122 protein-coding genes, 1 tRNA gene and 4 pseudogenes (1 of these 127 cut by a window edge) are annotated in these 107,064 nt (G+C 46.7%); 81 read left to right on the top strand and 46 right to left on the bottom strand.

Annotated features, from left to right (window positions below; genetic code table 11):
* Positions 1-219: 219 nt before the first annotated feature.
* From HU824_RS01765 to HU824_RS01750, 4 genes are all read right to left on the bottom strand, one after another.
* Positions 220-1,032 (bottom strand): copper homeostasis protein CutC, encoded by an 813-nt coding sequence (locus tag HU824_RS01765; protein WP_136009428.1) that lies wholly within the window; start codon positions 1,030-1,032, stop codon positions 220-222.
* 86 nt (positions 1,033-1,118) lie between these two features.
* The gene (gene rny / locus HU824_RS01760; RefSeq protein ID WP_176467879.1) at positions 1,119-2,657 is read right to left on the bottom strand and encodes a ribonuclease Y; all 1,539 of its coding nucleotides are present in this window, start codon (positions 2,655-2,657) and stop codon (positions 1,119-1,121) included.
* A gap of 125 nt (positions 2,658-2,782) precedes the next feature.
* Entirely contained in the window at positions 2,783-3,073 is a 291-nt protein-coding gene (locus HU824_RS01755) for a cell division protein ZapA (protein ID WP_148356360.1), read from the bottom strand.
* 14 nt (positions 3,074-3,087) lie between these two features.
* Positions 3,088-3,381, bottom strand: coding sequence for a hypothetical protein (locus HU824_RS01750; RefSeq protein ID WP_176467878.1), 294 nt, complete (start codon positions 3,379-3,381; stop codon positions 3,088-3,090).
* A gap of 547 nt (positions 3,382-3,928) precedes the next feature.
* Here HU824_RS01750 and HU824_RS01745 point away from each other — a divergent pair.
* The 5 genes from HU824_RS01745 (at position 3,929) to HU824_RS01725 (ending at position 6,659) form a co-directional block, all read left to right on the top strand.
* Positions 3,929-4,303 carry a DUF2141 domain-containing protein gene (locus tag HU824_RS01745; RefSeq protein ID WP_136009432.1) on the top strand — a complete coding sequence of 125 codons (375 nt, stop codon included), beginning with the start codon at positions 3,929-3,931 and terminating at the stop codon, positions 4,301-4,303.
* Positions 4,304-4,320: 17 nt separating this feature from the next.
* Positions 4,321-4,944: a hypothetical protein gene (locus HU824_RS01740; protein ID WP_176467877.1), complete on the top strand. Its 624-nt coding sequence runs from the start codon at positions 4,321-4,323 to the stop codon at positions 4,942-4,944.
* A 164-nt stretch (positions 4,945-5,108) separates the two neighbouring features.
* Positions 5,109-5,723, top strand: coding sequence for a hypothetical protein (locus tag HU824_RS01735; protein ID WP_255260436.1), 615 nt, complete (start codon positions 5,109-5,111; stop codon positions 5,721-5,723).
* Between the two features lies 1 nt (position 5,724).
* Positions 5,725-6,015, top strand: a complete 291-nt coding sequence (locus HU824_RS01730; RefSeq protein ID WP_176467875.1) for a transcriptional regulator — start codon at positions 5,725-5,727, stop codon at positions 6,013-6,015.
* Positions 6,016-6,080: 65 nt separating this feature from the next.
* Complete coding sequence (locus HU824_RS01725; RefSeq protein WP_176467874.1) at positions 6,081-6,659, top strand: nucleosidase; 579 nt, start codon at positions 6,081-6,083, stop codon at positions 6,657-6,659.
* A gap of 4 nt (positions 6,660-6,663) precedes the next feature.
* On the opposite strand, the gene HU824_RS01720 is transcribed toward HU824_RS01725, so the two are convergent.
* Positions 6,664-7,023 carry a YbaN family protein gene (locus HU824_RS01720; protein WP_136009437.1) on the bottom strand — a complete coding sequence of 120 codons (360 nt, stop codon included), beginning with the start codon at positions 7,021-7,023 and terminating at the stop codon, positions 6,664-6,666.
* 35 nt (positions 7,024-7,058) lie between these two features.
* Here HU824_RS01720 and HU824_RS01715 point away from each other — a divergent pair, with 35 nt between their 5' ends.
* The 4 genes from HU824_RS01715 to HU824_RS01700 all read left to right on the top strand — a co-directional run bounded on the left by HU824_RS01715 (position 7,059) and on the right by HU824_RS01700 (position 9,752).
* Positions 7,059-7,931: a pyridoxamine kinase gene (locus HU824_RS01715; RefSeq protein ID WP_016273219.1), complete on the top strand. Its 873-nt coding sequence runs from the start codon at positions 7,059-7,061 to the stop codon at positions 7,929-7,931.
* A 14-nt stretch (positions 7,932-7,945) separates the two neighbouring features.
* Positions 7,946-8,779, top strand: coding sequence for a phosphodiester glycosidase family protein (locus HU824_RS01710; RefSeq protein ID WP_176467873.1), 834 nt, complete (start codon positions 7,946-7,948; stop codon positions 8,777-8,779).
* Positions 8,780-8,887: 108 nt separating this feature from the next.
* A complete protein-coding gene (queD, locus tag HU824_RS01705; RefSeq protein WP_005826426.1) occupies positions 8,888-9,220 on the top strand; it encodes a 6-carboxytetrahydropterin synthase QueD in 333 nt (110 codons plus the stop codon).
* A complete protein-coding gene (locus tag HU824_RS01700; RefSeq protein ID WP_176467872.1) occupies positions 9,207-9,752 on the top strand; it encodes a radical SAM protein in 546 nt (181 codons plus the stop codon). The genes queD and HU824_RS01700 overlap by 14 nt, the downstream gene beginning before the upstream one ends.
* Before the next feature lie 201 nt (positions 9,753-9,953).
* Here the strand turns inward: HU824_RS01700 and HU824_RS01695 are convergent, their stop codons facing one another.
* From HU824_RS01695 to HU824_RS01685, 3 genes are all read right to left on the bottom strand, one after another.
* Positions 9,954-10,184 (bottom strand): hypothetical protein, encoded by a 231-nt coding sequence (locus HU824_RS01695; protein ID WP_176467871.1) that lies wholly within the window; start codon positions 10,182-10,184, stop codon positions 9,954-9,956.
* A gap of 245 nt (positions 10,185-10,429) precedes the next feature.
* Positions 10,430-10,756, bottom strand: coding sequence for a hypothetical protein (locus HU824_RS01690; RefSeq protein ID WP_176467870.1), 327 nt, complete (start codon positions 10,754-10,756; stop codon positions 10,430-10,432).
* A 7-nt stretch (positions 10,757-10,763) separates the two neighbouring features.
* Positions 10,764-11,138 (bottom strand): helix-turn-helix domain-containing protein, encoded by a 375-nt coding sequence (locus HU824_RS01685; RefSeq protein WP_176467869.1) that lies wholly within the window; start codon positions 11,136-11,138, stop codon positions 10,764-10,766.
* Positions 11,139-11,271: 133 nt separating this feature from the next.
* Between HU824_RS01685 and HU824_RS01680 the strand changes: the two genes are divergently transcribed.
* The 48 genes from HU824_RS01680 to HU824_RS01450 all read left to right on the top strand — a co-directional run bounded on the left by HU824_RS01680 (position 11,272) and on the right by HU824_RS01450 (position 51,617).
* Entirely contained in the window at positions 11,272-11,469 is a 198-nt protein-coding gene (locus tag HU824_RS01680) for a hypothetical protein (RefSeq protein ID WP_217994155.1), read from the top strand.
* Positions 11,466-11,726 carry a hypothetical protein gene (locus HU824_RS01675; RefSeq protein ID WP_176467868.1) on the top strand — a complete coding sequence of 87 codons (261 nt, stop codon included), beginning with the start codon at positions 11,466-11,468 and terminating at the stop codon, positions 11,724-11,726. Before HU824_RS01680 ends, HU824_RS01675 begins: the two co-directional genes overlap by 4 nt.
* A gap of 54 nt (positions 11,727-11,780) precedes the next feature.
* On the top strand, positions 11,781-12,005 hold the full coding sequence (locus HU824_RS01670; protein WP_176467867.1) for a hypothetical protein: 225 nt from the start codon (positions 11,781-11,783) through the stop codon (positions 12,003-12,005).
* A gap of 3 nt (positions 12,006-12,008) precedes the next feature.
* Positions 12,009-12,569: a response regulator transcription factor gene (locus HU824_RS01665; protein WP_176467866.1), complete on the top strand. Its 561-nt coding sequence runs from the start codon at positions 12,009-12,011 to the stop codon at positions 12,567-12,569.
* A gap of 23 nt (positions 12,570-12,592) precedes the next feature.
* A complete protein-coding gene (locus HU824_RS01660) occupies positions 12,593-13,045 on the top strand; it encodes a hypothetical protein (RefSeq protein ID WP_176467865.1) in 453 nt (150 codons plus the stop codon).
* A 31-nt stretch (positions 13,046-13,076) separates the two neighbouring features.
* Complete coding sequence (locus tag HU824_RS01655; RefSeq protein WP_176467864.1) at positions 13,077-13,421, top strand: hypothetical protein; 345 nt, start codon at positions 13,077-13,079, stop codon at positions 13,419-13,421.
* A complete protein-coding gene (locus tag HU824_RS01650; protein ID WP_176467863.1) occupies positions 13,421-13,609 on the top strand; it encodes a hypothetical protein in 189 nt (62 codons plus the stop codon). Before HU824_RS01655 ends, HU824_RS01650 begins: the two co-directional genes overlap by 1 nt.
* Position 13,610: 1 nt before the next feature.
* Positions 13,611-13,952 carry a hypothetical protein gene (locus tag HU824_RS01645; protein WP_176467862.1) on the top strand — a complete coding sequence of 114 codons (342 nt, stop codon included), beginning with the start codon at positions 13,611-13,613 and terminating at the stop codon, positions 13,950-13,952.
* A 3-nt stretch (positions 13,953-13,955) separates the two neighbouring features.
* Positions 13,956-14,180, top strand: a complete 225-nt coding sequence (locus tag HU824_RS19480; RefSeq protein ID WP_217994154.1) for a hypothetical protein — start codon at positions 13,956-13,958, stop codon at positions 14,178-14,180.
* Entirely contained in the window at positions 14,174-14,539 is a 366-nt protein-coding gene (locus HU824_RS01640; protein WP_176467861.1) for a hypothetical protein, read from the top strand. Before HU824_RS19480 ends, HU824_RS01640 begins: the two co-directional genes overlap by 7 nt.
* A gap of 253 nt (positions 14,540-14,792) precedes the next feature.
* On the top strand, positions 14,793-15,098 hold the full coding sequence (locus HU824_RS01635) for a hypothetical protein (protein WP_176467860.1): 306 nt from the start codon (positions 14,793-14,795) through the stop codon (positions 15,096-15,098).
* A 20-nt stretch (positions 15,099-15,118) separates the two neighbouring features.
* Entirely contained in the window at positions 15,119-15,478 is a 360-nt protein-coding gene (locus tag HU824_RS01630; protein ID WP_176467859.1) for a hypothetical protein, read from the top strand.
* A 66-nt stretch (positions 15,479-15,544) separates the two neighbouring features.
* Positions 15,545-15,823, top strand: coding sequence for a hypothetical protein (locus tag HU824_RS01625; protein WP_176467858.1), 279 nt, complete (start codon positions 15,545-15,547; stop codon positions 15,821-15,823).
* A gap of 19 nt (positions 15,824-15,842) precedes the next feature.
* On the top strand, positions 15,843-19,094 hold the full coding sequence (gene dnaG / locus HU824_RS01620) for a DNA primase (protein ID WP_176467857.1): 3,252 nt from the start codon (positions 15,843-15,845) through the stop codon (positions 19,092-19,094).
* A 430-nt stretch (positions 19,095-19,524) separates the two neighbouring features.
* A complete protein-coding gene (locus HU824_RS01615; protein WP_176467856.1) occupies positions 19,525-20,022 on the top strand; it encodes a transcriptional regulator in 498 nt (165 codons plus the stop codon).
* Positions 20,023-20,095: 73 nt separating this feature from the next.
* Positions 20,096-20,509 carry a hypothetical protein gene (locus HU824_RS01610; protein WP_016273238.1) on the top strand — a complete coding sequence of 138 codons (414 nt, stop codon included), beginning with the start codon at positions 20,096-20,098 and terminating at the stop codon, positions 20,507-20,509.
* 51 nt (positions 20,510-20,560) lie between these two features.
* On the top strand, positions 20,561-21,478 hold the full coding sequence (locus HU824_RS01605; RefSeq protein WP_016273239.1) for a S49 family peptidase: 918 nt from the start codon (positions 20,561-20,563) through the stop codon (positions 21,476-21,478).
* A 19-nt stretch (positions 21,479-21,497) separates the two neighbouring features.
* Positions 21,498-22,988, top strand: a complete 1,491-nt coding sequence (locus HU824_RS01600; RefSeq protein WP_255260435.1) for a hypothetical protein — start codon at positions 21,498-21,500, stop codon at positions 22,986-22,988.
* 25 nt (positions 22,989-23,013) lie between these two features.
* The gene (locus HU824_RS01595) at positions 23,014-23,604 is read left to right on the top strand and encodes a hypothetical protein (protein WP_176467854.1); all 591 of its coding nucleotides are present in this window, start codon (positions 23,014-23,016) and stop codon (positions 23,602-23,604) included.
* A gap of 123 nt (positions 23,605-23,727) precedes the next feature.
* Positions 23,728-24,612 carry a hypothetical protein gene (locus HU824_RS01590; RefSeq protein WP_176467853.1) on the top strand — a complete coding sequence of 295 codons (885 nt, stop codon included), beginning with the start codon at positions 23,728-23,730 and terminating at the stop codon, positions 24,610-24,612.
* 84 nt (positions 24,613-24,696) lie between these two features.
* Complete coding sequence (locus HU824_RS01585; RefSeq protein WP_117720997.1) at positions 24,697-25,107, top strand: hypothetical protein; 411 nt, start codon at positions 24,697-24,699, stop codon at positions 25,105-25,107.
* The gene (locus HU824_RS01580) at positions 25,104-25,664 is read left to right on the top strand and encodes a hypothetical protein (RefSeq protein ID WP_176467852.1); all 561 of its coding nucleotides are present in this window, start codon (positions 25,104-25,106) and stop codon (positions 25,662-25,664) included. Before HU824_RS01585 ends, HU824_RS01580 begins: the two co-directional genes overlap by 4 nt.
* Positions 25,636-25,992, top strand: coding sequence for a hypothetical protein (locus HU824_RS01575; protein ID WP_175332381.1), 357 nt, complete (start codon positions 25,636-25,638; stop codon positions 25,990-25,992). Before HU824_RS01580 ends, HU824_RS01575 begins: the two co-directional genes overlap by 29 nt.
* Positions 25,992-26,615: a hypothetical protein gene (locus HU824_RS01570; protein ID WP_176467851.1), complete on the top strand. Its 624-nt coding sequence runs from the start codon at positions 25,992-25,994 to the stop codon at positions 26,613-26,615. The genes HU824_RS01575 and HU824_RS01570 overlap by 1 nt, the downstream gene beginning before the upstream one ends.
* On the top strand, positions 26,581-28,332 hold the full coding sequence (locus HU824_RS01565; protein ID WP_176467850.1) for a hypothetical protein: 1,752 nt from the start codon (positions 26,581-26,583) through the stop codon (positions 28,330-28,332). The genes HU824_RS01570 and HU824_RS01565 overlap by 35 nt, the downstream gene beginning before the upstream one ends.
* A gap of 849 nt (positions 28,333-29,181) precedes the next feature.
* Positions 29,182-29,742: a phosphoribosyltransferase gene (locus HU824_RS01560; RefSeq protein ID WP_176467849.1), complete on the top strand. Its 561-nt coding sequence runs from the start codon at positions 29,182-29,184 to the stop codon at positions 29,740-29,742.
* A gap of 19 nt (positions 29,743-29,761) precedes the next feature.
* Positions 29,762-30,352, top strand: a complete 591-nt coding sequence (locus tag HU824_RS01555; protein ID WP_176467848.1) for a RadC family protein — start codon at positions 29,762-29,764, stop codon at positions 30,350-30,352.
* 343 nt (positions 30,353-30,695) lie between these two features.
* Positions 30,696-32,111, top strand: a complete 1,416-nt coding sequence (locus HU824_RS01550; protein ID WP_138301225.1) for a hypothetical protein — start codon at positions 30,696-30,698, stop codon at positions 32,109-32,111.
* Positions 32,104-32,451: an STAS-like domain-containing protein gene (locus HU824_RS01545; RefSeq protein ID WP_138301224.1), complete on the top strand. Its 348-nt coding sequence runs from the start codon at positions 32,104-32,106 to the stop codon at positions 32,449-32,451. Before HU824_RS01550 ends, HU824_RS01545 begins: the two co-directional genes overlap by 8 nt.
* A 5-nt stretch (positions 32,452-32,456) precedes the next feature.
* On the top strand, positions 32,457-33,050 hold the full coding sequence (locus tag HU824_RS01540) for a hypothetical protein (RefSeq protein WP_176467847.1): 594 nt from the start codon (positions 32,457-32,459) through the stop codon (positions 33,048-33,050).
* A 327-nt stretch (positions 33,051-33,377) separates the two neighbouring features.
* Positions 33,378-33,650 carry a hypothetical protein gene (locus HU824_RS01535; protein WP_176467846.1) on the top strand — a complete coding sequence of 91 codons (273 nt, stop codon included), beginning with the start codon at positions 33,378-33,380 and terminating at the stop codon, positions 33,648-33,650.
* Positions 33,647-33,895: a hypothetical protein gene (locus HU824_RS01530; RefSeq protein ID WP_176467845.1), complete on the top strand. Its 249-nt coding sequence runs from the start codon at positions 33,647-33,649 to the stop codon at positions 33,893-33,895. Before HU824_RS01535 ends, HU824_RS01530 begins: the two co-directional genes overlap by 4 nt.
* Positions 33,892-34,257, top strand: coding sequence for a hypothetical protein (locus HU824_RS01525; protein WP_176467844.1), 366 nt, complete (start codon positions 33,892-33,894; stop codon positions 34,255-34,257). Before HU824_RS01530 ends, HU824_RS01525 begins: the two co-directional genes overlap by 4 nt.
* A 144-nt stretch (positions 34,258-34,401) precedes the next feature.
* Positions 34,402-34,584 carry a type II toxin-antitoxin system HicA family toxin gene (locus tag HU824_RS01520; RefSeq protein ID WP_176467843.1) on the top strand — a complete coding sequence of 61 codons (183 nt, stop codon included), beginning with the start codon at positions 34,402-34,404 and terminating at the stop codon, positions 34,582-34,584.
* Positions 34,585-34,614: 30 nt separating this feature from the next.
* Positions 34,615-35,013 (top strand): type II toxin-antitoxin system HicB family antitoxin, encoded by a 399-nt coding sequence (locus HU824_RS01515; RefSeq protein ID WP_176467842.1) that lies wholly within the window; start codon positions 34,615-34,617, stop codon positions 35,011-35,013.
* A 144-nt stretch (positions 35,014-35,157) separates the two neighbouring features.
* On the top strand, positions 35,158-35,718 hold the full coding sequence (locus tag HU824_RS01510) for a hypothetical protein (RefSeq protein WP_176467841.1): 561 nt from the start codon (positions 35,158-35,160) through the stop codon (positions 35,716-35,718).
* A gap of 2 nt (positions 35,719-35,720) precedes the next feature.
* Positions 35,721-37,073, top strand: a complete 1,353-nt coding sequence (locus HU824_RS01505; protein WP_176467840.1) for a hypothetical protein — start codon at positions 35,721-35,723, stop codon at positions 37,071-37,073.
* A gap of 2 nt (positions 37,074-37,075) precedes the next feature.
* Entirely contained in the window at positions 37,076-37,906 is an 831-nt protein-coding gene (locus HU824_RS01500) for a hypothetical protein (RefSeq protein WP_176467839.1), read from the top strand.
* A gap of 4 nt (positions 37,907-37,910) precedes the next feature.
* Positions 37,911-38,840 carry a DUF6712 family protein gene (locus tag HU824_RS01495; RefSeq protein ID WP_176467838.1) on the top strand — a complete coding sequence of 310 codons (930 nt, stop codon included), beginning with the start codon at positions 37,911-37,913 and terminating at the stop codon, positions 38,838-38,840.
* A complete protein-coding gene (locus tag HU824_RS01490) occupies positions 38,837-39,814 on the top strand; it encodes a hypothetical protein (protein WP_176467837.1) in 978 nt (325 codons plus the stop codon). Before HU824_RS01495 ends, HU824_RS01490 begins: the two co-directional genes overlap by 4 nt.
* Positions 39,811-40,260 carry a hypothetical protein gene (locus HU824_RS01485; protein WP_176467836.1) on the top strand — a complete coding sequence of 150 codons (450 nt, stop codon included), beginning with the start codon at positions 39,811-39,813 and terminating at the stop codon, positions 40,258-40,260. Before HU824_RS01490 ends, HU824_RS01485 begins: the two co-directional genes overlap by 4 nt.
* Positions 40,253-42,127 (top strand): hypothetical protein, encoded by a 1,875-nt coding sequence (locus HU824_RS01480; RefSeq protein WP_176467835.1) that lies wholly within the window; start codon positions 40,253-40,255, stop codon positions 42,125-42,127. Before HU824_RS01485 ends, HU824_RS01480 begins: the two co-directional genes overlap by 8 nt.
* Positions 42,128-42,243: 116 nt before the next feature.
* Positions 42,244-45,891 (top strand): phage tail tape measure protein, encoded by a 3,648-nt coding sequence (locus HU824_RS01475; RefSeq protein WP_176467834.1) that lies wholly within the window; start codon positions 42,244-42,246, stop codon positions 45,889-45,891.
* Between the two features lie 40 nt (positions 45,892-45,931).
* On the top strand, positions 45,932-46,204 hold the full coding sequence (locus HU824_RS01470; RefSeq protein WP_176467833.1) for a hypothetical protein: 273 nt from the start codon (positions 45,932-45,934) through the stop codon (positions 46,202-46,204).
* Complete coding sequence (locus tag HU824_RS01465) at positions 46,204-50,418, top strand: hypothetical protein (RefSeq protein WP_255260434.1); 4,215 nt, start codon at positions 46,204-46,206, stop codon at positions 50,416-50,418. Before HU824_RS01470 ends, HU824_RS01465 begins: the two co-directional genes overlap by 1 nt.
* Before the next feature lie 7 nt (positions 50,419-50,425).
* Complete coding sequence (locus HU824_RS01460) at positions 50,426-50,707, top strand: hypothetical protein (protein ID WP_176467832.1); 282 nt, start codon at positions 50,426-50,428, stop codon at positions 50,705-50,707.
* Positions 50,708-50,711: 4 nt separating this feature from the next.
* Positions 50,712-51,155, top strand: a complete 444-nt coding sequence (locus HU824_RS01455; protein WP_176467831.1) for a hypothetical protein — start codon at positions 50,712-50,714, stop codon at positions 51,153-51,155.
* A gap of 87 nt (positions 51,156-51,242) precedes the next feature.
* On the top strand, positions 51,243-51,617 hold the full coding sequence (locus HU824_RS01450; protein WP_176467830.1) for a pyocin knob domain-containing protein: 375 nt from the start codon (positions 51,243-51,245) through the stop codon (positions 51,615-51,617).
* Positions 51,618-51,732: 115 nt separating this feature from the next.
* Here the strand turns inward: HU824_RS01450 and HU824_RS01445 are convergent, their stop codons facing one another.
* Positions 51,733-52,260, bottom strand: a complete 528-nt coding sequence (locus HU824_RS01445) for a hypothetical protein (RefSeq protein ID WP_176467829.1) — start codon at positions 52,258-52,260, stop codon at positions 51,733-51,735.
* A 59-nt stretch (positions 52,261-52,319) separates the two neighbouring features.
* Positions 52,320-52,895, bottom strand: coding sequence for a hypothetical protein (locus HU824_RS01440; RefSeq protein ID WP_176467828.1), 576 nt, complete (start codon positions 52,893-52,895; stop codon positions 52,320-52,322).
* A 109-nt stretch (positions 52,896-53,004) separates the two neighbouring features.
* Here HU824_RS01440 and HU824_RS01435 point away from each other — a divergent pair, with 109 nt between their 5' ends.
* The 6 genes from HU824_RS01435 (at position 53,005) to HU824_RS01410 (ending at position 56,766) form a co-directional block, all read left to right on the top strand.
* Positions 53,005-53,616 (top strand): recombinase family protein, encoded by a 612-nt coding sequence (locus HU824_RS01435; RefSeq protein ID WP_176467827.1) that lies wholly within the window; start codon positions 53,005-53,007, stop codon positions 53,614-53,616.
* A gap of 22 nt (positions 53,617-53,638) precedes the next feature.
* The gene (locus HU824_RS01430; protein WP_176467826.1) at positions 53,639-54,235 is read left to right on the top strand and encodes a master DNA invertase Mpi family serine-type recombinase; all 597 of its coding nucleotides are present in this window, start codon (positions 53,639-53,641) and stop codon (positions 54,233-54,235) included.
* Between the two features lie 163 nt (positions 54,236-54,398).
* Entirely contained in the window at positions 54,399-55,007 is a 609-nt protein-coding gene (locus tag HU824_RS01425) for a hypothetical protein (RefSeq protein WP_176467825.1), read from the top strand.
* A 418-nt stretch (positions 55,008-55,425) separates the two neighbouring features.
* Entirely contained in the window at positions 55,426-55,767 is a 342-nt protein-coding gene (locus HU824_RS01420) for a hypothetical protein (RefSeq protein WP_117652696.1), read from the top strand.
* A gap of 22 nt (positions 55,768-55,789) precedes the next feature.
* Positions 55,790-56,314 carry a glycoside hydrolase family 108 protein gene (locus tag HU824_RS01415; RefSeq protein WP_176467824.1) on the top strand — a complete coding sequence of 175 codons (525 nt, stop codon included), beginning with the start codon at positions 55,790-55,792 and terminating at the stop codon, positions 56,312-56,314.
* Positions 56,311-56,766 (top strand): DUF6808 domain-containing protein, encoded by a 456-nt coding sequence (locus tag HU824_RS01410; protein WP_176467823.1) that lies wholly within the window; start codon positions 56,311-56,313, stop codon positions 56,764-56,766. Before HU824_RS01415 ends, HU824_RS01410 begins: the two co-directional genes overlap by 4 nt.
* A 180-nt stretch (positions 56,767-56,946) precedes the next feature.
* Here the strand turns inward: HU824_RS01410 and HU824_RS01405 are convergent, their stop codons facing one another.
* From HU824_RS01405 to HU824_RS01385, 5 genes are all read right to left on the bottom strand, one after another.
* Entirely contained in the window at positions 56,947-58,113 is a 1,167-nt protein-coding gene (locus HU824_RS01405) for a site-specific integrase (protein ID WP_176467822.1), read from the bottom strand.
* 129 nt (positions 58,114-58,242) lie between these two features.
* Positions 58,243-58,315: transfer RNA gene (locus HU824_RS01400), tRNA-Trp, on the bottom strand.
* Positions 58,316-58,390: 75 nt separating this feature from the next.
* Positions 58,391-58,966: a uracil-DNA glycosylase family protein gene (locus tag HU824_RS01395; RefSeq protein WP_136009439.1), complete on the bottom strand. Its 576-nt coding sequence runs from the start codon at positions 58,964-58,966 to the stop codon at positions 58,391-58,393.
* Positions 58,967-59,156: 190 nt separating this feature from the next.
* Positions 59,157-59,783 carry a hypothetical protein gene (locus HU824_RS01390; RefSeq protein ID WP_176467821.1) on the bottom strand — a complete coding sequence of 209 codons (627 nt, stop codon included), beginning with the start codon at positions 59,781-59,783 and terminating at the stop codon, positions 59,157-59,159.
* A 474-nt stretch (positions 59,784-60,257) separates the two neighbouring features.
* Positions 60,258-60,899 (bottom strand): helix-turn-helix domain-containing protein, encoded by a 642-nt coding sequence (locus HU824_RS01385; RefSeq protein ID WP_176467820.1) that lies wholly within the window; start codon positions 60,897-60,899, stop codon positions 60,258-60,260.
* Between the two features lie 149 nt (positions 60,900-61,048).
* Between HU824_RS01385 and HU824_RS01380 the strand changes: the two genes are divergently transcribed.
* The 3 genes from HU824_RS01380 (at position 61,049) to HU824_RS01370 (ending at position 63,354) form a co-directional block, all read left to right on the top strand.
* A complete protein-coding gene (locus HU824_RS01380; RefSeq protein ID WP_005826447.1) occupies positions 61,049-61,225 on the top strand; it encodes a histone H1 in 177 nt (58 codons plus the stop codon).
* 93 nt (positions 61,226-61,318) lie between these two features.
* On the top strand, positions 61,319-62,584 hold the full coding sequence (locus tag HU824_RS01375) for a putative DNA modification/repair radical SAM protein (protein ID WP_136009442.1): 1,266 nt from the start codon (positions 61,319-61,321) through the stop codon (positions 62,582-62,584).
* Entirely contained in the window at positions 62,581-63,354 is a 774-nt protein-coding gene (locus HU824_RS01370; protein ID WP_176467819.1) for a TIGR03915 family putative DNA repair protein, read from the top strand. Before HU824_RS01375 ends, HU824_RS01370 begins: the two co-directional genes overlap by 4 nt.
* Before the next feature lie 406 nt (positions 63,355-63,760).
* Here HU824_RS01370 and HU824_RS01365 read toward each other — a convergent pair whose 3' ends face one another.
* From HU824_RS01365 to HU824_RS01355, 3 genes are read right to left on the bottom strand one after another with little or no spacing between them, the layout of a single operon-like run.
* Positions 63,761-64,741, bottom strand: coding sequence for a lytic transglycosylase domain-containing protein (locus tag HU824_RS01365; RefSeq protein ID WP_176467818.1), 981 nt, complete (start codon positions 64,739-64,741; stop codon positions 63,761-63,763).
* Between the two features lie 42 nt (positions 64,742-64,783).
* On the bottom strand, positions 64,784-65,509 hold the full coding sequence (locus tag HU824_RS01360; protein ID WP_176467817.1) for an SDR family oxidoreductase: 726 nt from the start codon (positions 65,507-65,509) through the stop codon (positions 64,784-64,786).
* A gap of 12 nt (positions 65,510-65,521) precedes the next feature.
* A complete protein-coding gene (locus HU824_RS01355) occupies positions 65,522-65,932 on the bottom strand; it encodes a secondary thiamine-phosphate synthase enzyme YjbQ (protein WP_136009446.1) in 411 nt (136 codons plus the stop codon).
* Positions 65,933-66,573: 641 nt separating this feature from the next.
* On the opposite strand from HU824_RS01355, the gene HU824_RS01350 reads away from it, so the two are divergent.
* A complete protein-coding gene (locus tag HU824_RS01350) occupies positions 66,574-67,038 on the top strand; it encodes a MaoC family dehydratase (protein ID WP_005826461.1) in 465 nt (154 codons plus the stop codon).
* Positions 67,039-67,040: 2 nt separating this feature from the next.
* The gene (locus HU824_RS01345; RefSeq protein ID WP_176467881.1) at positions 67,041-67,247 is read left to right on the top strand and encodes a hypothetical protein; all 207 of its coding nucleotides are present in this window, start codon (positions 67,041-67,043) and stop codon (positions 67,245-67,247) included.
* Here HU824_RS01345 and HU824_RS01340 read toward each other — a convergent pair.
* From HU824_RS01340 to HU824_RS01330, 3 genes are read right to left on the bottom strand one after another with little or no spacing between them, the layout of a single operon-like run.
* A complete protein-coding gene (locus HU824_RS01340; RefSeq protein WP_176467816.1) occupies positions 67,193-67,549 on the bottom strand; it encodes a nitrous oxide-stimulated promoter family protein in 357 nt (118 codons plus the stop codon). The genes HU824_RS01345 and HU824_RS01340 overlap by 55 nt on opposite strands.
* Positions 67,550-67,551: 2 nt before the next feature.
* Positions 67,552-67,830, bottom strand: a complete 279-nt coding sequence (locus HU824_RS01335) for a zinc ribbon domain-containing protein (RefSeq protein ID WP_176467815.1) — start codon at positions 67,828-67,830, stop codon at positions 67,552-67,554.
* A 36-nt stretch (positions 67,831-67,866) separates the two neighbouring features.
* Complete coding sequence (locus tag HU824_RS01330) at positions 67,867-68,325, bottom strand: GNAT family N-acetyltransferase (RefSeq protein ID WP_005835863.1); 459 nt, start codon at positions 68,323-68,325, stop codon at positions 67,867-67,869.
* Between the two features lie 168 nt (positions 68,326-68,493).
* Here HU824_RS01330 and HU824_RS01325 point away from each other — a divergent pair.
* The 3 genes and pseudogenes from HU824_RS01325 to nfo form a co-directional block, all read left to right on the top strand.
* Positions 68,494-68,805: pseudogene (locus HU824_RS01325) on the top strand (PepSY-like domain-containing protein); the annotation flags it as partial.
* Positions 68,806-68,863: 58 nt separating this feature from the next.
* Positions 68,864-69,181: an MGMT family protein gene (locus tag HU824_RS01320; RefSeq protein ID WP_176467814.1), complete on the top strand. Its 318-nt coding sequence runs from the start codon at positions 68,864-68,866 to the stop codon at positions 69,179-69,181.
* A gap of 4 nt (positions 69,182-69,185) precedes the next feature.
* Positions 69,186-70,028: a deoxyribonuclease IV gene (gene nfo, locus HU824_RS01315; protein ID WP_136009449.1), complete on the top strand. Its 843-nt coding sequence runs from the start codon at positions 69,186-69,188 to the stop codon at positions 70,026-70,028.
* 4 nt (positions 70,029-70,032) lie between these two features.
* Here nfo and HU824_RS01310 read toward each other — a convergent pair whose 3' ends face one another.
* From HU824_RS01310 to HU824_RS01245, 14 genes and pseudogenes are all read right to left on the bottom strand, one after another.
* On the bottom strand, positions 70,033-70,377 hold the full coding sequence (locus tag HU824_RS01310; RefSeq protein WP_255260433.1) for a VOC family protein: 345 nt from the start codon (positions 70,375-70,377) through the stop codon (positions 70,033-70,035).
* A 57-nt stretch (positions 70,378-70,434) separates the two neighbouring features.
* Positions 70,435-70,905 (bottom strand): GNAT family N-acetyltransferase, encoded by a 471-nt coding sequence (locus HU824_RS01305; protein WP_176467813.1) that lies wholly within the window; start codon positions 70,903-70,905, stop codon positions 70,435-70,437.
* A 38-nt stretch (positions 70,906-70,943) separates the two neighbouring features.
* Complete coding sequence (locus HU824_RS01300) at positions 70,944-72,572, bottom strand: RluA family pseudouridine synthase (RefSeq protein ID WP_176467812.1); 1,629 nt, start codon at positions 72,570-72,572, stop codon at positions 70,944-70,946.
* A gap of 72 nt (positions 72,573-72,644) precedes the next feature.
* Complete coding sequence (gene aat / locus HU824_RS01295) at positions 72,645-73,295, bottom strand: leucyl/phenylalanyl-tRNA--protein transferase (RefSeq protein ID WP_176467811.1); 651 nt, start codon at positions 73,293-73,295, stop codon at positions 72,645-72,647.
* Positions 73,296-73,299: 4 nt separating this feature from the next.
* On the bottom strand, positions 73,300-75,540 hold the full coding sequence (locus HU824_RS01290) for an AAA family ATPase (protein WP_176467810.1): 2,241 nt from the start codon (positions 75,538-75,540) through the stop codon (positions 73,300-73,302).
* A gap of 15 nt (positions 75,541-75,555) precedes the next feature.
* Entirely contained in the window at positions 75,556-75,867 is a 312-nt protein-coding gene (locus HU824_RS01285) for an ATP-dependent Clp protease adaptor ClpS (protein ID WP_005826483.1), read from the bottom strand.
* Between the two features lie 32 nt (positions 75,868-75,899).
* On the bottom strand, positions 75,900-76,589 hold the full coding sequence (locus tag HU824_RS01280) for a glycine zipper family protein (protein WP_176467809.1): 690 nt from the start codon (positions 76,587-76,589) through the stop codon (positions 75,900-75,902).
* Positions 76,590-76,631: 42 nt separating this feature from the next.
* Positions 76,632-77,489: an SDR family NAD(P)-dependent oxidoreductase gene (locus HU824_RS01275; RefSeq protein ID WP_176467808.1), complete on the bottom strand. Its 858-nt coding sequence runs from the start codon at positions 77,487-77,489 to the stop codon at positions 76,632-76,634.
* 13 nt (positions 77,490-77,502) lie between these two features.
* On the bottom strand, positions 77,503-77,649 hold the full coding sequence (locus HU824_RS01270) for a hypothetical protein (protein ID WP_168354278.1): 147 nt from the start codon (positions 77,647-77,649) through the stop codon (positions 77,503-77,505).
* Positions 77,650-77,719: 70 nt separating this feature from the next.
* Positions 77,720-77,950, bottom strand: coding sequence for a hypothetical protein (locus tag HU824_RS01265; protein ID WP_136009454.1), 231 nt, complete (start codon positions 77,948-77,950; stop codon positions 77,720-77,722).
* 335 nt (positions 77,951-78,285) lie between these two features.
* Positions 78,286-79,039 (bottom strand): annotated as a pseudogene (locus tag HU824_RS01260) (PDDEXK nuclease domain-containing protein).
* A 526-nt stretch (positions 79,040-79,565) separates the two neighbouring features.
* Complete coding sequence (locus HU824_RS01255; protein WP_008663796.1) at positions 79,566-80,000, bottom strand: DUF6078 family protein; 435 nt, start codon at positions 79,998-80,000, stop codon at positions 79,566-79,568.
* Positions 80,001-80,160: 160 nt separating this feature from the next.
* The gene (locus HU824_RS01250; protein ID WP_176467807.1) at positions 80,161-80,631 is read right to left on the bottom strand and encodes a copper resistance protein NlpE N-terminal domain-containing protein; all 471 of its coding nucleotides are present in this window, start codon (positions 80,629-80,631) and stop codon (positions 80,161-80,163) included.
* A 44-nt stretch (positions 80,632-80,675) separates the two neighbouring features.
* Positions 80,676-81,968 carry a hemolysin family protein gene (locus HU824_RS01245; RefSeq protein WP_176467806.1) on the bottom strand — a complete coding sequence of 431 codons (1,293 nt, stop codon included), beginning with the start codon at positions 81,966-81,968 and terminating at the stop codon, positions 80,676-80,678.
* Between the two features lie 94 nt (positions 81,969-82,062).
* On the opposite strand from HU824_RS01245, the gene HU824_RS01240 reads away from it, so the two are divergent.
* Positions 82,063-82,875 (top strand): alpha/beta hydrolase family protein, encoded by an 813-nt coding sequence (locus HU824_RS01240; RefSeq protein ID WP_057089159.1) that lies wholly within the window; start codon positions 82,063-82,065, stop codon positions 82,873-82,875.
* 8 nt (positions 82,876-82,883) lie between these two features.
* On the opposite strand, the gene HU824_RS01235 is transcribed toward HU824_RS01240, so the two are convergent.
* Entirely contained in the window at positions 82,884-83,789 is a 906-nt protein-coding gene (locus HU824_RS01235; RefSeq protein WP_057252718.1) for a DUF4595 domain-containing protein, read from the bottom strand.
* A gap of 13 nt (positions 83,790-83,802) precedes the next feature.
* Complete coding sequence (locus HU824_RS01230) at positions 83,803-85,224, bottom strand: S41 family peptidase (RefSeq protein WP_176467880.1); 1,422 nt, start codon at positions 85,222-85,224, stop codon at positions 83,803-83,805.
* A 184-nt stretch (positions 85,225-85,408) separates the two neighbouring features.
* On the opposite strand from HU824_RS01230, the gene HU824_RS01225 reads away from it, so the two are divergent.
* Both HU824_RS01225 and mnmA read left to right on the top strand, forming a co-directional pair.
* On the top strand, positions 85,409-86,695 hold the full coding sequence (locus tag HU824_RS01225) for an O-acetylhomoserine aminocarboxypropyltransferase/cysteine synthase family protein (RefSeq protein WP_120138818.1): 1,287 nt from the start codon (positions 85,409-85,411) through the stop codon (positions 86,693-86,695).
* A gap of 22 nt (positions 86,696-86,717) precedes the next feature.
* Complete coding sequence (mnmA, locus tag HU824_RS01220) at positions 86,718-87,782, top strand: tRNA 2-thiouridine(34) synthase MnmA (RefSeq protein ID WP_005835905.1); 1,065 nt, start codon at positions 86,718-86,720, stop codon at positions 87,780-87,782.
* Here mnmA and HU824_RS01215 read toward each other — a convergent pair.
* The 3 genes from HU824_RS01215 to nhaC all read right to left on the bottom strand — a co-directional run bounded on the left by HU824_RS01215 (position 87,773) and on the right by nhaC (position 90,619).
* A complete protein-coding gene (locus HU824_RS01215; protein ID WP_005826511.1) occupies positions 87,773-88,435 on the bottom strand; it encodes a response regulator transcription factor in 663 nt (220 codons plus the stop codon). The two genes, mnmA and HU824_RS01215, sit on opposite strands and share 10 nt — an antisense overlap.
* 90 nt (positions 88,436-88,525) lie before the next feature.
* Positions 88,526-89,116: a DUF4251 domain-containing protein gene (locus tag HU824_RS01210; protein ID WP_005826513.1), complete on the bottom strand. Its 591-nt coding sequence runs from the start codon at positions 89,114-89,116 to the stop codon at positions 88,526-88,528.
* Positions 89,117-89,182: 66 nt separating this feature from the next.
* Complete coding sequence (gene nhaC / locus HU824_RS01205) at positions 89,183-90,619, bottom strand: Na+/H+ antiporter NhaC (protein WP_176467805.1); 1,437 nt, start codon at positions 90,617-90,619, stop codon at positions 89,183-89,185.
* 255 nt (positions 90,620-90,874) lie between these two features.
* Here nhaC and HU824_RS01200 point away from each other — a divergent pair.
* Together HU824_RS01200 and HU824_RS01195 are read left to right on the top strand one after the other, a co-directional pair.
* Positions 90,875-91,155 (top strand): annotated as a pseudogene (locus tag HU824_RS01200) (sugar kinase); the annotation flags it as partial.
* A gap of 471 nt (positions 91,156-91,626) precedes the next feature.
* Positions 91,627-92,388, top strand: a complete 762-nt coding sequence (locus tag HU824_RS01195; protein ID WP_176467804.1) for a YitT family protein — start codon at positions 91,627-91,629, stop codon at positions 92,386-92,388.
* Between the two features lie 566 nt (positions 92,389-92,954).
* Here HU824_RS01195 and HU824_RS01190 read toward each other — a convergent pair.
* The 4 genes and pseudogenes from HU824_RS01190 to HU824_RS01175 form a co-directional block, all read right to left on the bottom strand.
* Positions 92,955-93,269, bottom strand: a complete 315-nt coding sequence (locus HU824_RS01190) for a hypothetical protein (protein ID WP_136009465.1) — start codon at positions 93,267-93,269, stop codon at positions 92,955-92,957.
* 134 nt (positions 93,270-93,403) lie between these two features.
* Positions 93,404-94,787 (bottom strand): annotated as a pseudogene (locus tag HU824_RS01185) (TolC family protein).
* 2 nt (positions 94,788-94,789) lie between these two features.
* Entirely contained in the window at positions 94,790-97,924 is a 3,135-nt protein-coding gene (locus tag HU824_RS01180) for an efflux RND transporter permease subunit (RefSeq protein ID WP_176467803.1), read from the bottom strand.
* 3 nt (positions 97,925-97,927) lie between these two features.
* On the bottom strand, positions 97,928-98,788 hold the full coding sequence (locus tag HU824_RS01175; protein ID WP_369692691.1) for an efflux RND transporter periplasmic adaptor subunit: 861 nt from the start codon (positions 98,786-98,788) through the stop codon (positions 97,928-97,930).
* Positions 98,789-99,209: 421 nt separating this feature from the next.
* On the opposite strand from HU824_RS01175, the gene HU824_RS01170 reads away from it, so the two are divergent.
* From HU824_RS01170 to HU824_RS01160, 3 genes are all read left to right on the top strand, one after another.
* Positions 99,210-100,217, top strand: coding sequence for a sensor histidine kinase (locus tag HU824_RS01170; RefSeq protein WP_176467802.1), 1,008 nt, complete (start codon positions 99,210-99,212; stop codon positions 100,215-100,217).
* A complete protein-coding gene (locus HU824_RS01165; protein ID WP_136009469.1) occupies positions 100,214-100,933 on the top strand; it encodes a LytTR family DNA-binding domain-containing protein in 720 nt (239 codons plus the stop codon). Before HU824_RS01170 ends, HU824_RS01165 begins: the two co-directional genes overlap by 4 nt.
* A 64-nt stretch (positions 100,934-100,997) precedes the next feature.
* Positions 100,998-101,459, top strand: a complete 462-nt coding sequence (locus HU824_RS01160) for a transposase (protein ID WP_255260431.1) — start codon at positions 100,998-101,000, stop codon at positions 101,457-101,459.
* A gap of 449 nt (positions 101,460-101,908) precedes the next feature.
* On the opposite strand, the gene rho is transcribed toward HU824_RS01160, so the two are convergent.
* Positions 101,909-103,936, bottom strand: a complete 2,028-nt coding sequence (rho, locus tag HU824_RS01155; protein WP_176467801.1) for a transcription termination factor Rho — start codon at positions 103,934-103,936, stop codon at positions 101,909-101,911.
* A 313-nt stretch (positions 103,937-104,249) separates the two neighbouring features.
* Between rho and HU824_RS01150 the strand changes: the two genes are divergently transcribed.
* Positions 104,250-105,080, top strand: coding sequence for a 4Fe-4S dicluster domain-containing protein (locus HU824_RS01150; RefSeq protein WP_176467800.1), 831 nt, complete (start codon positions 104,250-104,252; stop codon positions 105,078-105,080).
* Between the two features lie 3 nt (positions 105,081-105,083).
* On the opposite strand, the gene tilS is transcribed toward HU824_RS01150, so the two are convergent.
* A complete protein-coding gene (gene tilS, locus HU824_RS01145) occupies positions 105,084-106,352 on the bottom strand; it encodes a tRNA lysidine(34) synthetase TilS (RefSeq protein ID WP_176467799.1) in 1,269 nt (422 codons plus the stop codon).
* Between the two features lie 471 nt (positions 106,353-106,823).
* Here tilS and feoB point away from each other — a divergent pair, with 471 nt between their 5' ends.
* Positions 106,824-107,064: the 5' end (the start) of a ferrous iron transport protein B gene (gene feoB, locus HU824_RS01140; protein WP_176467798.1), read on the top strand. Its footprint extends 2,231 nt past the window's final position; only the first 241 of its 2,472 coding nucleotides appear in the window; the start codon lies at positions 106,824-106,826; the stop codon falls past the right edge of the window.

Raw genomic sequence — 107,064 nt, 5'->3', positions numbered from 1 at the left:
AGTTGCAGTCTGATTCAGCCTATAGTCATTTAAGACTAGTGTCAAAGTTAGTTCACTGCAACTCTACTTTTCAAATATACACTTATATTTTGTTGTGATATTTAATACTGCAAATGTAAATGTGTCAAAACCCTCTTTTTAACAAAATCACCCTTGCTACAGATATCTGTGGCAGGGGTGATTTTCATATTTTTGGTGTTTTGACACCCCGTTTTGAAGTTACCCTTGTTTGTATTTTGTAGGACTATCTTTGTCCTCCTCCCCATGAGGAGGGGCTAGGAGAGAGGTTTTCAATGCTCCGATTGTTTGCCTTACCCGTTCCGTCGTAGTGATGGTGTGTGTATATTCATCAATATGTACCGTTCCTCCCATAGAGACGTTGGAATTATGATAGAGCATGGAACTCTCGATATTCTCCCTGGCGGAGAAATGGAACTCGCGGATACCGGTTTCTCGGGCAATGTGGGCTATGTTGGTTTCATTCACCCCACAGCCTGCCAATAGAATGATTCGGCCTGCTGCTTGTTGTTGGAGCTCTTCTAGCAGAGGGATGCCTTGCTCTGCTGTAGATTGCTGTCCGGAAGTTAGGATGCGGTTGCATCCTAATGCGATAATATCTTCTATTGCTTTTCGTGGATTTCTGCATACATCGAAAGCACGGTGGAAGGTGACGGACATCCCTTGTGAGGCTTTCATAAGTTGCTCCATCAATGGGAGGTCTACATCTCCTTCTGCCGTCAGGCAACCGAACACGACTCCGTCAGCGCCTAGACGGCGGGCATTCTCTATGTCTTTCAGCATGATGCGCTGTTCGGTGGAGGAGTAAAGGAAGTCTCCTCCGCGAGGACGGACAATGATATGCAATTTGGTCTGCTGCAATACTTCCCGTGCGATGAGGATATCGCCGTATGAGGGGGTTGTTCCTCCCTCGGGGATGCCTGCACATAGTTCTACTCGGTCTGCTCCGCCGGCTTGTGCGGCAATGCAACTCTCTACGGAGTTGGCACAAACTTCAAACTGATAATCTTTCATTTTTGTAAAGTTATGGTTATAGTGCAAAAATAAGAAAAGGGTGAATATGAATTCACCCTTTTCTGCATTTATTTTCTTTTCCGATGTTACTTTGCGTAGCTCACTGCACGCGTCTCGCGGATAACGGTAATCTTCACCTGGCCCGGATAAGTCATTTCATCCTGAATCTTCTTGGCGATTTCGCCGGAAAGACTCTCCGTCTGCTTGTCGTCAATCTTGTCGGCACCGACAATGACGCGCAACTCACGACCTGCCTGGATGGCATATGTCTTTGTCACTCCCGGATAGGACATGGCCAATTGTTCAAGGTCGTTCAGGCGCTTGATGTATGCTTCTACAATTTCGCGGCGTGCTCCCGGGCGTGCTCCTGAAATGGCGTCGCATACTTGTACGATGGGGGCCAGCAGGCTGGTCATTTCCACTTCGTCGTGGTGGGCACCGATGGCGTTGCAGATGTCCGGTTTTTCCTTAAACTTTTCTGCCAGCTTCATACCATAGAGTGCATGCGGCAATTCCGGTTCTTCATCGGGCACCTTACCTATATCGTGCAGCAGTCCGGCACGTTTTGCTTTCTTCGGGTTGAGTCCCAGCTCTGATGCCATCACAGCGCAAAGATTGGCTGTCTCGCGTGCATGCTGCAAAAGGTTCTGGCCGTACGAAGAACGGTATTTCATCTTACCGATAATGCGGATAAGTTCCGGGTGCAGACCGTGGATGCCCAGGTCGATAGTAGTACGTTTACCGGTTTCGATGATTTCCTCTTCTACCTGCTTGCGTACTTTGGCAACTACCTCTTCAATGCGTGCCGGATGGATACGTCCGTCCGTCACCAGCTGGTGCAATGCCAGACGTGCAATCTCACGGCGAACCGGGTCGAAGGCTGACAATACGATAGCTTCCGGAGTATCGTCTACTACGATTTCTACACCGGTAGCGGCTTCCAGAGCACGGATGTTGCGGCCTTCGCGACCGATGATACGTCCCTTTATTTCATCTGATTCGATGTGGAACACGGTTACTGAGTTTTCAATGGCTGTTTCCGTAGCTACACGCTGGATGCTCTGTATCACGATGCGCTTGGCCTCTTTGCTTGCTGTCAGCTTGGCGTCGTCCATGATGTCGTTGATGTAGGACTGGGCCTGCGTTTTGGCTTCTTCCTTCAGGGATTCCACCATGCGCTCTTTGGCTTCTTCGGCAGAAAGTCCGGAGATAGCTTCCAGTTTTTCTATTTCCTGGCGCTGCATGTGCTCCAGTTCTTCTTTCTTCTTGTCTACGATGGACAGCTGGGCTTCTAGATTTTCTTTCACGGCTTCTGCTTCCATCTTCTTGCGCTGGATTTCTTCCTGGCGTTGGTTCAGTACCAATTCACGTTGTTTCAGCTTGTTTTCTGCCTGCTGTATCTTTTGGTTACGTTGGGCCACTTCTTTTTCCAGGTCTGCCTTCTTGTTTAAGAATTTTTCCTTTACTTCCAGCAACTTGTTCTTCTTAATCACTTCCGCTTCCGCTTCCGCATCTTTCAGGATACCGTCGTATTTGTTTTTCAGCCCGTGCTTGAAGAACAAGTACGAGGCAAACCCTCCGACAATGAAGCAGGCAATGGATAATACTATTGTAACTACTGTCATTTTATTAATTTGTTTTTAATATATAAATAAAAAAGCACTGCATAAAAGCTTGCTTCGATGAAGGGCAAACTTTTGTACAGTGCGCGAATTTCTCTCTTTTACCGACCCGACGGAGGGATTGCAGCTTATTGTTCCTTGAAATAGGTCTCCAATACCTCTGTCAGTTCCTTTATTTTAGCTGTATAGGGTTCAGTATCATTACGATCCTTCAACCGAAGGTTTTCTAAAGCGAACTGATAGGCCACCATAGCTATAATTCTCTCTAGAGACACATTCAGATAATGCTCCCGATACGCATTGAGTCTGATATCTACCTGCTTGGCGGCTTCTCTTACCATTTCCTCGTCCTCACGGTTGATTGTGAGAGGGTAGGAGGCTCCTGCCATCTTCAGGTTTATCTTTATTTTATCGTTCATACATCCTCTTTTCTTTATTCATTCAACAAAGCGATGCATTTATCGATTTCACGCACTAATTTGGACAATCGCAGTTTCGTCTCTTTCACGTCGCTGCCGTTAAGGCTGATTGTCATAGCTGTTTTTAGGTTCGTGTAGTTAAGTTCCAGTTCGCGGTATTCAGCCTGTACCTTCCCGTATTCTTCCTCTTTGGCTTTAAGAAGTTGCTTTAGCTCAGTATTTTCGCGTTTTAATCCATCGTGCAGATAGATTAAATGCCGCAGTCTGGCTTCAAAGGTACTTAATAGCTTCTTTTCTTCGTCTGTCATTACTACACCAAAATTGTACACAAAAATACGATTTACTTGGAGATTACAAAAACTTTTCGGAGAAAATGTGCTGTAGAGGTATCGAAATAACCGAAATGGCCTATGAAAACCTGGTTTCGGGGGATTGAAAAAGGGGCGGACTGTTTATCAAAAGATAGGATATGTGTGGGACTATTGGTTTTCTGCAAGGATTCTCTTCCTTTCTTTTCAAACGCTTAGTATTTCTGTTGCTAACTATTAATCGTCCGACAGTTGTTGAATTATCGTCCAACAACTGTCGGACGATAATTAGACATATGTCGGACGATAATAAAACGGTTATCGGACGATTAATAGTTAGTAAGGCAGGAATTACTTTTTGCTGTTTTCGGAACTACTGCTTGGGAATGATTGGAATAACCTACAGTAAAGTAGGATGCAAAGAAATAAATAAAATAATTTATATAATAGTTTGGTTTATAAAATAAACTAATTATATTTGCATTGGAGTTCGAACCTAAAAAGTGTTTTTATTAATATGTGTGTAACTTTAAAATGAAGTGTGATTATGAAAACAATGGGTTATAAAGGTATGGTAATCGTTCTTTTTAGTATGTTTGTAGTGGGTGTGTCGGCGCAGAGTGTTCTGACGCTGAAAGTGACGAATGTTCCTTCTGCCAAGGGGAAGCTGATGGCGGCTACCGACAAGGGGCAATATAATATGGTGGATGCCGCTGTGAGCGATGTCGTGCTGGAGCTGAAGGATGTGCCTGCGGGCAAGTGCAAAATTTACGTCTATCACGATGAAAACGGTAATTACCGGCTCGACAGAGAGGACGGAGTACCGATGGAGTATTGTGCCATTGTCGATTGGGAGGTAAAAGAAAATACGGAGACGGTGGTTGTGCCGTTGGTGGATGTCCGAAAGGGAATGAAGAAGTAATCATATCGGGTATAATTATGAAAGATAAAGAATTGAACGAGAAAGAGAGTTTGGAACTTATCGCTCGAATGATACGCAATACGCGTCGCAACCTGGATACGGGTAGCGGAAATGGTTTTTTAGTGTGGGGATATGTAGGTGTGTTGGTGACTTTGGCCGTATGGGCAGGTGTCACGTTTACGGGCAATCCTGTCTGGATGTGGGGATTCTGGGGGATTCCGGTTGTGGGGTATCTGTTGATGTTCCTCTTATTGCGTAAGCGGCAAAAACCTGTGAAGTTTTATCTTGACAAGATACTGGAGCGGGTGTGGGGGGTGTTCGGGATGGTATGTATGATGGGGGTGCTGGCGGCAACGGATGCCGGACATTACGAAACTATTCTGCCTTTGTGTGCCATCTTCTTCTCGTTGGGCAGCATCATTACGGGCTGCATCATTCGCTATACTACGTTTTTTATCTTCCCGCTGTTTGGCTTTTTATGGGGGCTGAAGAATTTGTTGTATACTTGGGGAGAAGTGCCTTTCCTCTCATCCCTGCTTTGGTTTGTCGGTGTACTGGTATTTTCGCTGATTATTCCCGGGCATATACTGAATTATAAGGCGCGGAAAGAAAATCGAAACGGAGAGTGGGGTGAAGTATGATGACACGAAACAGTGCTTTAGACAAATTCCTGCTTTCCCGAAAGTTTATTGTGTGTATAATTGTTTTGCAATTTATTCTATTGCCGATTGCTACTAAAGGATTTCGGTGGGAGAACATCAGTGATCTGATAATTTATACCTTGAGCCATGCACTTATACAAGGGATGTATCCTTATGCGTGGACTTTTCAGATTGTTTCCCTTGTCATGCTGATGCTGCTTGTGCTTCGGCGCGTGACGATGTCGCGCTGGTTTATGTTTTATGTGGGAGGTTGCTATGTGCTGTATGCCATTGTACAGAATGTGGCAGTAACAGATAAATATGGTTTCAGCATAGTGACGGTCAATGTGGTGATGATGCTCTTGGTTGCCCTGCTTTGGATGAGGGAAGCCTGGCGGGGGAGCAGCAGGCTGACCTTCGGCAATCTGAACCGAAGGACGGCATGGCTGATACCCGTGGCACTCTTTTGCCTATGTTGGCCTATGGACATGATGCGTGGCGCAGAACCCGATTTCAGCCCGATACATCTGTTTGCCGGAGGCTCGGCGATGGCATTTTGTCCGATGACTCCGGTTTTTCTGGTCCTGCTTCTATTGAGTAAAGAAAATATTGATTTAACTTTGCTGCGGGTAACGGCGTTGGTGGGGTTTATCATCGGCTGTTATAACATGGGCAATTTTGCAACCGATGCAGGGTTTTATTTGGGATTGTATCACCTTCCTTTGGTGGGAATATCTCTCTATGCATTGTTGAAAAGTAAACGGAAGAATAAAATTTGATATGTTTAAAGAACTGAACCCTTTGCTTCACAGTGAACTGCGGCTTGCGGTGATATCGTTGCTCATCAGTGTCGAGGAAGCGGATTTTGTCTATATCCGTCAACAAACGAAAGCTACGGCAGGAAACCTCAGTGTGCAGTTGGATAAGCTCAGCAAGGCGGGTTATGTGGAGATAACAAAAACTTTTAAAGGAAAAATGCCTTGTACGCTTTGTAGGATTACTCCGCAGGGAGTGGATGCCTTTGAGGAATATGTAGAGTCATTGAAATCTTATCTGGTGGGAAAATTATGATTTTCCTGAGAATTTGATGAGGTTGATGGAAAATGGCAGTGTCTGATTAAAAACAATGAATTGATATGAGAATCTTGGTTACTTATGCCGTACAAGGCGAATTTACTGAATTGAAATTTCCCGGACTGATGGGGGAGGAAGAGGTGCAGATTGGCTATCTCCGTACCGGCGTGGGAAAGGTGAAATCGGCTTTTTATCTTTCGGAAGCAATAAACCATGTGCAACCTGACCTGGTGGTCAATGTGGGTACGGCAGGGACTATCTGTCACCAGGTAGGAGATATTTTCGTATGTCGCCATTTCGTAGACCGCGATATGCAGAAGCTGGTGGAGCTTGGTATGGAGCATGAGATTGATTCAACGGATTTGTTGTCCCAAAAAGGATATTGTTTGCACTGGCCGGCAGGCGGTGTATGCAATACGGGGGATACTTTCCTGACAGAACTCTCGGATGTGTCCGGTGATGTTGTGGATATGGAAGCCTATGCCCAAGCTTTAGTATGCCGTGCCAAGAATGTTCCTTTCATTTCGGTGAAGTACGTGACGGACATTATCGGACAGAACTCCGTGAAACATTGGGAAGACAAGCTTGCCGATGCCCGGAAGGGGTTGGGAGAATTCTTTGAAAAATTGGGAGGAATTTAGCACGTTACCTCAACGTCTTGAATGACAGAATATGCCAAGTCACCCCCACAGCGACAAGAAACAATACTATCTTTATTTCTGTTAGTGGAATCAGGAAGAAGATGCAGTAAACCATTGTTCCCCACATCAGCAGTAGGGAGATGATTTTGGCACGTAGAGGGATGGCTTTGTTCTCGCGGAAGTTGCGGATGTAGGGGCCGAGGCATTTGTGGTTCAGCAGCCATTGGTACAGTCTGGGTGAGCCTCTGAAATAGAGCGTAGCCGTGAGCAGCAGGAAAGGCGTAGTGGGCAGCAACGGCAGGAAGATACCGATGATGCCGAGTGCCAAAGAAAGTGTTCCTAAAATGATGTAGACTGTTTTCATGCGGCAAATGTAGGAAAAATAATAATATAGATAATATGTATGCGAATAAAGTAAAGAAGGTTGTTGCCGTCCACGACTTGTCGGGAGTCGGACGGGTGTCTCTGACGGTGGTCATTCCCATTCTTTCGTCTATGGGTTTCCAGGTGTGCCCGTTGCCTACAGCCGTATTGTCAAGCCATACCCAGTATCCGGAATTCTCTTTTCTGGACTTGACGGATGAAATGCCGAAGATTATTTCCGAGTGGAAAAAGCTGGAAATGCAGTTTGATGCCTTTTATACTGGCTATCTGGGTTCTCCGCGGCAGATACATATTGTTTCTGACTTTATTGATGACTTCCACCGACCGGACGGTCTGGTTGTGGTAGACCCGGTGTTGGGCGATAACGGACGGCTTTATGCGAACTTCCACGAGTCCATGATTGATGAAATGAAACATCTCATCACCAAGGCCGATGTCGTTACTCCCAATCTGACGGAACTGTTCTATCTGCTGGGCATTCCTTATAAGGAGATGAATACGGATGAGGAGTTGAAGTCATATCTTCGCCAGCTTTCCGATTGTGGTCCCGAAGTGGTGATTATTACCAGTGTGCCTGTATGGGATGATAAGCATAAGACGTCCGTATATGCCTATAACCGGAACGGTAACCGCTACTGGAAGGTTACGTGTCCTTACTTGCCGGCCCATTATCCCGGAACGGGGGATACGTTTACCAGTGTCATCACCGGAGCACTGTTGCAAGGCGACAGTTTGCCCATTGCCCTGGACCGTGCCACGCAGTTCATTCTGCAAGGTATCCGTGCTACTTTCGGATACGAGTACGACAACCGTGAAGGTATACAGCTTGAAAAGGTGTTGCATAATCTCGACATGCCGATTCAAATCTGCAGCTATGAATTAATTTAAACCAATCCCATCTTATGAAAAAGAAAATATTCCTGGCAGTGTATCTCTGTTACGGCATGTTCACAGCAATGGCGCAGACTGCTGCCGATTCTCTTGCCATCGTTTCTGCCACCTGGCAGACTGAGCCCCTGCAGAAAGGGATGCTTTATAAAAAGGCAGTATTCAGTTCTTTGTATGGAGTTCCTCAGGAAGTGTCCATTCTTGAAATATCCCCGAAGCGCTACCGTTTTGATGTGCTCGTCCACAATCCCAAGGAGGAGACCAGCGTAGCCGCCCGGCATGCAGGTGCGGTGGCGGCCATCAATGGTTCCTATTTTGATATGAAAGCCGGTAATTCCGTCTGTTATCTGCGTAAGGACGGGGTGGTGATAGATACTACCTCTACCGGGGTTCTGGCAACAGTGTCCAATGGAGCTGTGTTCATAAGGAAGGGCAGGCTGGAACTGATTCCCTGGAGTAGGCAGGATGAAAAGACGTGTACTTTGAAAAAGGGCACTGTGCTGGCTTCCGGTCCTTTGATGCTGAAGGACGGGCAAATGTGCGACTTGTCCGGGACTAACCGGAATTTTGTAAATACCAAGCATCCCCGCAGTGCTGTGGCGCTGACAAGAGAAGGAAAAATCCTGCTTATTGTTGTTGACGGACGTCGGAAGGGAAAATCGGAAGGTATCAATATACCCGAGCTTGCCCATATGATTCGTATATTGGGTGGGGAGGATGCGTTGAATCTGGACGGCGGTGGTTCTTCTACGCTGTGGAGTGGGGCGTTGCCGGATAAGGGAATAGCCAATACCCCGAGTGGCAGTGCAGAGCGTAAGGTTGCCAATTCTCTTTGTGTGTACGAATAAGTTAGGGAAGTAAATGGATAAATCTTAAGTTTTTTGTAATTTTGCCGTCGCATCGAGGTGACATTAGATGCGATAACTTATATTATATTAATTAGCGTATTAACAAGTATGTACACAGTCATCAAACGCATGGAAGTGTCGGCTGCCCATAGCCTGAAACTTTCTTATCGCAGCAAGTGTGAGAATCTGCACGGTCACAACTGGATTATCACTGTCTATTGCCGTTCCAAAGAGCTGAATGCGGACGGAATGGTGGTAGACTTCAGTCACATCAAGCAGGTGGTAAAGGAACAGCTGGACCATCACAATCTTAATGAAGTGCTTTCCTTCAATCCCACAGCCGAGAACATAGCCCGTTGGATATGCGACCAGATACCCACTTGCTTCAAGGTAGAGGTGCAGGAGTCGGAATCAAACATTGCCGTCTATGAGGAAGATTAATGAGATATTCTACAGTTTGCAGGGAGAAGGATACCATACGGGTACTCCGGCTGTCTTTATCCGTTTTTCCGGTTGTAACCTGAAGTGCCCCTTTTGCGATACGCAGCATGAGGAGGGAAGATGGATGTCCGATAAGGAGATTCTGGAGGAGGTCGGAAAATATCCTGCCGCTACCGTGATACTGACCGGTGGAGAACCCTCCCTTTGGATTGACCGTGAATTTGTGGATTGTCTGCACCAGGCGGGAAAGTATGTCTGTATTGAAACAAACGGTACCCGTCTGCTGCCGGATAATATAGACTGGGTGACCTGTTCTCCCAAGCAGGGGGCAAAGCTGGAAATTACGCGTATGGATGAAGTGAAGGTGGTGTATGAAGGGCAGGATATTACTGTTTATGAGCAGCTGCCTGCCAGGCATTTCTTTCTCCAGCCTTGCTCTTGCAGCAATACAGCCGAAACGGTGGATTGCGTGATGAAGTATCCTAAGTGGAGGCTTAGTTTGCAGACACATAAGCTGATAGATATCCGGTAGGCGTTTATAAAACGACAAAGGCTGTAAGCATTGCTTACAGCCTTTATCGTTCATGCACGGGAGGAGAGGCTCGAAGTACAACGACAATTTGTTGTCTTCTTGTTATCCTTGATTGTCAACATGCTACGAATTTATACCTTGGTTATTAATCTGTTGCAGTGTCCGAAATTTGTCCGGGGATAATTCTTGTAATTAGTTGATTTACTGCATTTGCTCTATCACTTTTTCGATATTTTCCAATTTATTCTTCAAAACAGATTCTAAATTGGAAATGGCGGCAGTTTGCATGAAAGCTCCCAAAAGTTCGGGGTGATTCTCTGCATAAGAAGAATCATTGAATTTGTCATTGATAATCTCGATTGCAGAGGTCATGTAGAAGGTTGCTTCTTCTAAGGACTGCTGCTGAAGTTCTGAATACGATTTCCTTTCCATAATTTTATACTTTTCTATAATGTCCTTTTATTAGCTATTCTATTCCTTCATTTTTGCATTGTTATTTAAAACTTAGTTATAATGGAAGACCAAAAATTGAGAGAATTGTGTGTTTCGTACGCTATGCAATTGATACAAGAACAATCGAAGAGAGACCTTGCTCTATCTCTTACTCCCATAGACCTTGCAGATAGAATTTATCAGTATATCAAAACTGGGAACAAAGATGAGCGCTTGGTTAAATCTTAGATTTTTCCTTTGATGCTTTTCAATTCTCTTTCTACATCATTGTACATGTTATATACGTTCTGATGGATAGGAATTAGATATTCATCTGCATACTGAATTATCTTTTTTTCTATGATAATTTGATTGTCAATTGTACGTTTCATGTGTGCTACTAAATTTTCAGTAGCACTTTCTTCTTTCTGTTTCAGTTCATTTATTTCTTGTTTCAGCTCTTCGTTTTTAGTATTAAGAGCGTTAACTTCACTTCTGAGAAGTTTTATTTCGTTTAAGATTTCCTTTAACGACAAATCAACTGAATTTTCATTTTTCCAGAGCAATCCCATTTCTTCACTACTTATTCATTAATATCTGAATCGTTCTCTCTTTCTCGCTTATCACCCTTTCCTTTTCTTCCAAAAGGGCATTGAGGTGGGCTATCTCCTTTTGACATTCACTCAAAGAAATGTTCCCAGATACTTTGTTGCCATTGCCTTTAACCTGATGACCAATATTTATTTCTGTAGTATCAATTTCCCTGTCAAAAAAGTAATCTAAACTACATTTTAGTTCATTAGCCATTTTTTCTAAAATATTAGATGTAGGGTTTGCAGTCAATCTGAAATAGCCATAAAGAGTTTGTTCTGCTATCCCTATCCGTTTACTAAACTCATTTTGAGCTATTCCTTTAGATTCTAATAAATCTTTGAGCTTCTGTCCGTTAAACATAAATATTATTTATACAAAGTCTAAATATTAAAATATAATAGATTTTATCGCTAAAATATAATTTATACTATAAAATATATATTAGCTTTGCAGTATAAATATAGCACTAATAATCAAGATAAATATTACAATAATGGAGAAATCTACAAAAATGGTATTTAGAGACCATTATGACAAGCTGTCTGATGTTCAGAAGGATATTCTCAGGAAGAGGGTTCTTGAGGAGAGTGGAATGGCTTATGCCACTTTTTACTACAAGTTACGTACAGATTCGTTCAAACCGCTTGAAATGAAGCTAATTACTGAAATCATAAACTCTTTATTTAAATGATGAATGAATATATTGAAGAAACAATCCGAAGAATGGATGCTGGACTATATAAATTTGGCGATGTGATATTCGAATATGAAGGAATCCCAATAATATGTTATATAGGAAAAGATTCTGTTACCGAAGGATATATAGGATGGGATTTAGAGCGCAACAGATTAGTCTTTTTTACACATAAGAAAGAAGAGGATAGTGTTGAAGAAAGAACTTGTATGATTAATTTTAAAAAGATAAAGAATTATTTCCACAAGAAATGAAGAACTATTTGAGAGCATTTTTGTGATTCGATAAAACTAAATGAAAATAATATTATGGATAAGAAATTTATTACCGCCCAAGAGGCAAACGAAAAAGCCAAGGCTTACTCGGATATTGAGCGTATATGTGAACAGATTGAACGTGCAGCTGAGAAAGGCAATTTCAGAACTTATTTAGAAGTTATTACTCCAAAAGACCAGGCAAAATTGGAAATGCTTGGATATACAGTGACAGAGAACCCCGATGGGAAGTTTCCTATTAGCATCTCGTGGAAGTGACGTATGGAGGCAATATCCAACATCGAGTTCTACAACACGCCCGAAGGGGATGTGATGATGAAGGAGTTTGGACAACCAGCGGTTGTACTTAAGGATTCCGATAGGCCGACCATTGAATATATGCTTTCTGTTATCCGGGATCGATATCCAAAAGCACATGCCCGACTGATGCAGCTCTATTCTGCCAGCACCATGAACCGGTGGCATTATGAATTTCGGGTAGTCCACCGTTTCATCCGCTGCAACTTTGGCGAATATGACCAATATAACCTTGACATCAACAAAGATGGTCTGTTTGTATTCGAGGAGGTCAAATGCCCGTTACGGGGTGAATGCGAACATGAAGGCGTGATTTGCCGTCCGGAGCTTAATACAACATTGACAGATCGCGAGATGGAGGTGTTCCGGCTCATAGCCTCCAACTGCCAGACGGATGATATTGCGGCAGAACTGCATATCTCGCCTTGTACGGTAAACCGCCATCGGGAGAATATTAAAGCGAAAATCAGGGTTCGTAATGTCGCTGAGATGGTTTCTTACTGGCATCAGAACCAAATGAAATAATTAACCTATAAAATAAAATGAATATGGAATTGAATATTGAGAAAGCGAAAGCATTGTTTCCGGATGCGATTAAATTGCAGCTTCGTATTAATGGACCGGCTACTGTTGTGGATATACGCCGTTTGTTGCCTAATAGTGTCGTCATGTTATCCTGCAAGATTAGCAAGAACTACGCGAATGTCATTTACAGCGAAGGAGCTGCGAAACGTATGTTCCCGGATGTTTCCAAACTCTCCGGAGAAGTGAGCATTGATAAACATCGTATTGCCTATATCTATAGGGATGGCAAGAGAAAAGGTGTCAAACTTTTGCTGAATTTCCTTCCGAAGGCAGATAGGCGGATTATTGATATTCTGGAGATGTCATTCGGGGATAAGATGGTGCAAGTGAGTGAGTATGCTGAGTGCGATATGGGTTGCATCTTCTTTGAGAATACAGAATCGGAGGATGTGGAAAGGGTCTTGTTGGCCTATTGAATGAGTAATGGAAAATGTAAATGATATGACTATGAGATACTTTATAGACAACATCAAGACTTATTCCAATGTCAACAAAAAGGGCAGGGCATTACAGATATACGTGCAACAGTTTGACCGACATCTAATTGCTGACGAATGTTCTTTGGATGCACTGAAGTGTGACATCGAGCACCAGATTAAGGTTATGAATGAGAAATACCCACGCAGCCGTCCGGTTCGGCTCGAGGTATATGAGAATGCCAAGGGTGGGCAGTGGACTATTCTTGTGGAGCATGACAGTGACAGTATTGTTTGTATCATATCCTATAAAAAGGTGATGGGCTATTATGCCTTTGCAGATAAGGTAGATGAATTTGCAAAAATAGGACAGTGATGAGTAATGTGATTGTTTTTTTATGGACATCTCTGATTGCATTGGTGGCCGCCCTGATACTATGTGTCTGGGCAATGCGGAGGGCATCCGACTTTCACCGATGCCTCTTTCTCTTCGATGCCATTGTGCTGGTGATAAATATTGGAGTGGTGGGTTTTGCAATCTGGTGGCTATCTAATATGCGGTAATATGAGAGATATGAAAATGACAGATTTCCCGACATATCCTTGGGAGACCCTTGACGTGTATCAGGACAACAGTTACTGTTACAATATCCGTCCTGGCCAACATGTCGTTGGAGATTTATTCGACGATTCCAAGACGAAGCTGGTATCATACAACAGAAAATCACATGTGCAGATAATCTGTGTATGCGACCCCTACAAGCCGCTTTTCTATGCGCGTGAATGTATGTATGGTGTATATTCGGCGTGGAAAGAAATCGAAGAGGACATCTTTAACCTGGAGCTGATGGGGTATTCTACCAAACAAAAATTCCCACCCCTATGTACATCACACCATTATTTTTAAAGTATGAATGAGAATGAATTAACCAAAGGTGTTTGCCGTATTTGTGGTTGTACCGATGACGATCCTTGCTTTAATCCACGAGTAGGCAATTGTTGGTGGATAGATGAAACCCACACCTTGTGTAGCCATTGCGCTGATGAAGAATTAAGCTGTGACCCTGAAACACGGCACTGCATTAATAGCACTTTTGAATCAGATGAACTAATAAAAAATGGAGATTTATGGTAACGAAAACAACATTCAAAAAGAAATTTCCGGACGTTAAGGTGCAGAAGCTACAGACCAGCGTTGTCTTCAGCAGGCAGCAGGTAGAAGAAACCGTATTGAAGATGTGCGATTCTCTCGGTGTCGGACTGCTTTATTACAATTATGCAAACAGATGGATAACCGTTTATACCTCCGAGAAAATGAAAAAGGCACTGGACTCAATGAAACCGGGTTCTGAGGTATTTCACGAACATTATGGTGTCTATGGTAAAGTGATAAGCGATAAGCCATTTGTCATTTGTGGAGAATTGTGTATCAGGGTTGACTTTGGGGGAATGCCTGACAGTGGAGCATATAGCTGTGTATGTTTTGTAATGTAATCGAATAAATATGAATATAGAACAATGGATTGGGGAGGGATTAGCTGTGCGCTTGTTTGTGCAATACCTATAGTGGACATTATCTGCGATACTGTAAAAAAAGTATTTGAGATGAAATATAAAAAAGGAGATGAAAACTAAGTTGATAAAGAAGCATAATCCGCAATCTTTTTTGGATGATTTGAAAAGGGTACGGGAGGTCATGGTTTACGCAGAGTGCACCAACTCCTACTATCAAATCTAAAAAAAAGACTTGCTGAGAGATGCTGAAAGGAAAGCAATCACATATTATATAACGGATACTAATATTTATTATAAAAAGGAATGTGATGGTAGTCATTTAACGAATAACAAAACAGATATGAACCCAATGGATAATGAGTTACAATGCAAGAGATGTGGGAAGCCGATAAAAGGTGGTTGCTACAATGCTCCCGATGGACCTTTTTGTGTGGATTGCTGGGAAAATAAAATCAGCGAAAAAGCTAAAAAGGATTATGAGAAACAAGCCTTAAAGAGATTGCAGGCTATTGGTTTCGGTTTTAAAACAAATCAGTAATGAATAAAAAAGAAATATCAATGAAAAAAGGTCAGAAGGTGCGCATCCTGCGTACCAATCAGGTAGCGACAATCGTCGAAGTGGAATTGATTCATAAAGGTGGTAAGGTACACCGCTACTGCCATCTGAAGACAGATGAAAAGTCATATTTGTGGTTGGATGCCTCAGAACTGGGGAGTGTGGTGGAGGAAGTGAAGGTCTCGGTAGTTGATGACTGGAACCGGGAACTGCACTTGGTTATATGCCAGGACTACTCCAAGGATAAGATAACACTACATCTTACCGGCAAGAATCCGGATAATCTGAAGGAGGCTTCCGGACTATATGCGAGACTGATGAACTTGTTCATTGGGAGCCTGAAGGAAACGCGGGAACTGTAGGAGCAGATAACGTCCTTGATAACTCTCCTATAAAACAATTCTTTTGTACCCTTCAATGTTTAAAACATGGACTTGCTTCAATATCTTCCGGACGATAGTCGATCCTGGATTCAGTCTTATATAGAACAGGTAGGAATGGAGAGGTTGACGGAATACTATGACAAAGTATTCATCGAGCTGTACGAGATGCTGCCCGGTGAATCTTTCCGGGTACTTGAAAAGGTCAGTCCGGAGAACTATGGCCTTTTCATGAAATGCGTGTATTCATGCTTGTGTGAGTTTGACTTGTATGATATATGCAGCTATTATATCGAAGAACAAGGTACTGTCATTCTTAGAAGGTAGTACCCGAATATAATATACAATGATAGACGAAAGAATCATAGAACAAATCTTAGACCGTGCTGATATTGTGGATGTAATATCCGGTTACGTCGATCTGAAGAAGAAAGGAGTAAATTACCAGGCGTGCTGCCCTTTCCATAAGGAGAAGACCCCCAGTTTCTTCGTGAGCCCGGCACGCGGCACCTGGCACTGTTTCGGATGTGGTAAGGGCGGCAACGCCGTCGGTTTCTTGATGGAGCACGAGACGATGAGCTATCCGGAGGCCGTCAGGCACCTCGGCAAGAAATACGGCATAACCGTCGAGGAAGAGAGGCTGACTCCCGAGCAGGAACAGGCACGCATGAAGCGCGAGTCGATGTTCGTAATCAACCAGCGGTGCGCGGAGCATTTCCGCCAGAATCTGCTGGACCCGGCCAACAGGGCTGCCGCCGAATATGTCAAGGGGCGCTGGGGGCTGGAGTATGCCGAAGAGACGGGCATTGGGTTTGCGCCCGACAAATGGGATGATTTGTTGAACTTCGCGCAATCGGCCGGTCTTTCCATAAACTTGATGAAGGAGATGGGGCTGCTATCGGACAACAAGGAAAAGGCTAAAGAAAGGGGGACGGAGATTAGGACTTTCGATGGTTACCGTAACCGCATAGTTATTCCCATACGCGACCGTTTTCGACGGATTATAGGCTTTACCGCACGTGACATGTCCGGTGAGAAGGTGGCCAAGTATATCAATTCGGCTGAAAATGAAATCTACCATAAACGTGATTCAATTTTTGGAATTGATACGGCCATACGCCAGGCTGCCAAAGAAGATAAATTCTATTTGGTGGAAGGGGCACCCGATGCGATGCAGCTTCAGCGTATTCGTGTCAACAACGCTGTTGCCCCTCTTGGAGGCGATTGGACTGAAAGCCAGATGGAGCAACTGAAGAAGTACGCCACTAAAGTTTGCTTCCTTCCGGATGCGGACCCGCCCAACCCAGATAAAGGTGAGAAACTGGGTGCCGGCATTCGCAACGTGATGCGTAACGGATTGCAGGCGATGAAGTGTGGGTTTGGTGTATCGGTCAAAGAGATACCACTTGGGGAAGCGCAGAGCAAGAATGATCCGGATACCTACTGTACGAGCATTCAGAAGTTTCAAGAACTGAAAGAGGTAGATTTCATTCCATGGTATGCCTCATATATATTCCAAGACATCAATACCACCGAAGAGCGAAGCGATGCTGTCAGCACCATCTGCTCCATGGTGGTCATGGTGAAGGACGAAGTCAAAGAGTCCATGTACCTCAAACAGCTCCAGTCATTCTATGATGACAAGAAGTTGTGGCAAACGGCCATTAAACGGGCCAAGAAGCTTGATAAAGCCAAGCAAGTCATTAATGAGAGCAAAAAGATAGACCGTGACCTTTATCAAAAATATGGCTTCTATGAAGAATACAATGCTTACTTTGCATTGGCTGGGGACAGTGGGAAAGCTGTGCAATGGAGCAATTTCACCATGTTGCCTCTATTCCACATCAAAGATTCCCTCCTGCCCAAACGTCTCTACCGAATCAAGAATCAAAACAAGCAAGAGGAAATCATAGAGATGAAACAAGAAGACTTGGTGTCATTGTCCAAGTTCAAGCAAAAGGTAGAAGGCCTCGGCAATTATATCTGGCTGGCCACTGAAAAAGAACTCACAAAGCTGAAGATGTTCCTTTACGAACAGACCGAGACTGCACTTGAGGTGACACAGCTTGGCTGGCAACGGCAGGGGTTCTTTGCTTTCGGCAATGGGTGCTTTGATACGGAGTGGCATGAGGCGGACGAATACGGCATTGTTCGGCTGAAGGGCGGCAACTTCTACCTGCCCGGTTGTAGCACCATTTACCGTGATGACGTGAAGCTGTTCCAGTTCGAGCGCAGGTTTGTGCATACGACCTACAACAATGTCAGCATAAGATCCTACAGCGAACAGCTGATACAAGTATTCGGTGACAATGCCAAGGTGGGCATCTGTTTCTTAATCGCCTCCCTTTTCAGGGACATCATATCGGGGCAAACCAAGAGCTTCCCCATCTTGAATCTGTTCGGCCCGAAAGGTAGCGGCAAATCAGAACTCGGTCACAGCCTGATGTCGTTCTTCATCATCAATAATAATCCGCCAAACATCCAGAATGCGACTATTGCAGCCTTGGGAGATGCGGTGGCACAATGCGCCAATGCGCTGGTGCATATTGACGAGTACAAGAATTCCATCGACCTTGACAAACGGGAGTTCCTCAAAGGCTTGTGGGACGGAACTGGCCGAAGCCGCATGAACATGGACCGGGACAAGAAGCGGGAGATTACGAGCGTGGATTGCGGTGTCATCCTATCCGGTCAAGAAATGCCGACAATTGACATCGCCCTATTTTCCAGGTTGATTTACCTGACCTTCACCAAAACGGAATTCTCCACGTCTGAGAAACAGGCATTTGACCAATGCAAGTCAATACGCGACTTAGGACTGTCGCACCTTACTTTGCAGCTGTTGCGCTACCGGTCAAAAATGGAGACGGATTTCACGTCCTCCTATCGCCAGTGTATGGGGGATTTGAATGAACGCTTGAAAGGCGAGAGCATAGAAGACCGCATCCAGCGGAACTGGGTCATTCCGTTGGCCGCCTTCCGCGCACTTGAAGCGGTGCTCGACGTGCCATTCACTTACCTGGAGCTGCTGAACATCTGTGTGGGCGGCATCATCCGGCAGAACTGTGAATGCAAGAGCAACAACGAACTGGCCAACTTCTGGAATGTGGTCAGTTACTTGCAGCAGGACGGTGAAATATTCTTAGAGTCGGATTTCCGCATTGATTATTTGTCCGGGCTGAAGACAAACAAGGTCAAGGACCTCGCTTTTAAGCAGCCACGCCCTATCCTGCGTATGCGCACAGACCGCATCTTCATGCTGTATAAGAAGTTCAGCAAACAGGTGGGAGATACCGCTTTACCGACTGAATCGTTGAATTTCTACTTGGAGAACTCCAAAGAATACCTGGGGGTACAAAACTCCGTCCGTTTCAAGAACATATTGAAGGGGGTAGAAGTAACCAAAGAATTGGAGGCCGGTGGACAAAAATATTATAAGAAAACCAGCGTGACCAAGCAGGCCCTCTGCTTCGATTACACGGAGCTGATGGCAAACTATAATATCAATCTCAACATTGATATGGGAATGCCTGACGAAGAGGAAGAAGGGCGGGATAATAAACCGCCGGAGGACAAAACTTCTCCATATAAATTTTAATGTCTATCATAGTTGTGCGGAAGCTCTTGCCTGTGAAGGTAGGGGCTTTTTTCTTGCCTTTTTGAGACAAAAAAGATGCTTTATTTTGGGGCAAAAAATGCTTCTACACTTTCTACACTTTCTACATCTTTATAAATCAGTGTTTTATGTTATAAAAAGATGTTCTACAAGCTTCTACAAATTTCTACAAAATGCTGCTTTTTTACTTTTCTTCTACAAAATGCCACTTTGTATAAGGTTTTTCTACACTTTTTCTTCTATATTGTAATAGTTATATTGTTGATATATAGGATGTTAAACGGTTTGTGGAAGTTGTAGAAGATGTGGAAGGCAAAATGTGCCTGTAAATTGGGGAACTATTTTTCTGACGGAACCAATCAGTTTCGATAAAAAGTTCACTATATTTGCTTATTAATAAATGACTTGAGCTATGAAACCTAATGTAATAATTGAACTCCAACCCTACCTTCACGATTACCTATATCATGAATTCGGATGCAGGCCTACTGATGAAGGTGTGAATGTGACTGCTGCCAATGATATTGGCAAGTTCATTCAGGCCATGGTCACTGTTACGGACAGACCGCCCAAGCAGGCTATCAAGGAGCATCCGATAACGTTGTATCTTCCTATTCAGGAGTGGAACCATTTTATTCTGCAGGAGAACTTCATCTATATACCGGAATGGAAACAGCGTATGCTCCAGAGCTATATCGAAGCCTCTTTCCGCATACGTGTACGGGAATACTTTGTTGCTGGCTATGAGAAGGGGTATAAGCAGGACCGGATTATCCGGGCGTTCCTGATGGCATACAATATCAAGAACAATGCCATCAATTACGATGCTGTCAAGAAGTTCGACTACCGTAATAGGCAGCGGATGGTCAAGGAGGTGAATAGGGATATTCAATTGTCGCTGTTCCCTTGACATTTTTTAGCAGATTAATTATTAAGTAAAAAGCAGATTTTCAGATAAATAACTCTTAAAATATAAGTGAGAAATGAATATCGGTGACAAACGTGCCCAAATATGTGCCATGGGATTTATTCCGGTTGCGGCCTCGGTGGTCAAAAATATGCCGGGTGTGGAAACGATTCAGGTTTCAGGAGAATGGACGCCGATTCCGGTCTCTTCCGGGGAGTTCAAGGAAAAGAACGTTGCCGGGGAATTGACGGAGCAGGAGCTGAAAGCGGTGGTTACTGATACGGGAGCCTTATTTTCCAATTCGCTGCGTGATTTGCTTTGCCGGGAGGGACTGGTCCGCTTGAAATTCACCAATGGTACCGAAAGGGTGGTGGGAACCGACCAGTTCCCGGTAGTGGTGACGCTTCAGGAATCTGGTTCTCCGGCAGCCTTTACCCTCTCTTTCAAGCGCAGCAGCCCTGAGCCGGCCAAAATATTGAAGTCCTTTTAAGCAGTTGGTGCCATCGTACCTTTGTATCGGATTAATAAGGTACAAAAGATAATGGCATTTTCAAACTTATATAGTGCAGTCTGCCGAGGCAAATGGTTCGTCTCCTTCCGCGAGGTGGAATCGAACTTGTTGCTTGTAAACAGACTGTTGGAGCATGGCATAGACAATCAGGATAATAGGATACTTGCCGACAGAGAACCAGTTCCGTTGATGATTGCGGCAGCGGGCGGCCGAACGGCAAGGCTTTCCGGTGGTTATGCTGACGCTCCCAAAGGCAGTACGGCTATTATTCCCGTTCATGGTACCTTGCTTAAATACGGTACCTATTGCAGCTATGGTACAATGGAGTATGCCGACCTCATCCGCGAGGCGGCTGATTCCTCGAATATTTCTTCTGTTTTATGTGACATCGATTCCGGTGGCGGTGCAGTGGATGCCATTGCACCGCTGGTCGATGCCATCCTTTATGCGCGTGGCAAGGGCAAGGCAGTGGTGGCTCATTGTGACCTCTGCGCTTCTGCCGCTTATTATGCCGCTTCCTATTGTAACGAAATCATTGCGGCCAATGAGGTGTCTGCCGAGTTCGGCAGTATAGGTGTGATGATGAGTTTTCCGGATTATGCCAAGTATTATGAGAGTGCAGGCATCAAGGTGCATACCATCTATTCCAACCTCTCTGATTACAAGAACGCTCCTTTCGAGGCAGCCAAGAAGGGGGATTATGCTTCCATCCGTGATGAGGAACTGGACCCGTTGGCCCGCGACTTCCAGGAGAACGTCAAGAAGAATCGGGGAAATTGCTTGAAGCTGGAGACTGAAGGATTACTTCGTGGCCGGATGTTCTATCATAGGGAGGCGTTGGAAGTGGGGCTGATAGATGCTATCGGTACCCAGGACTATGCCGTACAACGTAGCCGTGAGATTGATTCGGAAATGACAATAAACAATTATATCAACTCTAAATCATAGAATTATGTTTGCAAAAGTGATGAGTGTAGTGCTTGGGTTCTTGGGCATCTCTGCCTTTGCCAAGGATGAGAGGGGCAAATCTATCCTGCTCTCCTCTCAGGAAGAGGAACTGAAGAACAAGTACGGTACCGTATTCGTCGAAGCCTTCAAGAAGGACCTCGCCGAATTTGAGAAAGACGGCAGAAATGCTGAAAGTGCTGTGACCGATGAGGTGAGAGCGCAGCTGGAGGCTGAACGTGACAAAAATGCGCAGGAACTGGCAAAGGCACGCAAGGATTTGGCCGACCTCGATGCCAAAATAAAAGCGCAGGAGAAGGACATCGCCTCGAAGGATGCCCAGATTGCCAAGATGGCCAAAGAACCTGTACCGGATGCGGGGCAGCAGGTTGCAGGAGACAAGAACGAAATGGGTAGCAAGTTCAAGCCGGACATGAGCCTGGCACATAACCGTTATTTGGATGCCGCGTTCAAGGGAGCGGCATATAGTGGTAATTCGACCATTGAAACTACCGAGCTTCAGAAAGAGTTCGGTAAGTATGTTTCTTCCGAGAGGTTGGAAATACTCAAAGGGCTGATGGGTACCACGGAGTCCACCAAGTACATGTCAACTCTGGTGACGGACAAAACAGAGGTTCGTGCGCAGCAGGCTGCCGTTGATTCTGTTCTTCAGCAGTTCGTACCGAAGTGGACGCCTAAGGGCAAATCGAAGTTCACTCCGTTGACCATCAAGAACTACAAGTGCAAGATAAACGTTCCCATCACTCCGTCGGACATCATGGAGGATATCCTCGGTTATCTGTATGATGAGAATCTGAAGCCGGAAGATATGCCGGTAGTCAAGTATATCTTGTATCAGCTCATCTTTCCTAAACTGGACGAAGAGCGTGAGGTTGCTTTGGCGATCGGTGAGTTCAAGGAGACCAGTGCCGTTAAAGATGGGGATGCCGCTACGGATGCCAACGATGTGATGGATGGCTATGTAACCCAGCTCAAGAAGCTGAAGAAGGCTAATAATGATAAGATTACCTGGCTGCTTGACGGTGAAAAGCTGGAAGACGCGACCTTACTTGCCCAAATTGACAAGGCAGTGAGTGAGGTGAAGCCGCTGTATCGGAAAAAGACCATGTTTATCCATGCTGATCCGGATCTGGTGATACGTTACAGCAAGGCATACCGTAAAAAATATCCCTGGCTCAAGAATGAGGACGGTGAGAAAATCAGGGTGGATTTCTCCAGGTTCACGTTCGCACCGCTTGAGGGCATGCGCGGTACCGGAGCCTTCTTCATTACGCCGAAGGAGAACTTCAAGCATTTGCGCAGCCGTGACCCGCAGAGCGCCAAGGTTTGGATGCAGGGTGAGAACTACGACGTGAAGATATTCGCGGAATGGTGGGAAGCTGTCGGTTTCTGGCTGGCAGAAGCTATCTTCGCTTATCTGCCGCCTGAAGAAACAGACAGCTCTTCTGAGGCATCGTCCAGTTCTTCTTCCAGTTCCGGTGCAGGTGTTTAACTATATTAATATAGGAGGTACATATATGTCAGAAACAACATATTCAATGGTGTCGGTGCCCAAGAAGTCATCGAATGCCGGACGTCCGAAAGGGAAGAAGTCCTATATCGAGATTTTTCGCTGGGAAGACGTCAAGACTTATACGCGTGATGAGAAGGGAGTAAAGGTGACGGCATTTGAGATGATGCCAGGTAAAAAGCCCATAGCGGTGTATGCTACGGACTCCACCATCAACATCTACCACTCCAGCGAGGGAGAGGATGATGCACGTGGGTTCATCCACCATGTGGATTATGAACATCCGGGTACAGAGTTGGAACACGATGAATTCGTGAACAACAATATCAATGAGAATCTGGGGGCAATCGTGTTCGGTTGCTCTGGTGAGGATGCGAAGATTGCCGGTACGCCGTGCACTCCGCTGAAGATGACCAAGGCCGATTCCCTGGATAACAAGGAGGGTGACAAGAATACTATCAATTTGGCAAGTTCCTTACGCGGAGGTACTATCGGTCACATCGCCAAGAGCCTTGTACCGGCTACGGACAACGAAGAAATCAATGCCGTTTTGGGATTGGGTGAAGCGTCGTCTTCTTCCGGTGGTTCAGGAGTTTGATTCATTTCTGTTTTAAAGGTTGGTTATTGGAGAGAGGCGTTTGCAGTGCATTCGCCTCTCTTTGTGTCCTTTTACGAACTATGTGGAGACGATATTTTTGTATCGTATTAAAAACTTTAAATTATGGCAACAAAAAAGAAAACAGCTAAGACCGAGGATGTGGCCGTAGAACTGAAACCGGTAGAAGAGAGTGTGGAACAAAAGGATGTGCAGGCCGTCGATAAGGCGGTGGATGCGGTGGAGGAACCGGCGCCGGCGCGGTCGGTTCAAGACCATGTGACAGTGGTTATTCCTTATTGCAAGGAGTTTGCACAAGGCAAGGAACTGCTTTTTGCACTGCGTTCCTGGCAGAAGAATGTACGCTTCGGCATCAATGTGGTGGTAATCGGTGACCGTGAAGATTGGTTCAGCGAAGAGATTACCTTCATTGAGCACAATCGCGTCTCTGACAATGCACAGGTTGATACGCTGGCCAAGCTGAAAGTGGCTATGGAATCGCCCGAAGTGACCGGACGTTTCATCTGGACCAACGATGACATCTATGTGATGAATCCTATCGACCTGGCTCATGTGGCGCTGCCCAAAGTCAATGGAATGCTCGTTCCGCTTAGATTCAAAGGGCTTTATGCCGAGAATATGAAGCGGACGAAGGAGCTGCTGGAGAAGAGTCAATTGCCTTGTCTGAATTATGGTACGCACACACCCATGATGTTGGATAAGGGATGTCTGGCCGCCATGTTCGAGCGATTCCCTGAACTGGAGGAGGGGGGCTATCTGTTTACTTCCGTCTATTATAATTCTCTTCCTTATCCGACACAACCCGTATATCTCAACTGGCCGACAGACCAGGTGTTGCTTCCGGTGGTTTCACAAAAGCCGGATGAGAAGAAGGTACTCGACCTCTTATCCCGCAAGATGTTTATGAACAATGCGGTATCAGGGTATTCACCATGGTTGGAAAAGTTTTTGGAAGGGGTGTTTCCGGAACCGTCGGACTTTGAAGGCTGAAGGGCATCGCCGGAACCGTCATCACGGAAAGGACCCGAGTCTTTCCGTGATGAGTTTCCGTTTCTCAATGCCCCCGACTGTCCGATGGAGTTGGAGGCACTCGCTTCCCGCAAGTTCAGCAAATACCATGCCTATGTGCGGTTACATGCCAGGCTGAGGGATTGTACCTCCCTGCAGGAGTGTGCCGATGTCAGCCGCCAGGTGATTGACAGCTACATGGATAACCGTATGATATGGCAGGAGCTGAACTATTACAAGGAGCATCACACACTTTTGGGCAAGCATCCGGCTTTTGCGGAGTTCCGTCGCAGAAGCGAGTTGCTTCATCTTCCGGTCAAGGAACTGGTACGACGGCAGCAGCAGGTCCAGAACAATATCTGGCGGGTCAAGTCTGAGTTGGCCAAGGGTGACAAGCCGCATCTGGATGTTGTCCGTCGCGAACGGTTGGCAGGGTATGAGAAGGAACTGGCCGACATTAACAGATTATTGGAATGAGCTATTACTTCAATCTTGAAGAATTGCGTAGGGAAATGTCTGATGCCCGCCTCTTCTCCCGTCGGTTTGAAACCATGTTGACATTCAAGCTGAACAGTTTGAAAGAGTTGTGTGGGCGGCTTCCACGGGAGAATGAGGCGTTTTTCATTGAAACAAAGAAAAGCTTTACGGCATTCACTTTCATTGTTTATCTGATTAAGAATGCCGGGCAGGTGAGGCACTTGTATATAGCGACCTATTCTACCAACGAGCGTATCATCAACGCGTTGCTCCGTTGGCGTGAAAAAGGGATGATTGGCAGTATTCATCTGCATATATCGGAGACCATCAAGTTTCGTATGCCGAAGATATACGAGAGGCTGATGCTGCTCCATCAGGATGGAGAGATAGAGCTTTCATTTGCATGGAGCCACAAAAAGATTACCTGCCTGAACACATCGGCAGGTTTCTTTGTGGTCGAAGGCTCCGGCAATTATGGCGAGAATGCGATGGAAGAACAATACGTATTCCTTAAAAACAAAGAAGTGTATGAGTTTCGTAGCGGACGAATTGGTTAAGTGGCGTGACAGTCCGGTGTGGTATGACCGTATTGACCTGGACGAGTTTGAACGGTTGGCAGGTATAGGCTATGAGCCGCGGCAGATTGCCATGTATTACCATGTACCGGAGAATGATTTCCTCTGGTACTTCAATTTGGTAGGCTCACCGTTGAAGTACCATTATGAACGTGGGCAACTGCTTCAACGGGCCAAAGAGGGGCTGGCCATGGCCGCCAGTGCGGAGACCGGTGACAATGTGACCCAGGCACAGCGGTTCGACAAGTTCCGTCAGGCGACCGGGTACCGCAATTCCATTAACAAGATATTTTATGACGATATAGGCTGATGTTCGATAAATCTTACTTTGAGACCTTGCAGGATTACCTTGCCTCCGGCTGCACCATGGAGTTGACGGACGAGGAACTGGACTATTACAACGTGCTCTATGCACTGGTAGGCATTAACCGTAAATATGGCAAGGATAATGCCGTGGCTTTTCTGATGCACGAACCGTTCAATGTGGAACGGATGCGTGCCCGACAGATGTATAGTGAGGCCATTAATCTGTTCTATCTCTGTGATGCCATCGAGAATGATGCACACCGCAACATGATGTATGACAATCTGATGAAAGCGGCCCAGGTGGTACTTCAGAATGCAACCAGCGCCAAGGATATGGAGGTGTATGGTAATCTCACGGTGCAAGCGGCAAGAATCAAGCAGTTGGATAAGCCCGACCCGATAAAGCCGAAGGAGATGGATGAGAAACCGATCAAGGTCTATGACCTCGACCCGAATGCGGTGGGATTACCTTCTGCCAACCGCAACCTGCTCGCGGCGCAGATTGACGGTATGCAGGATATTCCTGCACGGGAGAAGACTCGTCTAAAGAGAGATGCCAATATAATTGATGTTGATATAGAAGAGATGCTCGATGACCAGGAAGAAAAAACTAAAGATTTCGGATGAGGTGGAGGTGCGCTATTCCAACTGGATGGCGCAGCTCATTGCCGTGATGATGCCGTGGTCGCTCTATTGGATTGCAGGACGTGCATCGGCCAAAACGGTACAGGTGCTGGCTGAACGGGTGCAGGAGGTGGCGCAGGACTGCCCTGGTGCACCGTTCGCATGGGTGGCCGATACATATTCTGATTTGCACAAGAATGTGGTTCCCTCGCTGGTGGACGGGTTGTCGAAGCTGGGGTGGGAGCAGGGCATCCATTATGTTATGAACCAGGAACCGCCAAAAGAGTGGCGCGACCGCATGTACAACATATGTTCTGATTGGCGCAATACGATGGTGTTCTACACCGGCTTCAACTTCACCTTTATCTCTTTGGACCGTCCGGCCATCGGTGCCGGTCGTTCCTATGTGGGGGTGTTTGGTGATGAAGTGAAGTATTTCCCGGAAGAGAAGTTCACGAACTTGCTGAAGGCCGTGCGTGGGTTCCGGGTCAAGTATGGTGATAGCGTATGGTACCGCAGCCGTACACTGACTACTGACATGCCGAATCCGAACCACCTGGGTGAATACGACTGGATTCTCAAGCTGGCCAAGCAGAATGACAAGCGGAAAATCCTTCTCATGTTGCAGGCCGGGTTTGTCTATAACGAGACGAAAAAAGAGTATGTGGCGGCTATGCAGCGGTACAAGGAACTGAAAGAAGCTTTCCGGAAAGACCGTTCATTGCAGGCCAAGCTTGATACAGCAGAACGTTCCATGGTGCTTGCAGGCAAGAACATGAAGCGCTGGGAGGAGCGCTGGATTAAGACACGCCGGGGCGTATCTTTCTTTTTCATTTCTTCCTCCTATGTCAACGTGGATGTACTGGGTGAAGACTGGTTCAGCGATGAATTCGCTGAAGGACTGGAAGGTATTCTTTGCAACATCCTTTCCATTATCCCCAAGCTGGAGGCAAGCCAGATGTTCTATTGCAACCTCTCGATGAAGCACTTCTATGCGGACGGGTTCTTGAATGAAGTGATAGAGCAGCACCCGTTCGGGTGGGAGCAGGACTGTAGCGTGCTCCGGTACCTGGATAAGAATAAACCGTTGGAGGCAGGCATGGATTCCGGCAATATGCTTTCCATGGTGTTCGGGCAACGTAGTGGGCGTGTGATGCGTGTACTCAAAGAACTCTATACATTGCCGCCTAACTCCGTGCGTGAGCTGGCCGATAAGTTCCTCTATTATTTCAAGCCGCACAAGCGCAAGATACTGAAGCTTTATTATGACCGCTCCATGAACAACTACAAGGGGGTGGGTGCGGATATGGCCACACAGATAAAGAAGAACATCGAGACGGATGCGGAGGGCAGGCGTACTGGATGGCAGGTACAGCTGATGAGCTTGGGGCAGGGCAACATCGGTAGCAATCTGGAATACCGGTTCTTCATGGACTTGCTCAGCGGTAACTTGGAGCGCACGTTGTTTACACTGTTGATTGACCAGCACAACTGCCCGAATCTCAAGTCGGAAATGGAGGTGACAGAAACCAAGGTGGCTACCCGGCCGGACAGCTCCAGTGTGATAGTCAAACAGAAGACCGGAGATAAGCTGCCTGCACATAGATTGCCTAAAGAATCCACCAACCTGACTGATGCCTTGAAGTATTTCATCCTGCGCAAAGAGATTATCCGCACCTGGAGGATGGGCCGCAATGTGTCCGGCGCCGCTTCGGTGTGACATTTCTTTTCTGTTTGCTTTGGCTCTGTTGTCCGTGAGGATGGCAGGGCCTTTCGTTTATGGGAGAGGCCGAAGTGGGTGGGATTGGGAGCATCGGGTACAAATTGTAAAGGTTTTGTCATATTTCCGAATTTGAAAGGGCGCTTGCGACCGCAACTTGCCGACGGCGCGGCTCGGGCAGCAAGCTGGCCCATCCCTACAACAGAAGTTGCAGGGATGGGTTTTCTTTTTGGTTTTCAAGGAGGTGGTTTTTTGATTAGGGTGTTTCTGTACCCAAAAATGCCCCATTGGGAGAAGAAGTCACCCCGATACGGGGTGGGCGCGCGAAAAATCCCGTTATACAAGTCTGGTTTAGGTGCCGGTGGCGGTATATCCTATGTCAAACTTGCATAACGGGATTTTTCGCGTCTTAGCGGTAGAAAGCAGTGCTTTCTGTCTGTTTTTATGAAACGCCCTTCCATCAGGAAGGGCAGAGCGGTAAGCGTTCCGCTTGGCGTGCCTCCGTTTCTTTTCCGCAACTCCTTTTCATTTCCTGCATCTCTGTATGACGTGCGGTATGGTAGTCTTTTGAGTCCGCAAATGTAGGGCACCGGTCTGACAAGCAAGGTCGGGCGTTGTCCGCTAAAAAATCTCCAGCCCTACGGGTAGTATTCAAGCCTTCGGTTTTAGTCGGAACCTTGCGGAATGTCATCCTCGGCACCTCAATTATTGCGGCATCAAAAGGCAACCATACCGCACGTCATACAGACACGCCGGAATAAAAAAAAGTCGTTCCGGGAAACGGAGTAAATTAAAAAAGGCTCCACCCGACGACTCCAGAAATCCAGAATAAATTAAAAACTTACAGTTATGGCAGCAAAAAGAAACATCCCCGAAGCATGGAAAAATCAATGGTCTAAATTCATGTTTAACTTTTTTGATTACTTGCCTACCAAGTACGAGGCTAACAAGCGGGAGTGGTCTATCCGCAGGATGATATGGGATTTTAAGGTCGGGAAGCGCAGTGCGTCTGTGGCGGAACTTGTAGCGAAGAAGATGCGCGAGCAGTTCGGTGCGGAGGTTTGCAACGTGACGTTGGTCTGCATACCAGCCAGCAGCGGAGAGAAGAACGAAATCAGATACAAGGCTTTTGCCGAAGAGGTGGCACGGCTGACGGGGTGCAGGAATGCATACAAAGCAATTGCCATTGAGGGTGGACGGCTTGCCATCCATGAGACGAAAGCAGCCAAGACGGTGCAGACGGTGGAAGTCATCAAGTTTGACAAGCGTTTTTTCAAGGGTAAGAAATGCCTTGTATTCGATGATATACTGACGCAGGGGCATAGTTATGCACGGTTTGCGTGTGCACTTGAAACGCTTGGGGCAGAGGTTTTGGGAGGCTATTTCTTAGGCAAGACAATTCTTTTATAACAATTTAATCCATACAATTATGAATACTCTTTTTGATAACGATTGCCGCTACATGAGCGACAGCGAACTGATTTACGAAATCAGCAACAACAGACAGATTGTTTCGGACATCGAACGCAGCAACGAAGTGATAGACCTTGAAAAATTGTTTTCCTCTTTGACTCCTGGACGCAGGAGGGTAGCCGTGGCAGCCGTGGAGATATACAAGAGGCAACAGTCGCAGCAGGTGGAACGCAGGCAAATAAGGATGAGCAAAGACGTATACGAACTGATGGAGCCGTTGATAGGAGATTTGCCGAATGAGGAGTTTTGGGTAGTGTCGATAAACCAAGCCGGACGGCTTATCAAGAAAGTACGCATATCGGTAGGCGGCATAGATCAGACTTCAGCGGATATAAGGCTGATTATGCGCGTGCTGATTGATACGGGGGCGGTGCAGTTCGCAGCGGTGCACAACCATCCGAGTGGCAACAGCCGACCGAGCAATGAGGACAAGAGGCTGACGGAGCAACTTAAAAAGGCGGCAGGATTATTCAATATTAGGATGATAGACCATGTGATTATAACGAATGGTGGATATTACAGTTTTGGCGATGAGGGGCTGATTTGACGGAGGGGTGCAGGGCGCACCCATTCCGTTTGCTCGCACGCTCGCAAACGGAATGGGGCCCGAAAAGCGGAATGGCTGGTCGTGTTACCGTTCCTTCAACCACGGAGGGGGTATGTGCGAAAACAGTTGCTTTTTGCACATGAAACGAATTTCGTGTGCAAAATGTGGGTGATTTTGCACGTTTGCTTTGTTTTTTCAAAATATTATCCCGATGTTTGTAGTGCCCAATTTTAATATAGAAAATGAATCCCTTTTCATCGCGTAATCCGTAAAGCCGGATTAAGGTTTCACTATTACCTTTGGGCATGCGATGATAAGGGATTCGCCATATATCAGAATCGATATGGCAAATAACAAAGTAAGCATATATCTGACACTAAGACGTTTTAGGAGAAGAATAAAAAGCCAAAATAAGAGAAATAAGAGGAAAAAACAGAGAAGTTTTACATTAGAGAATAACAGAAAATATAGGGAAATTGCAAAACTAATTCATTCTTATGAAGATGCTTTGCTCTATTTTATGCCTCGGAATCTGTCATATCTTACTCAAAATGAAAAGAGTCCTTTCTATGTAAAGAACTTAGAGAAAGAAAAATTTAAAAAAGTACGAACCTTTGATGTGCCGAGTTGTTTCTCTATTATCAAAAATGAAAAAGAAAGTTTTCTTTTTCTGAAACAAATAATATCGGCATTTGTTTATCAAACGTGTGATGATTTATGGATTGATTATAGAAATTGTCAGGAGACGGATTTAGTAACACAAATCTTTTTGGATGCCATCTTATTGGAAATAGATTGTTTTATAGAAAACTGCAAAAAAGCAAATATATACGATAAGTATGTGAGGCTTGCTTCCATTGGCGGTAAGAATATGAACAACAGTTCGGTAAGAAGATTACTCAATTCCGTAGGTTCTCCTGCGGTATTGCTTAACAGACAAATTCTGTATAGAGATATTATTCCATATAGGTTAAAACGTTTTGATGGAAAGAACTTGAGTCATTCAAGTCTTTTAGCTCAAAAAGAAATAGACACTACTACATTGCTTGACTATGTAAATAGCTGTTTAAGCAGGGTGAAAAAATCACTGAATAGAGAAGCGATGAAAGATTTGGGCTATGTAGTAGGTGAGACTTTGATAAATGCAGAAGAACATTCGTCGTTGAGATATAGATACTTGATTGGATATTTTGAGGAATGCACAGAAGATAACAGACATTTTGGGATGTTAAACTTAGTGATATTGAACTTTGGACAAACTATTTATGAGAAATTCAAATATCCAGATGAAGGCATTCCTGTGAATTCTGACTGCTTGAAAAAAATGAAAGATTTATCCGATAACTTTCAGTCTCATAGTTGGTTTAATAGAAACTCATTTACGGAAGAAACATTATGGACATTATATTCATTACAAGAAGGGGTTAGTTGTATCCCCAAGGATGTGTGTAAGAGAGGAAATGGTACAATTCAATTTATAAACAGCTTTTTTAAGTTGAAGGGCGATGATAAAGCTGATGATATTTCGCGAATGTATCTCTTGTCTGGCAATACAAGAATAGATTTTGACGGAACCTATAAATTGGTAGATGTACAAGATGAAAATGGAGTGCCGCGAGGAATTATATCTTTTAATGAATCAGGAAAATTAACGGATATTCCAGATCGAAAATATGTTCGCGCAGTACCTTACTATTTTCCTGGAACTGCTATATTTGCAAAGTTATTAATTAATGATGATGATTTGAATAATGAATAAACAAAGTAACATCGTTGATTTGGAGGATTTTAGAACTCAAATCGGCAACATAAAATCGAAAGTGTTTACCGGAAGAGATCGTGGAGAAGACGTTCGCGAAAGAAGCCGTTTGAATGACTTGTTTGAGCAGTACGATAAGGTTAAACTTATTATACCTAAAGATATATATTCTATCACCCCATCTTTTTTGGAAGAATTGTTTAGGAACATAGTGGAGAAAAACGGAAGGTCAATTATTGAACAGAAATTGGAACTGGAAACAAATGGTTACGATTTGCAGAGTCCGTTGGAAGAAGCTATTGAAAGAATTCTTCAACATAAGACAGGTTTAGATAAGTAATGGATATGGATATAGCGATTATTGATAGCTTGACAATGATTAAGGATACGGTTATGACTGTTGTTCCACAGCAAATGCCACAAGAACCATATTCATTGATGGGCATTTTGGATGTAGTCTATAAAATAGCGATGATTCTTATCGCCGCATTTAATGCTTGGTTCGCTTATACGATACATAAACTGAAAAACAAGAAAGAAGATGATTTCAAGGAAGCTGATAGAAAAATAGCATTACTCAAAACTCTTATACTTGATTATAATTTAAAGTTTGTATATGAATTTTTCGATAATCTTGAAGCACATCTAAGTGGGTTGAATGAACGGAAAGCAGATAAAAGAGCCATAGAATCTCATATACAAGCTGATTTTAAGAGATTGAATGAGAAGTTTGTGAATTTGTTGTCTGCTGTTGATAGAAAATTATATGATAAAATTTTGGATATAAGCGATTCCTGTAGAGATAAACTTGTTACAAACATAGGAAATGAAGGTGTAAATTTGTATGTCGAAGCACAGTATAAAAATCTGATAAAGAAACCCTATGATGATATAAAAAGAACAATATTGAGTGAGCTATTTGGTTACAAAGGTATGTAACTATGACATATTTTTTACGGGAAGCGGAGCAAAAAACTCCGCTTTTCTTTTGTTGTTTCAAAATAAACTCCCATCTTTGCAGTGCTCAACATTTGAATCAGGCGACGATGTTCGCCAACCGATTGCCGTTGGCATTTTTTGTGCCTATCGGTTATCTATATAGTTCCGACCCCCGTGTGGAGTGCTTAATGGCCTCCCAGCCTGATTCAGGTGTTGAGCAACGGGAAAGCGGAACTTTCTTTGTTTATAAGTTTTTCCGATTTTTTGGAGAAGGTTCCCTTTCCCGTCTTTAATAACATATTGTTTCATTTTAATTGCTCAACAAAAATGAAAGAACTAACTATCGGTACGCAGTCCGTACCTGCTCCACACATATCTGTGGGCGAATCTGTCAACGCTCTTACCGAGCAAGTTAATAACCTCCAGCGCCGCTACTATCGTAGCATGGCTCCTGATTGTGAGCTTAACAGTTCTTCTGACCGTTGGTATTTCGGTGCCATCCTCTCTATTTGTATCGGGCTTGTTTTCCCACCGTTGTTTGTGGTGTCTGCATTGTGCGTTTATAAGGCAAAGAAGTGCCGGAAAGGGGGTGAGCAATGAGCTATAATGTTGTAAATGGAGTGGTGTTGAATGACGCTATTTCAAAGGAATTGGCTTCTTTGCAAGGTGGATATGCAAGATTGATTAGTGATGAATTAGCTGATTTGATTGGCTTTCTTCTTGAATATAATGAATATTTTGATGATAAGATAAAAGAACTTCTTGATTTTTTGGCAATACTACATGCTGCACGAACTGCATTATTAAATTTAATCCCAGAAGAACAGGAAGGAGGCGTGAGATGAATGAAGCTGCAAAGAATAGCAAGAATATATACCGGATGGAATATCAGCTTGATGTTCCGGTATCAGTAGGGTTGAAACCATTGTTCCAACAGATTGAAGAAATACGGTCTGAATTGGGTATAGAACCTTCGGATGATGATTTCTGTGTGTTGTATTCGGATACTGGTGGAAAAGAACTGGATTATTATATTAAGGCACTGGTCAATTACTCTCAAAAAGATGCCCGGTCGGTGTTGGATGGCAATATGAGTGAGGATGAGTATATTCTGCGTCATATTCGTGCAAGTAAAGATACTAATGGCAATGTTCTGACTGATACCAATGGCGGTCTGGATAACTTTGCCGTAGAGGATATTTTCTAAGAAACATTTTTTATACATTTGAGAAGCCGGTGGTCTGTGATGGATAGCCGGTTTTTTTATAAATAGTGGTAAAAATACTGTTATTTGTTTGTGAATAGTGGTAATTTCACTATCTTTGTGGAGTCAAACAATAAGTTAAGAACAATGAAATCAACGGAGCTACACCGGATGTTCATCAAGAAGGGATGGAAGTTCGACCATGCGGAAGGAAGCCACTACTTCTACAAGAATAAAAAAGGTGAAATGACAGAGCCTGTTCCTTACCATGGAGCAAAAGAGATGGGAAAAGGGATAGCAAATAAGTTAATCAAGAAGTACGGGCTTTAATTCCCGTACTTCCTTAAAATAAAAATAGTTATGGAAAGAATTATCGTGGTGATTGAGAAAAGCAAGGATTTCTATGACGGGTATTCGGATAACTGTGATGGCATCTACGGGGCAGGTGACAGCATACAAGCTGTGAAAGATGATATTCGAGAGGCGATACGTCTCATTAAAAAGAATCTGCCGGTGGAGCGTTGGCCGGAGCAGATTAAAGGAGAGTATGAAATTGAGTTTAAATTGGATGTGGCGAGCTTTTTGGAGTACTATTCCAAATTCCTCTCTTTAGCTGGTATGTCAAGAATTACCGGTATTAATCAAAGACAGCTTTCCAATTATCTGAATCGACGTTCATTCCCACGCAGACCACAGGCAGAGAGAATTTGCAACGGTCTTCATTCTTTTGCAAAAGAATTATTATCTGTGACGCTTTGACCGTTTCAGCTATATAGATATTATAGCTTCATTTCATTGTTATTGTTTGACAGCATCTTTGTGATGAAGTTGGAGAGGTTTCCTTCGGGAGACCTCTTTTTTTGTGTCCTTTTTCGGATAAGTGGTCTGGGGTACTTTTGCAGCATGGGAGCACATGCAGAACGATTATCGCAAAATAATAACCGCAGCAGCTGGTGGAGCAAGAAGAACCAGCTGGCTGATAGGTTTCCGCTGGACATCACGATAGAGGGTGATACCGGCATTACGCAGCAGTTCGAGCGGCAGCAGGATGCGAAAGCGGTTGCGGCATTCAACGGTCGGATACGCGCCTGGGGTAAGAAGGTGAACGAGGCGTTGCAGGCGAGCGTATCGAAATGGATTGATGAAGATAAGAAGCTTTCGGCATCCATCAGGCAGAATTACCGGCATTGGGGCAAGGTGCCGGCCAAAGGTGAGGAGATTACGAGCATCGGCTTCGGATTCAATGCCGATGGGCTTTATGTTCATCTGGGTGTAGGCCGTGGATATAATATGGAGGGTGGTACACGGGTAATCACCAAGAAAAGCAACAAGGATTGGAACCGGGAGCCGAAACCTTGGTTTAATCCCGTGATTGAACAGCATATACCGGAACTTCAGCAGATAGTGGTGGATTATTGCGGTTCGCTGTTCATTAATACAACGAGAATTTATATCAATAGATAGTTATGAGTGAGATAAAGAAGATAGGCAGTTTCAGTTTTGTGGATACGGCTGCCGGGCAATATGCCATTAACATGAACTGGAGCCAGAGCATGAGTCAGTTCTTTAATGCTGGCTCGCAGGACTGGGATGGTGACCCGGTATCGGTGGCCGGTGTACGTGTGGTTCCATGGGGGCCGGACAACAATATGCCGAATGCCATTCGTGACCTGCTGGAGAAGAACAACCTGGGTCCTGGTATTCTGGACCGTAAGGTAGGGTTGCTGTATGGTCAGGGGCCGATGCTTTACCGGGTGAAGATTGAGAATAACGAACGCATCCAGGAATGGATGGAGGATGCCGAGATTCAGGAATGGTTGGATAGCTGGGACTACAAAGGGTATATACGTGATAATTTAGTGGAATACACGCACATGAACGGGCATTTCACCAAGTATTATATGGGCAGGGGAGTGCGTATCGGCCGCCCATGGGTGCAGCGGTTGGAGTCACTGCACAGCGAAGAAAGCCGTTTGGTGTGGCCGGAGAATGACAGCCGTAGGCTTGAGGATGTCACGGAATACCTTACCGGTGATTTTGATTCCTTCAAGAGTCGCACGTTCCGCAAGTACCCGGCTTTTGACAAATGGAATCCGACCCGGTACGAAACAGCCATTAAATACCATTGCATGCGGAGCTTTGGCCGCAGTATGTATGCGATTTCCTGCTTCTATGGGTCGGGTCCCTGGCTGGAGAACGCGAACAACCTTCCGGAAATCATCAAGCATCTGAATGAGAACATGATTGCAGCCGCGTATGTGGTGCATTCTCCGCAGGAGTACTGGAACCAGAAACATGAGCTGATTATGGCCATGCACGAGGATTGGGATGAGACGAAGATTCAGAAGGAAATGGAGCGGCTGAAGGATGAATTGACCGAAACCATCGCCAATGTGATGGCTGGCAAGAAGAATGCCGGCAAGTTCTTCAGCTGTGTGGACTTCGTGGATGCCGAGGGTAATGCCCAGAGCTGGAAGATAGAGCCTATCGAGATGAATATCGACAAGTACATCGAGGCGCAGGCGAAGATTTCACGCATCGCGGACAGTTCCACTACCAGCGGTTTCGGGCTTTCTCCGGCATTGGCCAACATCATCATTGACGGCAATAGTGACAGCGGCAGCCAGATGCTCTATGCATTGAAGATATTCTACGGGGCTGACACACAGATTCCCGAGGATATCGTACTGGAGGCAATCAATGATGCCATCCGTATTAATTTCCCGCATAAGAAGGGGATTTTCCTCGGTATTTACCGGAAGGTTATCAACAAGGAAGAGAATGTATCGACGCCGGACAGAGCGGCAAAACAAGTATAGATATGAGACAGAAGGATATTGAATTCCCGGACTGCTGGGAGGAGGTGAAGCCGTTGGAGTGGCTGCACCTGCTGAAGAACCGGGAGAAGCTGATGACGAAACCGGGCATCAGCTTGCTGGACGTGAAGCGCGAGTGGTGTGCGTATGTACTGAAGAATAGGGGATATGTCTTCCGTTCAAAGGTGCAGGATATGCTGCTGGTGGACCATCTGGCCGAGACATTGGCATGGATGTGGAGAATGGAGGGAGACGCTGTGGTACTGGCGTATGACTCGACCGTGAATCTGATACCGGAATGGCGATATCTGCGCGGCCCGATGAGCCATGGGGCGGATTTGGCTTTTGGTGAGTTCCGTCATGCGGTAGCTGCGGTCAATAGGTATAATGCCGGACATGATCCGGTAGACTTGCAGGCATTGTGTGCCATCCTCTATCGTCCTCCGGTGGAGAAAAAAGGCTGTGTAGAGCGTGAGCCCTTCCGTGAGCAATATATGGGCAGATACATGGGGCTTGTGGAGCACATGCCGGTGTGGATGAGATGGGGGATTTATGCCTGGTTCTCCTACTTCTGTGAATACTTGTTTTCCGGAACTTTCATCATTGACGGGCTGGAACTGTGTTTCGGACCGGTATTTTCCCGTGGAAGGGACAAGGATACCCGGCAGAATGATGTGCAGAGCCTGGGCATGAACTCGATACTCTTTTCTGTGGCCGAAAGCGGAGTGTTCGGCAATGTGAGGGCTACCGATGATACGATGCTGCTGCGTGTGATGATGAAGTTGCTCGATGATAGGCAGCGGGCAGACGAACTGATGAGGAATCTAAAAAAATGATGTTATGATATTCAACAAAAACGGCCAAGGTGCCAAAGAATTGCGTGAGTTGACCGCCAACTATTACGCTAACAATGATTTCACCAAGGTTATCGGTGAGATAGAGCTGGCTACTGAAGAACTGGCGCAGTTGGTCGGTAGCAAGGTGATAGAACTGGCAGAGAACTATTATCTCAATCCGGAGAAAGAGGGTACTGATACCGGGATTGTACGCAAGGTACAACGGCCGATTGCGCTGTTGGCCACATTGCGGCTGTATCAGAAGAATGACCTCAGCCATGAGGATGACGGGCGCAAGTTCAAGGTGGCTACCGACGGCAGCGAAAAACTACCCTGGGAGTGGCAGTTAGACCGTGATGACGCGCTACATCTCGAAGAATACTACAAGGCGGTAGATGTGCTGATTCGTTATCTGAATGACAAGGAACTGAAAGAGTGGACGGATAGCGACATGTATAAGTCTGCTCAGATGTTGATAATCCGTAATGGGGGTTCTTTCGATACCTATTTCCCGATAAATAAGAGTGAGCGTATGTTCCTGCTGCTTCTGCCTTTCATCAGAGAAGCCCAGCAGTTGACGGTGAAGCGGGCATACGGTGCCGGTTGGGAGGCACTGCTTGCAGAAAGCTCGGTACTGGAGACGGACGCGCATTTCGCAGCATGCAAGGCGGTGGCGTTGCTGGCCATGAGTATGGCACTTCGTCGCTTGTCTTTGGGAGCGATATCGGGGGGAGTGATCCGCAGGTTTGTGGCAGAAAGCGGCATGAATGCAAGTGAACCGGCATCGATCGATGATGTGGAGCGTGTGGCCGGATGGATGGCAGACGATGCTGCCACTTGGATAGATGAGATGAAGCGGGCGCGTGACGGTAGTATGATCGATTACGAGCTGCTGCCGAAAAATGACCGTAGAAACAAATATTGTCGTTTATGAATGTAATACAGAGACCCAGGGCACGGGAGTTCTGCGCCACCATGCAGGACTACATCATTGACACGGATGTGACCATAGCCTTTGCCGTAAAATATGGCGGTAAAAAGATACTTGATGAAGAATATGTACCGGATGCCGACAACCTGGTGCGAATCCGAGGGCTGGGCAAGTTCTGCGAATTGGCATTGTGGGGCGTGTGGTGCCTGGACTATGCACCGCAGAGCACCGCTTCGGGGACGTTCACCTTCCTTATCAACGAGACAGAAGACGCGCAGAGCTACGTGATGTTCAGCCGGATGCAGACCCGGAAGGATGCCGCTTCTCCGGGAATACTGAGTGAGGTGGCTGCCAAGGTGACACGTATGGGGGCCAAAGAGTATGTGAGCGGTTATCCGCAGAATGGAGGATATGACATAACAGCCTTTTTCAATGACGGCAGCCAGGAGAGCAAGTCATTCCCGGTATCTTCTTTGGAGCCTTTCACGGTGGATGTGAGTCCGGAGATTGTGCTTCCCGGATTTTCCAAATCGGACATAGCCAGTTATACGGTGGGCATGCTCGGAGGCTCCATGCAGTTTTACGTTGATGGTACAAGGTATGTGGATGTATGGTGTTTCCGTTTCAAGAATGTGTATGACATGCCTGAGACTTTAACGGCTACCGGTGAACTGAAACTGACCGGAAATAATGAGAGTGATGCAGCAGCCATGTACGGGGTACAACGCAAGTTCGGTGTCAAGGTTACTGATGAATACACGGTCAACTCCGGCAGCATCATGTTGCAGAGTGATTATAAATTATGGCACAACATGCTGAATGCGCAAGAGGTGGAGATTCTCGTGGATGGCGAATGGCTGCCTATTGTGATTACGAAACAGAAGTTTGAACGCTCCTTCAGGCGTAGCGTTTTGAAGGCGGTGGAGTTCAGCTTCACCATGGCGAATCCTGAACAGAATAATTTGATAGGGCTATGATAAATATACAGAGATATAGGGAGATGCTGGTAGAACTGAAAGAGCGCGTCAATAAGGTCAGCCGGACGAAGATTGACGGGACAGTGATTGCCGTCAGCGAAAAGCATCTTGTCAAGCAATTGAGAGACTGTACGGGGTTGATGCTGTGTGCCAACTACCCGGATGCAGTGTCGCAGGGCAATGAGGATAATTATCGGGAACGGAATAGCTTGTTGCTGTTCCTGATTGAGAAGGTTCCGTCGGGTCAGGAGACCGACGAAGAGGAACTGCTGCATTATGCACGCATCCAGCAGGTCATGCAACTGCTTAAAACCAAACTCCGGGAGATGGATTTCTTTTGCGGAGAAGTGGAGGGGGCAGAGAGTATGACAGTGGAGTGGGAGTACGATGTGTTCGGCGGCTGGAACGGAATGAGTATAGGACTTAACTTGGTTGATTATGACTGAATTGTTTATTGACGGTGTGCAAGCCGTACTTCCGAAGGATTTTTCCATTCAGGTGAAGCGTGAGAATCCGTTGATTACCAAGAATGGAGAATATACCTACGAGATAACATTGCAGCTGACTAATGCTACCAATGCGGAACTGTATGCGCATTTGAACCGGTTGAACAGCGTGCAGGAGGTGAAGACCAAACGCGCTGCCATATTGGTAGCTGACAATAGAGTGTATTGCAACGGTACGGAGATTATTACCGGTTGGACCGATGATACGGTATCGCTCCAGATTGCGAGCGGCAATTCCGAACTGAATTATTTTGTCGGCGGTGACTTGCTGATTGGAACTCTGGAAATGAAGCGGACGGATGTACTGACGACGGATATGTTTCCCCATATTGAGAAAACCTATCCGGAAGTGGAGTATTGTCTGGTGCCGGTACTTGACCAGGATACCGGCAATATACACAACCAGTGGTGTGTCAAGGCAGAGGCAAGTGCAGATAACCGGAATTTGGGTACGGATGATATGTTCGATGTGACACCGCAGCCTTATTTGTGCGCTTACATCAAGGAGCTGATGAGGGCACTCGGATATGGGTTGACGGAGAACCAATTGGAGAATACGGTATATAAGGATGTGTATATCTGTCATACGGTACCAACGGTATTGTGGAACAAGATGCTGCCGGGCTGGAGCGTGAAGGATTTCCTTGAGCAGGTGGAGCGGTTGTTCAATGCTGCATTTCTGGTTGACAACCGCAAGCGTACGGCCAGGCTGTTGCTGAGAGGGAACTATTTTACCGGAGGTACTTCCGTACATGTGCAGAATGTAGAGGATGTGTATGAGGTGGAGGTTGAAGAGCCGGATATTGAAGATCCTGCTTTCTCGAATGTAGCATATAAGGTGGAGGATTCCGAGTTCTGGAGATGGAATGTTTTGCCGGAGGCGGTTAAAAAAGGGGCGAAGAGAAAGAATATCCCGGAGGATATACCGACCGACATGCGAAGCATTACGGGATGGTTCAGTGACGAATCCCATAAAAAGCCGGATACTATCTATACACACGAGGCTGATGGCAAGGAATATGTGTATCTGCGTGACTGGGTGGATGAGGATGGAAGACGTTCATCTCCGGTGTTTGTCATGGTGGATAGATTTGCCGGCATTGAACGCGAAGGTGTTTCCAATACCGTAGAACTGGAGATGGTTCCCACAGCTTTTCAAAGTGTTGGAATCAACTATTACGGCGGTGGAGGAAGGGGAGAGGACACTACTCTTTGGATTTATCTTCCTTCCTTATCCGGTAATGGCAATGCGGATAAAACAGAACCGGCACTGAGTATTGAAGAGCAAATTCAGAATGGCGGAGGAGAAGAAACGGAATCAAAACGTGGTATCTGCCTGGCACTCTATACGGGATTGCAAGGCTTAAGTGTCGTGTACAATGGCGTCTCTATGAAATATCCGGTTCCTTATATAGATGAATATACGAAAAACCATACATCCAGAGATGAGTCTTGGTGGCAATATGCCAAGACAAACGATATTGGGGCAAGTTTGTGCCTGAATGTGCTTGACGGGTTGCTGTATCAGACTAACTATGATATTGACTACACCAAAGCGGTGAAGGTCCAGAGCCATGACCCGAATGTATATGCTGCTTACCAAGTGTTTGAGATACGCAACAAGCGATATGTCTGCAAGGAGATGGAATTCACATTGGATGCGTTCGGTCGTAAGGGAGCCTGGACCGGTACGTTCTATCCCATCCGTATCAGCGATACTGAGGCTGATGTCCGGTGGATATTGGCTGATGGCCGTTGGCGTGACGGAGGGGTGTGGCTGGATAATGGCCGTTGGCTTGACGGATAACACTTTTTGTTCATAAGTGCTGGCCTGGTAGTCCGTGATGGATTGCCGGGCTTTTTCATGTCCTTTTTCAAGGTGACGCTTGAAGATACCTTTGTCCTGGATTAATAGGTAAAGATATGGCGGTTAACATACAAGACTTTAGAATGGCAATCCGGATTGATAATTCGGAGGCGAAAGCGAAGTTTGACGAGACCAAACGGCAGATTGATGCTGTCAAGGCTGAAATGGCGAAATTGCGGGCAGAAGGGAAGGAGAATTCAGCGGAATACAAGGAGCAGAAAGAGAATCTGGATAAACTGAATGCTGCGCTCGCCGTTCAACGTATAGAGGCTGGAAAGACTGCATTGTCTTACTCGGAATTGCGCAAGGCTGCGGCTTCCCTCAAGAGACAGATGGATAATGCCACTCCCGGTACGGAGAAATGGAAAGCGCTACGGGCTGATTATCTGCTGACCAGGCAACGGATGAGAGAGGTGGAGGTGCAGGCACGTGAGACCCGTTTTTCTCTTTCCAAAATGGCTGATGGGGTTAATAGGTATGCAGCTATGGGGGCAGGAGTTGTCGGGGCTCTTACCGGGGTGGCCTTGACTGCCCGCAAATGTGTGGATGAATATGCGGAGATGGAGGAAGCCGAAGCACAAGTTATCAAGTACACCGGTATGACCCGAGATGAAGTCAAGGGACTGAATGAAGAGTTCAAGGAAATGGATACCCGTACAGCGCGTGAGAAGCTGAATGCTCTGGCCGGTGATGCTGGTCGTTTGGGGATTACCGGGAAGAAGGATGTATTGGAGTTTGTCGATGCGGCCGATAAGATTAATGTGGCACTGGGTGAGGATTTGGGGGATGATGCGGTGAAGAACATCGGCAAGTTGGCGCAGATGTTCGGCGAGGACCAGAAACTTGGGTTGCGTGGGGCGATGTTGGCTACCGGTAGCGCCATTAATGAGGTAGCACAGAACTCCAGTGCGGCAGAAGCATACTTGGTAGGATTTACTGCTCGCGTGGCAGGGGCGGCGAATCAGGCGAAGGTCTCTCAGGGTGACATTCTGGGATATGCCTCTGTACTTGACCAGAACATGCAGCAGCAGGAGATGGCGGCGACGGCTTTCCAGACGTTGATGATGAAGATGTACCAGGAGCCAGCCAAGTTTGCCAAGATTGCAGGGCAGAGCGTGGAGGATTTTACCTCTCTTATCAAAAAGGATGCGAACGAGGCGATACTTCAGTTCCTGGATACATTGAATAAGAAAGGAGGACTTGACCAGCTGGCACCTATGTTCAAGGAGATGGGGCTGGATGGTGTCCGGGCTTCTGGTGTCATCAGCACGATGGCCGGCAAGATAGATGATATTCGTAAAGCGCAAAGATTGGCTAATGATGCGTATCGCGACGGTACCAGCATCATTAAAGAGGTCAATGTACAGAACAATACGGTTCAGGCGGGGCTGGATAAGGCGAAGAATAACTTCAAAGATATACGGGTGGAACTGGGCGAAAAGCTCCAGCCGGTGATGAAGTACATGATAACGACGGGCAGTCTGACGGTGAAGGGACTGGGAACTATGATTTCCATCTTATGGAAGTACAAGGGGGCCATTGTTGCAGCCTCGGCTGCTGTTGCTGCCTATACATTGGTCGTAAAGGCAGACACTATGGCCAAAAGCTTGTGGACCACTATAACCAAAGGCGCTACTGCCGCAGCGTCATTGTTTAACAAGACATTGAAGGCTAATCCGTTGGGACTTGTAGCTTCGGTATTGGCTGGTGTCGTATCATATCTGGCTATATTCAAAACCAGGACCAATGAGGCGACAGAGGCTCAAGAAGCCTTGAATGCCAAAATGGAGCGCTATGAAACGCTGATGGGACGTATTGCTGGTATAAAAAGCAAAGCCGATAATCTGGATTTGCTGGATGATGACCAGAAGCAACGTACACGGAGCGAGACTGAAGCAGCCATCAGCGAACTTAAGGACCGCATGGCTGAAGAGATGGCGATTCACCGTAAATGGTTCCAGGAACAAAAGGCGGAAAAGATGAAATGGATTGGCGATGACAAGTCTTTGGAAAAGGCGGTTATCGGTGGGTTAAAACATCAACTGCAAGAACGCCTAAAATTATATGGCAGCTATGCTGTGAAGAAAAAGGAATTGGAGGCGATTCTTGCAAAGCTGCCCGAACAAGAAGTAGATAATCCGGTGCCAGGAGGAAACAGCAATGGAGTAGATGAAAATGGCCTTGACAAAGAACTGAAGGCCCGTGAAGAGAAGCTGAAAGAGGGCTATAATGCAGAGATAAATCTGCTGAAAGAAAAGCTGCTGAATGAAGGCATGGCACAGCAGGAATATCAGAAAGAACAATATAAGGCTGAAATGGCTTATCTCTGGAGCCGGAAAGCTCTACTGGTGGAGTATGGCAAGGACTCGTCCGAAATCCAGGGGCAGATTTATGACAAGATGATTGCAGAAGCAGACCGGTTGACAGAAGCATCTAAGGAGTCCGATAAAAATGCCCAGTCTGATAATCTGGCCACTATTGACGAAGAATATCAGTTACAACGGACAGCATTGAAGCAAGCATATATTGCAGGTGACATCAAGCGGGAAGCTGATTACTTGGAACAACTGAAGGATTTAGAACGCCGGTACCTGGAGCAACGTAGAGATATGTTGGCAGCCTATGGGGAAGATATATCTTCCATTGATGCAAAATTGCAGGATATGGATTTGGCAGATGGCAAGGAAAACAAGAATAAACAGCGTGAACAAGGTTTCAAGGATATAGATTCCACTTCTTCCTTTTCTCAGAAAAACGATATTCTTCAGTCAATGTACGATGCCGATTTGATAACGTATGAAGAATATCAGGCTGAGAAGACCCGTATTGAGGAAGAGTATGAGGATGAACGGATGAAATTAGTTGGTAAGGCTTTTGACATTATGGGCGATGCGGCTTCTACATATAGCCAGCTTGTAGCCAATATGCAAAATCGGGAAATTAGTAAGATTGAAAAGAAATATGATAAACAAATTAAGGCAGCACAAAAAGCAGGTAAAGACACCACTAAACTTGAAGAAGAAAAAGAAGCTGCCATTGACCAGATTAAAAAGAAATATGCTGATAAGGAATTTTCGGCAACTATAATGCAAGTAATAGCTAAAACTGCACAAGCAATTATGGTTGCGTGGACTGCTGGTCCCATACTTGGCCCTATACTTGGGGGATCGGCTGCTACTCAAGGTGCTGTTCAATTAGCCGTTGCCAAGCAGCAGCGTGATGAAGCGAAGGGACTGAAATCCGGTGGTTATGTGGATGAGTATGTGGAGGGCTATACCAAGAACGGCAATCCTGATGATGTAGCTGGTGTTATTCCGGTACATAAGAATGAGTTTGTGGCCAACCATGAAGGTGTGGCCAATCCGCATGTGCGTCAGTTCTTGGATGTGTTTGACATTGCACAGAAAAACGGGACTATCCGTATGCTCAATACGACGCAGATATTGGAGCAGGTTCGTACACGCAGCGGCAAGTATGGCGGTGGTTATGTTGATACGAGTGATTACTCTATGGCATTGTCGTCCGACAAAGGTAACGTCTTGTCTGGCTTGACACCGGAACAACGCTCGCAGGTAGTGAGGTTGTTGGCTCGCAACAATGAGTTGCTCGAAATTCTCGCAAAAAAAGAATTGGTGGTTGACTCCCGTAAGGTGAGGGATGGTATAAAAAGGCTCGAAGTCCTGGAGGGCAATGTCAGTAGGTAGTGTCCTTTTTTTATGGTACCGGTACAGATAATTTTGCGGCATGAATGTATTCCAGGCAATAGATGAAATGAGGCAGTTGTCCTCCGAAGGAAAAAGCTTTTCTTTTTCTTTCATGAGTTATAGTTATGAGCGTCGCAAAAGCGATGGGGTCATAACGGTGAACAATGCACGTCTGCGTAAGCAGAGCCATAAAGAGAACAATAGGTTTGCTGATTATATGCTGAATTTTATCAATCTGGATACCATGGAATATGGCGTGTGCTGGCAGCCTCTATTGCTGTCTTTTAATGATAATGAACTTGAATTGGGCTGATGGATACCAAGTTTGAAAATATAGTACCTTGGAATGGCTCGAATGATACCGGGCGCGATGTTCGCTTAAAGTGGGAACGAAACTTTAAGCGCATAGCGGATGCCTTGAAGGAATTGTCTGATACGGATAAGCAGATTATAAAGGATATTTTAAAAGAAATAGATAAAATATTTCTGCATAAGGATAAAGAGGACGGCACTCCCTTCCCCATGACCTTCGGAGATTGGGTCAAGTTCGGCGAATTCCTCACCGGCATTTCCGGAGGGTGCATCGACAAGAACGGCATCCTTGAAATGGAAGAGGGCATTTTCCGCAAACGTCTGTTTGTTCCGGAAGTAGCCTATAACCGTGTGACCTATTTCAAAGGCAGGATGTGTGCCTCTCCCGGAGGTGGGTGTACGGTCAAGGAGTGGAGTGCCAACGGTGACGGTAGCTACACTATAACCCCGGATTTGACGGATGCTGACGGATTGAGCCAGTTTGTCGATGACATTCTGACCACCTACTTCGTCACCAAGAACGCCGAAGGCAAGCTGCAGGGTTTCGAGGAGATGAAATTCCGGGTGACCTCCGCAGACTATACAGCCAAGACATTCGTCATGACACCCAAGCCGGGTACTGACTGGAAGCCGGGGGAATCTATGGTACTTGCCCAGACGGGTAACTTTACGGACCCGGAACGGCAGACGTACATCCTGATTGATACGGTTAATGGCAACAACTGCATTACTTTCTTTGACCACGCCAATACCTGGGATGTCGAGCCGGCACAAGAGATGTCGTGGATTGGCAAGAAGAAAGGCCGTACCGTACATGGCATTCCGGCCGACAACTACTCGGCTGTTTTTCGCCACGTCATCATGTCCGGCAAGATATTCCAGGTGGATGACATCACCGGCGAGGCTTTCCGGGTACCGCTATTTAAAGGTACGTGGAAAAAGGGTGAGAAGTATGCCTATTATGATGAGGTGACGCATAACGGCAGCTCATGGATATGTGTCAATGAGAAAGGCACGTCTACAGAACCGGCAGACGGCAATGCCGACTGGCTGAAATATGCGGCAAAGGGAGAAAGCGGCAAGGGCATCAAGTCTACCGATGTGGAATACGCGATATCGGTGTCGAATGTCATTGCCCCGGTGGACGGTTGGCAGACCACCTCCCCAGAATGGGAAGCCGGCAAGTATATCTGGTCGCGGACGAAGATTGTCTATTCTGATGGCGAAGTCAAGTACACACAAGCGGCTTGTATCAGTGGTGGGCAGGGAGCTGACGGCAAGGGCATCAGGTCCATTACCGAAGAATACTACCTTTCCTCTTCATCGGCCACCACAACCGGAGGCGAGTGGCAGACTGACTCTCCGGCGTGGAAAAACGGATGGTATATCTGGACCCGGACAAGGATAGTCTTTACTGACGGTACTTCCACCACAACGAACGCCATCTGTGTGACTGGCAGCAAGGGTGCAGACGGTACAAGCATCACCAATTGCGGTGACTGGCAGACCGGTAAGCATATACCTTACATGGGTATTACCAGGATGGCCGGACGTGTGTTCCTCTGTATTGCTCCTGGTGGTACCGACAATCCTCCGATGTGGACTCAGACGACCAATGAGGGGAGACGCATCCTGCAGACGCAGAACGGTGGAAAGAGCTACGGATATACCATTACCGGAGACTTGAATACGGCTGAATATGAGCTGCTGGTGGAGAACGGCCAGGACGGGCGTGACGGCAGGGATTATGAGTGGATTTTTAAGCATACGACAGAGAACATAACACCTTCCACGCCAGCCACCTCGCAGGTGGATGACTATGTTCCGTCCGGCTGGCACGATGACCCGATTGGTGTCAGCGAGAGCCTGCCATACGAGTGGGCTTGCTGCCGGACTAAGAAGGACGGTGTATGGAGTGCGTTTTCACCGGCAGCCATCTGGGCCAAGTGGGGCTTTGACGGCGAGTCGGCCATTGTAGCCGATTTCGACAACGAGATGGAGAGTGTGGCGTTGACATACGAGGGAAAGACTGTTTCGCAGTCCGTGCTCAATACAACCGTCGGCATGTGGTATGGTACGAAGAAACTACAGCTCAAGTCCATCTCATGCGTGACCCCTGCCGGTGTCACGGAGAGCTACAATGTCAATACGGGTGTGATAGCGTTTACCGTGGCTTCCGGCATTTCGATGCCTGCACGTTCAGAGGTCAGGATAACCGTTACGGCTACGGTACAGGATACGGACATAAGCCGTGAGCTGGTATTCACCATTGCCGGGGTGCGTGCCGGTAATCCGGGCAGTGATGCGGTGCTCTATAGACTGGTGCCTTCCGTATCTTCGGTAAGCAAGCGGAAGGACGGCACTTACAGTGTGGCAAGCGTGTCATGTACACGTACCAAGTCGGTCGGTGGCAGTACAGCTGTTACGACTGACGGTGTGCTGAAATACAGTAAGGACGGTGGTTCGGAGGTCGAGATACAGAACGGCACGGCCATTTCCCCGAAGAACTTCACGACGCAGCTGCAGTTCGTGTTCTACGTGGGTGGGCAGGTCGTGGACCGGGAAACTATACCCATGGTTGTGGACGGTACCGACGGTAATCCTGGAAAACCGGGCGGTGACGGCGAATCCGTCAAGGCTGGCGGTGAGTGGCGCACGGCTAATACTCCATACAAAAAGCTCACCATCTGTACGATGGGGAGTCGCTCCTGGCTCTCAAAGGTTGAGACGTCGAATCCACCTCTATGGACTCAGACAACTCATGACGGGAGGCGAATCACTCAGACCCAGAACGGCGGCAAGTCCTACGGTTATATTATTACCGAAGAAGTGAACACCGACGAATGGGAACAACTGACATCAGACGGCGGCATGGTCTATCTCATCAGTACATGCAGCAATATACGGGTGAGCAGTGCCGGGTCTTTGGTGCCTTCAGCTTTCCGCGTCTATGCCAAGCGGACGCTTGGTAGCGCCACATTGACTTATCCGGACGGATATCTGGCTGCACGGGGGTACAGCAACGGGATATGGAGCGCCATCGCAGGGCCTTCGAGGGCTTCCGAGATTACGGTCAACGCTTCGGCAGGGTATTCCACTTTCTCGGTTCGCTGTTATCAGAGCCAGGCGGACGCTTCGGCATGGAATGACAGTTTTATAGCCGAGATATCAGTGGGTGTCAGCTATGACGGAGCAAGCGGACGAGACGCCAGCGAGCCGCGTCCGAGAGGTTTTTTCGCCAAAGGCAACACATATGTCTGGAATGAAGATTACCATGACATCGTACTGGCCACATTCAACAATCGCACCATCCCGTTTCGGGTACGGGCTTACGGTACGTCGGTCACTGTCGCACCTACCTCGATAGACGGTGATGCTAATTGGGAGGCGGCACAGCAGTATATGTTTGTGGCTATGGATATGGCTTTAATAAGAAAGATACGTGCCGATGAAATCTATGTGGATGATTTGGTGGTGCAGAATGTGTTGGCAAGGGATAAGAATGGAAATGTCACTTGTAGCATTGATGGTGAGACTGGAGAGGTGGATATTATCGGAAAAGTCAATGCCATTTCGGGTAAGATAGGCGGCTTTAAAATCTCCGGTACCAGTATTGTCACCGCTGAGGGCGCATACGATGGCGGTGCCGGAAACAACTCTTATTCCAATTCCAAGTTTTTCTTGCATGCGGATGGATACAGCTCTGCGTTCTTGGGTTTCAGTGCCACTAACAAATGGGTGGGCATCGGGCTGAACTGTATGCCTGCAACTTCCAATATGCAGGTGTTGGGACGTTTTGAAGATACCGGCACATCATCCTATACCTATAACAAGGCAGGGCTGTACATCTCAATAGCAGGGGCCAAAACCTATGATGACAGCAACGTTCATGGCAATAGCGCACTCTATATTCCCAAAGGGCATATTACCGGATTTCGCCGGAGGTTCAGAAGGGTTTCCACTTCCACGACATTGACCAATATGGACAGTGTCGTGAGACTGGTGAATACCGCTGAAATAACGGTTACTCTTCCGGCAGGATGCGAGGACGGTCAGGAGATATGGTTGTGTTCAGGAAACGAGAAAAAGGTGAATGTAACAGCTGCATCAGGAGATTCCATAACCGGTGATGGAGGCAGCTTCGCTACTAACCGGTGGCACATCTACATATATGATGCGCACAACAGAGATTGGGTTTACGGATATACAAATTGAAACTAATATGAAGAAGATTAATTTTGAAAGATTTGAGATTTACACTTCCATCAATCATAAGGAAGTGCTTGTGCAGGATTGCAGGGAAGGTTTCGCCAACATCATCTACCTGAACGGTAGTGGTGTGGCTTGCCATGCGCTGGCGATGAAGGTTTACAAGTCGGAAGGGGCAACGGAGTATTCTGACAAGGAGATTACCTTGATGAAGCAATTCGCGGAAAACTTCGGCAATCTGTCACTGCTTGATTCGTTCGACATGAATATAAAGGATAGTGCTACTAATGATTGATGATATGAAAGTATTTTATGAAAGCAAGTTAGCGAAATGGCTGCTGTGGCAGGGCTACAGCACCATCACATTGGGATGTTTCGTCTTCACCAAGAAAAGCAAGGAGGAGATGAAGCAGAGTACACTTAACCATGAGGCGATTCATGTGCGCCAATGGGAAGAATGTATGATTGCTTCGGCTGTGCTACTGACGGTAATCATGCTGTTTGCCGGGTTCAACTTATGGGTATATCTACTTTGCCCGTTGTGGTTCTACCTTCAGTATGGGTTGGAGTACGCAATATCCTACATGTATCACTTATGCCGTAACCGGTGTTGGGTGAATGTGGGTGATAAGGCTTACGGCAATTCCGCGTTTGAGATGGAAGCGGAAGCTAACGAAGAGGTAGACGGTTATCTTGATGTGAGAACTCCTTTTGAGTTCTTCAGATATTACGGAAAAATTTGATTTATAATTTACAAAACGAGACTAAAAACAAAATGTTAAATCGGGTAATATTTCCGTCCGGAAATTATGCCCCTTAAATGTAAGAATATGGCAGATAAGCAGGATATAGCAATGAATCAGTTCCAAGTGGTAACGGATGCACCGTATGTATATGTGGAACTGGCAGATGGTAGTCAGGGGAAGATTAAGAAGAGCAATTTGTTGAGTGAAATGTTTCAATATAGAGGAGACGTTTCTGATAATTATGACAATTTCATAGAGAATGGAATTTACCAGATATATTCCGGTCCAAATGTAACGAATGCTCCAGATGGTATATCCTTTGGCTTCCTATTGGTATTTAAAACCAAATTATATTTGGCTCAAATTGCCTTAGAAGTACGTCCCAGTAACATAGCGGTGAAGTTAAGAACCAATTCAGGACCTGCATGGTCTGGATGGAAGTCAGTAACTCTTACCTAATCTGACAGCTTTATTGTACCCTTCTATTTCTTTCCCTATCTTCTGCCTGTAAGCTTTTTATATTACCTGCTGGCAGAAGATTGGCAAAAAAACAGAAGACTTGATTTGCTCCGTATTAGAAAGCGACTTCCTTTACTGAGTAGCCTTCAGGAATGGTTTCGCCGACTTCTTCCGGAGTCTGCAACTTGAAATTCATCAAACATGATGCCGAAATATAGAAACTATTTTCGAGACTAGCACTGATATAAATGTCCAAGTAAGACACTAATGGAACTTTCCCGGATAATACTCGAGCTTTACTCACAGATAGCATTGAGGAGGAAGCTAATTTTGCTATAAAAGAACGGCTAGAATAACCTTCCGCAAAAGAGTAAAACAAGACTGTGCAGGGATTGTAATTATTGAATCTATTTCCTATATTGAATATTCCAGAACAAGGATAACTACCATCTCTACCCACTGCAATACGGTACCATTTACCTTTAATTAACGCACCGCTACTAATAAATTGTCCTCCTGTATTCGGATGAGGGAGATTGTTCGGGTTTATCAGTACACTGTTTTTACCTTTCATTCCCCTCACATAGTCCACGCTGCTGGTTACAGTCATTTGGTCTTCTCTAATATCTTGCTTCTCTGCCATAATATTGCACATTTAATGGGCAAGAGATTGGAAAGAAAAATGAACAGCCTAATAAAGACTTATGAAATGGAAATTTTCTTTTCCTTGGCATGAGAACCAACAACATATTCTGCGGCTACCGCTTTCATAGAAATAATCTGGTTGGCGTTTCCAGCAACATTAGATATGGCATACAGCATGAGATAGCCACCGGAATGGTTATCCCTCATGCTGTTTATATAAAAACTGAAAGTATTGTCATCATCAACGTAACATATAACATAGTTACATATTGATAAAAAGTAATTTTCTTTGGAAAGATCACCATTAGAAAAATTGTTATCCCAAAACTTAATGTTAACAGAGAAATTTTCATTACCCATATGATTTTGGTTAAAACCTATAGAACATTGTAACCGTATGGCACAATATTGCGCCACACTTATTTTAGTTTTAACGATGAAGCCTTTTACTTTGTCAATAAAAGGAGTAGGATACAATTTTGGAAATATGCCTCCTATTAATGTATTCATAATATTTACCAAATCACTCTTCTTAATCTTAACCTGTGAACCATTAGATGACTCTGCATAGATGTACGCTACATCCGTTACTGTCTGGAACTGGTTCATCGGTATATCTTGTTTCTCTGCCATAACTATTACACATTTAATGGGCGAATCCTCCGGATTATGAAAACTTTATGTTCGATGCTTTATTAATTGCAGATAAATTCTTACTTTTAAAGGAGAAAAACAGAAGGCTATGAATTACGGTTATATCAGAGTGAGCAGTGAGAAACAGACCGTTGAAAACCAGCGGTACGAGATAACTGAATACTGCAAGCGCAAGGGGCTCATCATAGATAAATGGATTGAAGAGAGTGTGTCTGGTGCCAGGCATCCCAATGTGCGGAAATTAGGCAAGATACTGAATACGATAGACCAAGGCGATACCATATATGTTACGGAACTTTCAAGGCTTGGACGCTGTGCGTATATGGTTATAGCTATCATATCTCATTGTCTGATTGCCAAAGCCAATATTGTGGAAATCCGTGATGACAAGCTTATTAAAGATGATTCAGATTCTGTGCAAGATACGTTTTTAAAGGTCTTATTTGCTCAAAGGGAGCGAGAAGATATATCAAGGAGAACCAAAGCCGGACTTGCCAGGAGGGTAGCCATGGGGATGAAGCTTGGACGAAAACCTGGTGTTCAGAATTCCCATTATAAATTGACTGGAAAAGAGCGGTTAATAAAAAAGATGTTTGAATACGGTTATTCAAAAGCTGCCATCTGCAGAAGGCTACAATGCAATCCGGTTACTTTGGATAGGCACCTTATCAGAATGTGTTATTTTCTGCCATGCCGTTGAGTTGCATATCTTTGCGTAAAAAATGATTTACGCATACATTAGAGTATCAACAGACAAACAAACAGTTGAGAACCAACGCTTCGAAATCGAGAAGTTTGCCCGTGTCAGAGAATTAAATATTGATAAGTGGATATCGGAAACGGTATCCGGAACCAAGTCCGTTCAAAAGCGAAAATTGGGTCCACTTATTAAGAAACTGAAAAAAGGTGATACGCTTATAGCTTCTGAAATAAGTAGGCTTGGTCGCCGTTTAATGGAAGTTATGTCAATCCTCAATACACTTATGCAAAAGAAAATCACGGTTCTAACCGTAAAAGAAAAATATGAATTGGGCAATAACATTCAATCTCAAATACTTGCTTTCGCCTTCTCCCTATCTGCCCAGATAGAGAGAGACCTGATAAGCCAACGGACCAAAGAAGGCCTTGCCAGGCGTGTTGCCGAAGGGCAGAAGCTTGGCCGACATAAGGGTGGACATAATTCGCACTATAAGCTTACTGGTAAAGAAGGGTTGATTAAAACTATGCTTGAATACGGATATTCGAAGGCTGCTATCTGTCGTAAGCTTAAATGCAATCCTAAAACATTGGATGACCATTTGCGAAGAATGGAAGTCTAAAATTAGGAAATACCGAACTCTGTTTCTATATTTGTAATCCCCGAAACAATAGAAACAACATGAATCCTCTATGAAGGAGTGTAACCCGTAGTCAGTCGGGTTCCGGTATCTATGCCGGTGGGGACACTTCTTTATAGGGGATTCGCCATTTTTTATTAATACTATGAGAAAGAATTTTGCTATTGCAATATGTGGAATTTTCGCCATAATCTGCGTAGGTAGTGCTATTGGAATGTTTTATGTTAAGACAGAGCCAATGAATATTGATTTGATGGCTGCATTGGTAGGTGTGTTATCGATATTGGTAACGGTATTAATAGGCTTTCAAATAGCCAATTATTTCTTTGCAAAGGATTATCTTCTCAAAGTCATTAATGAAAAGGTTGATGCGAAATTGGGAAAGATAACGCATACAATCAAGGGATATTCTTTGTATGCGAGGGATAAGTTTTATTTTCATTCATTCTATATTAATGCTTTCGACCTATATATGGAAGCTTTAAACGAAGTTGTTATAGGCGGTGATGCAGAATCAATAGATTACATTGCAAGCAAAGTTATTATGGTTATAGAAGAAATGGAGAAACAGAATAAGTGCTACATTATGACGATGTATAAATTGAAGTATATTAAAATTGCAAATAAGCTGAAAGGAGAAAACTGCAATAGGATATTAAATTTCATCTTAGAGGCTGGAGGTGTAGATGGAGACGGCAGCACTTTTATTTATCCACCTCAGACTCCTCAAATTCAGAAGGATGAGGGAAAATAAAAGTAGCTCCGCTATCAACAAGTATTTTGGCTATAAGCCTGCATATTCCTATGAATAATGCGAGTCCTCCAACTGTCAATAGTGTTATTAAAGAAATATTAGCAAAATCTGTCATTGTAAAACTAACCATAACCTTTTCCTTTCCACAAAGATAGGGAAATATTCCTTATCTAATGCTTTGATTTACACAAAATAACACCTATCTTTGCATATAATCAAGAGCTTGGTGGCAACTTACGTTGTCATCGAGCTCTTTTTTTATGTCCTTTTTCGAGGCTGTGGAAGCAATTACTTTTGCTGTCACGGAATGTCAGTGGAAAATTGTAATTCAACAACTTGTTTGATTTCGTCTGATGTACATTTGTGCGGTGTCGGACAAAGATATGGTTATTAGTAGATTATTAAATGAATTGGTGAAATGGATATGAATGATTGGGTTATGTTGGTAACCGCACTCGGTGGCATCGAGGGCATCAAGCAGCTTATCAAGTGGTGGATGTCCCGTAAGACCAACGCGCGTATTGAGGATGCCCATGCGGATGTCGAGGAGTTCAAGGCATTACGGGAGTACAACGAGTTCCTTCAGAAGCAGCTTTCGGAGAAGGAACAGCGGTTTGTGGAGCAGACTGACCGGCTCCGTAAGGCACAGGATGAGCTGTTTACACTGAAGGAGACTAATTCTGACCTGAAACTGGAACTGGCACTGAAACGGTGTGAGAGAAAGAAGTGCGGTGATAGAGAACCGCAAAATGGGTATTAATTGAATAAGGAGGAAAATTGAAATGGCGAATGTGTATAAATTAGCGCCGTGGATTCTCAAATGGGAAGGCGGTTTCGTGAATGACCCGGCAGACCTTGGAGGCGCAACGAACATGGGAGTGACTATCGGTACGTGGAAGTCATGCGGCTATGACAAGGACGGTGACGGTGATATAGACGTGGATGACCTGCGTCTGCTTACCCGTGAGGATGTCGTTAACCGGGTGCTAAAGCCGCATTATTGGGATAGGTGGAAGGCAGATTTGATAACGAGCCAGTCTGTGGCGAATATCCTTGTCGATTGGGTGTGGGCATCCGGTACGCATGGAATAAAGATTCCTCAACGTTTGCTTGGTGTTACTGTGGATGGAATAGTAGGTCCTAAGACACTTGCTGCGGTGAATGCCAGGAACCCGCGTGAGTTGTTCGACATGATTAAGATTGCACGGTTTGACTTCATCGAGGATATATGCCGTTCTCGTCCGGCGAACAATAAATTTAAGAGAGGCTGGATGAACCGTATAAACGATTTAAGGTTCGAGGAATGAAAAAGTTACCGTGGATATTGATTGTACTGCTGGCAATTGCTTGTGTGACGGCTTGGTTCCGTCCGCATGAGCAGCCTCCGGCTGAAGTTCGTGTAGAGACGAAGATAAAGACGGTTGTCAAAGTAGATACGATGCTTATCTCTGCACCGATGGCTGTGTTCTGGCGTTTCGTGCCGGATGATACGACACGGATAGGTGATACCTTGCTCCGTCGTAAACAAGTGGTATATAGAGACAGTTCGTATCGTGCTGTGGTAGGTGGGTATGTAGACCCTCGGCTGGATAGTATGGTGGTGTATCCGAAGACTGTGTATCAGACGGTGACGAATGATATCTATCATACCATCAAGGTAAAGGATAAGCGTAGGTGGGGACTTGGCTTGCAGGCTGGGTATGGCCCGGGTGGATGGTATGTCGGTGCCGGAGTGAGCTATAATTTGTTTATGTGGTAGCATATAGCTATATTTGTCCACGTAGAAAGTTGTACTTATCGGCGGATAGGTGTATGCCCTGGCTGGTAGCGGTCGGGGCTTTTTATTCTTGGAGTATATAATCGACGCGTCTCGTATATTCATACCAATATCTGGCGGTTGAAGGAAGCTGTGGAAGGAGTGGCTGAATAAGCCGCTCCTTTATAGTTCTCCGACAAAGTGTTTTGTTTCTTCATGTACTGTCAGAGAACTTCCTTTCAAATATTTGTTTGTCGTTGATATATCAGCATGCCTTGCCTGATCACGGGCAACTACTATACCGGCAGAGTTAGCTAAGTCACGGATTCCGGAATCTTTGAAACTGTAAAATAAATAGGTATCCGGTAACTTTAGAACTGAACGGAGCTTATAGAATCTGTCTCTAATCACTCGGGTAGTAATCTTTTTATAACCAGGTTTGAAGCCTTTACTGAATAAATAGCAGTTGGTGTCGTTATCGAATATATGTAAATCAATCATTTGTTTTATTATTTCATCATTCAATCCGACCATGCCATCTCGTCGATTTTTAGAGATGTTTGATGCTACAAGTATCTTTTGCTCCTTTAGGTTTATATCGCATAGCTTAATGTTTGTCAGTTCTTCTGGACGAATAAACGTGTAATACTCCATTCGGCAGACAAGAAGATAATAAGGGTCATTTTCTGACAGATATTTAGTGATTCGCTTTAAATCCTCCGGAGAGATTGCAGTGCGTTTTTTATCTTCTTCCTTGAGTGATTTTATATGTTCGCACGGGTTAGTTTCCATATATTGTTTTTCGACTAACCATGAGCAGAATGATGAGAGCCATATCTTATAATTGTTTCGGGTACGGGCGCTTGAATCACGGTCAAGTAGGAGATAGTCCAGGAAATCACTAATATAGGTTAGGTTGAATTGGTAAATGTACATGATTGGCAAGGTGTGGTTTTGCATATAATCACAGAGTACACGTAGTCTCTTATTGTAGTCTGTGAATGTATTGGGTTTGATGCTGCCGGCTTTTTGCAGTTTATCAAGGTATTTTGCATACATCTTAATCACATCTTCCACTTTTGCATATTGGCGAGAATTAGATAAATCTGCCCATGGGTTCCATCCGGAACGAAGTCTGGCGGTAACAGTTGCAATAATATCAGCAGCTCTTTTTCTACGTTCGGTGATTTTGCTTATTCCATCCAGCATATATTTCTTGCGCTTCATCTTTTGTTCTGCTGGGTCGTATGCGGTGAAATCCACATACCAGTTCTTGCCAGTATGGAGGGTGGGTAACGTATAGCTTACTATGGTTGCTAAGGAAGAACCTTTTCTTTTTTTAGAAAACATTTTTTTCTACGTTTTTCAAGTATGAAAACGTAGGATGTTAGACAATCAAGAATTAAATCTGTCCGACTTTCGTCCGACCTAAACGGATAAAACCGCTGTAAATTCGTGATTTACAACGGTTCGTTGTTGCACGGGAGGAGAGGCTCGAACTCCCGACACCCGGTTTTGGAGACCGGTGCTCTACCAACTGAGCTACTCCCGTGTTTGCGGCTGCAAAGGTAATGTAAACTTTCAAATATACAAGTAATATACGTACTTATTTTATAAAGAAAGTTGCTTATAGCATCTGTAAGTCCTGATACATAATGCGATAGGCAGCTGCCTTTTTTTCCAGTGCCAGCGGGTAGGCTCTCGAGGAAGAAGGCATCCGGTAGAGACGCATCGGATGGTTTTCAAAAAGAAACTCTGTGAAGTCTCCTACTTTGGGTTTGTCGATGGAGAACTGTGTGCACAGCGTATCCGTCGCCTTCTCGCCGGTGGTGACGATAGCCTTGCATTGAGGTATCCGGTGTAGCAGGGCAGGGATGTCCGTGGGTTGCACCACTTCCAGAAACTTATCCGAGGCGTTGTCTTGCAGGCGCCGTATGGCAGAGGCTGTGTCGAACAAGGCAATACCTTTTTCCTGCAGGAAACTGATGAGGCGTGCTTTGCAGAAAGCCTTCTTCGTCTTGTCTACAAAATAATCCTTGTCATTGAAGAAAAGTAATCCGGTAATCCTCCACATGTCATTGTTCCAGTTGGGATAGTAAAACTCCATGGACCACCGTTTTTTCTGCGGAGGAAAACTTCCCAGCATCAGCAGACGGGCATTGCCGGGAAGGAAGGGTTCTAAAGGGTGTTGTTCTATTTCCATACTTTCCAATCGTCTTGCCTTTCGTATAGTTCCGGATGATGGCATATTCTTCGGCGTCTTCTCCCATGGCTTGCAGTTGGTGGAGGCAGGAGGCTTTGGTTGTCAATGAACCAGCCAGCCGCCAGCCGGCGGCATTAGGCTTGCCGGACTCCACCATATTCTACTGTTTCCAGTTAGAATTCTTATTCTTTTATTTCTCTTCGTTGGCTTTCTGTTTCGGTTCCTTTTTGGCCAGCATCACTACGTTGTAAACGTACTCGGTCATCCATTGTTCCGAATATCCCAGACGCTCTTTGTACTGGCGTACTGCCGATGCCGTCTTGTGTACATCGTCCTTTTTCCATACGGTTTTTGTGCAGACATCGTGTACGGTTTTTTCGGTCATGCTGCGCAGTGCTCCCTTGAAGATGGAAGGCATGCGGAATTTCCACTGCATCAGGTTTCCCATCAGCATCATAAGATCATTGGAGAAGCCCTGATACATGAAGAGGTAGCCTTGTACGTCATTTTGTGTACGACAGTGCTTTTTGACAGAAGTGTCAATTTCCTTGAAGAAGTTTTCACTGATACCGTAGTCCTGCATCAGCATTTTGCGCGAAGCGGCCTTTTCCGCTTGTCCCAAGCGTCCTCCCTGCGTGGGGATTTTGAACAGACGCTTGAAATTGGCTACATCCGGCACAAAGCGGATGTTGGTGATGCCCAGATTGGCGGCTATTACAGACTGGAAGTAGACGCGTGTCAGTGACACGAAATCTTCTACATTCTTCGAAGATACTTCTTCGGTATTCTTGTTGAATAGTTTGGCAAATAAACTCATATCAAATTACGAATTATTGATTACAATTTACAAAATCGCAGGTCATCCGGCGGTTTCGGCTGCAAAAGTACGAAATAAGTTGGTTATCACCAGCACTCTATGTCTTTTTCTACCTCTTTCAGGCAGTTCTTGGTGAAAACGGGGTCTTGGATATCGGTGCTTTTCTGTGCGCGGTAGTCTTAAGGCAGCCTGAAAGCATATTTTCCGATTATCCCAACAGCAGGGCGATGAGGATGTAGATCCGGAGCAGGTCGTTTATCAGATTTATTATTCGCATCAATGTATATATACAGTAATCTATTTGCAGTAAAAAACCTGCACAAAACAACTACTACCCTCTGTCGTTATTCAAGATTGCTTCTGTTGTTATAGAGATGAGCTTTTGCAAATTTTTGATAATCAGCAATATGAAGTCTGTTGTGCTGCAACTTGCGGCATGGGCAAATCTGGACGAACCTGATGGAATCTCCTTGCCTATTTCAGCCTGAAGTGAAATTTGTGCCCTTCAAACACAGGCTCCACGATGTCATAACGAACAAACTTTGCCAGCAGATGTTCGGCGGTGCGTCGGGAAAGATGCGCTAGGCGGCAGTAACGGTTCAGTGAAAGGCGGTTGTTTTCTTCCAGCAGATTGAGCAGCAGTTGTTCCCGTTCGGTATATTCTATCAGTTCTCCTTTCAGACTTCCGCTTTGCTGCCAGACGCGTAGATGAACGGGAGTAGCCAGGATGTTTTCGTCCTTGATGCGCAGATAGGCCAAGTATTTTCCTGTTTCGTCCTTGGCGTATACCGGCTTCCGGTCACTTTCCTCGATTTGTACCACCAGCACACTGCGTCCTTCCACCAGATAGGTCTGCATGGTGTAGTTCACTTCGGGACTGCAATAAAGTCCGGCAGCCGCTTCTATCATATATTGTTCTTCGTCCGAACGGATACCGGCAATTTTCCCGTTGTCTTTCACTCCAATGAGCAGTTTTCCGCCGTCTGTATTGGCAAAGGCTGAAAGGGTTTTGGCTATCTTGCGGGCGTCGGATATTTCGAACTTGAAATCCTGTTGTTGATGCTCTCCTTCAGCTATGAGAGCGTGTATATACTCGGTGTCAGTAAGCGTTTTCATGCTTGCAAAAGTAGATAAAAAACGCGTAAGAGCCCCTTTTTGAGGCGATTTTACCGAATATTTCAAAAAAAATATCGTTTTTCTGTATTTATTTCAAGAAAGAATGTATTTTTGCCAGACATTATTAACGAAGTAATTTGAAAAGGATTATGAAAGAATTAGTTGAAAAAGTAGCTGCATTGTATGCAGACTTCTCAAAAGATGCAAACGCTCAGTTGGAAAACGGTAATAAGGCAGCAGGAACTCGTGCTCGTAAGGCTTCTTTGGAAATCGAAAAAGCTATGAAGGAATTCCGCAAAGCATCTTTGGAAGCTTCTAAGAAGTAAGAAAAAAAGCATATCTTATGCTGTGAAAGACTGCCACGTTTGGCGGTCTTTTTTGTTTTTAAAAGTATTATTATTACTTTTGGCGCAGGTATTATGGATGAAAACGTTCTCAATAAACTGAAGATACTGGCAGAGTCGGCAAAGTATGACGTCTCTTGCTCCTCCAGTGGTACGGTACGCTCCGGCAAGGCAGGCATGCTGGGGAATGCTGTGGGTGGCTGGGGCATCTGCCATAGTTTTGCCGAGGACGGCCGTTGCATCTCTCTGCTCAAAGTGATGCTTACCAATTATTGTATCTACGATTGTGCCTACTGCATCAACCGCCGCAGCAACGACCTGCCGCGTGCCACGCTGTCGGTGACCGAGCTTGTAGGCCTCACCATGGAGTTCTATCGCCGCAACTATATCGAAGGGCTTTTTCTGAGCAGTGGGGTGGTGCGTAATCCCGATTACACAATGGAACGATTGGTGCGTGTTGCCAAGGATCTCCGTACCATCCATCGTTTCAACGGTTATATCCATCTGAAAAGCATTCCCGGCGCCAGCCGCGAACTGGTGAATGAGGCAGGGCTTTATGCCGACCGTCTCAGCGTCAATGTCGAAATACCGAAGGAAGAGAATCTGAAACTGCTTGCTCCGGAGAAAGACCATAAGAGTGTGTATGCGCCTATGCGCTACATCCAGCAGGGTGTCCTTGAAAGTTCGGAAGAACGCAAGAAACACCGCCATGCTCCTCGTTTCGCTCCTGCCGGACAAAGCACACAGATGATAGTAGGTGCTACTGCCGAGACGGACAAGGATATTCTGTATCTTTCGTCGGCCCTCTACAAGGGACCTACGATGCGACGTGTCTACTATTCGGGCTATATTTCCGTCAATACCTACGATAAGCGCCTGCCGGCCTTAAAACAGCCCCCTTTAGTACGTGAAAACCGGCTCTACCAGGCTGATTGGTTGATGCGTTTTTATCAGTTCAAGGTGGAGGAAATAGTGGATGATGCCTATCCGGACCTTGATTTGGAGATTGACCCCAAGCTGTCCTGGGCTTTGCGTCATCCTGAGCAGTTTCCGGTCGATGTGAACAAGGCGGATTATGAACTGTTGCTTCGCGTGCCGGGCATCGGCGTGAAGTCGGCACGGCTGATAGTGGCTTCCCGGCGTTTCTCCAAGATAGGTTTCTATCAGTTGAAGAAGATAGGGGTGGTGATGAAGAAGGCACAGTATTTCATTACCTGCTGCGAGTTGCCGATGCACACGGTCAATGAGCTGACTCCGCAAGGGGTACGCAGCCTGCTGTTGCCCAAACCGAACAAGAAGAAAGTGGATGAGAGGCAGTTGATGCTTGATTTTGGCGAATGAATATTTTTTTATACGATAAGACTTTTGAGGGATTGTTGACTTCTGTTTTTGAAGCCTATTCCCGCCGCACTTTCCCCGATGCACTGTTGTTGGAAGGAGAGCCTCTTCCATTGTTCTGCGATGAAATATTTACAGTGATAACCGATGAAGAGAAATCCGGCCGCGTCTGGCGGGGATTGCAGAAGAAACTGTCGTCTGCGGCACTTGCCTGCCTCGCCCAGTGCTGGCTGGCGGAGGAACCGGAAACTCCCATGCTGCTGTTCCGCTATATCCGCAAGGCGATAGATGCTCCTCGCTCCATTGAAACGAATTTTGCCGATCCTGATGTGCTGGAGTTCTCCCGTATGTGGAAGCGGGTGGATTGGGAGCGTATACGCCTGCTTCAGTTTGTCCGTTTTCAGAAGGCTGCGGACGGTACTTTCTTTGCGGCCGTCGAGCCCGAGAAGAATGCCCTTCCTTTGGTGACGGGGCATTTCAAGGACCGTTTTGCCGACCAGCGTTGGCTGATTTATGACATCAGGCGAGCCTATGGCTACTATTACGACTTGAAGGAGGTGCGCCAAGTGACTTTTGGTGAGGACAGTCGCGAAGGACATCTTGTCACCGGCATGCTCGACGAAAGTCTGATGGACGAAGACGAACGGCTTTTCCAGTCTCTCTGGAAAACCTATTTCAAGGCAATCTGCATCAAGGAACGCCTCAATCCCCGAAAACACAAGCAAGACATGCCCGTGCGCTACTGGAAATATCTGACGGAGAAACAGCAGTGATTCCTTTTATTCGATTTTCCACTGTCATCTCGGGAAATTCCTGCCCGGTTGCAGCAAATATCCCTCATCATAGTTTATTAATACGAATCTGTGGTTGAAACGGGGCATAACGGCCCTGAAACGAGTACAATGATATTTTGATGAATTGTCGTGATTTAATGAAGTGATGATGGCGGTTTGTAATATCTTGATTATCTGCGTGTTTAAGATGGCCTGCATTCAGTATACGACTGAACCCTATTCAGTATACGATTGAATGGCATTCAGTATACGACTGAATTAGGTTCAATATGGCACTGTATCTCGAATCTGTACTATTTGTAAATAATGCAGATTGCCATCCGACTTTTGTTTCGGCTCATGACCGATAAAAAAAGGAATTAGTTTCAACTACTGATTCGCATTGTTAATTGATGACCCAGTTCTTGTCGTGGGGTACTGTTTTCTTGGGGTCGTAATGCATTCCATCCTGCGTAGGTATCTTCAGTGTATAAGTACGTCCGCTTTTATTCATCAGTAAGGTATCCCGTAGCCAAGGGTTGGCGTCTTTCAGTTGGGCATAGGTGATGCCTTTACTTTTGGCAAACTGTGCCAGGTTGGCAATACCCGTTGTGACAGCCACTTCCGTGCAGGGTATGGGCGGATAAAGATGTTCCCGTTTCAGCAGAAAACCGTACTGTTGCGGATTGCTGATGACGGCTTTGGCTGCCAGCAGGCGGAACATGTAACGCGAAGTTTCTTCTACCAGCCACAAGTCGACGGCTTGGTCTACCATTTGTCTTTGCATCTGTGTGGAGATGCGCCCTTGTCCGGCATTGTAGGCGGCAGCCACGCACAGCCAGTTTCCATATTTCTGATAGGCGTCTTTCAGGTATTTGCAGGCTGCCTTGGTTTCCTTCTCGATATGGTATCGTTCGTCGATGTTGCTGTTCACCTCCAGGCCGAATTCACGTCCGGTGGCAGGCATGAACTGCCATAGGCCTGCAGCACCCGCAGGCGATTTGGCTAGCGGGTTCAGGTTGCTTTCTATCACAGCGAGGTACTTGAAGTCATCGGGCAGGCCGTTGGCTTTCAGTATAGGTTCTATGACGGGGAAGTAGCGGTTGGCACGCTTCACCATGAGCATGGTGGTGGAGTGCATGTAGGTGAATGACATCAGTTCGCGGTCCATACGCTCGCGATGGTCATAGCGCAGCAGGTCAATATCCTGCCCGGCAAAAGTAATCTTGTCCGGTACGCTGGGAGAGGTCACGCAGTAGGGAACTTCGGATTTTATGGAATCGCGTTCAGGATTCAGCGTACTGCTGCCTGCGAGGAAGGGGAGGCTGGAACCTGCACACAGTGCAATGGCAGCCGTAAGCACGATATATTTTGAATTTTTCTTCATGTCTGTATGTATATTTCTGTTTGGAGACGTGAAGATACGAAATCAATTCGTTATAGGCAACCTTTCCCATAGCCATCGTGGAATCATACGCCAAAAAAACACCAGTACCCGGTAGCGTCCGTCAATGACAACTATCCGTCTCTTTTCTCTTAAAGCCTTGATTATGTGCTGTGCTACACGGTCTGCTTTCATCAGCATCGGGTATTTTCCGCTTTTCAGTAAATCGGTGGCAACAAATCCCGGACGGATGTCGGTGAAGTGTATGTCAAGATGCTGCATCCGGGCAAGTTGTGCCAGCGCTTCGATATAGGTATTCTGGAAGCGTTTGGTGGCAGAGTAGGCCGGTGCAACGCCTAGTCCTTTAGTGCCTGCAATGGAACTGATGACAGCAATATGTCCGGAGCCTTTTTCCTTGAAATAGTTGAAAGCGGCAGTCACCATGCGGGTAAATCCCTCTACGTTGGTACGTGCCGTGTTCAGTTCGATGTCCGGTTGTAAGTTCCGGTTTTGATGTCCTACGCCGGAACTTAGGAAAAACAGGTCCATGCCTCCCAACTTTTCTATCAGGTTATGGAGGTGTAGGGTCGCGGTCTCTTCCGTAACGTCCAGCTGTTCCGTGACTATCCGGTCGGGTGCGGTGGTTTGCAGGGCATGCAATGCCTCTTTCCTTCTGCCGGCAATGCCTATATGCCAGCCTTGTTGTACAAGTATCCTGGCTACTTCTTGTCCGATGCCTGAAGTGGCACCGATGATGATGGCTTTCTGCATGATGATAGGGGATTATCCGATGACGGTTGCTACAATTCTTCTTCCTCCGCCCCGGTTGCGGAACTCGCAGAGATAGATGCCTTGCCAGGTACCCATGTTCAGGCGTCCGTTGGTGATGGGAATCGTAAGGCTGGTTCCGCTGAGAGTTGCTTTGGCATGGGCGGGCATGTCGTCATCCCCTTCGCATGTATGTTGGTAATAAGGTTCCCGCTCTTTTACGAGGCGGTTGAAGATGGCTTCCATGTCTGTCTGTACGTCAGGGTCTGCATTTTCGTTGATGGTGAGGCCTGCGCTTGTATGCTTGATGAACAGATGCAGGATTCCGGCAGGTGGAAGAGGGGGAAGGTTACGTATAATCTCCTCTGTCACCAGGTGAAAGCCACGCCGGCGAGGGGTCAGGGTAAATTCTTTCTGTGCGGTCATAAATCATTGTTTTTCGTTTGTTGTCAGGCTTATCTTGTCTGGCAGGGCAGTTCCACGGTGAATGTACTTCCCACGCCCATTGTCGAATCTACGGCAATCACTCTTTAATAGTGATGTTTTTGTTCTGTCACAACAATTAAGATATTGACAAAGATATATTATTTCCAAATTAATATGTGATGAACGGAAATAAAAAATAAAGGTTGTATCTGTTTTGAGGAAATGGGAAAAAGATACCCGAGTTTTTGTACTTGCGGGAATAAGACGTATATTTGTTGCAATTTTTGCATCCTGACAAGAAAATGACATGAAGCGTATTGGACTCTTTGTAATGGTTTTTTCTGCATGTCACTCTTGCTCCATGCAAGTGGTCTGCGTGTCTTGTTTATCGGAGATTCTGTGATATGAACCATATTTATGGTAGCGGCTATATGTATTTGTGTGCAAGTCATTATCAAGGAGATTTTCCGGAAAAGGAATATGCTTTTTAAAATCGTGGTATCAGTGGAAACACTCTCCGGCTTCTCAAGACCCCTATTGGATTTGGGACGGTATCCACCCCACTCCTGCAGGGCATAAACGAATGGCGGATATGTGGATAAAGCGTGTGAATTTATAATTTATCAATAAAATAGAGAGTAATGGAAAAAGTGATTATCAACTCGTACGAGGATTTTGAAAAGCTGGTAGGCCAGCAAATCGGTGTTTCGGAATATGTAGAGCTTCCTCAGGAGCGTATCAATCTGTTTGCTGATGCGACATTGGACCATCAGTGGATACACGTCGATACGGAACGCGCCAAAGTGGAAAGCCCTTTTAAGAGCACCATTGCACATGGGTATCTCACCTTGTCCATGTTGCCATATCTGTGGAACCAGATTATTGAAGTGAACAACCTGAAGATGATGATTAATTATGGCATGGACAAGATGAAGTTCGGTCAGGCGGTATTGTCCGGACAGAGCATCCGACTGGTTGCCCATTTGCAATCTCTGTCGAATCTGCGCGGTGTGGCAAAGGCGGAAATAAAGTTTGCCATCGAGATACAAGGTGAAAAGAAGAAGGCACTGGAAGGGGTGGCTATATTTTTGTATTATTTCAATTGATGATGCGTAAGATGGTATGCCCCCAGTGCAAGGTGGGGGCATTTTTTGTGATGAACGGACAAGGTGAGCGCCTGCCGGTCTACATCTCTGACAAAGGCGAGATTGTGCCTAAAGACAGCACCTCTTCATTGGAAGGATACGACCTGGATACGGTTTATTGTTTGTGCTGTTCCTGGCGTGGGACTCCGAAACGTTTGGTGAAATACTGATGGACATACTCCTGCCACAAATGGCGGAGTGCCGCCACGGGATGGTACAACAGCATCCGTGGTCCGGCATACTGCATGACTTCACGCATCCGTTCTTTCATTTCGGGCTTGTAGCAGTGAATGCTGCATTGCCTGCAGGTGGATTTATTCTCACCGAAAGGACAGCGTGAAAGACGAATGCGGGCATATCCCAGCAATTCCTCGCATCGGGGACACAATTGCTTGTTACCTTCCTTTTTCCGGCAGTAGAGGCGGACCATCCGTTCTACTGTCTGTTTTTCCTGCTCGATACGGGACGGCATGTTTATTGTTTGGACTGCCAGCGTTTCAAGGTCGGGAAGCATTCTTTCATACCGGCTATGGCTTCCTCTTTAGTGAAATTCATTCCGGAATCCTTGTTGAATTCGTCGGTGAACTGTGCACAATGTTCTATCATTTCGTCCATAGTGCAGTCTTGTGCAAAATTGCCGTGCTGGTAGCAATAGATGCAATATTCCTCGTTGAGGCTACCGTCGGCATTGGTTCCGAGTACTTCTGCAGATGACAAGGGCATTCCGCAGCTTTGGCAAAGTTTAGCTTCCATAATGTGTGGAGTTAAGTGATATGCAAATATGGGATATTATTTTGGTTGAAGCGTCCTTTTCAGATAAATCATGTCTTTCAGTTGCTTGCCTCCTTCAAATATGGGGTGGTCGTAATTATCGATAAAGAAATCGGGTACCCGGTGTGAGTATGCAAATCCGCAGCTTTCATAGAAGGGGATGGTTAGCGGACTGTCTCCAGTGCCGACAAGCATAGTATGGCACCGGTCTTTATAATGTTCAAGAACGAATGCTATCAGTTGTCTTCCATATCCCTGGCGCTGGTATTCCGGATAGACAGCTATGCTCTTTATTTCGTAGATTCCTTTATCCTCGCAGGTGATTACACAAGACGCTTTGACTGTATCATTATCGGATAGGATGAACATCTCTCCCCGTTCCAGATAACGGTCAATCATGGACTCTTGTTCGTCGGCAAGCAGCAGCAGGTCAAGATATTGCTTTTTGTTGCCGGATATGGGATGTATTCTTATCATATTTCTGAATTTCTGGTGTGAAGTTAGTCATTTTCTATTGAATTACAATGGATATCTCTTTTTAACTGTTGAATGGTTGAGAGTTGCCGGTGAACAAAATCTGCCATACGCCGTTCTTCTCATAACATGATAATCTGATGAAGTTATGAGTAAGTTGAAATTCTCTTTTCTGGTTTTGATACGAAAGTCTGGTTTGACGGGCAGGCGCAATGGGTAATGCAACAGACGGACTGGGAGACAATGGACGAAGTGCCCCCTGCCGTTTACAATGCTTTTGCCGCCAGTGAATATTCCGGAGGGATGGTGCAGAATGTCACTTGGGTACAGTTTCCCAAATGGCAGTCCATCGTGGCGGTAGAGGTAGGGATGGCAAATCTCCAGACGAAATATCAGATATTGTTTACCCCGACGGGCGAAATCATCCGTGCCCGTAATGTCACCTATACATACAATCCGCTCGGGGCAGCCACTTTCTTGTAACGTCTGTTCGCATACCTGCTGAATTTATCATATCTTTGCCTTCCCAAACCAGACTTTTATGGACAAAGACACTTTTCAGCAGGAGGTTTATAATGTAGTGGTCGCAATCCCTCCGGGGCGGGTGGTGACGTACGGACAGATAGCCTATCTTGTCGGAAGACCTCAATGTTCGCGCATGGTGGGACATGCCATGCACGATGTGCCCGACGGCATGTGTTTGCCCTGCCATCGGGTAGTGAACAGCCAGGGCAGGCTGGCACCGTGCTGGACTGAACAGCGGGCTTTGCTGGAGGCAGAGGGCGTGACGTTCAGAAAGAATGGGTGTGTAGACATGAAAAAATGCCAGTGGGAATTCATGAAAGAACAAATACAATAAGATTATGAAATTTATAGGTGCACATGTATCGGCCAGTGGGGGAGTGGAAGCGGCTCCCGTCAATGCCGGTGAGATAGGGGCAAATGCTTTTGCCTTGTTTACCAAGAACCAGCGTCAGTGGGTGGCAAAGCCGCTGGCGGCTGATAGTATTGAATTGTTTAAGGAAAATTGCGGGAAGCTTGGTTTCGATTCCCGCTGCATCCTGCCTCACGACAGTTATCTGATAAATTTAGGGCATCCCGAAGAAGAAGGGCTACAGAAAAGCCGCGCCGCTTTTCTGGATGAGATGCAGCGCTGCGAACAATTAGGGCTGAAGTTGCTGAATTTTCATCCGGGCAGCCATCTGAATAAGATTTCCGTGGAAGAGTGTCTGGATAGGGTCGCTGAATCCATTAATCTTATATTGGGCAAGACGCACGATGTGGTGGCTGTCATAGAGAACACAGCCGGGCAGGGTAGCAATGTGGGAAACGAGTTCTGGCAACTGGGACATATCATTGACCGGGTGGATGACAAGTCTCGCGTTGGAGTTTGCCTTGATACCTGCCACACGTATACAGCGGGCTATGATATAGTGAATGAGTATGACAAGGTGTTTGAGGAGTTTGACGCGGCTGTAGGCTTCGGCTATCTGCGCGGTATACACCTGAATGACTCCAAGAAAGCACTCGGCTCCAGAGTAGACCGTCACGACAGCATCGGCAAGGGGCTGATAGGTATGGATTTCTTCCGGCGTTTTATGCAAGATGTGCGTTTTGACGGTATACCTATTATTTTGGAGACGCCCGATGAATCGCTTTGGGCAGAGGAGATAAAACTGTTGAGAAGCTTTGTTTCCTCTGATTGAGAGGCTATGCCCTGAATACGCATTCTATACGGTTACCGTCCGGGTCGAGGACGACACTTTCAAAATATCCGTCGCCGGAGGTACGGGGCTCTCCTGCGATGGTATATCCCGCTGTACGTAGTCGTTCTGTCTGTCGGAGGACAGCTTCCTGGCTGTCGAAGGCAAAGGCAAAGTGGGTCAGTCCCAGTCTGTTTTCCTCAATAGGGGTATTCTGTATGTCCGTACGGCTCATCAGTTCCAAATCCATTCCTTCATCGAAGTGAAGGAAATAAGATTCGAATCCTTTTTGGGGGTTGATGTACTTTTCATTGCTGCTCCCGTTGAAGTAACGTGTGTAGAACTCTTTCATCTCTTCCAGTTGGAAGGTCTAGATGGCGATGTGATGTATCTTCATAAGTTTGCTAAATTATAATCTGTGTTCTACCCGAGTAATCTGTGGTGGGGTTGGTAATTGCAGATGCAGAATAGGGAAAGGCTTTCCCGTCGGGTCGGTTTCGTCCCGGCCGGTCACTTGGAATCCCATATGTTGGTAAAATCGGCAAGCTTGTCCGTTCTGCTCGTTTACATCCACTTTGTGGATGTGTTTTTGGTGGACGGCGTACTCCATGAGCCGTTTTCCGTATCCCTTACCTTGTTGGTCAGGACGGACAAACAACATCTCGATGAGTTCATCGCTCAGTCCCATAAAGGCGGCAATTTCTTCTTTTTCGTTGCGGATGATGTAAAGCTCTACGGCAAGAAAGTACTGCTCTCTTATCAGCGGTTTGTAAAACTGTATATCCTTTTCTGCCAGGAAGTGGTGTGTGCTGCGGACAGAGGCTTTCCAGACGGTCAACAGTTCGTCATAATCTTGTGGGGTAGGTCGGAATATCATCATTTATTGCATTACTTTGCTGGTTATTAATCAGTAGGCAGTCAGAATTCAGCTTCTTTGGTAATCCTTAGGGTTTCTCCCGTGATAGGATGCGTAAATTCCAAATACTCGGCATGCAGATAAAGCCGTTTTGCTTTCTTCCCGTAAAGTTCATCACCGATGATGGGGCAGTGCAAGCCAAGCGGGTGTGCTGCATGTATACGTAGCTGATGGGTTCTTCCCGTGCGCGGATAGAAAGCGATACGGGTCCGTTTCCCGTCCAGACGTTCCAGAACTTGATAATCGGTGATGGCGGGCTTCCCGTGTTCGGTGTGCACCATTTGTCGTGGACGGTCAAGTGGATTCAGGCAAAGCGGGAGGTCGACCGTACCTTTGTCCTTTGGGACAACACCCTCGAGCAATGCGACATAACGTTTCCTGACCAGGCGGTTCTTGAATTGGGCCTGCAGGTTCTGGTGTACGCGCTTGGTCTTGGCAATGAGCATTAAACCGGAAGTGGCCATGTCGAGACGATGCACCGTCAGAGGACCGTCAGCTTCGGGATATTGCCCACGCATCAGGCTATAGACGGAGACTGCATCTTCCTTGCCGGGAACAGACAGCATTCCTGCCGGTTTGTTGATGACCGAAAGCCATGAATCCTCGTAAACAATCTCCAGATTCTTGGAGGGTACCTGCATTCTTTTCAGCATGGGGTTTTCCTCTACTTGTAGACCTTGCAGCATGTGTTGCAGTATAGGTTCGCACTTTCCTTTGCAAGCCGGATAATAGTGCCCGTGATGGCGTATCTCTGTCTTGGGGGAGTCACCCCACCAGAACTCGGCCATGGCAATCGGTTTCCATCCATGCAGATAAGCTTGTTGCAACAGTTTGGGGGCCGCACATTCACCCGCGCCGGCAGGAGGTGTCTTGTGCACGGTCTGCCCGAATATCTCACAGAGATTCTTGACTTCTCCCCGGTAATTCAGCATCCCGAACTGTTCGAATAGCTTTTGCTGCAATGCTGCAGAGCGGGTTTTACGTTCAGACTTCAATGCTGAAATCCGTCTTTCCCAGTCTTCTGTCTGCGTTTGCAGTGTGGTAATCCTTGCTTTCCATGAACGTTCCAGGCGTTTATATTCCGCCTTTTGGAACTGGCTTTCCCGTATCAGTTCGGCTTCTTCCTGCGCATTGAGTTCTTTTTCTTTTCTGCGCTGTTCTCTGGCTGTTTTGGCTTCTTTCAACTGTGCTTTGGCTGTTGCCAGTATGTCTTCTGCTGACTGAATGGTCCGGGCAAGCTCTGCTGATAAGGCGGCATATGCTTTGTCATTTTCCAGTTGCCGGATGTTGCGGTTGATGGAAGAGATGTTCTCTTCTTCTATCTTGAAAAAGCCTTGTGGCTGTAGCAAGTCATATACGGGAGGAACAAAAAAGGGATGTAGGTTCTTTCCGGCCAATATGCCTGAGAATGCAGCTAAATATCCGGTTTCTCCATGCTCGGTTTGTACAATCAGTACCCCGAACATTTTGCCTTGGCGCAGTTCGTCCTTCCATGCAGTTTGTCGGGTAAGATAGCTTTGTACTTCTTTGGCTGCCAATATACATAATGGGTGCGGAGTATAGCAGAAAGGATAGGTGAACCTTTCCGGAAGCGGAATGTCGGTTATGGAAGTAGTAAAACGGTGCAACATGATGTTGCAAAGATACTATATTTCTCTCATAACAGACCGTTTGTACTGCAAATCTTTATTTCGTTATTACTTTTAGAAGCGGTAGTCTTGTTCGATGTATGTCATATATTCGTCGTAACTGATGTGCCTGCCTCCCATTGTCTTGAGGTGAGGGGTTTCGAACTGGCAATCTATCATGACGCCTCCATGTTCCCTGAAGAATTGGGCCAGACGGATGAGGGCCAGCTTCGAGGCGCTGGGAACGAGTGAGAACATGCTCTCTCCAAAGAAACAACGTCCCAGGGTCACTCCGTACAGCCCACCTACCAGTTGTTCTTTTTCCCATACTTCCACGCTGGCGGCGAAGCCTTGTTCGTGCAGGTGTGTATAGGCTTCCATCATCTGCGTTCCAAGCCAGGCTCCTTCTTGTTCCATCCGCAATTCTCCGCAGGTTTGTATGACGTCTTCAAAAGCTTCGTTGAAGGTGATTTCGTACTTTCCTTTGTTGATGAGTGTACGCATGGAGTGGGAGATATGTATTTCGTCCGGAAAGATGACAAAACGGTCCATCGGGCACCACCATTGTATCAGTTCTTCCCGAAATGCGTACCAGGGGAATATACCGTTGGAGTACGCCAGGATGAGGCGGTCGATGGAGAGGTCACCGCCCACGGCGAGCAACCCGTCGGGGTCGCCGTAGTGAGGATCGGGGAAAGCAAGTTTATTCGTCAGTTGAAAGACCATATCGTTATTCGGTTGCGGGTTGTAGTTTCAATGCTCCGTTTTCCACTTGCACGCGGACTTTCCCTCCCTCCTTCAGTGTGCCGAACAAAATTTCGCGCATCAATAAAGGTTTCAAGTGCGAGGCTATCACGCGGTCCATCTCTCGGGCACCGTATTCGGGGATAAAGCCCCGTTGGAGCAGCCATTCGTGTGCTTCTTGGCTCAATTCCATTTCCACCTGGCGGGAGGACAGCTTGCTGCCCAGTTCTCCGAGTTTCTTGTCGAGGATAAGTGATGCCATCGGGCGGTCCATGTCATGGAAGACAACTGTGGCTGAAAGGCGGTTGATGAATTCGGGCTTAAAGGTTTTCTTGACTTGTTTCAGCATGGCTTCTCCGGCGGTGACCTGACTGTTGAAGCCGATGGACGCTTGGCGGGCATATTGTGCTCCGGCATTGGAGGTCATGATGAGAACCACGTGGCGACAGTCGGCTTTCCGCCCTTTGTTGTCGGTCAGTATGGCATAGTCCATTACTTGCAGCAGGATGTTGAATACGTCGGGATGGGCTTTTTCTATCTCATCGAGCAGTAGCACGCAGTTTGGGGTCTTGCGTATGGCGTCGGTCAGCAGGCCGCCGTCCTCGTAACCCACGTAGCCGGCAGGCGAGCCAATCAGTTTGGCTACGGTATGCTTTTCGGTATATTCGCTCATGTCAAAACGTTGCAGGGCGATGCCCAGCTCGGCGGCGAGCACTTTGGCAACTTCGGTCTTTCCTACTCCGGTGGGGCCTACAAAGAGCAGGCTTGCCAGCGGTTTGTTTTCGTCCAGCAGTCCGGCTTTGGACATTTGCACAGCTTCCACCACCTGACGGACGGCTTCTTCCTGCCCGTAGATGCGGGAGCTGATACGTTCGTGCAGGCTTTCCAAGGCGGCGGTGTCGTCCTCTTTCATGGCGAGGGCATTTACTTTACAAGTACGTGCCAATATGTCGGTTACCAGTACCTTGTCCACGGTCTGTTCTTCGGAGTCTGTGGGATGTATTTCTCGGTAAGCTCCTGCTTCGTCTATCAGGTCGATGGCTTTGTCGGGCAGGAAACGGTCGCTGATGTAGCGGGCGCTTGCCTTTACGGCATAGGGGATGACGTCGGGTTCGTAGGTGACGCCGTGGTAGGCTTCGTATTTCTCTTTCAGACCTTCTACGATATGTATGGCTTCTTCGATGCTCGGTTCCAGTATGTCTATCTGTTGGAAACGGCGTACCAATCCCTTGCTGCGGGAGAAGTAGCGGTTGTACTCGTCGTAGGTGGTAGAGCCTATGAAACGTATTATTCCGGTTTCCAGATAGGGTTTCAGCATGTTGGAGGCATCCATAGAGCCTTCGCCCGTGCGTCCGGCGCCTATCAGGTTGTGTATCTCGTCGATGTAGACGATGGCGCGTCCTTCACGTCCGACACCTTCCATGATACTTTTCAGCCGCTTTTCGAAATCACCGCGATATTGTGTGCCTGCCAGCAGATTGCCCAAGTCCAGTTCATAGATGCGGAAGCCGGCAAGCCGTTCGGGGACGTTGCCCGCTTCGATACGGGCGGCAAGCCCATAGGCAAGGGCTGTTTTGCCTACGCCGGGTTCGCCCACATGCAACGGGTTGTTCTTTTCCTTGCGGCAGAGCACTTGTATGGTTCGCTCCAACTCCATCTCCCTGCCGATAAGCGGATTGTGGTCTGCCAGGCAATCGTTGAGGCAGGTCACGTAGTTACGCCATGGTTCTGTTTTTTCTTGCTCATCGGGAGATGGCATATCACCTGCTTCTGCTGCCAGCTCCGCTTCTTCGTAGTGGGTAATGAGCAGACTGAGGAATTCGGGCAGGTCTCCGCCAACTGCTTCCTTCAGGAAATGGCATGCCCAGGAATCTTCCAGTTGTAGCAAGCCTTGTATCAGATGGGGAACACCCAGCTCTTCGGCGCTGGAATACTCTGTCACCATATAGGCATGTTGCAGGAGTGAGCTGAGCTGGACGGAAAGTACCAGCTCGTATTCCACATTGTCGGGGATAGTTTCCACTTCTTCCGTCAGATAGTTTTCCAGTGAGATGCTGAGCTCCACATAATTGTAGAAGGTATCTTGCAGGGTGTGGATAAAGGGTTCCTGCTCTATAATGGCGCTCAGCAGATGTTCGGGCATGATGAACTCGTGCCGGTAAGACTCGGCCTTTCTTTGTGCGGAAGCGAATGCTTGGTTTACGAATATCGTATTTTTTATATCCATATTGTTTCTTTCTTCTTATTCTTCTTCCTCCGGGGTGACGGTGAGCCGGAGGGGGAAACCTTCATTGCGTGCCATGCGGGTGGCTTTCTGTACTTTGGAGTGGGCGATGTCGTATGAGTAGATGCCCACTACCGCGGAGTTGCTCTTGTGCACCTGCAGCATCAGTGTTTCCGCTTCTGCCGATGATTTGTAAAAGACGGTGGTGAGTACTTTTACCACAAACTCCATGGTGGTGAAGTCATCATTGTAGATGGTGACTTTGAAGCGTCGGGGTTCCCGTAATTCTATGCGTTCTTTTTCTTTGAAAGAAGATTGCTGTTGTTCCATTTCTTTTTAAAAACTACTGTTAAGACATTGTTCTACCGTTGTGTGGGCAACGAAAACTCCTGCCAGTCATATTCGTCCCCATACTCGTCGGCTATGGCTATGCGTATGGTGACGTTACCCGTCTTTATCCGTTCTCCGGCACTGATGTTGGCGGTGTATTTCATACCGTTGTGTGGAGTTATTTGCTCTATCATGACCGATGATGATATGTAAATGCGCTTCATACCCGTGGTTTCCGCCACTACTGGCACTACGTTGTAGGCTGTTTTGCTTCCTTCGTTCATGATTTCAAAAATCACTTTACAGTTTTCGCCCGAATTGATGACGTGGTCTCGGCTGTCGTCAATGAAACGTATATTCTGTATCCTCAAGTGGTCGATGGCCGATGCTTGCGGCTGTCTTCCGGATTGCGGGGGATAGGGCTGTGTCCTTTCTATCCGGTAGCTGTACTCCTCCTGCTTCTTGGGGGCTGTGGCTGCATTGGCAATGGCAGCTCCCGCAATGGTCCCTATGATGGTGCCGATGGCAGAACCCCGGTATCCTCCTCGCCAGCCTCCGTTACTGTCACCTATCAGCCCGCCGATGGCACCGCCTACATTGCTTCCGATGGCAGCTCCTGCAAGCACTGCGTTAGGGTCGCCTGCAGCCATCTGGCTTGTGCCGCATCCGCTGAGGATGATGGTTGCTGCCAGGATTCCTATAAAAGACTTTTTCATGTTCATATCCTATAATTATTATGTTGGGCAGATTGTTTTATAAAAGGGCTATTCCCGATAAATCATCTTTTTGGTCATGCCTCCGTCAATGGTGATGTTTTCGCCATTGATGAAGTCGTTTTCGTCTTGACATAGGAATAGGCACATACGGGCAATATCTTCCGGTCTGCCAACCCGTCCGGAGGGATGTTGTGAATGGTCTTCTACCCGTAATTGTTCATAATCGTGTGTCTGAATCCAGCCCGGAGAGATGGAGTTGACCGTGATGTGCCACTCTGCAAGCGATAAAGCCAACGCATGCGTCAATGAATAGATACCTCCTTTGGAAGCTGCATATCCTTCACTGCCCGGTTCACTCATCAGATAGCGGGTAGAACAGAGATTAATGATTCTTCCGTAGGTATTCGTGCTGTTTTGACTTTTGCGGTGTACTGCCAACGCATGTGAAGTAATGAATACCGGACGTAAATTCACAGACAATATTTTATCGAACGTCTCCACACTCGTTTCTGTGATGGGAGAGAATTCACTGATGCCGGCATTGTTTATAATGATGTCAATATCCCCCCATTCCTTGAAAATATTTTGCAGGCAAAGTTCCAATGCTTCTTTGCTGTTTAGGTCGACGGGGTGAAATTGTGCTCCGGTGGCTTGGGCGGTTTGTTGTCCTTCCAGTTCATTCTTGTCACAAAAGGCTACTTGGTAATTAAGCTTGCAGAAGGCTTCTACAATGGCTTTGCCAATCCCCCCGGCACCTCCGGTCACGAAAACTTTCTTTCCGCCTTTTTTGAGGGGAAGTGTCGGCTTATGTAGCGTTTGTACCTTGCCGGATTTTTTCGCTTTCTCCCAAGCTGCTTTGCGTGCCTGGTATTGCTCGTACTGATTTTCAAGATAATTATCGGCCATGTCTGTTTCGGTTTTATTGTTTAACTACGGTGTGTGTCACTTCGTATCCGATGACTACTGCCAGTCCGTTCTGTTTCAAGTATTGTCCGATGGCGGGTACGTAACCGCATCCGTTCAATATGAGCAGGGAAGTGGTCAGTATGGCAATCTGTTTCTTCATGTCATTTTGACTTTATTTGGTTTAATGTTACAAAGGTAGAGAAAGTATTGAAAAGGCTATAGGGGTAGCATTATATTTTCTTTCCTTTTGTCATATTATTTTTTTCAATGTGGTGATTCACCTCTCCATTAATGAGAGTTATATGATGGCTTTTACTGATTTTTCCTACTTTTTGTTTGTGGCTTTTCCCACTTCTACGAAATAAGTTACATATTTCTGTAATTAGAACTGTCAAAATGGCTATAATGATGGGAACTAACCACTCTTTATTATTTTGTATGAATTCTACTGGATTGCTCATATTTGTATGTATTTATTAAAGTTAGATATGGATAACGGTGATGAATGAGTGAGTTTCCCTATGATTTTTGTTCCAATATATAATCCTAAGATACTTAAACTTAATCTTGTTAATGTAGAACTATTTAGTAGATTGAATACTTGCTCCCAGTTCTTATTTAAATTACAAAAATAACTTCTGACTTCTGTGGCTGTAAACGGTGGCATTTCCTTTTTAGGCTCTTTCAGTCGTTTTTGATTTTTTTACTCTATTGAGTCATGTGGTATATTCACATGCTTCATCAATAGACTTGTCTTTTCTTCGGATAAGTTCACTATATTGATACAAGATAACCTTCATCTCTCTTCCTTCTTTTTTCCTTGAATTCTCTTTACTTGTTCCTCTATTTCCTCAATCGAAGGCAGTTGACTTTTAATATCTTCGGGAATCAGCTTAGACAGCTCATACTCTGATATGCCGATAGGCTGATTTGTTGATTCCAGTGCATATTGCGCCATTACTTGGTTTTTTGTCTTGCAGATAAGCAAGCCGATGGTGGGGTTATCGCCAGGTTTACATTTTAGATGGTTTACGGCACTGATATAAGTACCGAGTTGACCTATAAATTCAGGTTTGAACTTCTGCACTTTTAGCTCGATTACGCAATAACAACGCAGTTCCAAGTGGTAGAAAAGCAAGTCGGGATAGATTGTTTCATCGCCTACTTCCAAAGGCATTTGACGTCCTACGAATGCAAATCCTTTACCCAATTCAAGCAGAAAACGAGTGATATTCTGTGTCAAAACCTTTTCTAACTCTAATTCTTGAAAATCTTTGGTAATGGTCAGGAAATCGAAGTTATAGGGGTCTTTGAGTGTCTGTAGAGCTAGGTCACTTTGCGGTTTGGGTAGCAGACGACTCTTCGAGAAATCCGCTTCCTCAAGTCATTTCTTTCTGCCGTTCTATAATTTCTGCCCCCAGTTGCCAGTAAAGGTGAAGCAGTTCGCTGTTCACGCGTACAGCCGCTTTAATCTGTGCACTACGAATGTCTTGTTTTAGGTGGTTTACCCAATCCTTGAACGGTTGATTTATAGATAGTGCTGTTTTCATATTTTTATTTTCTTCATCGTCATATTCGATGTTTCTATTTCACAAAGTTAAGAAAAAGAATTTATTTCAACTGTAATCCTTTCCGTCTTTTCTACCTCTCCACTTTTACCACACAATATACCATCTCCCCCTCTCTTTCCTTTACCTCATCCCGTGTTGCTGCAATATCCTCCCGAACACGTTCACCCGTTTTGCAGAGAATAGGTATCGCACTATGTCGCTGTATTTCCTCCTATATTTTCGCAGGCGATAATTATTCCCCTTGTAGGGCTTCAAAAGGGAATCCGTCTGTTTCCCTAAGGAGAACGGTTTGTTTCAATATGGAGAACAGTTTGTTTCATTAGTAGGAAACAGTTTGTTCCGTTAAAGAAAACAGTTCGTTTTATTGAGTGCGAACAGTTTGTTTCATAGTATGTGAACACTTTGTTTCTTACTGTTGTAACAAAGTGTGCACCGTTGTGAACTAAAGTGTTATCTATATTTTCAGTGATAAAATGACATGAAAAGGGGGCTGAAGATTACCTTTCTACCATTTGTATTCCTCGCTGTAAGAGTCGAAAGCCGGTTCTCCCGGAATGTTGTATTGGTGGAAAGTTCTGCGGATATAGTTCTGGTCTTCGGGGGAAAGGTAAGATTCTTCCCGGTAGAAGCGGTAGTATTTTCCGCGGCCGAAATGGGCTATCAACTGGCTTTTCAGAGGTTGGAGATTCTTGTAGGGAACTTCATCGAGCAAGTGGCTGATTCCCCATGCAACATGTATCTTTTGTGTCGATTGGAAATAGGCGCATTGACTGCTATCCTCTGGAATGCACAGTGGATTGATGATGCGGATGGACGGGTACTCGGGGGTATCGCGAAGGGCGGCTAAGCGATGCAGGCAGTTGTCGGCTTTCGGGCATTGGTTGTTGAAACAGCGTGAGTAGTTGGCAGGTGCTAAAGGTTTTTCGGAAGAATGTTTCATGTTTATATATACTTTGATGAAGCTACAAAGATAACACTAACTTTTTGATATAGCCTTCTGTTCTCTTGTTTGAAATGCCTCTTCATTGAAAAAACAGTAGCCGGAACCACTGAATCCAGTAATTCCGGCTGTACCGTTCTTTCTTATAAGTATGGATGGACTATTTCACCTGGATGATGTCATAATTCAAGTCACTCACTGCTTCCTGCAGGCTGTCGTTGACAAGGCGCAGGGTAGTGTCGTTCACTACTACGAAGTACACCGGAGTGTCGCCGTCGTCTGGAGTCAGTTTGATGGCTGTTTTCTTCTTGTTATTGACGTCTTTCTGGATAACTTCTTTCTTTCCTTTGGAAGTAAAGCTTTTGTTTTTTCCGGGGCCTTCGGCATCCAAATAAGTTGTTACCAACGTATAACCGCTTTTTCCATCAGGACTCACGCTCAATACATACCGGATGCCCGGACCGTCGGCGGCAGGAAGAATTCCCTCGTATACGGTTACGGCAGACGAGTCATTGCCGGCAACTGTCATTATCCCTTCGTCTACGGCGACAGCATCATTGTTTGGGGTTCCTTTTGATTGGCAGGATACCAATGCAGCTGTAAAGGTTGCAATCATCATTACTTTTTTCATGGTTTTAATGGTTTAAATTAATTATAAAGACGCAATAGCGTTCGTTATTCATCTTCTTCTTTCTTGATGACAAGCAGTTTGTCCACTCGTCCGCGGTCCATATCCACTACTTCGAAGTCCAGGTTTTTGTAGCTGAACAAGTCTCCGGCTTTCGGCACCCGTCCTATCAGGAACATGGCAAGACCGCTCAAGGTGGTGAAGTCTTCTTCTTTCAAGTCATCATAGTTCATAATGCCCATCGCCTCCATAAAGTCATCCAGATTCATGGAAGCCTCCACCAGCATGGAACCGTCCTGACGGACAACGATTTCCTCTTCTTCCGTTTCATTCTCTTCGAGGATGTCTCCGAAGATACTTTCCGTCAGATCGTGCAGGGTGATGATACCTTCTGTATTTCCATACTCGTCTACAACAACTCCAAACTTGTTTTTGTTCTTCTTAAACAGCTCTAAAACTTTCTTTGCATACAAGCTTTCCGGAATAAATAGGGCAGGGCGGGCAATATTGCGTAGGTTGAAGGGTTGTTCGCCGCCCATCATCAAGATGATGTCCTTTACGGAAACCACACCGATAATCTCGTCTTTTCCTCGCTCCACCAGGAGATATTTGCTGAAGTGTTCTTCGTGGATGATACGTAGCACCTCTTTTGGGGTGTCTGTGGGATGGAGCACGACGATGTCGCGGCGATAGGTCATCAGGTCATTCGCTCTTTTGTCCGAGAAACGGAACACGTCACGCAACATTTCCGTTTCGTCTTTGTCGATGACGCCTTGTTCCGAGCTTTGGTGCAGAATCATCTTCAGTTCGTCTTGTGTCATTTGGCGTTCCTCGCCGCTGTTCAGTCCGATGATTTTGTTCATCAGTTTGGTGGATGCACTCAGCAGGCATACAAACGGATAGGAAATCTTGGTCAGCACAATCATGAAGGGGCTGAGCATGGTGGCCCATCGTTCCGGGTTGTTCAAGGCGATGGACTTGGGCACCAGTTCGCCTATGATGAGCGACAGATAGGTGATGATGGCTACTACGGTAATCATGGCGAGAGTCTTGGCATAGGCGGCTACTCCCGGAATGAGGGCGAACAGCGGTTCTACGTCATCAGCGATAGTGGCACCACCATAGGCACCGGATACGATACCGATAAGAGTAATACCGATTTGGATGGTGGAGAGGAATTTTTCGGGTTCTTCCAGTTGTTTCAATACTCCTTTGGCTCTTTTGTTCCCTTTTCCGACAAGAGTTTCAAGGCGTGCTTTACTTGAGGAGACTAAGGCGATTTCATACATGGCAAAAATACCGTTCAGGATAAGTAAAAGTAGAATGATAATAAATTCCATAGTGGATTTTGAATAGTTTGTGAGGCAAAGATAATGATTTTTCAGTATTTATTGTTAATATTGCCATCCGTTAGAAAAAATAAACAATAAATAGATGAAAAAAAGAATTATTGCCTTGGGGCTTTTGTGGTGTCTGTCTGCCGTAATGTTGCAGGCGGCACGTGTAGACACGGTGTTGGTAAGAAGTGCAGCCATGAATAAGGATGTAAAAGTTGTGTATGTATTGCCTGATAAGGCTATCGGCAAGCAGGCTTGTCCGGTGGTTTATCTGTTGCACGGTTATGGCGGCAATGCGCGGAGCTGGGTGCAACTGAAGCCGGAATTGCCGCAGATGGCAGATGAGAAAGGGATCATATTTGTATGTCCGGACGGCAAGAACAGTTGGTATTGGGACAGTCCGGAGAATCCTGCCTACCGTTATGAGACTTTTGTCACCTCGGAATTGGTGAAGTATACAGACGGGAACTATGCTACCATTCCCGATAGCAAGGCGCGTGCCATCAGTGGATTGAGTATGGGCGGCCACGGTGCTTTGTGGAGTGCTATCCGTCATAAGGATGTGTTCGGTGCGGCGGGCAGTATGAGTGGAGGAGTGGATATACGGCCGTTCCCCCAGAATTGGGAAATGAACAAGCAGTTGGGAGAGTTTGCTGCCAACAAGGCATCTTGGGATGCGCATACGGTGGTCAACCAGCTGGATAAGATTGTAAATGGAGACTTGGCGCTAATCATCGACTGCGGTGAGGCCGATTTCTTTCTTGAAGTGAACAAGGACTTGCACAACCGGCTGCTGGCAAGGAAGATAGACCATGACTTCATCACCCGTCCCGGTGGACATACCGGAACGTATTGGAACAACTCCATAGACTATCACGTCCTTTTCTTCGACAAGTTCTTTAAGAAGTAAGTAACTTATTATTCGATGGTATAGTTCACGGTGCGTGTGTAGTCCTGCTCGTAGCCGTTCCTTATATGCCTGACGACTGCATGGCAGGAAGTGACGATACCCCGGTTATCTAACGTATAAGTATAGGTGGTGGTCTCTTCACTTTCTCCGTTGCTGTCCGGGATGAGTTGGGTAATCAGATAGTTTGCAGGTTCTCCCAATATCTTCCCGTATATGGCAACCGCATGCATGGAAAGCGGATACATGTCCGTAATGAATAGGCTTGGTATTTCGGAGATATTTGCAATTTCATTGCCTGATGGTGTGGTAGCCGTACTGTTGTGCTCAAAAGTGTCAACCTTTTGCTGTATGCGCAATGCCCGGAAGTTGCTGTAGTCTATTGTAATGAATGAGTATTCTTTTCCGTCGTCCAGCTTTTCTGTGATGTTTTCCAGATAGTATTTGTCTTCGGTGTTGATGAGGTAGGAGAAGGTGTAAGTACGGGTATTTCCTGCCATATCCTGACTGGTACAAGTGGTGGCATAACCTTTGTCATTCAGCGTGTAGGTTGATACTGTACCTGCTTCGTCGGTTATCACGGCTTGATGGTCCTTGTATTCGACAGTAGTGGTATTCTCTATCTCGAAGAGTTCGTCTCCTGCCGTAAAGCTCTGTTTGCCGGTGTAGCCGGTCAGCCTGCCTGCACTGTTGTAAAGATAGGTATGGGTGGCAGTAACCGGTTGCGCATCGCTCTCTATCACTTCTTTGAGTTCGATTTTGGAGAAAGGAGTGGTGGGGTAGGTTGACGGCTCCGGTTCTGGCGTATCATTGCCATTGTTATCATCGCTGCAAGCTGCCAGTCCGCCGAGCAACAGCAGGCTGAACATGATTCCCGAAAATCGGGTGATGATTGTAACTCTTCTGTTTAGTTTCATCCTATTGGTCTTTTTATTTGATGCGTACGGCATGGCTTGCCCGGCGTTCAATGGAGTTTGCGAGAGTGGTCACTCTTAAAGAACGGGTATCTTCTTGTGCGGGCGGTTGTATGCTTCCGTCGATGGCGCCGAGTGCAGTGCTCAATAAGGCTTCGTTGGTATCTCCAAAGGGCAGGAAACGTGACATGTCGCTCATCTCATTCACTACATATCCCGAGTAGGCCGGTTGGAATCCGGATTCATAATCAGATTTCCCTTCCGAATTGCGTATCTTGCAGACGATGGGATTCATCGTTATCATCAGTTCGGGGCTGGAGAAATTCCTGGAACCTACATTCTTGCCTACGGTAGTACCGCCGATGATGACAACATCCATATACGGGTCGAGGCAGTTAATCACCATTTCGGAGGCGGAGGCAGTCTGGCTGCTGGTAAGTACGTAGAGAGTATTCAGGTTTAGGTTTGCTCCGTTTCCGATGAGTCCGGAGTTCAGGGTGAACGGTACTATCTTCGGATTGAAGCGGTTGTTGAATTCCAGGTACCCCAACTCTTGTCCCAAGGCGGAGGAAGGTGCGAGCATGGTACACAGCAATTCTGCGCAACTCAGTAATCCACCGTTGTTGTAGCGCAAGTCAAGGATGAATTCGTTGACTTGCTGTGATGCGAAATATTGGAATGCGCTGCGCAGGTCGTTGTCATATTCATTACTGTTGTCCGTGGGGCCGGAACTGAAGTGGTTGTAGACCAGATAACCTATTTTCTTGCTGCCTGATGTATATACATTCTTATAGTGCACCGGGTTGTCGTTGACGGGACGCGCCGATGCTATCTGTCTGGGTTTGTCGTAAGCAACGATGACATTTTTCTCCACGTCGTAATAACCTACTGTAAGTTCCATGGCACTACTTCCATACAGTTTCTTATAATTCTGTTCAGTAATAAAGTTCCCGTCCATCTTCATAATCCAGTCACCCCGTTTCAGCCCGATTTCCGAGGCCGGGCTTCCGTCGGCAACGTAAAGAATCTGTGCAACAATGGCATTCTCTTCTCCTTCTACTTCTATCTGGTTGGTAGTGAACTGGAATCCGTAGCTGTAATCCGTATAGGGGATGCTGCGGGTAGTGGTGATGCTGACCAGACTGTCGATGGTGGAGAATTTGTCTTCTTCGGATTTGAGCGAGGCAAAGAAAGTGAAAGGGGCTTGAAAATAGTTCAGGTCGTTGGTATGGGGGATAGCGTCTACCCAATAGTACCACACACGCATGGTATCGTCAATCCAGCGGTCTGTCTGGGTCTGTCCGGCATACTCTTTCCAGCGGTCCACCCCGCAGGAAGTCAGATAAATGGGAAGAATCAGGGTTCCCAATATGAGTATCAGTATATTTCTTGCTTTCATGGGGGCAAAGATAGTGCAAATTGAGTGCAGAACTTTCATGCTTGCATGAAAAAGTTTTGCCGAAATGCAGTCTATCTTATCTAAAGATAGAAAATAGCTTGCTTATCTACCACAATTGTGGTATAAAATTCCCTAATCTGTGTCATTGTCTGCCCCGGCTTATCGCTCTATCTTTGCAACATCCGAATGAGAAACGGTTTATTCACCTAAAATACAAACGACAATGGAAACAAAGAAATTGCACTTTGAGACTCTACAACTTCACGTTGGACAAGAACAACCCGACCCAGCAACTGATGCCCGCGCCGTACCTATCTATCAGACAACTTCGTATGTATTCCGTAATTCGGCCCATGCGGCAGCCCGCTTTGGCTTGCAGGACCCGGGGAATATTTACGGGCGGTTGACGAATTCCACCCAGGATGTGTTCGAGAAACGTGTGGCGGCTCTGGAAGGCGGTGTTGCCGGATTGGCCGTAGCCTCGGGTGCGGCAGCCATCACTTATGCCTTTGAGAATATCACCCGTGCAGGCGACCATATCGTGGCAGCTAAGACCATCTACGGTGGAACGTATAATCTGCTGGCCCACACATTGCCTGCCTACGGGGTTACCACTACTTTTGTGGACCCGGGCAATCTGGACAATTTCGAGAAAGCGATTCAGGAGAATACCAAGGCAGTATTCATTGAAACGCTGGGAAATCCGAATTGCAACATCATTGACATTGATGCCGTTGCTGAAATAGCACACCGTCACCGGATTCCTCTGATTATAGATAACACCTTCGGTACTCCTTACTTGATTCGTCCCATAGAGCATGGGGCAGATATTGTAGTCCATTCGGCAACGAAGTTCATCGGAGGGCATGGTACGTCCTTGGGTGGTGTTATTGTAGATAGCGGCAAGTTCGACTGGGTGGCCTCGGGGAAGTTTCCCCAACTGACGGAACCGGACCCGAGTTATCATGGAGTACGTTTCGTCGACGCTGCCGGTCCTGCTGCCTATGCCATCCGTATCCGTGCCGTATTGTTGCGTGATACCGGTGCCACAATCAGTCCTTTCAATGCTTTCATTCTGTTGCAAGGATTGGAGACGTTGTCGCTTCGCGTGGAACGTCATGTGGAGAATGCCTTGAAAGTGGTTGAATTCTTGAAGAAGCATCCCAAAGTGGTTGCCGTGAACCACCCGTCCCTGCCCGAACATCCTGACCACGCGCTTTACGGGAAATACTTTCCGAATGGAGGCGGTTCTATCTTTACGTTTGAGGTGCGGGGCGGTATGAAGGAAGCGCAGACGTTTATTGACAGTTTACAGATATTCTCGTTGCTTGCCAATGTGGCTGATGTGAAATCCCTGGTTATCCATCCTGCCACCACTACCCATTCCCAATTGAGTGCACGGGAATTGGAAGAACAAGGCATCAAACCGGGCACGGTCCGCCTCTCCATCGGGACAGAACATATCGATGATTTGCTGGACGACTTGTCCCAGGCATTTGACAGAATTTAAAAGAATAACAGTATACGATAGAATGAATATTGCTGTATTATTGTCGGGAGGTGTAGACAGCTCCGTGGTGGTACATCTCCTTTGCGAACAAGGTTACCGTCCTTCTCTATTTTATATCAAAATAGGGAGGGACGATGCCGATTATATGGACTGCTCTGCGGAAGAGGATATGGAGATGGCTTCTGCCATTGCCCGGCGTTATGGATTATCGTTGGAAGTAGTGGACCTGCACCGGGAGTATTGGGACCAGGTGGCGGCTTATGCCATTGATAAAATAAGACGTGGCTTGACTCCCAATCCGGATGTGATGTGCAACAAGCTGATAAAGTTCGGGTGCTTTGAGCAACGTGTGGGGAAGGATTTCGATATCACGGCAACCGGGCACTACGCCACTACGGTGTTGAGGGATGGAAAGACATGGCTCGGTACCGCTGCCGATTCCGTGAAAGACCAGACCGACTTTCTGGCACAGATAGATTATCTGCAAGTTTCCAAACTGATGTTTCCATTGGGCAGACTGATGAAGAATGAGGTTCGTGACATAGCCCTGCGTGCCGGATTGCCCAGCGCCAGACGTCGTGACAGTCAGGGCATCTGCTTTCTGGGAAAGATTGATTATAATGATTTTGTGCGCCGTTTCCTTGGCGAAAGGGAAGGGGATATTGTGGAGTTGGAAACGGGTAGAAAGTTGGGCAAGCATCGGGGCTATTGGTTTCATACCATCGGCCAGCGTAAAGGATTGGGGTTGGGTGGAGGACCGTGGTTTGTTGTCCGCAAGGATGTGGAGGAGAATGTGATTTACGTGTCCCGCGGATGTGATACGGCATTGCAATACGGCTATGAATTCCGTATGTACGATTTTCATTTCATTACGGATAATCCCTGGAAGGGAGCGCAGGAAGAGGTGGAGGTGACTTTCAAGATACGCCATACGCCGGAGTTTGTCAAAGGCAGGTTGCAAAAGGAGGCGGAGGGTTACCGCATTGTTTCGGAAGAAAAGCTGCAAGGCATTGCTCCGGGCCAGTTCGGAGTGGTGTATGATGCTGATGCCCGGCTGTGTGTCGGGAGCGGGGAGATTTATATATAATATTCCACCAAGTCTACGATGCCTGCCTTCATGGCATATTTGGTGGCTTCGTGCGCATTGTTTACACCCAGTTTCCGGAAGATATTCTTCCGGTGGCTGTTTACCGTATGGAAGCTGAGGTTTCGTTCGGCGGCTATTTCTTTGGTTGTTTTCCCCAGGGCTATCTCTTTTAGGATGCTCCGTTCGGCAGTAGTCAGTAAATCATCTTTGATGGTAGGATGAGTGGGGGAGGAGGAACCGTTGCCTGCGAGCAGCAGGTTACTGACGTGATTACAGATGAATCGCTCCTTGCGTGAGGCGCATTGTAGTGCGGTCAGTATCTCTTCTTTGGAATTATCCTTCAGCGCTACGCCGAATGCCATGCTGCTGAACAATACCTGGCGCAGGAACGGTAGGCTCAATTCGTCGGAAAAGAGTAGCCAATCGGCTTCCTTGAAGCGTTCGTGAAGTACCATTAGCTCTTCGGCTCCCGAAAAATCAAAAAGGGTATAGTCCAGAATGACAACGGCGGTGGGATGCAGGCGTAGTTGCTGTATCAGTTCTGCCTTGTTGTCGGCTTCCAGCAGCAGGGAGGTGTCTTTCTGTCTGCCCAATAGGAACATCATGCCTGCTTTGGTGATATCTTGATTGTCTGCAATGATAAATTCTCTCATGACATTGGTATATAAAAAACTCCGCTACAAATGTACACTTTTTAGTGTGATTTGTGGCGGAGTGGGAATATATATATTTATATAAGGGTTTTACCAGGAACGTCCCTTGAATATGTTGGATTGTTCCAGCGGAACCAGGTTCCCGCTCAAAGTCATGGTGTTGGAGTTGAAGTTCGGGCTGATGGTTACGGTTGCGTTGTTCCCGCCATCGGTCAGCGTAAGGAATATCTGGGCGGAAATGCCGATACCCTGGATGCTGAAGTTACAATTCACGTTGCCCCGTTTGTCGGTAGTCATTTGGATGTCCGATACGGTTCCGTCTACTGTTACACCGCCAATGCCGTTAGGACCTGGGTATACGGTGTTGAAGGCTACCTGCACGGTGCCACGTCCTTGGTTGACCAATACGAAGTTGGTGTTGGAGTTTACAAATGCGGTCTGTCCGTTGCGGAACATCACTTGGTCTGCCTCCATTACGAACTGGTGAGCTTTCAAGGCCGCCATTGCGTCATCGTACGAAATGGCATCCTGTGCTTGTTCTTCAGCTTTCAGGCGTGCACGTTCTGCGTCTCTTTGGGCTTTACGGTCTGCGCGCTTTTCAGCTCTACTCTCTTGTGCATACATGGTCGTTGTTGCCATGCTTACCAATACTACTGCTGCTAATGCAATAAACTTTTTCATAATCGAATCTTTTTTTGTTTAGGTTTAAATAAATTGTTCGTTATAAGTTTATTGCAAGAACAATGCCTATCCAGGATTGTTCACCGGTTTTTTAATTATTTTATATCCGATAGCAGCAATAAAGATACTCATTACCGGACTGATAAGGTTGAAGAAGCAATAGGGAAGGTAGGTCAGTGTGGGTACACTCAAAATGGTGGCTTGCGTCATGCCGCAGGTGTTCCATGGGATAAGCGGGGAGGTGACGGTAACGGCATCTTCCGTGGTACGGCTAAGTAGCCGGCTTTCGTAGCCTTTCTTTGCGTAAACGTTGCTGAACATGTTTCCGGTGAGGATAATGCTGATGTACTGGTCTGCCGTGGCAAGGTTCAGGAACAATCCGGAACATACGGTGGATGCTACCATGCTGGCTGTATTCTTCATGAAGCGGACGAATAGGGAAGTGATGCTTCCTAGCATGCCGCTTGCCGTCATGGCTCCACCGAAACACATGGCGCAGATGATGAGCCAGATGGTATTCATCATTCCTGCCATACCTCGTGTGGCAATCAGTTCTGTCAACATGTCACTGTCAGTTTGTAGACTGGTACTGCCATAGAATGTCATCATTATCCCTTTGAACATATTCCCACCTTCCGCTATCTCATTCAGTAGTCCCGGTTGGAAGATGAAGGCGAATATCCCTGCCAGCAGAGTGGAGAGAAAGAGTGTGATGACGGAAGGCACTCTCCGGGCAATCAGTATTCCCGTAATCACGGGAACAGCCAGTAACCAGGGAGTAATGTTGAATTTGGCGTCCAATGCTGCCGTAAATTCCGCGATCTGTTGTGTATTGTTCGTTTCGTGTGTGAGTCCCATTACTGTAAAGATGACAAGGGTGATGAGGAGAGAGGGGACGGTGGTGATCATCATATAGCGGATATGGCTGAATAACGGTGTTTCCGTTACGGATGAGGCAAGGACTGTGGTATCCGATAACGGTGAAATTTTGTCTCCGAAATAGGCTCCCGAAATGATGGCACCGGCTATCCAGCCTTCTTCAAAACCTTGTGCCTTGCCTATGCCTAAAAGGGCGATGCCGATGGTGGCGATAGTAGTCCATGAACTTCCCGTCATCACTGATACCAATGCACAGATGATGCAGGTGGAAGCAAGGAAGAAATCCGGATGGATAATCTGCATACCATAATATATAAGGGTAGGCACCACCCCGCTTATCATCCATGTGCTGCTCAAAGCACCGATAATTAATAGAATAATGATAGCTGTGGCAACACCTGAAATGTTGTTGGTGATGGCAAGCTCATAATCTTTCCAAGGGATATGGTAGAAAGCCATGCCGATAAAGACACACATACCAGTGGTAGCAAGTAGGGAAATCTGGCTTCCTCCACTCAAGGCGTCACTTCCGAAAGTATGGATGGTGGCGAACAGCATTTCTACGAGAAAAGCGATGGGAAATAGAGAAACGAGTGGAGAGGGTATTTTCTTTGCTGAATTCATTGGATCGTTTTTACTATGCTTGGTTGACGAATCTATTATCACTCTGCCGTTTACAGTTTGATGTGGCAAAGGTATAACAATTCTGTTTAATATCTTTCTTATCCTCTGTATTACAAATGAAAATTATCAAATCTTTGCGTTTGCTTGAAAAAATGATAGTATTTTTGACTTTCAATTGATATATTTGACTTCAAATTGTATATTTATGAATAAAAAACTGTAACAGACAGGAAAGTGTTGACTTTTGGTGAAGTGATGTTTCGTCTGATTACTTCAGGATTTCGCCGTTTCTCCCAGTTCAATGAGTTATTGCAACCTATGATGGCAGGTAGGCTAATGTTGCTATGTCGTTGGCACATTTCAGCATCCCTATGGAATTTGTCACCTGTCTGCCGGACAATGCCATAGCGCATGCTTGTATTGCTTCTTTCCGTGCTTGCGGTTTGGATATGGAGGAGATTGTCTTTGGCAGCAAGCGTCTGGGATTATATTATTGGGAGAGCGATGTTGCTTTCCGAAATTCTAATGTGGTGTATGTTGCAGGAAAATCTTTCAGGAATTGTGTAATTTCATCACTTTCATCTAACTCTGTTACGCCACCTTCGTTGCAATGACATTCAAGCGTAAAAGTTCCAGTTCACCATAATGATCTGTTGTAAACTGTATAAAAACTTCTGGGCTGTTAATGTCGTATAGTTTATCTGCATCTACGAACTTTACTTGCGTGTAATAAGCTACATCTCGTAGCTCTTCCGGGAGATTCGGTTGTTCTTTGTAGATACAGTTTCCTGTATCTCGTTAGTGATGTGGTAATACGTGCAATATGGCCTGATGGTCATAGTCTTTAGGTGAGATGCGGAATGCACCTTCACCGAATTCTCCAAAACCTTTATAATCTTTTACCTCAATCTTGAACCTCGGTGTTATCAGATTGAGTTCCCTATCACTATATCTTTCCGCATTTTACTTTTTTTTGTAACTTTGCCATAAAATAATCGAATATGAGTATGACTTTAACAACTGAGAAAAAAGAAAAAGCAATATTATTCCTCTGGCAACATCTCCTGCTTCTGATTTCATTGTATCTGATGACATTGGGAGTCGTTCTATGTGTAAAATCCTCTTTGGGCAGCAGCGTAATCTCCTCACTGCCGTTCGTTTTTTCGCTGGCGGGATTGATAAGTCGTGTCCCTGAGTGGACAATTGGCGGATACACGATTGCGATGAACTTTATCTTGGTATTTTGCCAAATACTCATACTGCGCCGCAATTTCGACTTCATGCAGCTCTTCCAGCTTGTCATCGGATTCGTATTCGGATGGCTTATAGATATTAACATGGCATTGACAGCCGGTTTGGAATGCACGACTTGGTCTTCGCAAATATTCGCCCAATTCGCTGGATGTACCATCATGGGCATCGGCATCGCCTTCGAGGTGCGGTGCGGCTCGGTAACCATGCCGGGCGAGGGCATTTCCATTACCGTCAGTCAGGTAACGAAGCGTCCTTTCGCCAAAGTAAAGATATGGGTGGATACGACCCTCGTACTGCTCGCCGTTGCTGGGTGTTATCTCTTTTTCGGGAGCTGGCAGTGGAATGTTATCGGTATCGGAACGCTTTTCGCCATGATTTATGTCGGACTGGTAGTGAAATTTATCGCTCCGCATTTGGGTTGGTTCGACCGCCTTCTAACCTATCGCCCAGGCTTCCGGCGTTACCTGTTCGGATTGGCTCGATTACTATATCGTCGCGGTGAAGTGAAAGAATAAAAACGAGGGTGTCAAAATGTGGCACCCTCGTTTTTGTTGTATCCCTGTTGAAGGCTGAAATCAAATATCCGCTTCTACAAGGAATATTTTGATTTTTGGAACAGCATCAACGGTTAATGTTGTTTGATTAGGCTATTTCAATTTTGAAATTAGCCAGTCAGTGACAAGCTTCACCGCATAATCAGAAGCAACGGTATATTATGGTCTTTATCTGTTTGTTGTCATACTCTTCGCTTGCAATTGAAGTGACGCCCCGCCTTGTGAATGTCCAACAAGATATATGTTTTCAGTTATCGTTAATGCCTTGACATAGGAAATTATACTTATGAGGTCTTCATTCTCATTGAGTACTGTCATATTCTGAAACTCGCCTTCACTCTTGCCGCAATCGTTGAAATCATAATGCAAGACGCCTATGCCATTCTCGTTGAGAATACAGATTATCGGTTCCCAGAGATGAAAGCCATTGTCACAGATGGTATGTTATTCGACTTTGAAAAAGAAGTGCGAATGCCAAATGCAATCACGCTTCTTTTGAGAATAAAATCCTGTGCAAAACAGAACTTTTACTTGGCAGGCAGCACCTCACCCTTCTCGTTGAAGAGCACGTCCGAAGTCTTCCCTTCGGCATCGGCAAGTGTCACCTTGTAGGTCTTGACACCCTCCTCGTTCTTCACATAGGCGGCCTTGATGGTCTGTCCCTCGTAGCTCTTGGCTACGGCATCCTTGACAGCCTGCGGAAGCTGGTCGGTTTCGATAGCCTCGAATTCATTTTCGGCGGTTACCGAAATCTGAGCCTTCGGTGCGATTACAGTGTTGGCATACGCGGCATTGAAGCCGAGGGCTGCGAAAAGAGCAGCAGCGATAAATACTTTTTTCATTTTCGTAATGTGTTTAATTAAACTTAAAATCTCCTTTTTTCAAGGTTGCTGATACAAATTTATCGACATCCCGAGCACAATCCAAGCAAGTGATTATGAACGGCATTTTTCCGATGACGGATGTTTCCAGGGTTCTATTTCGTCCCGCCTCCGAGGGCATGGTAAAGCGTGATGACGCCCTGTATCTCGTCATAGCGGTCTTCCGATTCCGCCAGTTCGGCCTGCAAAAGTTTCTGCTGGGCGGTGAGCACTTCCAAATAGTGGGTTCGCCCGTACTTCATCAGCAACTTGGTAAGCCATACGGCGGCTTTCAGATTCAGAATCCGCTTGCGGTCTATACCCAGCCGCTTGCGAGCCGTCTGCCAGAGGATAAGTGCATTGTTCACCTCGTTGCCGGCATCGAGCAGGTTCTGCCGGAATTGCAGCAATGCCTCCTGCTGCTGTGCGCGGGCTATTTTCAGCCAGGCAACGTTCTCGCCTTTATGGAAAAGGGGCTGCACCAGCGAACCGACCGCATTGAAAAGCCACGTTCCCGGATTTGGATATGGTCCCCGCATTATTGGTCCATCCGATGGTGCCAGAAAGCGTGATACGCGGATAAAAAGCCGAACGGGCTTCGCCGGTGGCATAGAACGACTGCATCAGGGCAAACTCCGCCTCCCGCACATCCGGACGGTTGCTGACCAGCGACAGAGGAAGCCCGGCGGACAAGCTGTCGGGAAAGTGCCGGTCGGCAAGCATGCCGCGTTCCAGTTTTACAGGCGTAATCCCCAACAATGCACAGACCGTATTTTCCAGCTCTCCGATGCGCTTTTCCAACGTGAGGACGGAACCTTCCACCTCCAACTTGTTGGCACGTGCCTGCAACACGGCTGCTTCCGTAGTTTTCCCTGCCCGTTTGAGCGCGGAAAGCGTGCGGATATTCTCCTGCCATGTCGTCAGCGTGCGGCGGCTGATCTGCAACTGCTCGTCGAGCATCAGCAGCGTATAGTAACTGTCGGCAACGGTGGCGACCAGACGTGTCTGCATCGCCTGCTCGTATGCCCGGCTTTGCCCGAGAGCCGCCTTGGCTCCGGCTTTCGCATTGCGCTGCCGGCCGAAGATGTCCAATTCCCACTCTGCCGAAGGGCCGACCGAATAGGTTCGTTGCGCAGGACGTCCGTCGGAATGACTTGCTTGTCCCTGCCCGCCGAGAGAGACGGACGGAAGGAATGCCAGACGGGAGGATTGCAGGACGGCTTCCGCCTCTTCCGTCCGCAGGCGGGCCACACGCAGGTCGGTGTTATGCTTCATGCCGCATTCTATCCACCGTTGAAGCAGAGAATCGGTAAAAAGCTCTCGCCACGAAAGATTGGCGAACGATGCGCTATCCGTCTGTTGCGTCTCTTGTCGGATACTGGTGTACAGACTGTCGGCGAACGACAAGTCGGGCCGTTCGTAGCGCGTATAGATTCCGCAACCGTTCATGAACGGCAGCAGAAAAAGCAAAAGGAATATATAATGAACTGTTTTCTTCATGATTATTTCTGTTTTAGGGTACGCCGGGGCATGACGGCCTCCTCCATACGTTGGAACACGATGAACAGCACCGGAACGATGAACAGCAATGCCACCGTGCCGATAAGCATTCCGCCTACCGTACCCACGCCGATGGATATGTTGCCGTTGGCTCCCACGCCGCTGGCGAACATCATCGGCAACATACCGAAAACCATCGTCAGCGAAGTCATCAGGATAGGCCGCAGACGGGCTTTTGCCGCAGACATGGCGGCAGCGGCGATACTCATTCCCATTTTACGGTGCTTGGTGGCATATTCGGTCAGCAGGATAGCGGTCTTGGCCAACAGACCGATGAGCATCAACAACCCCACTTGCATATAGATGTTGTTCTCCAGAGAGAACATGCGGGCAAAGAGAAAACTTCCCGCCAGCCCGAAAGGTACGGAGAGCAATATGACTACCGGCATGAAAAGGCTCTCGTAAAGAGCACAAAAAATCAGATAGATGAAAACGAAGCAGATGACGAAGATGATTACCGTCGAACTGCCCGAACCGGCCTCCTCGCGCGACATGCCGCCGAACTCGTAACCGTAGCCCGCAGGCAATACCTCGGCAGCCACCTCCCGCACAGCCTGAATGGCTTCGCCCGAACTGTAACCGCCCGCCGCCGAACCGTTGATGGCAATGGCGGAGAAGAGATTGAAACGCGCCAGCGACTGCGCCCCGTACACTTTCGTCAGGGTCAGATATTGTCCGACGGGACTCATGCCGCCCTTGTCATTGCGTACGAACATATTATTCAACGCTTTGGTGTCGAGGCGGAACTCCGGAGATGCCTGTACCATGACACGATACAATTTGGAGAACCTGTTCATGTTCGAGGCATAGATACCTCCGACATACCCGGACAACACATCCAGCACATTGGCAGGCGACACACCTGCCTGTTTACACCGTGCGGCATCGACCTCCAACAGATATTGGGGATATTTCGTATCGAATGCGGTGGTAGCCTTGGCTATCTCCGGCCGCTCGTTCAGCCCCTCTATCAACCGATTGGCCACTTTCTGCAAATCCTCGATGCTGCCTCCCTTCTGGTCCTGCAAATGAATCTCGAAACCGTTGCTCGCACCATAGCCGGGAATCATGGCTTGGGTGAAGACGATGACTTTCGCGGCTGTGATGTCCGCCGTGCGGCGGTATATCTCGTCGATGACGGATTGGATGTCATCTCCCTTTTCCGTGCGCTCGTCCCAGGGATGCAGACGGATAGTAAACATACCGCTCGACGAACCCATACCGCTTAACATGCCCATACCTGTGGTCTTTGCACATACCTTGATTTGCGGAATGTCGCCGATTTTACGGTCTATTTCCTCCATGATTCTGGCGGTCTGCTGCAAATTGGTGCCGGGAGGCGTCTGAACGTCAATATTGATCGTACCCATATCCTCGTTCGGGACCAGTCCGGTTTTCGTCGTCTGCATCAGATATACCAGCCCGCCGCACGCCAGCAGTAATGACAGTCCGGCCAGCCATTTGCGGCGGAACAGAAAGAGCACTCCGCTCTTGTAGCGCACGAGCATTCGGTTGAAAGCCGCATTGAAAGCCAGATGGGAACGGGTAGAGAAACCGGGCCGTTCTCCTGCGGTAACCTCCGTGTGGGGCGTCATGAGCAGGGCGCAAAGAGCCGGACTGAGCGTAAGTGCATTGAGCAGCGAAATGCCGACGGCAACGGCCATCGTCAGTCCGAACTGCATATAGAACGTGCCTGTCGTACCGCCCATGAAACTGACGGGAATAAACACCGCCATGAAAACGAACGTGGAGGTCAGCAGTGCGGACGATATGCCGTCCATCGCCCGGATTGTGGCTTCGTAAGGCGAACGGTACCCCTCGTCGAACTTGGCCTGCACCGCTTCGACCACCACGATGGCATCGTCCACCACCGTGTCGATGACCAGTACGAGAGCGAAGAGCGTAATCATGTTCAAGCTGAATCCCGCCACGTACAGGAAGGCGAAGGTGCCTATCAGCGAAACGATGATTGAGACGGTCGGTATAAGCGTGGAACGTATGTTCTGGAGGAACACATAGACTACGAGCACCACCAGCAGGACGGCTTCAATCAGGGTCTTGACCACATTCCGGATGGAGGCGTCCAGAAAATCCTTTGTACTCATCAGGTCGGCGATTGCCATCCCCTTGGGAAGATTCTCGGATATTTCCGCCACCACCTTGTCAATCTCTTCGATAATCTCGTTGGCATTCGAGCCGGATGTCTGGGAAATCATGCAGGTAGTGCCCGGATGCCCGTTCATGGAACCGATGTACTCGTAGGTTTTCGAGCCCAGTTCGACCCGCGCCACGTCTTTCAGGCGCAGGACGGTTCCGTTTTCCTGCGCGCTGACCACCAGATTCTCGTAGTCGGTCTCCTTGTCGTAACGTCCGCGGTATTTCAGCACATAACGGAACGTATGTTCCGATTCGGCACCCAGCGTTCCGGTCGGCGATTCCAGATTCTGCTCGTCGAGCACCTTGCGTATGTCCGACGGAACAAGACCGTATTGCGCCATCTTGCCCGGATCGAGCCATATCCGCAAGGAGTAGTCCGCACCCTTGACGTCCACCTCGCCGACACCCGCAATACGGGCGAAACGGGGCTCGACGTTTATCTTCAGATAGTTGCACAGGAACTTTTCGTCGAACGAATCGTCGGGACTGTAGAGAGCCAGCGTCTTGATGCGGCTCGTCTGGCGTTTACGCACGGTCAGGCCGCTCTTGGTCACTTCGGCGGGCAGTTGCCCTTGTGCCGAAGCCAACCGGTTCTGCACATTGACCATTGCCATGTCGCCGTCCGTTCCCTGCCGGAAATAAATCTGGATCGTGGCGGAACCCGTGTTCGTGGCGGACGACACCATGTACATCATGTTCTCCACACCGTTGATGGCCTCTTCGAGCGGCACCACCACGCTTTTCTGCACCGTCTCGGCATTCGCACCGGGATAGGTAGCCGACACAAGCACAGTGGGAGGCGCGATTTCCGGGAACTGTTCCACCGGCAACTGGACGAGGCATATGATGCCCAACAGCGTAATGAAGACCGAAATGACACCGGCCAGTATCGGTCGGTCGATAAACGTTTGTATCTTCATAAGTTATTCTCCCCGTGTGTTTTTAGGTTCGACAACAGCACCTTCGCGCACCAGTCCGGCACCTTCGGCGATAATGACGTCGCCCGCCTTCAGCCCCGATTCCACGATATATTCTTTTCCGTCGTTCTGCGGGAAAACTTCGATACGGGTAGAGACGGCCCTGCCGTCCACCACCTTATAGACGAAGATGCGGTCCTGCAATTCATACGTGGCAGCCTGCGGAATGACGATGCAGTTTTCGCGCACGGAAGGAATCAGCACCGTGCCGCTGCCACCGTTGCGCAGCAGCCTCTCCTTGTTCGGGAAGACGGCACGCAGGCTCACAGCTCCCGTACTCTCGTCGATGGTGCCGCTCACAGCGTCGATATGGCCTTTGCAGGAATACATCTGCCCGTTGCTCATTTTCAACTCCACTTCAGGCATCTCCTCGATGGCATGCTTCAGGGAGCCGTATCGCTGAATCATGTCCAACATCTGATTTTCGGCCATCGAAAAATGAGCATACACCTGGCTGTCGTCCGACACCGTGACTAACGGGTCGCCGGATGTGCTGCTGACCAATACGCCTACCCGGTAGGGAATCATGCTCGCCACACCATTCACGGGCGACTCCACCTCTGTGTACGACAGGTTGTTGTGGGCGCTCTTCTCTTCGGCCTCGGCCAATGCGAGCTTGGCTTCCGCTTCCATGACCTCGTTGCGGGCGGTCTGCAAGTCGAACTCCGAAACCACCTCTTCTTCCAAAAGCCCCTTGTTGCTCTCCAGACCAGCCGGGCGGTGGAGAGCACCGCTTCGGCACTTTTTACATTGGCGACGGCGATGTCGTGCGCAGCCTTGTAAGGCACTTGGTCGATGACGAACAATACGCTGTCCTTACGTACCGCATCGCCCTCCTTCATCCGGATGTCCGTAATCTGACCGCTTACCTGCGGGCGAATCTCCACGGTCTGATACCCCCGTATGGTAGCCGTATAACCACTGCGGAGCGTGCGGCTGCTCAACGTTACCGTATCCGTCCGGTAAGCCGCAGTTCCCTGCTGCCGCCCGTCGCGGCCTCCGTTGCAGGCGAAAAGGCACAGGGCACAAGCGGCAAAAATCATTTTTGTTTTATATCCGTTATTCATACCGAAAGTTTTTTTGGACACAATATTACGAAGAAATCGACGGGTCGGGAAAATAGCGTTGACGAACGGTGGAATTGCGGTGGTAAACGTCGGGGACAATTCTTGTACGCGACTTCCGGAATAAGTATCTTTGCAAATAAATTATTTATAATGAACGGAATATGAAAGAAAAAAATATAACCTTGTCCATCGACCTGATTTTTTGCGTCATTATCCTGCCGCTCATCATCACGATGGTTCCGGTGGAAAAATGGATAGAAAAATACACACTCTTCGCCGTAAGTCTCGTGGCTTATATGTACGTCCTTTACTTCGCCATACGCAAAGTCAATTTTCCGCAACTTTTCATGAATCGCCGGTACGGCAGGATGGCGGCATTCATTCTGCTGTTCCTGGGGACAACCTATCTGTTGTCACTGTTTCCCTATCCTGAAAGTGCAGCGGACAACTCGGCTCTGCATCCCCATCTGAAAGAGCACCTGCGCAGCCAGACGGTATGGTTCCTTTTTCTTGTCGTGAGCGGGTTCAGCCTTTCTGTCAGTCTGATTTTCGAGCTTTTCCGGCAAACGCTGGCCAAGAAGGAACTGGAAAGCCAGAAGAACAAGGCCGAGCTGGCACTCTACAAGGCACAGATCGACCCCCATTTTCTGTTCAACACGCTCAACACCCTTTACGGGCTTGTCATTCAGAAATCCGAAAAGGCCGAATCGGCGTTCGCCCAATTCGCCGACATGGTGCAGTACATGTACACCCATGCCAAAGACGACACGGTTGCTGTCCGCGACGAGATAGACTACATCGGTCACTACATCGATTTGCAATCCCTCCGTCTGAACCGCCACACGAAAGTCGTTTGGGAATGCGAAACGGACGACGATACGCTGCGCATACCCCCGATGCTGCTTGTCACCTTCGTGGAAAACGCTTTCAAGTACGGTGCGTCTTCGAGCAAAGACTGCACGATACGCATCCGTATGGAAATCGAAGAGGGCGCGCTCCGTTTCACGACGCAAAACGGCATCATGAAAAAGCGGCACGAAAAGGAGCCTGCCGTCGGCATCGAAAACTGCCGCGCACGGTTGGAACTGCTCTATCCCGGACGTTTCACGCTGACCGCCTGGGAAGAAAACTCCGAGTATGAACTGAATCTGACCATACGCCTCAAATGAAAAAGATAAATTGCATCGCCATAGACGACGAACCCATAGCACTGTCCGTCATATCCCAATTCTGCTTGCGGACGGGCGGTCTCGACCTGCTTACCTGCAGCGAACCGCAAGAAGGATTGCAAGCCGTCATCGACAGGCAACCTGACATCGTTTTCCTCGACATAGAGATGGACTGCCTGAACGGTCTCGACATCGCACGCAAACTGCCGGCATCGACCTGCTTCATCTTCACCACAGCCTACATTCGCTACGCCCTCGACGGATTCGACCTCGATGCCGCCGATTTCCTGCACAAACCGTTCTCCTACGAAAGGTTCAAGACAGCCGTGGAAAAAGCAGTGCGGCGGCTGGAATATATCCGTAATGAAAAAGAGTGCATCATCGTCAAGCAGGAATACAACAATGTAGTGATTCCTGTTTCCGACATACTCTACATCGAAGCAATGGAAAACTATTGCAAAATTTTCCGTCGCAAGGGATGCTACACGCTTTCGCGCATGAACCTCAAAGCGATAACGGAACTGTTGCCGCCCCGGAACTTCATCCGCATACATCGTTCGTTCATCGTCCAGCTCGACAGCATTCAGCATTTCAACAAACAGGAACTTCGGCTTACCACCGGGCAGACCTTACCCATCGGCAGGCAATATGCCGAAAAAGTGATTTCCCGGTTGCACTCTCCGGGGAACAACAATGCGCATCATGACAATGAGTAATCCAAAACCGAAATCGGGAAAATAATCGTAAGAATCAACAATAAACAAATATAAATCAGGGAAAATGGAAAATACAGTCAGATGTGGGAACAATGCTTCTTTGAACGGTATTGATGGAAACAAAAAGGTAAAAGGCATAAAACGGCATGTCATAGTGGATAAGAATGGCTTTCTTATTGCCGTTATGGTCACCATAGCTAATGTGCATGACAGTAAAGCCGCTTATTTGCTGATGAGGGTTCTTAAGGAGATGTGCTCCAGTGTAAGAAACATTCTTGCCGATGGAGGTTACCGAGGAGAACTTGTCGATAACATAAGAAAGAAATTCGGATATGTCATTCAGGTTGTTATCAGTGCGTACAAGGAACAGGGATTCAGACCCATTCAAAAGAGATGGATTGTGGAAAGAACATTCTCATGGATGGATTACAATAGAAGGCTCTGCCGAAACTATGAACTAACATTCGACTCGGCAGAGGAAATGGTCAAATTAGCCACTATAAGATTATTATTGAGGAAAATTTAAACAGGCTCTTATTTCGAACCACGTTTTTTAAGTGGACAGCTGCATAACCGTTGGCAGTAAAGAGGCTTCCCTAGGGCGAAATGCTGTCGGGCAGTGGGAGATTGATGTGCTCGGCTTTATAAAACGTACATTGGTTTGATGTGGTATCAGTTCCATAAAAGGCTACGTGTAACAGATGTTTGGGGGCGGCATCGTATGCGCCTACTACCCGTTGGATTAAATGGTCGCATTGGATAATAAGAAAATTGGGTGATTGCTGTGCCATCACCAGAAAGCATTCATAATACCATTCTCATAAAAGAGTAAATCGGTTTCATCAGATTTGGAATTTATTTGTTCAAGGTTATTGTATGGCGGCAAATGTATGAAAAAACGGATATACAAAAACTTCCACCTACGTTTATGAACGTAAATAGAAGCTTTTGTACAATATTTGTATGTAGTTGTTGTTAACTGTTCATACTCATCAAGAATTCGTCGTTGTCTTTGGTCTTCTCCAGACGGTCTTTTACGAAGTCCATGGCTTCTATCGGATTCATGTCGGCAAGGTATTTGCGGAGAATCCACATGCGGTCTAATGTCTGCTTGTCTTGCAGCAAATCGTCACGGCGGGTGCTGGAAGCAACGATGTTGACAGCTGGGAAGATACGCTTGTTGGACAAGTTGCGGTCGAGCTGCAATTCCATATTACCCGTACCCTTGAATTCTTCGAAGATAACTTCGTCCATCTTGGAGCCGGTGTCGATTAAGGCGGTAGCCAAGATAGTCAGCGAACCGCCGCCCTCGATGTTACGGGCAGCACCGAAGAAACGTTTGGGCTTATGTAATGCATTGGCGTCCACACCACCGGAAAGTACTTTGCCGGAAGCTGGGGATACGGTGTTATAGGCACGTGCCAGGCGGGTGATGGAGTCGAGGAAGATGACAACATCGTGTCCGCATTCCACCATGCGTTTTGCTTTTTCAAGGACGATGCCAGCAATTTTCACGTGACGTTCTGCCGGTTCGTCGAAAGTAGAGGCGATTACTTCCGCATTGACGGTACGTGCCATGTCGGTAACTTCCTCTGGGCGTTCGTCGATGAGCAGCATAATCATGTAGACTTCCGGATGATTGGCGGCAATGGCGTTGGCAATGTCTTTCATCAAGATGGTCTTACCGGTTTTGGGCTGTGCCACAATCAAGGCGCGCTGACCTTTGCCGATGGGGGCAAACAAGTCTACGACACGGGCAGACATGGAGTCGGAGTATCCGCCTTTGCAAAGTTTGAACTTCTCGTCCGGGAAGAGGGGCGTGAGGTGTTCGAACGGTACGCGGTCGCGTACGAAAGCCGGATCACGGCCGTTTATTTTGGATACTTTTACCAGCGGGAAGTATTTTTCGCCTTCTTTCGGGGGACGGATTACACCCTCTACCACATCACCGGTTTTTAGGCCGAACAATTTGATTTGTGATTGTGATACGTAAATATCGTCCGGTGAAGATAAGTAGTTGTAATCGGAAGAACGGAGGAAGCCGTAGCCATCCTGCATGATTTCCAGTACGCCGGTTCCAGTGAGGATATCATCGAATTCGTAAACCTTCTCGCGTTCTATTACGGGTTTGCGTTCCGGAGCAGCCGGATAGTTCTCTCCGTTGTTATAGGATTGTACCGGGCGCTGCTGCATGGGGCGCTGCTGGCTATAGCCACCGTTGCGGTTGTTATTGTATGGGTTGTTGTTGTCACGGGCGCGGAGGCGCGGGCGTTGTGGCTGTTGCGGTTCGGCTGGGGCAACGGCAGGTGTGGGGGGGGCGGGAGTTTCCGTTTTGGTCGCTTCGAATTTGCCGATAAGTTCGGATGGCAACTCTGTTTTTTCTGTAGGGAGGTCTTCAATAGGAATGAAGTCATTTGCCGCCTCGGTCAGAATGGGACTTTTGTCCGGTACGATATTCTTTTCAGCTTTGGCTTCCGCCTGGGGTTCTGCTTTCGGGTTGTTGGCTTCGAAGTTCAGTTCCGGTTCGGCGACTTTCGGGGTTTCCGTTGCCTTGGGAGCAGCGGTTTCTTCCTTTACCTTACGGGGACGTCCCGGTTTTCGTTTGGGGGCGGTGGCTTCTTTGGCAGGTGGCGGCGTTGCAGTATTTATGGCTGGTTCTTGGGGAGCTTCTACAGTTATGGGTTGTTCTTTCGTAGCCGGTGCTTCCTCTGTTTTGGCTTTGGTGAGGTCTCCGTTTTTATTGGCAGAGAATACTTTGTCGGCACTTTCCTTTTTTACGCTCTTTACGGTAACGCGTGAGCGTTTTTGTTTTTCCCCTTTGCGCTCTTCTTTCATCTTATCGGCGGCAACTTTCTTGGTGGCGCCTGCAATCGCTTGTTCGTCAAGTATCTTGTAAACAAGTTCTTCTTTTTTGAGTGAGTCTGTTTTTTTTATACCCAGTTCTAGGGCAATAGCTTGTAGTTCCGACAAATTTTTGTCGTTCAGTTGAATGATGTTATACATATATTATATGTGTGAATGGTTTTAAATTTACTTTTATTGAAAGGCATAAGTGCATAGTTGCATTTGTTGTAGGAAGCAACTCAGGCAAGTTTACCTTGTAATATTATGATTTATATGGGATATTTGTTATTGAACCGGAAATCTGATAAACAATTCTCGCCACAGCAAGAAGTCGCAGAATGTTTCAACGGCGCAAAGGTAATAAATATTTTTGGTTTCATAAACAAATCATCTTTTTTTAAATTTAAAACTTTATCTTTGCTTTCAAAACGAAGATAAGTTTTGTATTGATAATAACATGAAGGATTAGCTTATGAATATAGATGAAGTACAGTTGATAACTTTTTCACCTACTTGTACCTCTAAACAAGTGGGAGAGGCAATTGTTCACGGAACAGGAATTTCGTCTGTTTCCAAAGTGGACCTTACTTTGGAGGCAGCGGGTAAAAGAGAGGTTCCTTCCCATGTTTTGGCGGTCATCACGGTGCCCGTATATGGCGGTCATGTGGCTCCTTTTGCATTGGAGCGGATGAGGGAGCTTCATACTGATGGTGCGCCTGCTGTGGTGGTGGTTTACGGCAACCGGGCCTATGAGAAGGCTTTGGTGGAATTGGATGCTTTTGTTACAAACTTGGGTTTCAAGGTAATTGCAGGTGCTACGTTTGTAGGCGAGCACTCTTATAGCAGTGAGAAATACCCGGTAGCATCCGGACGTCCGGATGCGGATGACTTGGAGTATGCAAAGCTTTTTGGTGAAAAGATACGTGCTAAAATTGCAGCGGCCGAAGATGTGGAGAAACTGTATGGGGTGGATGTGGCCCATATCCAGCGTCCACGCCAGCCTTTTTTCCCGTTGCTCCGCTTTTTGCGCAGAGTCGTCAAGTTGCGTAAGAGTGGGGTTCTTATGCCTCGTACTCCGGAAGTGAATACGGAACGTTGCACACATTGTGGATATTGCGTGAAGTATTGTCCTGCAGGAGCGATTATAAAAGGAGAAGAGTGCAATACGGTTGCAGAGAAATGCATCAAGTGTTGTGCCTGTGTGAAAAGTTGTCCGCAGAAGGCGCGTGCGTATGACACGCCGTTTGCCGTGTTGCTTTCCGATTGCTTCAAGAAACAGAAGGAGGACAGAATCATTCTGTGACGGCTATCGGTCAGTGGTTGATATAACCAGCACTTTCCGGGTCTTTTCGTCTATCCTGAAACGGTTATCCGCTCGTTCTCCCACCAGCCAGATTATGTCATCTCCGCAGCAAAGCACCCATTGTCGTTCTTTGTGCAGAAGGGAGAACTTGCGGTCGGTCAGGTAGTCACTTACTTTCTTCCGACCTCTCATGCCGAAGGGCACAAATCTGTCTCCCTGCCTGTAAAGACGTAGCGAAAGGGGATGCTTGAGCTTGTCGGCATCAAAGCAGGCGGTTGCTCTGTCGCGTGGAATCATGAAATCCGGTGTATAGGGATATTCTTTTATTTCCAATAGAGGCTTTACGACTTTTTGTATGGGGTCTATCAACAATGAGTCGCGGTCTTTGATGACACGCCAGCTGGAGGTGGCAAAGGCTTTGCCGGATTGTCCGTCCAATGTTCGGTAGATGTCTCTTGTTTGTGCGGTGTTGAACCCAAGTGGATGCAGAATCTCAAATAATACCGTTTCCGGTGCCGCTTCTTGCATCAGAGCGTCGATGTTGATGCCTTCTGGTATCCTGACCCGTAGTTTTGCTTCTTCTATACTTGTATTATATATAGAGGCCGCATCGTCCAAATGCTCTGCTGTTTTGAGGATGCTTTCCTTAATAGAGGGGTTTATCTCTTGCATCATGGGAAGCAGGTTCAAGCGTATTTTGTTGCGGGTGTATTCATCCAGCAGATTGGTGCTGTCCGTCACGTAGGCTTGCCCGATACTTTCCAGATAACTGACGATTTCCTTTCTGTCTAGGCAGAGCAAAGGACGGACTATATGTCCGTTTCGGGGGCGTATGCCCCGCAATCCGTTTATGCCGGTGCCACGAATCAGATTGAGCAGCAATGTCTCCACGCTGTCATCTTGATGGTGGGCGACGGCAGTGACGGCCGCACTGCATGCTTTCCTTGTTTTTTCGAACCACGTGTAACGCAATTCTCTTGCAGCCATTTCGATGGAGATATGTCGTTCCTTTGCTTCCTGTTCCGTGTTGAAGTGGACGGTGTGCAGCGTCACCCGGTTCTCTAGGCAAAGTTGGCGAACAAAGTGCTCGTCGCGGTCGGATTCTGCTCCGCGCAGATGGAAGTTGCAATGAGCGGCTTCGCATGTATATTCCAGGCTGAGGAGCAGACGCAGCAACGCCACGGAGTCAGCCCCGCCGCTCAGTGCCACGAGAATTTTGTCGTCTGGCGAAAATAGCTTGTGATGCTTGATGTATTGTACTACCTTCTGCATATTCAAATATAGAGTGATGCAAAGATAGTGCAAACGATTTTTATTGCCATATTTGCAAGTATCTATTTTCAGAATTTCTATTGGTTAAGGTCATATTTGCTAAAAGCTAATCTTGCTACAGTTGTGTTTTTGCATACCCCGTCTTTGTTCTTTTCCTACCATAGTTGTGGTAAGAAAAGGACAAAGACGGGGTATGATTACGATTTAGTATCTTTGTAAATCGTGTCCTGTCTTCTGGGCATTATTGTTTAATGTCTTTTTGGGGGGGGAACTAAAAGATGATTTAATCTTTTTTCTTTCGCTTATCACGGTTCTTTTATTTAGAGGGGTTATAGGAGCTAAGGGGGGGAGTTAACACCTTTGAATGAAAGAGCCGAGCCTGCTTATTTAAAAACATTCTAAATTATTTGTACCTTGTAGCCATAAGTATTATCTTTGCCCCCAAATTTAGAAAAGAAAGGCAGAAAGACTATGCGTTTGTCCGAATTGAATACCGGTGAAAAAGGTGTAATCGTAAAAGTGCTGGGACACGGTGGTTTCCGCAAACGGATTGTGGAAATGGGATTTATTAAAGGTAAAACAGTGGAGGTCTTGCTGAATGCTCCGTTACGTGATCCTATCAAATACAAAGTAATGGGCTATGAGATTTCTCTTCGTCGGCAGGAGGCTGAGATGATAGAGATTATCAGTGAGCAGGAAGCTAAGGAACAGG

It is taken from the genome of Bacteroides sp. L10-4, from assembly GCF_013373675.1.
In the GTDB taxonomy this organism is placed as follows: Bacteria; Bacteroidota; Bacteroidia; order Bacteroidales; family Bacteroidaceae; genus Bacteroides; species Bacteroides muris.
Note: the sequence above shows the minus strand (reverse complement) of the source record. Positions and strands in the feature narration are given on the sequence as shown.

Bases quoted from the DNA above. Each gene is read 5' to 3' on its own strand.
- HU824_RS01755 (WP_148356360.1), bottom strand. From the start codon at position 3,073: ATGAACGATAAAATAAAGATAAACCTGAAGATGGCAGGAGCCTCCTAC.
- dnaG (WP_176467857.1), top strand. From the start codon at position 15,843: ATGATAGACGAAAGAATCATAGAACAAATCTTAGACCGTGCTGATATT.
- HU824_RS01525 (WP_176467844.1), top strand. From the start codon at position 33,892: ATGAATGAAGCTGCAAAGAATAGCAAGAATATATACCGGATGGAATAT.
- HU824_RS01160 (WP_255260431.1), top strand. From the start codon at position 100,998: ATGGAAAATACAGTCAGATGTGGGAACAATGCTTCTTTGAACGGTATT.
- HU824_RS01595 (WP_176467854.1), top strand. From the start codon at position 23,014: ATGTCAGAAACAACATATTCAATGGTGTCGGTGCCCAAGAAGTCATCG.
- HU824_RS01490 (WP_176467837.1), top strand. From the start codon at position 38,837: ATGAATGTAATACAGAGACCCAGGGCACGGGAGTTCTGCGCCACCATG.
- HU824_RS01150 (WP_176467800.1), top strand. From the start codon at position 104,250: ATGAATATAGATGAAGTACAGTTGATAACTTTTTCACCTACTTGTACC.
- HU824_RS01345 (WP_176467881.1), top strand. From the start codon at position 67,041: ATGCGTAAGATGGTATGCCCCCAGTGCAAGGTGGGGGCATTTTTTGTG.
- HU824_RS01280 (WP_176467809.1), bottom strand. From the start codon at position 76,589: ATGAACATGAAAAAGTCTTTTATAGGAATCCTGGCAGCAACCATCATC.
- HU824_RS01745 (WP_136009432.1), top strand. From the start codon at position 3,929: ATGAAAACAATGGGTTATAAAGGTATGGTAATCGTTCTTTTTAGTATG.
- HU824_RS01725 (WP_176467874.1), top strand. From the start codon at position 6,081: ATGAGAATCTTGGTTACTTATGCCGTACAAGGCGAATTTACTGAATTG.
- HU824_RS01680 (WP_217994155.1), top strand. From the start codon at position 11,272: ATGGAGAAATCTACAAAAATGGTATTTAGAGACCATTATGACAAGCTG.
- HU824_RS01735 (WP_255260436.1), top strand. From the start codon at position 5,109: ATGTATCCTTATGCGTGGACTTTTCAGATTGTTTCCCTTGTCATGCTG.
- HU824_RS01575 (WP_175332381.1), top strand. From the start codon at position 25,636: ATGAGTTTCGTAGCGGACGAATTGGTTAAGTGGCGTGACAGTCCGGTG.
- HU824_RS01630 (WP_176467859.1), top strand. From the start codon at position 15,119: ATGAAAAAAGGTCAGAAGGTGCGCATCCTGCGTACCAATCAGGTAGCG.
- HU824_RS01660 (WP_176467865.1), top strand. From the start codon at position 12,593: ATGGAATTGAATATTGAGAAAGCGAAAGCATTGTTTCCGGATGCGATT.
- HU824_RS01505 (WP_176467840.1), top strand. From the start codon at position 35,721: ATGAGTGAGATAAAGAAGATAGGCAGTTTCAGTTTTGTGGATACGGCT.
- HU824_RS01535 (WP_176467846.1), top strand. From the start codon at position 33,378: ATGAAAGAACTAACTATCGGTACGCAGTCCGTACCTGCTCCACACATA.
- HU824_RS01720 (WP_136009437.1), bottom strand. From the start codon at position 7,023: ATGAAAACAGTCTACATCATTTTAGGAACACTTTCTTTGGCACTCGGC.
- HU824_RS01310 (WP_255260433.1), bottom strand. From the start codon at position 70,377: ATGAAAGAGTTCTACACACGTTACTTCAACGGGAGCAGCAATGAAAAG.
- HU824_RS01645 (WP_176467862.1), top strand. From the start codon at position 13,611: ATGAGAGATATGAAAATGACAGATTTCCCGACATATCCTTGGGAGACC.
- HU824_RS01550 (WP_138301225.1), top strand. From the start codon at position 30,696: ATGGCAAATAACAAAGTAAGCATATATCTGACACTAAGACGTTTTAGG.
- HU824_RS01700 (WP_176467872.1), top strand. From the start codon at position 9,207: ATGAGGAAGATTAATGAGATATTCTACAGTTTGCAGGGAGAAGGATAC.
- HU824_RS01435 (WP_176467827.1), top strand. From the start codon at position 53,005: ATGAATTACGGTTATATCAGAGTGAGCAGTGAGAAACAGACCGTTGAA.
- HU824_RS01195 (WP_176467804.1), top strand. From the start codon at position 91,627: ATGACTTTAACAACTGAGAAAAAAGAAAAAGCAATATTATTCCTCTGG.
- HU824_RS01455 (WP_176467831.1), top strand. From the start codon at position 50,712: ATGAAAGTATTTTATGAAAGCAAGTTAGCGAAATGGCTGCTGTGGCAG.
- HU824_RS01210 (WP_005826513.1), bottom strand. From the start codon at position 89,116: ATGAAAAAGTTTATTGCATTAGCAGCAGTAGTATTGGTAAGCATGGCA.
- aat (WP_176467811.1), bottom strand. From the start codon at position 73,295: ATGGTCTTTCAACTGACGAATAAACTTGCTTTCCCCGATCCTCACTAC.
- HU824_RS01230 (WP_176467880.1), bottom strand. From the start codon at position 85,224: ATGAAAGTTCTGCACTCAATTTGCACTATCTTTGCCCCCATGAAAGCA.
- HU824_RS01460 (WP_176467832.1), top strand. From the start codon at position 50,426: ATGAAGAAGATTAATTTTGAAAGATTTGAGATTTACACTTCCATCAAT.
- HU824_RS01215 (WP_005826511.1), bottom strand. From the start codon at position 88,435: ATGAGAGAATTTATCATTGCAGACAATCAAGATATCACCAAAGCAGGC.
- HU824_RS01245 (WP_176467806.1), bottom strand. From the start codon at position 81,968: ATGGAATTTATTATCATTCTACTTTTACTTATCCTGAACGGTATTTTT.
- HU824_RS01365 (WP_176467818.1), bottom strand. From the start codon at position 64,741: ATGAAGAAAAATTCAAAATATATCGTGCTTACGGCTGCCATTGCACTG.
- HU824_RS01265 (WP_136009454.1), bottom strand. From the start codon at position 77,950: ATGAGCAATCCAGTAGAATTCATACAAAATAATAAAGAGTGGTTAGTT.
- HU824_RS01545 (WP_138301224.1), top strand. From the start codon at position 32,104: ATGAATAAACAAAGTAACATCGTTGATTTGGAGGATTTTAGAACTCAA.
- queD (WP_005826426.1), top strand. From the start codon at position 8,888: ATGTACACAGTCATCAAACGCATGGAAGTGTCGGCTGCCCATAGCCTG.
- HU824_RS01290 (WP_176467810.1), bottom strand. From the start codon at position 75,540: ATGGATATAAAAAATACGATATTCGTAAACCAAGCATTCGCTTCCGCA.
- HU824_RS01320 (WP_176467814.1), top strand. From the start codon at position 68,864: ATGGACAAAGACACTTTTCAGCAGGAGGTTTATAATGTAGTGGTCGCA.
- HU824_RS01470 (WP_176467833.1), top strand. From the start codon at position 45,932: ATGAATGTATTCCAGGCAATAGATGAAATGAGGCAGTTGTCCTCCGAA.
- HU824_RS01425 (WP_176467825.1), top strand. From the start codon at position 54,399: ATGAGAAAGAATTTTGCTATTGCAATATGTGGAATTTTCGCCATAATC.
- HU824_RS01335 (WP_176467815.1), bottom strand. From the start codon at position 67,830: ATGGAAGCTAAACTTTGCCAAAGCTGCGGAATGCCCTTGTCATCTGCA.
- HU824_RS01570 (WP_176467851.1), top strand. From the start codon at position 25,992: ATGTTCGATAAATCTTACTTTGAGACCTTGCAGGATTACCTTGCCTCC.
- HU824_RS01375 (WP_136009442.1), top strand. From the start codon at position 61,319: ATGGATGAAAACGTTCTCAATAAACTGAAGATACTGGCAGAGTCGGCA.
- HU824_RS01495 (WP_176467838.1), top strand. From the start codon at position 37,911: ATGATATTCAACAAAAACGGCCAAGGTGCCAAAGAATTGCGTGAGTTG.
- HU824_RS01500 (WP_176467839.1), top strand. From the start codon at position 37,076: ATGAGACAGAAGGATATTGAATTCCCGGACTGCTGGGAGGAGGTGAAG.
- HU824_RS01385 (WP_176467820.1), bottom strand. From the start codon at position 60,899: ATGAAAACGCTTACTGACACCGAGTATATACACGCTCTCATAGCTGAA.
- HU824_RS01605 (WP_016273239.1), top strand. From the start codon at position 20,561: ATGGCATTTTCAAACTTATATAGTGCAGTCTGCCGAGGCAAATGGTTC.
- HU824_RS01445 (WP_176467829.1), bottom strand. From the start codon at position 52,260: ATGGCAGAGAAGCAAGATATTAGAGAAGACCAAATGACTGTAACCAGC.
- HU824_RS01685 (WP_176467869.1), bottom strand. From the start codon at position 11,138: ATGTTTAACGGACAGAAGCTCAAAGATTTATTAGAATCTAAAGGAATA.
- HU824_RS01695 (WP_176467871.1), bottom strand. From the start codon at position 10,184: ATGGAAAGGAAATCGTATTCAGAACTTCAGCAGCAGTCCTTAGAAGAA.
- HU824_RS01225 (WP_120138818.1), top strand. From the start codon at position 85,409: ATGGAAACAAAGAAATTGCACTTTGAGACTCTACAACTTCACGTTGGA.
- HU824_RS01275 (WP_176467808.1), bottom strand. From the start codon at position 77,489: ATGGCCGATAATTATCTTGAAAATCAGTACGAGCAATACCAGGCACGC.
- HU824_RS01555 (WP_176467848.1), top strand. From the start codon at position 29,762: ATGAATACTCTTTTTGATAACGATTGCCGCTACATGAGCGACAGCGAA.
- HU824_RS01350 (WP_005826461.1), top strand. From the start codon at position 66,574: ATGGAAAAAGTGATTATCAACTCGTACGAGGATTTTGAAAAGCTGGTA.
- HU824_RS01475 (WP_176467834.1), top strand. From the start codon at position 42,244: ATGGCGGTTAACATACAAGACTTTAGAATGGCAATCCGGATTGATAAT.
- HU824_RS01180 (WP_176467803.1), bottom strand. From the start codon at position 97,924: ATGAAGATACAAACGTTTATCGACCGACCGATACTGGCCGGTGTCATT.
- HU824_RS01740 (WP_176467877.1), top strand. From the start codon at position 4,321: ATGAAAGATAAAGAATTGAACGAGAAAGAGAGTTTGGAACTTATCGCT.
- HU824_RS01285 (WP_005826483.1), bottom strand. From the start codon at position 75,867: ATGGAACAACAGCAATCTTCTTTCAAAGAAAAAGAACGCATAGAATTA.
- HU824_RS01690 (WP_176467870.1), bottom strand. From the start codon at position 10,756: ATGGGATTGCTCTGGAAAAATGAAAATTCAGTTGATTTGTCGTTAAAG.
- HU824_RS01450 (WP_176467830.1), top strand. From the start codon at position 51,243: ATGGCAGATAAGCAGGATATAGCAATGAATCAGTTCCAAGTGGTAACG.
- HU824_RS01240 (WP_057089159.1), top strand. From the start codon at position 82,063: ATGAAAAAAAGAATTATTGCCTTGGGGCTTTTGTGGTGTCTGTCTGCC.
- HU824_RS01355 (WP_136009446.1), bottom strand. From the start codon at position 65,932: ATGACCGCACAGAAAGAATTTACCCTGACCCCTCGCCGGCGTGGCTTT.
- HU824_RS01650 (WP_176467863.1), top strand. From the start codon at position 13,421: ATGAGTAATGTGATTGTTTTTTTATGGACATCTCTGATTGCATTGGTG.
- HU824_RS01715 (WP_016273219.1), top strand. From the start codon at position 7,059: ATGTATGCGAATAAAGTAAAGAAGGTTGTTGCCGTCCACGACTTGTCG.
- HU824_RS01540 (WP_176467847.1), top strand. From the start codon at position 32,457: ATGGATATAGCGATTATTGATAGCTTGACAATGATTAAGGATACGGTT.
- HU824_RS01665 (WP_176467866.1), top strand. From the start codon at position 12,009: ATGGAGGCAATATCCAACATCGAGTTCTACAACACGCCCGAAGGGGAT.
- HU824_RS01390 (WP_176467821.1), bottom strand. From the start codon at position 59,783: ATGAGTTTATTTGCCAAACTATTCAACAAGAATACCGAAGAAGTATCT.
- HU824_RS01465 (WP_255260434.1), top strand. From the start codon at position 46,204: ATGGATACCAAGTTTGAAAATATAGTACCTTGGAATGGCTCGAATGAT.
- HU824_RS01580 (WP_176467852.1), top strand. From the start codon at position 25,104: ATGAGCTATTACTTCAATCTTGAAGAATTGCGTAGGGAAATGTCTGAT.
- HU824_RS01560 (WP_176467849.1), top strand. From the start codon at position 29,182: ATGGCAGCAAAAAGAAACATCCCCGAAGCATGGAAAAATCAATGGTCT.
- HU824_RS01565 (WP_176467850.1), top strand. From the start codon at position 26,581: ATGACCAGGAAGAAAAAACTAAAGATTTCGGATGAGGTGGAGGTGCGC.
- HU824_RS01190 (WP_136009465.1), bottom strand. From the start codon at position 93,269: ATGAAAAAAGTATTTATCGCTGCTGCTCTTTTCGCAGCCCTCGGCTTC.
- HU824_RS01250 (WP_176467807.1), bottom strand. From the start codon at position 80,631: ATGAAAAAAGTAATGATGATTGCAACCTTTACAGCTGCATTGGTATCC.
- HU824_RS01420 (WP_117652696.1), top strand. From the start codon at position 55,426: ATGGATATGAATGATTGGGTTATGTTGGTAACCGCACTCGGTGGCATC.
- HU824_RS01360 (WP_176467817.1), bottom strand. From the start codon at position 65,509: ATGCAGAAAGCCATCATCATCGGTGCCACTTCAGGCATCGGACAAGAA.
- tilS (WP_176467799.1), bottom strand. From the start codon at position 106,352: ATGCAGAAGGTAGTACAATACATCAAGCATCACAAGCTATTTTCGCCA.
- HU824_RS01340 (WP_176467816.1), bottom strand. From the start codon at position 67,549: ATGCCGTCCCGTATCGAGCAGGAAAAACAGACAGTAGAACGGATGGTC.
- HU824_RS01305 (WP_176467813.1), bottom strand. From the start codon at position 70,905: ATGATGATATTCCGACCTACCCCACAAGATTATGACGAACTGTTGACC.
- HU824_RS01600 (WP_255260435.1), top strand. From the start codon at position 21,498: ATGAGTGTAGTGCTTGGGTTCTTGGGCATCTCTGCCTTTGCCAAGGAT.
- HU824_RS01710 (WP_176467873.1), top strand. From the start codon at position 7,946: ATGAAAAAGAAAATATTCCTGGCAGTGTATCTCTGTTACGGCATGTTC.
- HU824_RS01610 (WP_016273238.1), top strand. From the start codon at position 20,096: ATGAATATCGGTGACAAACGTGCCCAAATATGTGCCATGGGATTTATT.
- HU824_RS19480 (WP_217994154.1), top strand. From the start codon at position 13,956: ATGAATGAGAATGAATTAACCAAAGGTGTTTGCCGTATTTGTGGTTGT.
- HU824_RS01300 (WP_176467812.1), bottom strand. From the start codon at position 72,572: ATGTTGCACCGTTTTACTACTTCCATAACCGACATTCCGCTTCCGGAA.
- HU824_RS01585 (WP_117720997.1), top strand. From the start codon at position 24,697: ATGGAGTTGGAGGCACTCGCTTCCCGCAAGTTCAGCAAATACCATGCC.
- HU824_RS01165 (WP_136009469.1), top strand. From the start codon at position 100,214: ATGAAAAAGATAAATTGCATCGCCATAGACGACGAACCCATAGCACTG.
- HU824_RS01170 (WP_176467802.1), top strand. From the start codon at position 99,210: ATGAAAGAAAAAAATATAACCTTGTCCATCGACCTGATTTTTTGCGTC.
- HU824_RS01590 (WP_176467853.1), top strand. From the start codon at position 23,728: ATGGCAACAAAAAAGAAAACAGCTAAGACCGAGGATGTGGCCGTAGAA.
- HU824_RS01670 (WP_176467867.1), top strand. From the start codon at position 11,781: ATGGATAAGAAATTTATTACCGCCCAAGAGGCAAACGAAAAAGCCAAG.
- HU824_RS01625 (WP_176467858.1), top strand. From the start codon at position 15,545: ATGGACTTGCTTCAATATCTTCCGGACGATAGTCGATCCTGGATTCAG.
- HU824_RS01410 (WP_176467823.1), top strand. From the start codon at position 56,311: ATGAAAAAGTTACCGTGGATATTGATTGTACTGCTGGCAATTGCTTGT.
- HU824_RS01485 (WP_176467836.1), top strand. From the start codon at position 39,811: ATGATAAATATACAGAGATATAGGGAGATGCTGGTAGAACTGAAAGAG.
- HU824_RS01440 (WP_176467828.1), bottom strand. From the start codon at position 52,895: ATGGCAGAGAAACAAGATATACCGATGAACCAGTTCCAGACAGTAACG.
- HU824_RS01655 (WP_176467864.1), top strand. From the start codon at position 13,077: ATGAGATACTTTATAGACAACATCAAGACTTATTCCAATGTCAACAAA.
- HU824_RS01370 (WP_176467819.1), top strand. From the start codon at position 62,581: ATGAATATTTTTTTATACGATAAGACTTTTGAGGGATTGTTGACTTCT.
- HU824_RS01515 (WP_176467842.1), top strand. From the start codon at position 34,615: ATGGAAAGAATTATCGTGGTGATTGAGAAAAGCAAGGATTTCTATGAC.
- HU824_RS01235 (WP_057252718.1), bottom strand. From the start codon at position 83,789: ATGAAACTAAACAGAAGAGTTACAATCATCACCCGATTTTCGGGAATC.
- HU824_RS01510 (WP_176467841.1), top strand. From the start codon at position 35,158: ATGGGAGCACATGCAGAACGATTATCGCAAAATAATAACCGCAGCAGC.
- HU824_RS01405 (WP_176467822.1), bottom strand. From the start codon at position 58,113: ATGTTTTCTAAAAAAAGAAAAGGTTCTTCCTTAGCAACCATAGTAAGC.
- HU824_RS01415 (WP_176467824.1), top strand. From the start codon at position 55,790: ATGGCGAATGTGTATAAATTAGCGCCGTGGATTCTCAAATGGGAAGGC.
- rny (WP_176467879.1), bottom strand. From the start codon at position 2,657: ATGACAGTAGTTACAATAGTATTATCCATTGCCTGCTTCATTGTCGGA.
- HU824_RS01270 (WP_168354278.1), bottom strand. From the start codon at position 77,649: ATGAAGAAACAGATTGCCATACTGACCACTTCCCTGCTCATATTGAAC.
- HU824_RS01730 (WP_176467875.1), top strand. From the start codon at position 5,725: ATGTTTAAAGAACTGAACCCTTTGCTTCACAGTGAACTGCGGCTTGCG.
- HU824_RS01520 (WP_176467843.1), top strand. From the start codon at position 34,402: ATGAAATCAACGGAGCTACACCGGATGTTCATCAAGAAGGGATGGAAG.
- HU824_RS01675 (WP_176467868.1), top strand. From the start codon at position 11,466: ATGATGAATGAATATATTGAAGAAACAATCCGAAGAATGGATGCTGGA.
- HU824_RS01615 (WP_176467856.1), top strand. From the start codon at position 19,525: ATGAAACCTAATGTAATAATTGAACTCCAACCCTACCTTCACGATTAC.
- HU824_RS01255 (WP_008663796.1), bottom strand. From the start codon at position 80,000: ATGAAACATTCTTCCGAAAAACCTTTAGCACCTGCCAACTACTCACGC.
- HU824_RS01530 (WP_176467845.1), top strand. From the start codon at position 33,647: ATGAGCTATAATGTTGTAAATGGAGTGGTGTTGAATGACGCTATTTCA.
- rho (WP_176467801.1), bottom strand. From the start codon at position 103,936: ATGTATAACATCATTCAACTGAACGACAAAAATTTGTCGGAACTACAA.
- HU824_RS01480 (WP_176467835.1), top strand. From the start codon at position 40,253: ATGACTGAATTGTTTATTGACGGTGTGCAAGCCGTACTTCCGAAGGAT.
- HU824_RS01750 (WP_176467878.1), bottom strand. From the start codon at position 3,381: ATGACAGACGAAGAAAAGAAGCTATTAAGTACCTTTGAAGCCAGACTG.
- HU824_RS01765 (WP_136009428.1), bottom strand. From the start codon at position 1,032: ATGAAAGATTATCAGTTTGAAGTTTGTGCCAACTCCGTAGAGAGTTGC.
- HU824_RS01395 (WP_136009439.1), bottom strand. From the start codon at position 58,966: ATGGAAATAGAACAACACCCTTTAGAACCCTTCCTTCCCGGCAATGCC.
- HU824_RS01640 (WP_176467861.1), top strand. From the start codon at position 14,174: ATGGTAACGAAAACAACATTCAAAAAGAAATTTCCGGACGTTAAGGTG.
- mnmA (WP_005835905.1), top strand. From the start codon at position 86,718: ATGAATATTGCTGTATTATTGTCGGGAGGTGTAGACAGCTCCGTGGTG.
- HU824_RS01430 (WP_176467826.1), top strand. From the start codon at position 53,639: ATGATTTACGCATACATTAGAGTATCAACAGACAAACAAACAGTTGAG.
- HU824_RS01330 (WP_005835863.1), bottom strand. From the start codon at position 68,325: ATGATAAGAATACATCCCATATCCGGCAACAAAAAGCAATATCTTGAC.
- nhaC (WP_176467805.1), bottom strand. From the start codon at position 90,619: ATGAATTCAGCAAAGAAAATACCCTCTCCACTCGTTTCTCTATTTCCC.
- HU824_RS01380 (WP_005826447.1), top strand. From the start codon at position 61,049: ATGAAAGAATTAGTTGAAAAAGTAGCTGCATTGTATGCAGACTTCTCA.
- nfo (WP_136009449.1), top strand. From the start codon at position 69,186: ATGAAATTTATAGGTGCACATGTATCGGCCAGTGGGGGAGTGGAAGCG.